The organism is Dermacoccus sp. NHGro5 (genome assembly GCF_017565385.1).
Lineage (GTDB): Bacteria > Actinomycetota > Actinomycetes > Actinomycetales > Dermatophilaceae > Dermacoccus > Dermacoccus nishinomiyaensis.
Genome location: NZ_JAGEKQ010000015.1, coordinates 1 through 115,343 on the forward strand (window position 1 = coordinate 1; position 115,343 = coordinate 115,343).

98 protein-coding genes, 1 other RNA gene and 2 pseudogenes (1 of these 101 running past the window's edge) are annotated in these 115,343 nt (G+C 70.3%); 35 read left to right on the top strand and 66 right to left on the bottom strand.

The genetic code is table 11. The annotated features are described in order from the left end of the window. Positions 1-260: 260 nt before the first annotated feature. Positions 261-1,028 (bottom strand): HipA N-terminal domain-containing protein, encoded by a 768-nt coding sequence (locus J4Z35_RS07500; RefSeq protein ID WP_074041181.1) that lies wholly within the window; start codon positions 1,026-1,028, stop codon positions 261-263. A gap of 349 nt (positions 1,029-1,377) precedes the next feature. Beyond that, positions 1,378-1,744: a transfer-messenger RNA gene (gene ssrA / locus J4Z35_RS07505) on the bottom strand. A 405-nt stretch (positions 1,745-2,149) separates the two neighbouring features. Here ssrA and J4Z35_RS07510 point away from each other — a divergent pair. Then, entirely contained in the window at positions 2,150-3,730 is a 1,581-nt protein-coding gene (locus tag J4Z35_RS07510) for an MFS transporter (protein WP_131941289.1), read from the top strand. Between the two features lie 228 nt (positions 3,731-3,958). After that, positions 3,959-7,339, top strand: a complete 3,381-nt coding sequence (locus tag J4Z35_RS07515) for a pyruvate carboxylase (protein WP_074040691.1) — start codon at positions 3,959-3,961, stop codon at positions 7,337-7,339. Positions 7,340-7,468: 129 nt separating this feature from the next. On the opposite strand, the gene J4Z35_RS07520 is transcribed toward J4Z35_RS07515, so the two are convergent. The 13 genes from J4Z35_RS07520 to J4Z35_RS07580 all read right to left on the bottom strand — a co-directional run bounded on the left by J4Z35_RS07520 (position 7,469) and on the right by J4Z35_RS07580 (position 18,955). Beyond that, positions 7,469-9,346 (bottom strand): DUF2207 domain-containing protein, encoded by a 1,878-nt coding sequence (locus J4Z35_RS07520; RefSeq protein WP_208065477.1) that lies wholly within the window; start codon positions 9,344-9,346, stop codon positions 7,469-7,471. Between the two features lie 68 nt (positions 9,347-9,414). Beyond that, positions 9,415-9,891: an SsrA-binding protein SmpB gene (gene smpB / locus J4Z35_RS07525; protein WP_006943848.1), complete on the bottom strand. Its 477-nt coding sequence runs from the start codon at positions 9,889-9,891 to the stop codon at positions 9,415-9,417. 94 nt (positions 9,892-9,985) lie between these two features. Continuing rightward, on the bottom strand, positions 9,986-11,218 hold the full coding sequence (locus J4Z35_RS14835; RefSeq protein WP_074040689.1) for a M23 family metallopeptidase: 1,233 nt from the start codon (positions 11,216-11,218) through the stop codon (positions 9,986-9,988). 2 nt (positions 11,219-11,220) lie between these two features. Further along, positions 11,221-12,132 (bottom strand): permease-like cell division protein FtsX, encoded by a 912-nt coding sequence (gene ftsX, locus J4Z35_RS07535; RefSeq protein ID WP_062258517.1) that lies wholly within the window; start codon positions 12,130-12,132, stop codon positions 11,221-11,223. Continuing rightward, positions 12,129-12,980 (bottom strand): cell division ATP-binding protein FtsE, encoded by an 852-nt coding sequence (gene ftsE / locus J4Z35_RS07540; RefSeq protein WP_074040688.1) that lies wholly within the window; start codon positions 12,978-12,980, stop codon positions 12,129-12,131. Before ftsE ends, ftsX begins: the two co-directional genes overlap by 4 nt. Positions 12,981-13,036: 56 nt before the next feature. After that, a complete protein-coding gene (gene prfB, locus J4Z35_RS07545) occupies positions 13,037-14,149 on the bottom strand; it encodes a peptide chain release factor 2 (RefSeq protein WP_006943864.1) in 1,113 nt (370 codons plus the stop codon). A gap of 53 nt (positions 14,150-14,202) precedes the next feature. After that, positions 14,203-14,646, bottom strand: coding sequence for a hypothetical protein (locus J4Z35_RS07550; protein WP_131941295.1), 444 nt, complete (start codon positions 14,644-14,646; stop codon positions 14,203-14,205). 95 nt (positions 14,647-14,741) lie between these two features. Beyond that, a complete protein-coding gene (locus J4Z35_RS07555; protein WP_131941297.1) occupies positions 14,742-15,284 on the bottom strand; it encodes a pilus assembly protein in 543 nt (180 codons plus the stop codon). Then, the gene (locus tag J4Z35_RS07560) at positions 15,281-15,673 is read right to left on the bottom strand and encodes a TadE/TadG family type IV pilus assembly protein (protein WP_006943860.1); all 393 of its coding nucleotides are present in this window, start codon (positions 15,671-15,673) and stop codon (positions 15,281-15,283) included. Before J4Z35_RS07560 ends, J4Z35_RS07555 begins: the two co-directional genes overlap by 4 nt. A 17-nt stretch (positions 15,674-15,690) precedes the next feature. Continuing rightward, complete coding sequence (locus J4Z35_RS07565) at positions 15,691-15,912, bottom strand: hypothetical protein (RefSeq protein WP_006943854.1); 222 nt, start codon at positions 15,910-15,912, stop codon at positions 15,691-15,693. A gap of 60 nt (positions 15,913-15,972) precedes the next feature. Further along, complete coding sequence (locus J4Z35_RS07570; RefSeq protein ID WP_006943844.1) at positions 15,973-16,860, bottom strand: type II secretion system F family protein; 888 nt, start codon at positions 16,858-16,860, stop codon at positions 15,973-15,975. After that, complete coding sequence (locus tag J4Z35_RS07575; protein WP_006943852.1) at positions 16,857-17,729, bottom strand: type II secretion system F family protein; 873 nt, start codon at positions 17,727-17,729, stop codon at positions 16,857-16,859. Before J4Z35_RS07575 ends, J4Z35_RS07570 begins: the two co-directional genes overlap by 4 nt. Continuing rightward, positions 17,726-18,955, bottom strand: coding sequence for an ATPase, T2SS/T4P/T4SS family (locus tag J4Z35_RS07580; RefSeq protein WP_006943851.1), 1,230 nt, complete (start codon positions 18,953-18,955; stop codon positions 17,726-17,728). Before J4Z35_RS07580 ends, J4Z35_RS07575 begins: the two co-directional genes overlap by 4 nt. A 183-nt stretch (positions 18,956-19,138) precedes the next feature. On the opposite strand from J4Z35_RS07580, the gene J4Z35_RS07585 reads away from it, so the two are divergent. Beyond that, a complete protein-coding gene (locus J4Z35_RS07585; RefSeq protein ID WP_074040686.1) occupies positions 19,139-22,666 on the top strand; it encodes an FtsK/SpoIIIE domain-containing protein in 3,528 nt (1,175 codons plus the stop codon). Between the two features lie 12 nt (positions 22,667-22,678). Next, entirely contained in the window at positions 22,679-23,539 is an 861-nt protein-coding gene (locus tag J4Z35_RS07590) for a hypothetical protein (RefSeq protein ID WP_074040685.1), read from the top strand. Here the strand turns inward: J4Z35_RS07590 and J4Z35_RS07595 are convergent. Next, entirely contained in the window at positions 23,503-23,934 is a 432-nt protein-coding gene (locus tag J4Z35_RS07595; protein WP_006943863.1) for a hypothetical protein, read from the bottom strand. The genes J4Z35_RS07590 and J4Z35_RS07595 overlap by 37 nt on opposite strands. A 225-nt stretch (positions 23,935-24,159) precedes the next feature. Here J4Z35_RS07595 and J4Z35_RS07600 point away from each other — a divergent pair, with 225 nt between their 5' ends. Further along, on the top strand, positions 24,160-24,408 hold the full coding sequence (locus J4Z35_RS07600; protein ID WP_006943843.1) for a WhiB family transcriptional regulator: 249 nt from the start codon (positions 24,160-24,162) through the stop codon (positions 24,406-24,408). A 264-nt stretch (positions 24,409-24,672) separates the two neighbouring features. On the opposite strand, the gene J4Z35_RS07605 is transcribed toward J4Z35_RS07600, so the two are convergent. The 3 genes from J4Z35_RS07605 to J4Z35_RS07615 are packed head-to-tail and all read right to left on the bottom strand — an operon-like array spanning position 24,673 to position 31,460. Further along, positions 24,673-26,352, bottom strand: a complete 1,680-nt coding sequence (locus J4Z35_RS07605) for a PAS domain-containing sensor histidine kinase (RefSeq protein ID WP_074040683.1) — start codon at positions 26,350-26,352, stop codon at positions 24,673-24,675. 5 nt (positions 26,353-26,357) lie between these two features. Then, positions 26,358-31,268: an NAD-glutamate dehydrogenase gene (locus J4Z35_RS07610; protein ID WP_074040682.1), complete on the bottom strand. Its 4,911-nt coding sequence runs from the start codon at positions 31,266-31,268 to the stop codon at positions 26,358-26,360. 54 nt (positions 31,269-31,322) lie between these two features. After that, a complete protein-coding gene (locus tag J4Z35_RS07615) occupies positions 31,323-31,460 on the bottom strand; it encodes a hypothetical protein (RefSeq protein WP_165584067.1) in 138 nt (45 codons plus the stop codon). On the opposite strand from J4Z35_RS07615, the gene J4Z35_RS07620 reads away from it, so the two are divergent. Continuing rightward, complete coding sequence (locus tag J4Z35_RS07620) at positions 31,459-32,040, top strand: hypothetical protein (RefSeq protein WP_038568913.1); 582 nt, start codon at positions 31,459-31,461, stop codon at positions 32,038-32,040. The genes J4Z35_RS07615 and J4Z35_RS07620 overlap by 2 nt on opposite strands. Before the next feature lie 27 nt (positions 32,041-32,067). On the opposite strand, the gene J4Z35_RS07625 is transcribed toward J4Z35_RS07620, so the two are convergent. The 3 genes from J4Z35_RS07625 to J4Z35_RS07635 are packed head-to-tail and all read right to left on the bottom strand — an operon-like array spanning position 32,068 to position 34,476. Beyond that, positions 32,068-32,475, bottom strand: a complete 408-nt coding sequence (locus J4Z35_RS07625) for a hypothetical protein (RefSeq protein ID WP_143181265.1) — start codon at positions 32,473-32,475, stop codon at positions 32,068-32,070. A gap of 37 nt (positions 32,476-32,512) precedes the next feature. After that, entirely contained in the window at positions 32,513-33,799 is a 1,287-nt protein-coding gene (locus tag J4Z35_RS07630; protein WP_062258536.1) for a ParA family protein, read from the bottom strand. Further along, on the bottom strand, positions 33,796-34,476 hold the full coding sequence (locus tag J4Z35_RS07635; protein WP_006945788.1) for an SAF domain-containing protein: 681 nt from the start codon (positions 34,474-34,476) through the stop codon (positions 33,796-33,798). Before J4Z35_RS07635 ends, J4Z35_RS07630 begins: the two co-directional genes overlap by 4 nt. A gap of 118 nt (positions 34,477-34,594) precedes the next feature. On the opposite strand from J4Z35_RS07635, the gene J4Z35_RS07640 reads away from it, so the two are divergent. Continuing rightward, positions 34,595-34,810 (top strand): helix-turn-helix domain-containing protein, encoded by a 216-nt coding sequence (locus J4Z35_RS07640; protein WP_006945776.1) that lies wholly within the window; start codon positions 34,595-34,597, stop codon positions 34,808-34,810. An 81-nt stretch (positions 34,811-34,891) separates the two neighbouring features. Here the strand turns inward: J4Z35_RS07640 and J4Z35_RS07645 are convergent, their stop codons facing one another. Next, the gene (locus J4Z35_RS07645; protein WP_131941312.1) at positions 34,892-35,455 is read right to left on the bottom strand and encodes a hypothetical protein; all 564 of its coding nucleotides are present in this window, start codon (positions 35,453-35,455) and stop codon (positions 34,892-34,894) included. A 200-nt stretch (positions 35,456-35,655) separates the two neighbouring features. Here J4Z35_RS07645 and J4Z35_RS07650 point away from each other — a divergent pair, with 200 nt between their 5' ends. Both J4Z35_RS07650 and J4Z35_RS07655 read left to right on the top strand, forming a co-directional pair. Beyond that, complete coding sequence (locus tag J4Z35_RS07650) at positions 35,656-36,768, top strand: LysM domain-containing protein (RefSeq protein ID WP_167539849.1); 1,113 nt, start codon at positions 35,656-35,658, stop codon at positions 36,766-36,768. Beyond that, the gene (locus J4Z35_RS07655) at positions 36,765-37,316 is read left to right on the top strand and encodes an Rv3235 family protein (protein ID WP_074040679.1); all 552 of its coding nucleotides are present in this window, start codon (positions 36,765-36,767) and stop codon (positions 37,314-37,316) included. The genes J4Z35_RS07650 and J4Z35_RS07655 overlap by 4 nt, the downstream gene beginning before the upstream one ends. Positions 37,317-37,329: 13 nt before the next feature. Here J4Z35_RS07655 and secA read toward each other — a convergent pair whose 3' ends face one another. The 10 genes from secA to J4Z35_RS07705 form a co-directional block, all read right to left on the bottom strand. Then, complete coding sequence (gene secA / locus J4Z35_RS07660) at positions 37,330-40,053, bottom strand: preprotein translocase subunit SecA (protein WP_074040678.1); 2,724 nt, start codon at positions 40,051-40,053, stop codon at positions 37,330-37,332. A gap of 97 nt (positions 40,054-40,150) precedes the next feature. Beyond that, complete coding sequence (locus tag J4Z35_RS07665) at positions 40,151-40,765, bottom strand: response regulator transcription factor (RefSeq protein ID WP_074040677.1); 615 nt, start codon at positions 40,763-40,765, stop codon at positions 40,151-40,153. Positions 40,766-40,892: 127 nt separating this feature from the next. Continuing rightward, a complete protein-coding gene (gene raiA / locus J4Z35_RS07670; protein ID WP_038568925.1) occupies positions 40,893-41,534 on the bottom strand; it encodes a ribosome-associated translation inhibitor RaiA in 642 nt (213 codons plus the stop codon). A 223-nt stretch (positions 41,535-41,757) separates the two neighbouring features. After that, positions 41,758-42,543: a phosphoribosyltransferase family protein gene (locus J4Z35_RS14840; protein ID WP_171969870.1), complete on the bottom strand. Its 786-nt coding sequence runs from the start codon at positions 42,541-42,543 to the stop codon at positions 41,758-41,760. A 219-nt stretch (positions 42,544-42,762) separates the two neighbouring features. Continuing rightward, a complete protein-coding gene (locus J4Z35_RS07680; protein ID WP_083603936.1) occupies positions 42,763-44,589 on the bottom strand; it encodes an LpqB family beta-propeller domain-containing protein in 1,827 nt (608 codons plus the stop codon). After that, complete coding sequence (mtrB, locus tag J4Z35_RS07685; protein WP_074040675.1) at positions 44,586-46,367, bottom strand: MtrAB system histidine kinase MtrB; 1,782 nt, start codon at positions 46,365-46,367, stop codon at positions 44,586-44,588. Before mtrB ends, J4Z35_RS07680 begins: the two co-directional genes overlap by 4 nt. Then, a complete protein-coding gene (gene mtrA, locus J4Z35_RS07690) occupies positions 46,345-47,031 on the bottom strand; it encodes an MtrAB system response regulator MtrA (protein ID WP_115297234.1) in 687 nt (228 codons plus the stop codon). The genes mtrB and mtrA overlap by 23 nt, the downstream gene beginning before the upstream one ends. A gap of 729 nt (positions 47,032-47,760) precedes the next feature. Further along, a complete protein-coding gene (gene ahcY / locus J4Z35_RS07695; protein ID WP_074040674.1) occupies positions 47,761-49,221 on the bottom strand; it encodes an adenosylhomocysteinase in 1,461 nt (486 codons plus the stop codon). A gap of 158 nt (positions 49,222-49,379) precedes the next feature. Then, complete coding sequence (locus J4Z35_RS07700; RefSeq protein WP_074040673.1) at positions 49,380-50,339, bottom strand: DUF808 domain-containing protein; 960 nt, start codon at positions 50,337-50,339, stop codon at positions 49,380-49,382. 137 nt (positions 50,340-50,476) lie between these two features. Then, positions 50,477-51,556: a cation diffusion facilitator family transporter gene (locus J4Z35_RS07705; RefSeq protein ID WP_083603935.1), complete on the bottom strand. Its 1,080-nt coding sequence runs from the start codon at positions 51,554-51,556 to the stop codon at positions 50,477-50,479. Here J4Z35_RS07705 and J4Z35_RS07710 point away from each other — a divergent pair. After that, positions 51,555-52,799: a hypothetical protein gene (locus J4Z35_RS07710; RefSeq protein ID WP_051806022.1), complete on the top strand. Its 1,245-nt coding sequence runs from the start codon at positions 51,555-51,557 to the stop codon at positions 52,797-52,799. The two genes, J4Z35_RS07705 and J4Z35_RS07710, sit on opposite strands and share 2 nt — an antisense overlap. Before the next feature lie 111 nt (positions 52,800-52,910). On the opposite strand, the gene mtr is transcribed toward J4Z35_RS07710, so the two are convergent. Next, entirely contained in the window at positions 52,911-54,284 is a 1,374-nt protein-coding gene (mtr, locus tag J4Z35_RS07715) for a mycothione reductase (protein ID WP_208065478.1), read from the bottom strand. Between the two features lie 111 nt (positions 54,285-54,395). After that, complete coding sequence (locus J4Z35_RS07720; RefSeq protein ID WP_040014450.1) at positions 54,396-55,037, bottom strand: response regulator transcription factor; 642 nt, start codon at positions 55,035-55,037, stop codon at positions 54,396-54,398. A 57-nt stretch (positions 55,038-55,094) separates the two neighbouring features. Here J4Z35_RS07720 and J4Z35_RS07725 point away from each other — a divergent pair, with 57 nt between their 5' ends. The 3 genes from J4Z35_RS07725 to J4Z35_RS07735 are packed head-to-tail and all read left to right on the top strand — an operon-like array spanning position 55,095 to position 57,356. Then, the gene (locus J4Z35_RS07725) at positions 55,095-55,406 is read left to right on the top strand and encodes a hypothetical protein (protein WP_131941318.1); all 312 of its coding nucleotides are present in this window, start codon (positions 55,095-55,097) and stop codon (positions 55,404-55,406) included. Between the two features lie 20 nt (positions 55,407-55,426). Further along, positions 55,427-55,831, top strand: a complete 405-nt coding sequence (locus J4Z35_RS07730; protein ID WP_006944433.1) for a hypothetical protein — start codon at positions 55,427-55,429, stop codon at positions 55,829-55,831. Further along, the gene (locus J4Z35_RS07735; RefSeq protein ID WP_038568945.1) at positions 55,779-57,356 is read left to right on the top strand and encodes a GAF domain-containing sensor histidine kinase; all 1,578 of its coding nucleotides are present in this window, start codon (positions 55,779-55,781) and stop codon (positions 57,354-57,356) included. The genes J4Z35_RS07730 and J4Z35_RS07735 overlap by 53 nt, the downstream gene beginning before the upstream one ends. 104 nt (positions 57,357-57,460) lie before the next feature. Here J4Z35_RS07735 and deoC read toward each other — a convergent pair whose 3' ends face one another. From deoC to J4Z35_RS07760, 5 genes are all read right to left on the bottom strand, one after another. Next, entirely contained in the window at positions 57,461-58,183 is a 723-nt protein-coding gene (gene deoC / locus J4Z35_RS07740) for a deoxyribose-phosphate aldolase (protein ID WP_006944421.1), read from the bottom strand. 116 nt (positions 58,184-58,299) lie between these two features. Continuing rightward, the gene (locus J4Z35_RS07745; protein WP_006944416.1) at positions 58,300-59,553 is read right to left on the bottom strand and encodes an SIS domain-containing protein; all 1,254 of its coding nucleotides are present in this window, start codon (positions 59,551-59,553) and stop codon (positions 58,300-58,302) included. 116 nt (positions 59,554-59,669) lie between these two features. Next, on the bottom strand, positions 59,670-59,897 hold the full coding sequence (locus tag J4Z35_RS07750) for a hypothetical protein (RefSeq protein WP_006944432.1): 228 nt from the start codon (positions 59,895-59,897) through the stop codon (positions 59,670-59,672). Next, complete coding sequence (locus J4Z35_RS07755; protein ID WP_050786465.1) at positions 59,894-61,345, bottom strand: phosphomannomutase/phosphoglucomutase; 1,452 nt, start codon at positions 61,343-61,345, stop codon at positions 59,894-59,896. Before J4Z35_RS07755 ends, J4Z35_RS07750 begins: the two co-directional genes overlap by 4 nt. Positions 61,346-61,355: 10 nt before the next feature. Beyond that, on the bottom strand, positions 61,356-61,838 hold the full coding sequence (locus J4Z35_RS07760) for a DUF3499 domain-containing protein (RefSeq protein WP_038568950.1): 483 nt from the start codon (positions 61,836-61,838) through the stop codon (positions 61,356-61,358). 55 nt (positions 61,839-61,893) lie between these two features. On the opposite strand from J4Z35_RS07760, the gene J4Z35_RS07765 reads away from it, so the two are divergent. Next, complete coding sequence (locus J4Z35_RS07765; RefSeq protein ID WP_006944419.1) at positions 61,894-62,325, top strand: metallopeptidase family protein; 432 nt, start codon at positions 61,894-61,896, stop codon at positions 62,323-62,325. After that, a complete protein-coding gene (locus tag J4Z35_RS07770) occupies positions 62,322-63,179 on the top strand; it encodes an NAD(P)H-binding protein (protein ID WP_006944417.1) in 858 nt (285 codons plus the stop codon). The genes J4Z35_RS07765 and J4Z35_RS07770 overlap by 4 nt, the downstream gene beginning before the upstream one ends. 95 nt (positions 63,180-63,274) lie before the next feature. Here J4Z35_RS07770 and J4Z35_RS07775 read toward each other — a convergent pair whose 3' ends face one another. From J4Z35_RS07775 to J4Z35_RS07785, 3 genes are read right to left on the bottom strand one after another with little or no spacing between them, the layout of a single operon-like run. Continuing rightward, positions 63,275-64,699 (bottom strand): DUF5719 family protein, encoded by a 1,425-nt coding sequence (locus tag J4Z35_RS07775; RefSeq protein WP_131941320.1) that lies wholly within the window; start codon positions 64,697-64,699, stop codon positions 63,275-63,277. Next, positions 64,696-67,953: a glycosyltransferase gene (locus J4Z35_RS07780; RefSeq protein ID WP_160126219.1), complete on the bottom strand. Its 3,258-nt coding sequence runs from the start codon at positions 67,951-67,953 to the stop codon at positions 64,696-64,698. The genes J4Z35_RS07775 and J4Z35_RS07780 overlap by 4 nt, the downstream gene beginning before the upstream one ends. A gap of 5 nt (positions 67,954-67,958) precedes the next feature. Further along, positions 67,959-68,231 (bottom strand): WhiB family transcriptional regulator, encoded by a 273-nt coding sequence (locus J4Z35_RS07785; RefSeq protein WP_006943612.1) that lies wholly within the window; start codon positions 68,229-68,231, stop codon positions 67,959-67,961. Positions 68,232-68,706: 475 nt separating this feature from the next. On the opposite strand from J4Z35_RS07785, the gene J4Z35_RS07790 reads away from it, so the two are divergent. Beyond that, positions 68,707-69,570: a 2-phospho-L-lactate transferase CofD family protein gene (locus J4Z35_RS07790; protein WP_051806026.1), complete on the top strand. Its 864-nt coding sequence runs from the start codon at positions 68,707-68,709 to the stop codon at positions 69,568-69,570. Between the two features lie 25 nt (positions 69,571-69,595). Here J4Z35_RS07790 and J4Z35_RS07795 read toward each other — a convergent pair whose 3' ends face one another. From J4Z35_RS07795 to J4Z35_RS07825, 7 genes are read right to left on the bottom strand one after another with little or no spacing between them, the layout of a single operon-like run. Then, positions 69,596-70,765: a DNA-3-methyladenine glycosylase 2 family protein gene (locus tag J4Z35_RS07795; protein ID WP_208065479.1), complete on the bottom strand. Its 1,170-nt coding sequence runs from the start codon at positions 70,763-70,765 to the stop codon at positions 69,596-69,598. Then, complete coding sequence (locus J4Z35_RS07800; RefSeq protein WP_131941325.1) at positions 70,752-71,855, bottom strand: hypothetical protein; 1,104 nt, start codon at positions 71,853-71,855, stop codon at positions 70,752-70,754. Before J4Z35_RS07800 ends, J4Z35_RS07795 begins: the two co-directional genes overlap by 14 nt. Beyond that, entirely contained in the window at positions 71,855-72,778 is a 924-nt protein-coding gene (locus J4Z35_RS07805) for a glycosyltransferase (protein WP_131941327.1), read from the bottom strand. Before J4Z35_RS07805 ends, J4Z35_RS07800 begins: the two co-directional genes overlap by 1 nt. Positions 72,779-72,836: 58 nt before the next feature. Beyond that, positions 72,837-73,292 (bottom strand): hypothetical protein, encoded by a 456-nt coding sequence (locus tag J4Z35_RS07810; protein ID WP_131941329.1) that lies wholly within the window; start codon positions 73,290-73,292, stop codon positions 72,837-72,839. A gap of 50 nt (positions 73,293-73,342) precedes the next feature. Beyond that, positions 73,343-74,101: an SDR family NAD(P)-dependent oxidoreductase gene (locus tag J4Z35_RS07815; protein WP_006943602.1), complete on the bottom strand. Its 759-nt coding sequence runs from the start codon at positions 74,099-74,101 to the stop codon at positions 73,343-73,345. Next, complete coding sequence (locus J4Z35_RS07820; protein WP_131941331.1) at positions 74,094-75,380, bottom strand: AMP-binding protein; 1,287 nt, start codon at positions 75,378-75,380, stop codon at positions 74,094-74,096. Before J4Z35_RS07820 ends, J4Z35_RS07815 begins: the two co-directional genes overlap by 8 nt. After that, positions 75,377-75,631, bottom strand: coding sequence for a phosphopantetheine-binding protein (locus J4Z35_RS07825; RefSeq protein WP_062258256.1), 255 nt, complete (start codon positions 75,629-75,631; stop codon positions 75,377-75,379). Before J4Z35_RS07825 ends, J4Z35_RS07820 begins: the two co-directional genes overlap by 4 nt. Before the next feature lie 173 nt (positions 75,632-75,804). Here J4Z35_RS07825 and J4Z35_RS07830 point away from each other — a divergent pair, with 173 nt between their 5' ends. Genes J4Z35_RS07830 through J4Z35_RS07850 form a run of 5 tightly spaced genes read left to right on the top strand, consistent with a single transcriptional unit; the run spans position 75,805 to position 81,997 of the window. Continuing rightward, positions 75,805-76,323 (top strand): GNAT family N-acetyltransferase, encoded by a 519-nt coding sequence (locus tag J4Z35_RS07830; RefSeq protein WP_131941334.1) that lies wholly within the window; start codon positions 75,805-75,807, stop codon positions 76,321-76,323. After that, entirely contained in the window at positions 76,320-77,384 is a 1,065-nt protein-coding gene (gene pseI / locus J4Z35_RS07835) for a pseudaminic acid synthase (protein WP_131941336.1), read from the top strand. Before J4Z35_RS07830 ends, pseI begins: the two co-directional genes overlap by 4 nt. 29 nt (positions 77,385-77,413) lie before the next feature. After that, on the top strand, positions 77,414-79,720 hold the full coding sequence (locus tag J4Z35_RS07840; RefSeq protein WP_160126221.1) for a glycosyltransferase: 2,307 nt from the start codon (positions 77,414-77,416) through the stop codon (positions 79,718-79,720). Further along, entirely contained in the window at positions 79,720-80,472 is a 753-nt protein-coding gene (locus tag J4Z35_RS07845) for a hypothetical protein (protein ID WP_131941340.1), read from the top strand. Before J4Z35_RS07840 ends, J4Z35_RS07845 begins: the two co-directional genes overlap by 1 nt. Then, positions 80,465-81,997, top strand: coding sequence for a hypothetical protein (locus tag J4Z35_RS07850; RefSeq protein ID WP_144707509.1), 1,533 nt, complete (start codon positions 80,465-80,467; stop codon positions 81,995-81,997). The genes J4Z35_RS07845 and J4Z35_RS07850 overlap by 8 nt, the downstream gene beginning before the upstream one ends. Positions 81,998-82,076: 79 nt before the next feature. Here the strand turns inward: J4Z35_RS07850 and J4Z35_RS07855 are convergent, their stop codons facing one another. Together J4Z35_RS07855 and J4Z35_RS07860 are read right to left on the bottom strand one after the other, a co-directional pair. After that, positions 82,077-83,732, bottom strand: coding sequence for a hypothetical protein (locus tag J4Z35_RS07855; RefSeq protein ID WP_160126222.1), 1,656 nt, complete (start codon positions 83,730-83,732; stop codon positions 82,077-82,079). Continuing rightward, positions 83,729-84,574 (bottom strand): hypothetical protein, encoded by an 846-nt coding sequence (locus J4Z35_RS07860; protein ID WP_038568978.1) that lies wholly within the window; start codon positions 84,572-84,574, stop codon positions 83,729-83,731. The genes J4Z35_RS07855 and J4Z35_RS07860 overlap by 4 nt, the downstream gene beginning before the upstream one ends. 204 nt (positions 84,575-84,778) lie before the next feature. Between J4Z35_RS07860 and J4Z35_RS07865 the strand changes: the two genes are divergently transcribed. After that, positions 84,779-86,758 carry a glycosyltransferase gene (locus tag J4Z35_RS07865; RefSeq protein ID WP_038568980.1) on the top strand — a complete coding sequence of 660 codons (1,980 nt, stop codon included), beginning with the start codon at positions 84,779-84,781 and terminating at the stop codon, positions 86,756-86,758. 123 nt (positions 86,759-86,881) lie between these two features. Here the strand turns inward: J4Z35_RS07865 and J4Z35_RS07870 are convergent, their stop codons facing one another. Next, the gene (locus J4Z35_RS07870) at positions 86,882-88,012 is read right to left on the bottom strand and encodes an aminotransferase class V-fold PLP-dependent enzyme (RefSeq protein ID WP_208065480.1); all 1,131 of its coding nucleotides are present in this window, start codon (positions 88,010-88,012) and stop codon (positions 86,882-86,884) included. A gap of 10 nt (positions 88,013-88,022) precedes the next feature. Continuing rightward, complete coding sequence (gene pseB / locus J4Z35_RS07875) at positions 88,023-89,012, bottom strand: UDP-N-acetylglucosamine 4,6-dehydratase (inverting) (RefSeq protein WP_006943604.1); 990 nt, start codon at positions 89,010-89,012, stop codon at positions 88,023-88,025. A gap of 150 nt (positions 89,013-89,162) precedes the next feature. Here pseB and J4Z35_RS07880 point away from each other — a divergent pair, with 150 nt between their 5' ends. From J4Z35_RS07880 to J4Z35_RS07890, 3 genes are all read left to right on the top strand, one after another. Then, entirely contained in the window at positions 89,163-90,284 is a 1,122-nt protein-coding gene (locus tag J4Z35_RS07880) for a hypothetical protein (RefSeq protein WP_006943588.1), read from the top strand. A 72-nt stretch (positions 90,285-90,356) separates the two neighbouring features. Continuing rightward, positions 90,357-91,889: an aldo/keto reductase gene (locus J4Z35_RS07885; protein ID WP_006943605.1), complete on the top strand. Its 1,533-nt coding sequence runs from the start codon at positions 90,357-90,359 to the stop codon at positions 91,887-91,889. Further along, positions 91,889-92,635 (top strand): TIGR03089 family protein, encoded by a 747-nt coding sequence (locus J4Z35_RS07890; protein WP_006943587.1) that lies wholly within the window; start codon positions 91,889-91,891, stop codon positions 92,633-92,635. Before J4Z35_RS07885 ends, J4Z35_RS07890 begins: the two co-directional genes overlap by 1 nt. Before the next feature lie 124 nt (positions 92,636-92,759). On the opposite strand, the gene J4Z35_RS07895 is transcribed toward J4Z35_RS07890, so the two are convergent. The 3 genes from J4Z35_RS07895 to J4Z35_RS07905 all read right to left on the bottom strand — a co-directional run bounded on the left by J4Z35_RS07895 (position 92,760) and on the right by J4Z35_RS07905 (position 95,552). After that, positions 92,760-93,536, bottom strand: coding sequence for an ABC transporter ATP-binding protein (locus tag J4Z35_RS07895; protein ID WP_006943597.1), 777 nt, complete (start codon positions 93,534-93,536; stop codon positions 92,760-92,762). Position 93,537: 1 nt separating this feature from the next. Beyond that, positions 93,538-94,401, bottom strand: coding sequence for an ABC transporter permease (locus J4Z35_RS07900; RefSeq protein WP_074040692.1), 864 nt, complete (start codon positions 94,399-94,401; stop codon positions 93,538-93,540). Positions 94,402-94,511: 110 nt separating this feature from the next. Beyond that, positions 94,512-95,552 (bottom strand): glycosyltransferase family 2 protein, encoded by a 1,041-nt coding sequence (locus J4Z35_RS07905; RefSeq protein WP_006943585.1) that lies wholly within the window; start codon positions 95,550-95,552, stop codon positions 94,512-94,514. Positions 95,553-96,111: 559 nt separating this feature from the next. On the opposite strand from J4Z35_RS07905, the gene J4Z35_RS14845 reads away from it, so the two are divergent. Both J4Z35_RS14845 and J4Z35_RS07915 read left to right on the top strand, forming a co-directional pair. Next, positions 96,112-97,830, top strand: coding sequence for an LCP family protein (locus J4Z35_RS14845; protein WP_253184151.1), 1,719 nt, complete (start codon positions 96,112-96,114; stop codon positions 97,828-97,830). Positions 97,831-97,992: 162 nt separating this feature from the next. Beyond that, positions 97,993-98,586 carry an NAD(P)H-binding protein gene (locus J4Z35_RS07915; protein ID WP_243754946.1) on the top strand — a complete coding sequence of 198 codons (594 nt, stop codon included), beginning with the start codon at positions 97,993-97,995 and terminating at the stop codon, positions 98,584-98,586. Positions 98,587-98,737: 151 nt separating this feature from the next. Here the strand turns inward: J4Z35_RS07915 and J4Z35_RS07920 are convergent, their stop codons facing one another. The 6 genes from J4Z35_RS07920 to J4Z35_RS07945 all read right to left on the bottom strand — a co-directional run bounded on the left by J4Z35_RS07920 (position 98,738) and on the right by J4Z35_RS07945 (position 104,892). Continuing rightward, on the bottom strand, positions 98,738-99,907 hold the full coding sequence (locus tag J4Z35_RS07920) for an acyl-CoA dehydrogenase family protein (RefSeq protein WP_131941352.1): 1,170 nt from the start codon (positions 99,905-99,907) through the stop codon (positions 98,738-98,740). A gap of 105 nt (positions 99,908-100,012) precedes the next feature. Further along, a complete protein-coding gene (purE, locus tag J4Z35_RS07925; RefSeq protein ID WP_200829324.1) occupies positions 100,013-100,507 on the bottom strand; it encodes a 5-(carboxyamino)imidazole ribonucleotide mutase in 495 nt (164 codons plus the stop codon). Between the two features lie 119 nt (positions 100,508-100,626). Next, complete coding sequence (locus J4Z35_RS07930; protein ID WP_208065482.1) at positions 100,627-101,862, bottom strand: 5-(carboxyamino)imidazole ribonucleotide synthase; 1,236 nt, start codon at positions 101,860-101,862, stop codon at positions 100,627-100,629. A 45-nt stretch (positions 101,863-101,907) separates the two neighbouring features. Continuing rightward, positions 101,908-102,735 carry a winged helix-turn-helix domain-containing protein gene (locus tag J4Z35_RS07935; RefSeq protein ID WP_136788125.1) on the bottom strand — a complete coding sequence of 276 codons (828 nt, stop codon included), beginning with the start codon at positions 102,733-102,735 and terminating at the stop codon, positions 101,908-101,910. A gap of 201 nt (positions 102,736-102,936) precedes the next feature. After that, positions 102,937-103,938 (bottom strand): adenylate/guanylate cyclase domain-containing protein, encoded by a 1,002-nt coding sequence (locus tag J4Z35_RS07940; RefSeq protein WP_006947388.1) that lies wholly within the window; start codon positions 103,936-103,938, stop codon positions 102,937-102,939. A gap of 27 nt (positions 103,939-103,965) precedes the next feature. Further along, on the bottom strand, positions 103,966-104,892 hold the full coding sequence (locus J4Z35_RS07945) for a biotin--[acetyl-CoA-carboxylase] ligase (RefSeq protein WP_208065483.1): 927 nt from the start codon (positions 104,890-104,892) through the stop codon (positions 103,966-103,968). Positions 104,893-104,915: 23 nt separating this feature from the next. Here J4Z35_RS07945 and J4Z35_RS07950 point away from each other — a divergent pair, with 23 nt between their 5' ends. Continuing rightward, positions 104,916-106,559, top strand: a complete 1,644-nt coding sequence (locus J4Z35_RS07950) for an acyl-CoA carboxylase subunit beta (protein ID WP_074041074.1) — start codon at positions 104,916-104,918, stop codon at positions 106,557-106,559. Next, on the top strand, positions 106,556-106,774 hold the full coding sequence (locus tag J4Z35_RS14490) for an acyl-CoA carboxylase epsilon subunit (protein ID WP_198274712.1): 219 nt from the start codon (positions 106,556-106,558) through the stop codon (positions 106,772-106,774). Before J4Z35_RS07950 ends, J4Z35_RS14490 begins: the two co-directional genes overlap by 4 nt. 69 nt (positions 106,775-106,843) lie before the next feature. Here the strand turns inward: J4Z35_RS14490 and J4Z35_RS14495 are convergent, their stop codons facing one another. From J4Z35_RS14495 to J4Z35_RS14505, 3 genes and pseudogenes are all read right to left on the bottom strand, one after another. After that, positions 106,844-106,999, bottom strand: coding sequence for a hypothetical protein (locus tag J4Z35_RS14495; protein WP_243754957.1), 156 nt, complete (start codon positions 106,997-106,999; stop codon positions 106,844-106,846). Positions 107,000-107,053: 54 nt separating this feature from the next. Then, positions 107,054-107,164, bottom strand: a pseudogene (locus tag J4Z35_RS14500) (MOSC domain-containing protein); the annotation flags it as partial. A gap of 11 nt (positions 107,165-107,175) precedes the next feature. Next, positions 107,176-107,295, bottom strand: a pseudogene (locus tag J4Z35_RS14505) (MOSC domain-containing protein); the annotation flags it as partial. Between the two features lie 18 nt (positions 107,296-107,313). Here J4Z35_RS14505 and J4Z35_RS14510 point away from each other — a divergent pair. The 6 genes from J4Z35_RS14510 to J4Z35_RS07985 all read left to right on the top strand — a co-directional run. Next, a complete protein-coding gene (locus tag J4Z35_RS14510; RefSeq protein WP_243754958.1) occupies positions 107,314-107,508 on the top strand; it encodes a hypothetical protein in 195 nt (64 codons plus the stop codon). 1 nt (position 107,509) lies between these two features. Further along, complete coding sequence (locus tag J4Z35_RS07965; protein WP_208065484.1) at positions 107,510-107,731, top strand: hypothetical protein; 222 nt, start codon at positions 107,510-107,512, stop codon at positions 107,729-107,731. Between the two features lie 76 nt (positions 107,732-107,807). Then, positions 107,808-109,496: a DUF885 domain-containing protein gene (locus tag J4Z35_RS07970; protein ID WP_006947330.1), complete on the top strand. Its 1,689-nt coding sequence runs from the start codon at positions 107,808-107,810 to the stop codon at positions 109,494-109,496. Between the two features lie 252 nt (positions 109,497-109,748). Beyond that, positions 109,749-112,160, top strand: coding sequence for a GNAT family N-acetyltransferase (locus J4Z35_RS07975; protein ID WP_115297257.1), 2,412 nt, complete (start codon positions 109,749-109,751; stop codon positions 112,158-112,160). Positions 112,161-112,390: 230 nt separating this feature from the next. Beyond that, on the top strand, positions 112,391-114,055 hold the full coding sequence (locus tag J4Z35_RS07980; RefSeq protein ID WP_006947397.1) for an L-lactate permease: 1,665 nt from the start codon (positions 112,391-112,393) through the stop codon (positions 114,053-114,055). 77 nt (positions 114,056-114,132) lie between these two features. Then, on the top strand, positions 114,133-115,343 hold the 5' portion of the coding sequence (locus tag J4Z35_RS07985) for a cation:proton antiporter (protein ID WP_208065485.1). Its footprint extends 640 nt past the window's final position; 1,211 of the gene's 1,851 nt are visible here — the first part of the coding sequence; the start codon lies at positions 114,133-114,135; the stop codon falls past the right edge of the window.

The following is a 115,343-nucleotide window of genomic DNA, read 5'->3' on the forward strand; positions in this document are numbered from 1 at the left end:
GGCCGCGCCTACGTTGAAGGCACGCGCTCACTCAGGTCCGTCGTACACCACTCTGCTGGACTCCACTCAATGGACTCCGGTGAGCGAAGCGGGCGCCCACAGACACGGCATCGCCCCACCGATCCAGCGGAGGCGTCATGTGGGGCGAGATCCAACACGACGGGGCCGGGCGCTCCCCCAACACCTCGCGGGTTCGCTGCCTCATCACACCGTCGAACCCGTCGCGCACGGCTCGATCGTGGTGCGGTTGGAAGCCGTGGTTACGCAGGTGGTTGTCCTTGTTTCCCACGAGGAGGTTCAGCACTGTGCGCTTCCACAGCTCCGCGAGATCCACACGGCCGGAGGCGGCCATGTGCGGTTCGAACGCTTCGGCCACCGCCACCAACGGTGATCCCAGCGTGTGCGGCGATGTCCAGGCAGACCTTCTCCCATGCGACGACGTCGGTGTCGTCCTTGGTCGAGGTGAACTTCGCCAACATGAGGTGCCCGTTCTCGTCCACGACGACGGCCTTGGGGCGCGCACCACCCATCGACGAACCCGCATCGAACGGTTCCTTGATGTCCGCGTCGCTGTCCGTGTGACTCTCCGCTCGCCGCGCCACCGCCTCGAGGTGAGCCTGGTCGAGCATCTTGGGCACGCGTGCGCTCTCGCTCATCTCGACTCCGTCGCGCGCGAAGCGAATTGCGCCCATCCGTAGCCGGTCGCGCACGGCGAGAAGGATGTCGACTGCGTCAGGCACACCCCTGCCGTCGGCCTGCCACGTCCGTTCGATGATCTGCCGGCCCCACCGAGCAGGTGCGCTGTCCGAGAAGACCTGCGGCAGGGGCCCCTTCTCGGCATATGTCACCTGAGGCGCACTGCCTGCCAGCACGGGCAGCGCCGGCGACAGCGAGTAGCCGTACTCAGCGCTCGCCCACGACTTCTCATAGCGGAAAGTGCCACCGCTTCGTGGATGCGGATGCCACGTACCGACCGTCATGTCCTCACCGTCGACCGACGTCGAGACGCTGATGGCGGCGCCGCTCATCTCTCAATCCTTCAGCGGCGCAGAGCTGGCCAGAGCCCTCCCGCGTGCGTACTGGTAGGGATCGGTGGACGCCACGAGCTCGTCCATGGGCGATCTATTGATCGAGAAGTCGGGCGGGACGGCCATCAACCCGGCCGGGTTTGTCCCGATCTATGACGCCGATCGTGCAGCGGTGGCTCGGCATCGGCGAGTGGTGAAAGCCGGACCGCACGACGTGCAAGAGCCCGCCGTCACCCCTCGGGAGGGATGACGGCGGGCTCCGTGCCACACGCGTCACGCAGCAGCCTGATTCACGCTGCGTGACGAGTTCTGCGAACAGCCGCTCGGCCTCGCGACCGATGCATGGAGGTGGTGGAGATGGGGGGAATTGAACCCCCGTCCATCGACGGCGATCCAGGGCTTCTCCGGGCGCAGTCATCCTGCGGATTTTCTCGGCCCCGCGGCAAGGAATGACACATTCCGCGACAGGCCCAGTCGAGTGAGAGTCCCACAACGCCCCTCGACAAGACGTTGCAGCAAGTTCTCTAGCTGATGCCAGACACTGAGTCGAGAACTAGCTCAGGCTGACAGACTTCGGGCTCGCTCAGGCGGCGAGGGCGAAGTCGGTGCGCTTGGAATCGGCACCTATAAGTTTGCAGAGAGCGTTAACGAGATAACTCTGCATCCTCGGCCCGCTTCCCCTGGGACGGCGACCGATGTCGAAACCGATCATCCCCATGGAAACTGTTCGCTCTGTGGAGTTGTGCTTACTGACGAATCAGCGTCCGTCAGTCTAGCGGTTCAACAGCGAAGGACGCGAGCGCATTCCCACCCGCTGCGCCTCTGCCGTGTCATGCGCCACACGAGGATCGCTTGGCGCCTCACCCCGCGAAGACTATCGTTGTTCCTCGGTCGTTGCATCTTCAATCACTTCGCCGCACGGACACGTTGCGTCGCGCCACGGCCGACCCCATCCCGACGAACGGCGGCCAACGCGCGGCTGCACTCCCCAGGGCAGCGCCCGATCGCCCTGCTGCCCGCGTTCGATCCCGCGCGCATCACACTCCGTCGGTTCCTCGCCGGCCTCTCCCCCACGCCTGCCCCGGCCCCTCAAGGGCGCCAACTCGAGAAAGGAGGGGCTGATGTCGACTGCTGCTGTCAGCACTCACGGCCCCGACGCACCCGTGGAGTCATCCACCGACAACCCCGCGAAGCCCAACCTCAGCCTCGCGCTCTTCGTGATCGCCTGCGCCCAGCTCATGATCGTGCTCGATGGGACGGTCGTGAACATCGCGCTACCCCACATCCAGACCGATCTGCACTTCAGCCAGTCCGGCCTTCAGTGGGTCGTCACCTCCTACGCGCTGGCTCTCGGTTCGCTCCTGCTGCTGGGCGGGCGCCTCGGCGACATCTTCGGACGCCGCCGCATGTTCACCGTCGGCATCGCCGTGTTCGCTCTCGCCTCGCTGCTCGGCGGCATCGCGCCCAACCCCACCCTCCTGCTCGCCGCGCGCGTGCTCCAGGGTGCCGGTGCGGCGCTGGCTCAGCCGGCGGCACTGGCCCTCGTCAACACGACGTTCCCGCCCGGCAAGGAGCGCAACCGCGCCATGGGTGTCTACGCCGCGATGTCCGGCGCCGGTGCAGCGATCGGCCTCATCCTCGGCGGCGTGCTGACCGAGATCGACTGGCGCTGGACGATGCTCATCAACGTGCCCATCGGCATCGCCGTCGCCGTGCTCGCACCCCGCGTGCTCGTCGAATCCGACGGTCACGAGGGCACCCTCGACATCATCGGCGCCGTCACGGCGACCGCGGGTCTGTTCGGCATCGTCTACGGCCTGTCCAACGCCGCGTCCCACTCGTGGGGCGACACCTGGACCCTCGTGCCGCTGATCGTGGGCACCCTGCTCGTCATCGCGTTCGCTGCCATCGAGAGCCGCACCGAGCACGCCCTGTTGCCGATGCGCATCCTCGCCGACCGCACGCGAGGCACCGCGATCCTCGCGATGCTCATCATGGGTGCCGCGATGTTCGCGATGTTCTTCTTCCTCGGCCTGTACATCCAGCAGGTGCTCGGTTATTCGCCGGTCAAGTCCGGTTTCGCGTTCCTGCCGTTCAGCCTCGGCATCGTCATCGCCGCGGGCCTGTCGCAAAACCTCGTCACGCGCATCAAGCCGCGCTACCTCTCGGGCTTCGGCGGCCTGCTCGCAGCAGCGGGCATGTGGTCGTTCACCCAGCTCGACACGCACTCGAGCTACGCGACGCACCTGCTGCCCGGCATCTTCGTCATGGCCCTCGGCATGGGCTTCGTCTTCATCCCGATGACGCTCGCCGCCTCCCACGGCGTCGAAGCGAAGGACTCGGGGGCCGCCGCCTCCGCGCTCAACACCGCGCAGCAGATCGGTGGTTCGATCGGTCTCGCCGCTCTCACCACGGTGTATTCGCACTATGCGACGCAGCGTGCCGACGAGCTCAAGGCCGCCGCCGCTGCCGCGATGGCGAAGGTGCCGACGTCGGTGCAGGGAACGGCTGAGTTCAAGTCGAAGATGCAGGCCCAGCAGGCAGCCGGAGCGCTCGACGTGCAGACCTTCGCCTCGACGCACGGGTTCTGGGTGGCCTCCGGCATGCTTCTCGTCGGAGCCCTGCTCATCCTGATCTTCATCACGATTCGCAGCGACGAACTGCAGACCGACGGGGCAGCGCCCACCGCGCACGTGGGCTGACGCGGTCGCTTCAGCTTGCACACCCTCGCCTCTGGGCGGGCTCGACCCTGCGTCGGGCCCGCCCAGAGGCTTTTCTCACGTCCGGTGTGGTGCGAGACACGCGTGTGTTGCCAACTGTTCGCTATTGGTCGGTTTTGCCGCGAAACTCTGCGGTTTTCAGCCCTGAGCGACCGGTAGTGTCAGCACCAACTGCGCCGCCGCGGCGCCCCACCCCGAACGGAGATGTGCATGTTCCGCAAGGTCCTGGTCGCCAACCGAGGCGAGATCGCCGTGCGCGCGTTCCGCGCCGCCACCGAGCTGGGCGCCACCACCGTCGCCGTCTTCCCCCACGAGGACCGCGGCAGCGAGCATCGTCTCAAGGCCGACGAGGCCTACCAGATCGGCGAGGTCGGCCACCCCGTGCGCGCCTACCTCGACGTCGATGAGATCATCCGCGTCGCCCGCGAATCGGGCGCCGACGCGATCTACCCCGGCTACGGCTTCCTGTCCGAGAACCCGCTGCTCGCCGAGGCGTGCGCCGACGCCGGCATCACCTTCATCGGCCCCAAGCCCGACGTGCTGCACATGACGGGCAACAAGGCGACGGCCATCGCCGCCGCCAAGCGCGCCGGCCTGCCGACGCTGCGCAGTGTGCCGCCGTCGTCCGACATCGACGAACTCGTCAAGGGCGCCGACGACATCGGCTACCCCGTCTTCGTCAAGGCCGTCGCCGGCGGCGGCGGGCGCGGCATGCGTCGCGTCGAGAAGCCCGAGGCGCTGCGCGAGAACCTCGAGGCCGCGATGCGCGAAGCCGAATCCGCCTTCGGTGACGCGACCTGCTTCATCGAGGAAGCCGTCGTCGACCCGCGCCACATCGAGGTGCAGATCCTCGCCGACGGTGAGGGCGACGTCGTCCACCTCTTCGAACGCGACTGCTCCGTGCAGCGACGCCACCAGAAGGTCGTCGAGATCGCGCCGGCACCGAACCTCTCCCCCGAACTGCGCGAACGCATGTGCGCCGACGCCGTCGCGTTCGCGAAGGAGATCGGCTACTCGTGCGCCGGCACCGTCGAGTTCCTGCTCGACACCCGCGGCCGCTACGTGTTCATCGAGATGAACCCGCGCATCCAGGTCGAGCACACCGTCACCGAGGAGGTCACCGACGTCGACCTCGTCGCCGCGCAGATGCGCATCGCCTCCGGCGACACCCTCGACGACCTCGGCCTCGCTCAGGAGAACATCCACCTGCACGGCGCGGCGCTGCAGTGCCGCATCACGACCGAGGACCCGGCCAACGGCTTCCGCCCCGACACCGGCACGATCACCGCCTACCGTTCCGCGGGCGGCTCGGGCGTTCGCCTCGACGGCGGCACGATCCACATGGGCGCCGAGGTCAGCGCCCACTTCGACTCGATGCTCGTCAAGCTCACCTGCCGCGGCCGCGACTTCGCGACGGCCGTGCGCCGCGCCCGCCGCGCCCTCGCCGAGTTCCGCGTGCGCGGTGTCAGCACGAACATCCCCTTCCTGCAGGCCCTGCTCGAGGACCCGGCATTCATCTCCGGCCATGTGACGACGTCGTTCATCGAGACCCACCCGCACCTGCTCGACGCGCGCACCCCCGGCGATCGCGGTACGAAGCTGCTCACCTACCTCGCCGAGACGACCGTCAACAAGCCGTACGGCGACCACTCAGCACTCGCCATCACGGCGCGCGAGAAGCTGCCCGCGTTCGACATCAGCGGCCCCGTCCCGCCCGGCGCGCGCGACCGGCTGATCACCGAAGGGCCCGAGGCGTTCGCCCGCGCTCTGCGCGAGCAGCAGGCCGTCGCCGTCACCGAGACGACGATGCGCGACGCCCACCAGTCCCTGCTCGCGACGCGCATCCGCACCCGCGACCTGCTGCACGTCGCGCCGTACGTCGCACGCATGACGCCGCAGCTGCTGTCGATGGAGGCCTGGGGCGGCGCGACGTACGACGTCGCGCTGCGCTTCCTGTCCGAAGACCCGTGGGACCGCCTCGCGAAGCTGCGCGAGGCGATGCCGAACATCCCGATCCAGATGCTGCTGCGCGGGCGCAACACCGTTGGCTACACGCCGTACCCGACCAAGGTGACCGACGCGTTCGTCACCGAGGCCGCGCGCACGGGTGTCGACATCTTCCGCATCTTCGACGCCCTCAACGACGTCGAGCAGATGCGTCCCGCCATCGAAGCGGTGCGCGAGACGGGCACCGCCGTCGCCGAGGTGGCCCTGTGCTACACCGGCAACCTCGCCTCCCCCGACGAGAAGCTCTACACGCTCGACTACTACCTCGCGCTCGCCGAGAAGATCGTCGACGCCGGCGCCCACGTCCTCGCGATCAAGGACATGGCGGGTCTGCTGCGCGCCCCGGCGGCGCGTACCCTCGTCACCGCGTTGCGGGAGCGCTTCGACCTGCCCGTGCACCTGCACACCCACGACACGGCCGGTGGCCAGCTCGCGACGCTGCTCGCCGCCATCGACGCGGGCGTCGACGCGGTCGACGTCGCGAGCGCCGCGATGTCGGGCACGACGAGCCAGCCGTCGATGTCGGCGCTCGTCGCGGCGACGGACGGCACGGACCGTGCGACGGGGCTCGACCTCGCGAACGTGTGCGACCTCGAGCCGTACTGGGAGGCCGTGCGCACCCTCTACAAGCCGTTCGAGTCGGGCCTCCCCGCGCCGACGGGTCGCGTGTACCGTCACGAGATCCCGGGTGGGCAGCTGTCGAACCTGCGCCAGCAGGCGATCGCGCTCGGCCTCGGCGACCGCTTCGAGGCGATCGAGGACACGTACGCCGCGGCCAACGACATCCTCGGCAACGTCGTCAAGGTGACGCCGAGCTCGAAGGTCGTCGGCGACCTCGCGCTCGCGCTCGTCAGCGCGAACGCCGACCCGAAGGACTTCGAGGCCAACCCGCAGAACTACGACATCCCGGACTCTGTCATCGGCTTCCTCGGCGGCGAGCTCGGCGACCCGCCCGGTGGCTGGCCCGAGCCGTTCCGCACGAAGGCCCTCGCCGGACGCACGGTGCGCACGCGCGTCGAGGAGCTGAGCGACCATGACGAGGCCGACCTCGCACGCGACCCGCGCGGCACGCTCAACCGCCTGCTGTTCCCCGGCCCGACGCAGGACTACGCACGCGCCCGCGAGCTCTACAGCGACCTGTCGGTGCTGTCGACGAAGGAGTTCCTCCACGGCCTCGCACCCGGGCAGGAGCACGAGGTCGACCTCGAGCCGGGCAAGAAGATCCTGCTGTCGGTCGCGTCGGTCTCCGAGCCCGACGAGCGCGGCATGCGCACCGTGCTCGCGACCGTGAACGGCCAGCTGCGTCCCGTCCAGGTGCGCGACCACGCCGTCAAGGTCGACGTCGCCGCCGTCGAGAAGGCCGACCCGAAGAACGCCGGCCATGTCGCCGCTCCGTTCGCGGGCATGGTGTCCGTCAGCGTCGCCGAGGGTGACGAGGTCGCGGCAGGCGACACGGTCGCGACGATCGAGGCGATGAAGATGGAGGCCTCCATCACGACGCCCATCGCCGGTACCGTCAAGCGCGTCGCTCTGACGCACGAGACGCAGGTCGAGGGCGGCGACCTCGTCATCGTCATCGAGTGATGTCCGCCGCCGTGACCTGACGGCTCGCGGCCTCCGCTCGAGCCCGTCAGGTCGTGCGGCGCAGGCGAAAGGGGCGCCCGTCTTGACTCGAGACGGGTGCCCCTTTCGGCGTCGTTCAGGCGGGCCGGCTCACCAGCCGCCGCCACCACCACCGCTGATGCCGCCGCCGGAGAAGCCTCCCCCGCCGGAGAAGCCGCTACCGCCGCTCGAACCGGGCGTGGACGACAACGCGGACGACGCCGCGTCGCTGAAGGCCTCCATCGAGGCGCCGAAGTTGTCGAAGCCCCCGAAACCGCCGCCGAAGCCGCCGTACGGCACGTACCAGTAGGGCATGACCATCGGGTAGCCCTGCGCCTGCGCGGCAGCGGCGACCTGGCCGAAGACCTTCGCCCAGCGGTCGGCGAGACCGAGCACGACCGCGTACGGCATGTAGCGGCTGAAGATCTGCTCGGCTTCCTCGAACTTGATCTGCTTCGCCTCAGCCGTCTTGAGATACAGCTCGAACCCGCGCGTCTGGTCGTACACCGCCGAGCCGACGGGCGTGCGCGCGGCAGCGTTCTTCGAACGCACGAGCGCGAGGACGGCGACGATCGCGAAACCCGCACCGAACAGGAAGCCGTTGAGGTGGAAGTGGTTCGCGGCGAAGAACGAGACGACGGCGAGCACCGCGAACAGGCTCGCGAGGCCCTTGGCCCCGGCCTCACTCGCGCTCGGGCGCTGCTTGAACCAGCCGCGCGCGACGGCCTCGTCCTCGATGCCCTCCTTCGCGTTCGCCAGGTGGCCCGCGAAGTGGTTCTTCAGATCGGACAGGCACACCTGCGAGCCGTCGGAGAACAGCGCGTTGAGTAGGTCTGCCTCGTAGGCCAGCAGCTGCCCCGCCGGGGGCTGCGGGTTCGAGATGAGCAGCCAGTCGCTCTTGTCGACCTGTTCCATTCGCAGGTACCCGCGCACCGCGAGGTCGACGATGGTGCCCGCGACGTCACGGTTGTCGGCGCGACGGTCGATGACGAGGCCCGCAAGGCCCGCGGTGGCGTCGTTGGGCGGCTCGAACCGGACGGCGACCTCGGGCTCGCGCGTCCGCTCGACCGGCACCTCCTGGCCGGGCGCGGGGAGCTGACCGGGTGCGATTCCGCTGTAGCGCTCGTCGGCGTTGCGCCGACGGTCGCGGACGAACCACAGCCCGCCGAGCCCCGCAAGTGCCGCCGCCAGAGCCCCGCCGCCGATGTTGACGGCCTGGCGCTGCGAAGACGTCAGCGGCCCGTTGACGCCGAACGCGTCCTCGGCCGAGCCGTCCTTGAGGATGGGGGCGGTGTTCGTGAACACCGACGTCGGCAGGTCGGCGTCGATCGTCATGCCGCGCCCGTTGCCGACGTTGTTCGCCGAGAACGACGCCTCCGTCCCCGGCGTCGCCCTGCACTCCTGCTTCGAGTTCTTCTCGCCGTACCAGCACTTGGCCCGAGAGACTGCGCCCGGGCCCTTGACGGTGACACGCGCGGTGTCGATCGGGATCTTCCAGTCGTTGCCCGTCGCGTTGATCAAGAACTCGGTCGACGAGTTCGACTGCTTGTTGACAACACCGGCGAGGTGGTACTTGAGCGTGTAGTGCTGCGTGCCGTACACGGTGCGGTTCGGGCTGCCGATGCGCAACCGCTCAGCGCCGCCGTCACGGGAGCGCTGCAGCTGCGTCGGCGCTCCCGTCGAGGAGGTGACGGAGACGTTCGTCATCGGGTACTCACGGTGCTGGGTGTCGCTCACGCCCTGGCCGGTGATGACGATGCGATCGAGCCCGTGATGACTGCTGTCGCTGAAGCGGACGTCGAGATTCTCCGTGACGTCGACGCCACCGTCGGCGCCCACGTCGTAGCGGATGTCGTAGTTCGTGATGCGGATGTTGTCGTTGCTCGCGGCCTGAGCGGGCGCTGCGCTCATGGCGACGAGCGCGACGGCGGCGGCGGCGCCGAGTGCGGTGCGGGCCGACGGCGTAGGTGCTCCCCTGAGGCGACTCATGCCCCTACCTTGCCACGTGGGCGAGGCGGGGGCGTGCCGACGGGTCAACCGGCGCGCTCGCTCGGTTCTCAGCCGCCGCGCTTGAGGCGTACCTGCATCTCGCGCTGCGCCTCGAGGTTGTCCTGACGCTCGCGCAGCGTCTGGCGCTTGTCGTGCAGTTGCTTGCCTCGCGCGAGGGCGATCTCGACCTTGGCGCGACCGTCCTTGAAGTACAGCGACAGCGGCACGATGGTGTACCCCTTCGACTGCGCCTTGTTCGCGAGCTTGAGGATCTCGGCCTTGTGCAGCAGCAGCTTGCGTCGCCGACGCGCGGAGTGGTTCGTCCACGTGCCCTGGAGGTACTCGGGGATGTGGACGTTCTCGAGCCACATCTCACCGTCGCGCTCGAGCACGTAACCGTCGACGAGGGACGCGCGCCCCATGCGCAGGCTCTTCACCTCGGTGCCCATGAGGGACAGCCCGGCCTCGAGCGTTTCCTCGATGTGGTAGTCGTGGCGCGCCTTCTTGTTGTTGGCGATCACCTTCGTGCCGTGTTCCTTCGGCATGGGCTCACCCCCTTCTGCTTCGATGCGGTCGCGTTCGGCGTGGTCGACGTCGGTGAAGACAACATCGCAGGCATGCCGGGCATTTCCGAAGCTGTCACTTTATCCACTTCAGCGGGTTGACGGCCACACCATTCTCGCGGGTCTCGAAGTGCAGGTGGCAGCCGGTGACGCGCCCCGTCATCCCGGATACCCCGATCTGCTGGCCCTTCTTGACCTTCTGCCCGACGCTGACCGACAGGGACGTGAAGTGCATGTAGGCGCTCGTCAGCTGAACACCGTTGACGGTTCCGTGGCTGATGTAGACGTGATTGCCGGAGACGTCGTTGTAGTTCGCCTCGATGACGGTGCCGTCACCCGCGGCATAGACGGGCGTGCCGCACGCGAACGGGAAGTCGTCGCCCTCGTGCAGCTTGTCGATCTTGAGGACGGGGTGGAAGCGGTAGCCGTAGCCCGACACGATGCTCGAGATCGGGCCCGGGGAAGCGAGGAAACCGGTGCCCTGCGGCACGTCGTGGACGCTGGTGTCGACATCCTTGCTCGTCGTCGTGACGTTCTTCAGGCGCGTGCTCTCAGCCTGCAACGCCGCGAGCTTCGCCTCCTCCTTCTTCTTCTCGGCCTCGAGCTTCTTCTTGTCGTCCTTCTGCGTCTTCTGCAACGCCACGAGACTCGCCTCGGCGGTGTCGGCGTCAGTCTTCGCCGTGCTCGCGGCGGTGACGGCGGCGTCCTGCTTCGTCTTCGCCAGGCTCGCACGACGCCGGATCTCCGCGAGACGTGTCGCCTCGCTCTGCCCGGCTGCGGCCGAGCTCTTGAGATTCGTGATGACGCCCTGCTGGCGGCGCATGACGATGTCGGCGAGCGCCATCGACCCGGAGACACCCGAGTTCGAGGTGAGCACCTCGATGGTGAACGTGAGGTCGCCGAGCCCGCCCGTCTCGAACGCGTTGCGCGCGAGGCCACCGACCTCGGTGCGTGCCTTCGCCTGGTCGGCGCGGTTCGTCGCGAGGGCGGTGCGCGAGGCGTCCTCGTCGGCCTTGGCGACGTCGTAGTCGGACGCGGCGTCACGCTGCTTCTGCTGGGCCTTCGTCAGGGCGCTCTTCGCGTCCTTTGCCTTCTTGTCGGCGGCCGCGACGGCCTTGTTCGTCTTCGTCAGCGTCGCGTCGGCGTCGGCGAGCGACTTCGAGATGTCGTCGATCTCGGACTTGCTGTTCTTGATCTTGTCGTCGACGTCGTCACCGACGGCGTGGCTCGACCCGGACGCGACACCGAGCGCGCAGGTCCCGGCGAGGGCTGCGGCGCAGAGTCGGCGACGGGATTTGGTGGGCGCCACCGTCACACCTTGAGGTAGCGACGCAGCGTGAGCCACGACGTGACGATCGCGAGCAGGAGCGCGCCGAGGTACAGCCACGGCACGACGGCGAGGACGTCGTCGTCCCCGACGAGGTTGACGAAGCCGCCCCCGGAGCCGGCGAGGCTGCTCACGCCGAAGTGGACCATCGCCCACAGCATGGCCGAGGCAAGGGTCGCGCCGACGAGCGAGGCGAGCAGCACCTCGGCCACGAACGGCAGGTAGATCGTCGCGCTCGAGGCACCGACGAGGCGCATGATGCCGACCTGCCGGCGCCGCGTGAACGCCACCTGCCGGATCGTCGTCACCATGAGCAGCACGCAGCACACGACCATGAGCGTCGCGATGATGGCCGAGCCGACGCCGAGCATCGTGAGGAACGAGAAGAACGGTGCGAGCACCTCGTGCAGGTTGCTCACGTGCGCGACGCCCGGCATGCCGGTGAATCCGCTCGCTATCTCGTCGAAACGCCGTGGGTCGTCGAGGCGCACCTCGAAGAATGCGGGCATCGACGACGCGTCGACGCTGCTGACGTACGGCGAGTCGTGGTACTGCTCGCGGAACATCGCGACGGCCTGCTCGCTCGTCCTGTAGTCGACCTTCGTGACGAGCGGCGCGAGGTTCGTCAGGTTGATGCGCACCGTCTCGGTCTGCGCTGCGCTCGCCTTGCCGCCGGCGCACGAGGCGACGCCCGTGTCGGAGTCGGTGCACAGGAACACGAACGCGTGGACCTTGTCGTACCAATCGCCCTTGGCGGCGTCGACCTGACGCTGCGCGAGCAGCCCGGCACCGACGAAGATCATCGACACCATCGACACGAGTACGACCGAGGCGATCATCGAGGTGTTGCGACGCACCCCCTGAGCGACCTCGGAGGCGAGGAAACGCAGGTTCACGACGCAGCTCCCGTGATGTCGCGCCCCCGGCGCGTGGCGCGGGCGCCCGGGATTGCGGTGGTCGTGCCGTCGAGAGCTGACGGATCGTCGTGGGCGTCGTGACTGTCGTGGCCGTCCTGTTCTGCGACGGCGTCGAGGCGGCGCGCGCCGGAGCGTCGTGAGGTGGCCTCGGAGCGGTAGCCGCCGGTCGAGTCGCGCACGAGACGGCCGTCGCTCATCTCGATGACGCGCCGCTGCAGGCGGTCGACGAGCGAGTTGTCGTGCGTTGCCATGACGAGCGTCGTGCTCGTGCGGTTGACGCGGTCGAGCACGCCGACGACCTCTTCGGAGTTCTCGGGGTCGAGGTTGCCGGTCGGTTCGTCTGCGAGCAGGATGGCGGGCTGCTTGACGACGGCGCGCGCGATGGCGACGCGCTGCTGCTCACCGCCGGAGAGTTCGTGCGGGAAGCGGCGCGACTTCTCGGCGAGGCCGACGAGTTCGAGCGCCTCGGGCACGGCCGTGCGCACCGCGCCCCGACGCCAGCCGAGGATCTCGAGGACGAACGCGACGTTCTCGGCGACCGTCTTGTTCTCGAGCAGCCGGAAATCCTGGAAAACGACGCCGATGTCGCGGCGCAGCGACGGCACCTTGCGGCGCGGCATCGTCATGAGGTCTCGCCCGGCGATGTGGATCTGGCCGGACGTAGCCGTCACCTCGTGCGTCATGAGACGCATGAGCGAGCTCTTGCCCGAGCCGGACTGGCCGACGAGGAAGACGAACTCGCCGCGCTCGATGTCGAAGCTGACGTCGTCGAGCGCAGGCGCCAGCTTTCTGCCGTACGTCAGACTCACATGGTCGAAACGAATCATGGCTCCCCCGCCGTGCTCGATGCGTGCTCGCTACCTACCCCGCGTGTGAGCCGGTGTCACTCGGCGTCGCGAGCGGCGGCGCGCTTCCAACGGATGCCGGCCTCGATGAACCCGTCAATGTCGCCGTCGAACACGCCGGAGGTGTTGCCGACCTCGTACTCGGTGCGCAGATCCTTGACCATCTGGTAGGGGTGCAGGACGTAGGAGCGCATCTGGTCGCCCCAGCTCGCCTTGATGTCGCCGGCGAGTTCCTTCTTCTGCGCGTCCTCCTCCTGCTTCTTGAGCAGCAGCAGGCGGGACTGCATGACGCGCAGCGCGGCGGCGCGGTTCTGGATCTGGCTCTTCTCGTTCTGCATCGACACGACGGTGCCGGTCGGGATGTGCGTCATGCGCACAGCCGAGTCGGTCGTGTTGACGCTCTGGCCACCGGGGCCCGAGGAGCGGAACACGTCGATCTTCAGCTCGTTCTCGGGGATCTCGATCGTGTCGGTCGTCTCGATGAGCGGCACGACCTCGACGGCGGCGAACGACGTCTGACGTCGGCCCTGGTTGTCGAACGGCGAGATGCGCACGAGACGGTGCGTGCCGGCCTCGACCGACAGGTTGCCGAACGCGTAGGGCACGTTGACCTCGAACGTGACGGACTTGAGGCCCGCCTCTTCGGCGTAGGAGGTGTCCATGACCTTCGTCGGGTAGCCGTGACGCTCGGCCCAGCGCAGGTACATGCGCATGAGCATCTCGGCGAAGTCGGCGGCGTCGACGCCACCGGCGCCGGCGCGGATCGTGACGACGGCCTCGCGCTCGTCGAACTCGCCGTTGAGCAGGGTGCGCACCTCGAGTTCGCCGACGGCCTTCTGCAGCTTCTTCAGTTCGCGCTCGGCCTCGGCGAGGGTGTCGGCGTCGTTCTCCTCGGTGCCCATCTCGACGAGCACCTCGAGGTCGTCGATCGCCGCGTCCATGTTCTCGACGCGGTCGTTCTCGGCGTTCGCGCGCGACAGCGCGGAGGTGATCTTCTGCGCCGCATCCGGGTCGTCCCACAGATCGGGGGCCGCGGACTGCTCCTCGAGGTCGACGATCTGCTTCTTCAGCTTCTCGAGGTCGAGCACCTCGCGCACCGACGCCATCGTCGTGCGCAGGTTCTTGATTTCGTTGGGAAAGTCGACAGCCACGCCTTCCAGAGTATCGCCTGTGACGGGCCGCGCCCCAACCGGCGAGTGAACACTCATCGTTCGAAGTGCGCTTCGGCCCGCGTGGTGACGTGAACGGTGATCGGTGCACCGAGCGCAGACAGCGCTCCCCCGACCGCCGGCGGTTCGACGACGGCCGCGACGGCGAGCACGAGATCCTTGCCGTCGACGCTCGCCGACGTCAGGCTCCACGACGTGACGTGCGCCGGGCGCTCGGTGGCGGACAGCGCCGCCTGCGCCTCGGCGCGCACCGATGCCGCGTCGAGCTGCGGCGCCTCGACGCCGTGAGCGTAGGCATGCGCGACCGAGATGCGGTCGGCGGCTGCGGCGCCCGCATGGTCGGCGGCGTCGAGGACATCGACGCGCGCCACCTGCGCGGTGTGCACGCAGATACCGCCGAGCAGCAGCATGACGACGCACGCACACAGCCCGATGCCGAGAAGGGCGATCCCGCCGTCGTCGGCGCGCGTTCGGTTCACGAGGGACGAGGCGAGCTGTCTGAGCCTCGCCGGCATGTGGCGCAGGGGTCCGCTGAGGGCGTCACGCCTCGTGGCGCACGCGTCAGGTGCGGGAGTCACCGTTGCCCTCCGTACTGTTCGACCTTCTCGACGTGCCGAGAGCTCAGGTGGATCTCGAGCCCCGCGGGGCCGCTGAGCCATCGCGGCACGAACGGCAGGCCGACGCTCGTGCGCGCCGTCGCACTGACCTGAGCGCCGGGCGTCAGGCACGGGCTCGCCGTGCAGGTGATCGTCGCCGTGCCGACGGGGCTGCGCTGATCCTCGAACGCGAGACGCGCCGCGACATTCGCGCGCACGCTGCCCGCGCCCGAAGAGGGCGCCGTCACGTATGTGCGCGCCGCCTCACGGGCCGCCGAGCGCACCGCGAACGACGCCGCCTCGACACGGACGAGAGACGTCGCGACCCACAGCAGCGGCAACAACAACACCGCGATGACGACGATCGCCTCGACGAGCGCCGACCCTTCGTCCGCATCGAGGCCATGACCTCTCGTGTCCGCTACGCCGCCTTCTTCGCCAGCCTGGTCAGGACCACCGGGGCTTCGTCCCAGGCGGCCCGCACCTTGGGCCGCGGCGGCCACGTCTCGACGGGCCCTCATGGGCCGCGGTCCTCGATGACGGCTCGCCCGCTGGTGTGCAGGTCGAGTCCGACGCCGAACGGGCCGAGCACGGGCACCTGGGCGGTGATGTCGACGCGCATGACCGCGACGCCCGCCTCGCTCGTCGACCCGGCGCTCACGCGTGCGTGCCGGCCGCCACCCTCGGCGAGCAGGTCGCGTGCCTTCGCCTGAGCGGCGTCGACGCCTCCATCGACGCGAGCGCCCGCGCGGGCCGCTTCGGCCGCCGCCATCGTCAGCGACGACCGCACGTGCGCGGCGTAGGCGAACTGGCACACGAGCAGGAAGACGGCGACGATGACGACGCTCGTCATCGCGTTCTCGGCGACCGCGGATCCGCGCTCGTCCCGCCACGCGACCCGGAAGCGCATCGCGGCCGTGATGCGGTTCAGCCGCCGGAGACCTTGCTCATGGCGCTCGTGAACATCGTCTGCAGCAGCGGCCCGGCCGTCTGCCACAACAGCGTGACGAGGCCCGCCGTCATGAGCGTGACGAGCACCCAGCCCGGCACGTCGCCGCGCTCGCCGTCGCTGTCCGTCCCGTTCACCGGTCGGAGGGTGAGCGCGACGCGTCGTCGCAGAGCAGAGCGGGCACTGAGGATGCGGTTCATGGGAGGTGACCTTTCGTCGGGGTGTGGCCCGCGAGCGTTCGCGGGAGTCGTGGGGAGGCATCACAGCGTCAGATCGAGAGCTGCGAGCCCGGGGTACACGGCGAACAGCACCGTGACGGGCAGGACGAGGAAGACGACGGGCGCCATCATGACGACCTCCTTGCGGCCGGCTTTCTCGACGAGCTCGGTGCGCACGCTCTCGCGCGCGTCCTGGGCCTGCGCGCGCAGGACGTCGGCGAGTGGCGTGCCACGCTCGAGTGCGACGATGACGCCCTCGACGAAGCGCGCCACGCTGACGACGCTCGTACGCCGCGCGACGCCGGCCAGCGCGTCGGACAACGGAGTACCGGCGCGCGCCTGCTCGAGGGCGGTGCGCAGTTCCTCGGCGAGGGGGCCGCGGCACAGAGTCGTGACGTGTTCGAGCGCGCCGAGCGGGCCCTGGCCGGCGGCGACGGCGAGGGCGAGCATGTCGGCGATCGCGGGGAACTCGACGATCATGCGGGCCTCGCGCCTCTCGGCGAGCCGGGTGAGCTGCTGATCGCGCAGCACGACACCGAACCCGGCAGCGAGCAGCACGAGCGCCGAGGCAGACAGCGGTCCGCGCGTCGAGTTGCCCGTGACGAGGACGATGCACGCCGCGCCGGCGAAGCCCGTCATCGCCCACAGGGCCTGGCTCGTGCGGAACGTGTCGACGTCCGGGACGAGGCCCGCGCGCTCCATCCGGGAGCGCACGTGATCGGCGCCGCCCAGGACCCGCCCGAGCAGGCGCGCCAGGGCCGCCGCGACGGCGTCGAGACCGCGACGCGGCGCGGCGGCGGGTGAGTCTACGGCGAGCATTGCCTCGAGACGCTGCTCGAGTACGCTGACGCGCGGGCGCGCCACCCAGATGCCGACCAGTGCGAGCCCCAGCCCGATGGCGGCGGCCGACAGCGCGGCTGGCGTCGTCATCGCATGACCCGTTCCTCGTGAGGCAGACGCCCGATGGCCTTCATCGCGACGTACGCGATCCACGACACGAGCGCCCCGGCGACGAGCACGAGCACCCCCTGCGGTGTGCGGTAGGCCGCCAGCCCCTCACCGCGGAAACCGACGACGCACAACGCGAGCCACGGTGCGGCGAGCGCCAACCGTGCCGCGCTCACCGTCCAGCTCTGCTTGGCGGCGAGTTCGGCGCGCGTCGAGGCGTCCTCACGCAGGAAGGAGCTGAGGGTGCGAAGCAGGCGACCGACGTCGCTGCCGCCGACGTTGCGGGCGAGGCGCAGCGACTCGATGAGCCGATCGGCGGCCGGGTCGGCAAGGCGGGCCTTGAGGACGTCGAGCGAGTCGTCGAACCGGCCGTGCGCCGCGTCGTGACGGGCGAAGGCGGCGAAGTCCTCACGCAGCACCTCCGGGCCGTGCAACGACAGTTGGCGCAGCGCTTCGGGGATCGACAGGCCGGCGCGGACGGCGGAGGCGACATGGTCGACGGCATCGGGCCAGGCCTCACGCCGGCGGCGGCGCAGGCTCGTCGCCCGGCCCCGGACGAATGCTGCAGGTGCCCACCCACCGACGCACGCGAGGACCACGGCGAGGGCTGGCACGCCGGTGATGACGAAGCCGAGGCAGAAGGCCACGGTCGCCGCGCCCAGGCACGCGGCGACGAGAGTGCGCACGCGCCAGGTGACGAGCCCGGACTGGTCGAGCAGTTCACGCACCGCGGCGTACCGGCGGCTGCGGCGCAGACCATGAAGGGGGCGCGGCGGAGCCGGGGACGTCATCGCCCGCCACATGAGCAGTAGGGCGGTGCCGACGGCGGCGGCGCTGAGCAGGCGCGTCACGCGGCGTTCACCTCGGCGGCGAGAGCGGCGACGTCGATGCCGGCGCGAGCGAAGCGAACCTCTCCGTCGAGCGCGGGCAACAGGCGCGGGAAACCGACCTGGCCCTCGGTGAACAGCGGGATCGTCTCGACGGTGTCGCCCTCGACTCGTCCGGTGACGCGCACGACCTCGCGCACGGAGCGTCGCCCGTGCCGATCGAGGCCGAGGTGGACGACGACGTCGATCGCCGACGCGACCGTCGGGACGACGAACGAGGGCGAGATGTTGGGGCCCGCGAGCAGCGGTAACGTGCAGAGTTTCGTGAGCGCCTCGCGGGCCGAGTTGGCGTGCAGCGTCGCGAGACCCGGCAGACCCGAGTTGAGTGCGAGCAACAGGTCGAGCGACTCGGCCTGACGAACCTCCCCCACGACGAGTCGCGACGGCCGCATGCGCAGCGCCTCTTTGACGAGCATGCGCAGCGTCACCTCGCCCGAACCCTCGAGGTTGGGCTGACGGCACTGGAGCGCGACCCAGTCACGCGCCGCGAGCTGCACCTCGAAGACCTCCTCGCACGTGATGACGCGCTCGGTCTGCGGAATGGCACTCGCGAGGCAGTTCAACATCGTCGTTTTTCCGGCCTGCGTCTGACCGGAGACGAGGACGTTGAGCCCTGCCTTGACGCACGCCGCGAGGATGGCCGCCAACCCCGGCGACAGTGACCCGCGGTTGACGAGCTCGTCCATCGAATGACTCGTCGCGACGAATTTTCGAATGTTGATCGCCCAGTACTCGCGGGTCACGTCCGGAATCGCGACGTGAAGGCGCGAGCCGTCCGGGAGCGAGGCATCGACGAAGGGCGAGCTGAGGTCGAGACGCCGCCCCGACGTGCGCAGCATTCGTTCGACGAGAACGCGGATCTGGTCATGCGTCAGGATCGTCGGCGTCAGTTCGGAGACCCCGGAGCGCGCGACGAAGACCCGCGCGGGTTCGTTCAACCAAATTTCCTCGACGCTGGGGTCGTCGAGGTACTCCTGCAGCGGCCCGTAGCCCGCGACGGCGTCGAACACGGCCTTCGCCTCGCTCGTCGAACGCGACGACGCCGGCAGACCCGCCCGGGCGCGGGCGACCTCCGTCGCGGCGACGACGTCGGCGATGACGCCACGCACCGCCTCGGGGTCGGCTCCTGGGTCGATGGCCTTGGCGCGCAACTGCTCGCGCACCTCGTCCTCGATGAGCGTGATCGTCATCGTCTCTCCTCTTCGATGCCTGCTCTCAGGAGCCATCAAAGAGGCCGCGCGGGGCCGAAGGGGGTTTCGGAAAAACTCTTACCAAAGTCTTACCAAAGCACCCGTTCTGGCTCCGGCACGAGCGTTGTCCACAGGTGCAGATCAGTTCCGACGGCGCGATGTCGCAGGCCGCAGGCTGGACAGGTGAGCACCAGCATCCGCCTGGCCGTCGTCACCGCTGACGGCTCCCCCAGCGACCCGATCGTCGTCGATGCCCCCGACGGCACACCCTTCGCCGCGATCCGCCCCGCACTCGACCTTCCCTACGCGCCGACGCACGCCGGTCGAGCGATCCGTGACGACGACGTCCTCGGCCGAGCACCGCTCGTCGACGGCGCGCTGCTCGAACCACCCCGCCGCCCGGACGAGGAAGAGCACGCGGCCATCCTGACGCTCGTCAGCGCGAGCGGCCCGCATCAGGGCTGTGCGCTCCCCCTCGCCGCCGGCCACGTCACCCTCGGACGCCACCATCACCTGCTCGGCGACGATTCCCTCGCTTCACGTCGACACGCCCTCGTCAGCGTCGCGCGCGGGCAGGTGACGATCACCGACCTCGGCAGCAGCAACGGCGTGACGAGCCGCGGGGCGCGCCTCCAACCGCACGTGGGCCACCCCTGGCGTGTGGGCGAATCAGTGCGTCTCGGCGCCAGCGTGCTGCGTCTCGACCTGGCGAATGCTGAGCCAGCACCTCCTGACCTTGCGGGGTCCGATCTCTCCGGCATCAAACCTGCGGAAACCGACCCCATGAGTGCCGCCCCTGCAAACGCCGGCTCAGCCCTGCGCGCCGGGACGTCGAACTGTCTGCCCGAACCGCGGACGTTCGAGTGGCCCGCGGCCCCGACACCCCCACGTCGGGTGCCGCTGCGCTGGATCGCGGTGCTCGCCCCGGTGCCCGTCGCACTGGTTCTCGCGATCGTCATGCACGCGGCCTACATGTTGTGCTTCATGCTCGTGGGCCCGCTGGTCATGGTGGCCACGCACCTCGACGACCGCCGTCGCGGACGTCGAGGTGGGCGCAGCGCAGCCCGCGACCATGCGCGCGAAGTGCAGGACGTCGGCCGCCGCGTCGCTGATGCGCTCGACGCGGAAGTCGTCACTCTCGCGCGTCTGGCGCCGAGCCCCGACCAATTGCTCGCCGTCGCCGCCGGCTCCCGCGACGGGCTCGGCCTGCGACGCGGGCCGAGCGCACGTCTGCTGCGTCTCGGGTACGGTGACGCGCCATCCGCGCACCGTCTCGCCCGCAACGGCTCGGCACGCCCGCTCGGGCTCAGCGAGGCACCCGTCACCCTCGTCGTGGCGCCGGGCGGCCTCGTCCATCTCGACGCCGATGCGGCTACGACACCGCAAGTCCTCGAACTCGTCGTCGCGCAACTCGCCGTCCTGCACGATCCGACTGACGCCCCGCCCGTCGTCGTCACCCGGCAAGCGGCGTCGCGACGCTGGGCCTGGGCGCTCGATTCGGCGCGTGTTCACGTCCACACGAGCGTGCCGGAGACCCTCCTCGCACGACTCGACGACGGGGTGCGTCGCCCCGGCAGTGACGACCTCCCCCTCGTCGTGCTCGAAGCCGGCAGCGCCGACGCTACGCGCCTCGCGCGACGCCTCGTCATCGCCGGCGCGGCCGTCGTCTGGGTGGGGGCTGCGCAGCCACCCAGCATCGAGACGGGCGTGACGACATTGGCCGCGACGGTCCGCGTCACGTGCGCCGCGGGACACCGCGCCGCCCGCCTGCCGGGCGGGCACACGTTCACCCTCGACAGCCCGGGTGAGACGTGGTTTCCCGCTGTCATGCGGCTGCACCGCCGCTGGGCTGCGGGCGCCACCGGTGGCAATAGCGCGCCGCTGCGCGCCTCGACGAGCGCTGCCCTGCTGCCGTCCGACGTGGCCGGCGCGTGGCGCACCCCGAGCACGAACGTGCCGATCGGCCACGATCACGACGGCATCATGACGCTCGACCTCGCCCGCACCGGGCCACACGCCCTCGTCGCGGGCACGACGGGATCGGGCAAGTCCGAGTTTCTGCTCACGTACCTGCGCGGGCTGTTCACGCTCAACTCCCCCGAGCACGTGAACGCGCTGCTCATCGACTACAAGGGAGGTGCGACGTTCGGCCCGCTCGCGCGGGCCCCGCACGTCGTCGGCGTCGTCACCGACCTCGACCATGGTCTCGCGACCCGTGCTCTGACGGCGTTGCGCGCCGAGATCGGGCGCCGCGAGCATCTGCTCGGGCGTCACGGGCTGACCTCCTACCGTGACTATCTCGCCGCCGCGCCTGCCCACCTAGCGTTGCCGCGGTTCTTCGTCGTCGTCGACGAATTCCGCGTGCTGGCAGACGAACTGCCCGATTTCGTCGCCGGTTTGGTGCGTCTGGCGGCCGTGGGACGGTCGCTCGGCATGCACGTCATCCTCGCGACGCAACGCCCCGGCGGCGCCGTCAGCGCCGACATGCGCGCCAACCTCGACGTCCGCGTCGCGCTGCGGGTGCGTGAACGCTCCGACAGCATCGACGTCATCGACTCGCCCCTGGCCTCCCGCATCTCCGCGCGCACCCCCGGGCGCGGGTACCTCGCGACGGCCGGTGAGGCTCCCGTCGAGTTCCAGAGCGCCTACAGCGGTGCGCCGCGCGAGCTCGGCACCACCGCGGCAGTGCACGTCCACCCCACGGTCGTGACTGCCTCGGGGCTGGACGAACTGCGCGACGGATGTGATGCCTGCCGCCCCGGACGGACGAGCGCCCGCAGCGACCTCGGGATGTTCGTCGACGAGGCCCTCGCCGCCGCACACCAGCTCCCACCGATCCACCGACCCGTGCTGCCGCCGCTGCCCGAGAATGTCGACGAACTTCTCGCCGAGACGAAGATCGTCGTCGGTCTCGACGCACTGACGGGTGAGCGACCGACGCCGGCGCCTCACTCGAACACGGCGGTGTGCGACAGGAGCGAATCCCTTTTCGGCGCATCGTCTTCGAGCGACGGGCATGATCGCGCGAAAGCAGCCGACGCGTTTGCGACGGACGACGGCCTGGCGCACGTCGTCGGCATCGCCGACCTGCCCGGTGCGCAGAGCCAACCCGCCGTCACCGTGCCGGCCGGGGTGCACGTCGGCCTCGCGGGAGCCCCTCGCAGCGGACGGACGAACGCCGCCGCGGCGCTCGCCCGGGCGGCGGTGTGCGGCACGGCCGCGGGCGCGACGACTCGCACAGCATCGACGTGGTGGGTCGGCCCCACCGACCCGATCGCGGCCGACGTCCACGTCGCATCCGACGACGCGGACGCCGTCATCCGCCTGCTCACGCACCTCGCCGAGGCGCACCCCGCGGGGCCGTCGAGCGTCGTCGTCATCGATGGATGGGAGGACCTGCACGCGACGCTGCTGCGTATCAACCACGGCCTGGCCGCCGAAGACCTGCTGAAACGCATCAGCGAAGGCCACCGTCACGGACACACGTTCATCGTCACGGGTGGTCGGCAGGTGCTCGCCTCGAAGCTCAGCGCGCTGCTCGACGTCAGGCTGGTGCTGCGCCAGAACGACGCGACGGAGTACTCACTCGCAGGACTGCGTCCCGCTCAGATCCCGGCGTCGATGCCGCCCGGGCGCGCGCTCGTCCTGCCCCACGGCCACCAGGTTCACCTGCGGCACGAACCTCAGCCGAACGGGCGGGCCACGATGTGACAGGCTTGAGGCATGTCAACCCGCGCCAAGATCGCCGTCGCCGGCCTCGTCGTCGCCGCCCTGCCCGTCGTCGTCGCGACGACCGGTTCGGCCGAGACGTCGCCGGCCTCCTCCCCCACCGCGGCGACGAGCACGTCCGCTGCGACGCCGTCGTCCGCGACCACGGGCGCGTCGCCCAGCGCCTCGTCGTCGGGATCTGCCTCCTCGTCGGCCGCCGCTGGGTCGACGCACGTCGACAAACCGCTGCAGCTACGCCTCGACGGCAAGACGGTCGACCCGTCCTCCGTGCCCGACGCGACGTCACTGTTCACCCGCGGCGAGCTCGCGCCGATCATCCCGCACCTCGACGGGGTGAGCGGCAGCGACGACACGCTCGAGTTGAACATCGCCGGTGAACCCTCTGACGACCGCAGCCACTTCGTCATCGCGCTGCCGCACACCGGTGAGTGGAAGGACGTCGAGGCCGCCTGGAAGCGTGACAAGGCCCTGCACGAGAAGCGCGCCCAGGCCAACCGCGGTCTCTACACGTTCTACGGCGAGGGCGCGCACGGCGTCAGCGATTCCTTCACCGACGGGACGACGACCTATGCGCTCGTGCGCACGGGGGAGGCTGCGGCGGTCGTTCGTTTCTCCGGCATCGGTTTCTCGACGCTGGCCGACTCGCACGCCGATTCGCGCCGCGCGTACACGACGAAGACCGTGCCCGCGCTCCTCGACCTGCTCGGCGCGAAGCTGCGAACCGGTGAGTCGACGAAGGATGCGGGTGCGTCGTCGAGCGCGACGAGTTCTGCGACGTCCCGCGGCTCGGCGAGTCCCCCGACGTCACCCGCCGGCTCTCAGAGCGCCGCGCCGTCCTCGACGTCCGCCTCGTAGCGCGGTAGCGGCAGCGCGACGACGAACGTAGCCACAGCAACGACGACGGTCGCGATGCCGAGCGCGGCGGCACCGCCGTCCATGAGGCTGAAGCCGATCGGCACGAGCATGGCGTTCCACAGCAGCGTCGGGGTCTTGACCAGTGACTTGGCACGCACCAGGCCGACGACGAGGGCCAGCACCGCTCCCCCGAGGACGACGAGCATGGCCGCCTCCGTGAGGGCGCGCGTCGTCGTGCTGGCCGATCCGGTGACGGCGCTCACGACCGACATGACGGCCATGACGAGGATGGCGGCCGCCGAGATCGCCGTGCCCGTAGCGGCGGCGAGCCAATGGGCGCGCGAGCCCTTCCAGGTGGGAGCGGGGATCGATGACGTCGAGCGGGTGGTGTCCACGCTTCCACTTTACGCCGCGACATTTACGAACATCGTGTGAGCAAAAGCTCACATAAGCACACAAAAAGTTCGGGCAAACCCCTTGTGCTCGCCCGCGCCAGGTGTGAACCTATAACGGAACACCTCCGCAGCGCGTCCCAGCGTCGCACTGTGGACACGCCGGCACCCCGGCAGCGTTCGAACCGACCCCGCCGGTTTCAGCGGAGACATCAAGGAGCAAGCCACATGGATTGGCGCAATCGCGCTGCGTGCCTGGACGAGGACCCGGAGCTTTTCTTCCCGATCGGCAACACCGGCCCTGCCCTGCAGCAGATCGAAGACGCCAAGGCTGTGTGCCGACGCTGCGAAGTGATCGACACCTGCCTGAAGTGGGCTCTCGAATCCGGTCAGGATGCAGGCGTCTGGGGCGGCCTCTCGGAAGACGAGCGTCGCGCTCTCAAGCGCCGCAACGCCCGCGCCCGCCGCGCCAGCTGACCTGAGCCCCGCGTCGACGACTGGCGGCACACCCTGGGTGTGACCGCCAGTTCTGTCATGTCCGGGCCCGGCTGCTGGTGCTGGGATCTGCGCGCCGGCGGGTGAACACGGCGATGAGCGACTGTGACCGATGATCGCACATGGGCACGAACATCGCCGATGGGGACGGGATTCGCGAAGGTAGACGAAAATCGTCGATGGGGACGGGATTCGCGCACCGGGTAATGGTTGAGAATCGAGGACTTGGGGCGCGGCTGACGTAGGTCAGTTCGACGCAGGGACTGGACGCAGACGGGCGCTGAAGTGCGCGTCGGTGCCGCCGCCCTCGAGGCGATGCCAGGCGATCTCGCCGTGCAGATCCTCGACGAACGTCGTGACGATCTGCGTCCCGAGCCCGCTGCGCACGCGTGCTGACGCACCTGTCGGCGCGTCCGGGCCGGTACCGCCACGCTCGCCGCCGGGCGCACCTCCGCGCTCGTAGCCGCGGCCGTCGTCGATCACGTGGACGTCGAGCCGGTCGCCGTCGCGACGTGCCCGTACGGTGACGTTGCCGCCGGCGTCCCCGAGGCCGTGCTCGACGGCGTTCTGCACGAGCTCGCCGAGGACCATCGCGAGGGACGTCGCGTCCTCGCTCGAGAGCACACCGAAGGAGCCGTCGAGGTGGGAGGCCACCGAGGCGTCCGAGCGGCGGGCCACGTCGATGCTCGAGGCGAGGCCGCGGGCAGCGACGTCGTCGAAGTCGACCGTGCCACCGAAGCCCTCGCTGAGCGACTCGTGAACCGCGGCGATGACGCCGACACGGCGCCCCGCGTCGGCGAGGGCCTGACGGGCCTCCTCGTCGGGCAGCCGGCGCGCCTGCAGGCGCAGCACCGCGGCCACCGTCTGCAGGTTGTTCTTGACGCGGTGATGGATCTCGCGGATCGTCGCGTCCTTCGTCAGCAGTTCGCGGTCGCGACGGCGCAGCTCGGTGATGTCGCGCAGCAGCAGCGCCGCGCCGAGGCGGCGTCCGCCGGCCACGAGCGGCACGGCACGCACCATGACGGCGGCCGAGCCGCGCCGGAACTCCGCCTGCCAGGGGGCGCGGCCCGCGAGCACGACGGTGGCCTCCTCCGGCCCGTCGCTCGCCTTGACGCCGCGTTCGTCGAGCGCGGTGGCGAGGCGCAGGCCGGGGATGTTGCTCTCCACCCCGAGCCTGCGGAGCGCCGAGACCGCGTTGGGGCTCGCGTAGGTGACGCGACCGCTCGCGTCGAGCTCGACGACACCGTCGCCGACGCGCGGCGCACCCCCGCGACCGCCCATGACGCCGCCGCCGTCGGGAAAGGTGCCCTCGGCGATCATGCGGAACAGCGCCTCCGCGAGCGCCACGTAGCGCGTCTCCAGGCGGCCGCGACGACGCACGTTGCCCAGGCGCATGTGGCACCCGAGAACCGCGATGACGCATCCGCCGCGCCGCACGGGCACGAGGCGCCGTGAGACCGGCTCGCCTTCGACGACGATGTCCACGCGCGTCTCCGCACCCTCGAGGCGAGCGCGATCGAGGCCCACCTGCAGATCGTTCGAACGGGCGGCGTCCTCAACACCGTCACTCACGTCGGAGGCGTCCGCGTGGGCTTCACCCTCACGCAGCCCCCGCTCGACAGAGGTGCCTGCGCGAGCAGCAACCTCAGCGGCACCACCACGATCGGCATCGTCCTGTGCCCGCGACGAGTCGAGTTCCTGCGGCCTGGCGCCGACGAGGTCGTCGGCGAACAGGCTGACGCCCGTCGTCGGGCGTACGTGCGCCGCGACCTGCCACCCGGCGTCGCCGCGCACCCACATCATGAGGTCGCCGAAGGCGAGGTCGGCGAGCAGCTGCCAGTCGCCGACGAGCAGGTGCAGCCACTCGTGGTCGGCCTCGTCGAGTGACGAGGCCGACCCGAGGACGTCCTGCATCGTCGCGTTCACCGCGCTCAGTCGCGCTCCCCTGCCGCAGCGCGCGTCAGTGAGCGCATCGTGCGCAGCGCCACCGACATCGGGGCCAGGCGGGCCGCCGAGTTCTGCACGCCCGTCACGGCGGCGCGGGCACGCTCGACGGCGAGCGAGTGGCGCTGCGCCCACTGCTGCCAGCGCTCCTGCGTCGTCTGCGATGCCTCCGACTCGGCGAGCACATCCCGTGTGAGGTCGGCGAGCACCGCGTACGCGTCGTCGCGCACGGCGCCGCGCGCCAGCGCGTCCCAGCGGTCGTCACGCGGCAGCTCGGCGATGGCGTCGAGCATGCGGCCGAGGCCGATCTGGGCGCCGCCGTAGTAGTACGCCGCGGCGACGTCCTCGACGTCCTCACCGAGGTCACGCGCGAGCTCGACGATGTCGAGCAGGACGAAGTCGTCGAGCAGGGCCGCCGCACGTCGCGCGAGCGCCGTCGGGACGCCCTCGCCGACGAGCTGGTCGACCTCGGCCTCGAACTTCTCGCGCCCGACGCCGACGACGAGGTCGGGCACCTTCGGCGACAGCTGCTGCACGGGTCCGCGGTAGCGCTCGACGAGCGTCTCGATCGGCGTGTGCTCCACCTCGTGGTGGACGAACCAGCGCGTCGCCCGGTCGAGCAGGCGGCGCAGACGCAGCAGCAGCCTTGACTGCACCTGCGTGCTGATGACGTGGTCGAGCGCCTCGACGTCGTCGATGAAGCTCTGCGCGTCGAACACCTCACGCGCGACCACGAAGGCCTTGACGATCTCCTCGGCCCGGGCGCCCGTCTCCTCGACCGCGCGGTGGACGAAGGTGATGCCGCCGCGGTTGACGAGGCCGTTGACGAGCGAGTTCGTGATGATCTCGCGCCGCAGCGGGTGGTTCTCCATCGTCGTGGCGTACGGCTCACGCAGCGCCTCGGGGAAGTAGCCGAGCAGCTCACGCACGAGCCACGGGTCGTCGACGAGCTCGCTCGCGCCGACCTCGTTCTTCAGCCGTAGCTTCGAGTACGCGAGCAGCACGCTGAACTCCGGCGACGTCAGCCCCTCGCCGGCCTCGAGGCGCCGATCGATCTCGGCCTCGTCGGGCAGGAACTCGAGCTCGCGGTCGAGGAAGCCGTCCGACTCGAGGTCGGCGATGAGCCGGCGGTGCACGTGCAGCATCTGCGGGCCCTGCACGCGAGCGTTGCCGAGCAGCGTGTTCTGGTCCGTGTTGTGACGCAGCACCTTCGAGCCGACCTCGTCCGTCATCGAGGCGAGCAGCTCGTTGCGCTCCTCGAGTGCGAGCGCACCGTCGCGCACGGCGTCGGCGAGCAGGATCTTGATGTTGACCTCGTGGTCGCTCGTGTCGACACCGGCCGAGTTGTCGATGGCGTCGGTGTTGACGCTGACGCGGTGCTGTGCGGCCTCGATGCGCCCGCGCTGGCTGACGCCCAGGTTGCCGCCCTCACCGATGACGCGCACGCGCAGGTCGCGACCGTCGACGCGCACGGCGTCGTTGGCACGGTCGCCGATCTCGGCGTTCGTCTCGTCGGAGGCCTTGATGTACGTGCCGATGCCACCGTTCCAGAACAGGTCGACGGGGGCGAGCAGCACCGCGCGCATCAGATCGTTCGGCGTCATCGTCTCGACGCCGTCGTCGACGCCGAGTGCCTCGCGGATCTGCGGTGTCAGCTTGATCTGCTTGGCCCAGCGGGAGAAGACGCCGCCGCCCTCGGAGATGAGGTCGCGCGAGTAGTCCGACCACGACGAGCGCGGCAGCTCGAACAGGCGGCGCCGCTCGGCATACGACGCGGCAGCGTCCGGGTTGGGGTCGATGAAGATGTCACGGTGGTCGAAGGCGGCCACGAGTCGGATGTGCTCCGACAGCAGCATGCCGTTGCCGAACACGTCACCACTCATGTCGCCGACGCCGACGACGGTGAAGTCGTCGCTCTGCGTGTCGTGGCCGAGCTCGCGGAAGTGGCGCTTGACCGATTCCCATGCGCCGCGGGCGGTGATGCCCATCGCCTTGTGGTCGTAGCCGTTCGAACCGCCCGAGGCGAAGGCATCGTCGAGCCAGAAGCCTTCGCGACGCGCTACGGCGTTGGCCTTGTCGGAGAACGTCGCGGTGCCCTTGTCGGCGGCGACGACGAGGTAGGGGTCGTCGTCGTCGTGGCGCACGACGTCCTGCGGCGCGATGATCGTGTCGCCGTCACGGTTGTCGGTGACGCTGAGCAGACCGCCGATGAAGGCCTCGTAGGCCTCGACGCCCGCGGCGAGCCATGCCTCGCGATCCGCCGGGTCGGGCAGCTGCTTCGCGACGAAACCGCCCTTCGACCCGGTCGGCACGATGACGGCGTTCTTGACCATCTGCGCCTTGACGAGGCCGAGGATCTCGGTGCGGAAGTCCTCGAAACGGTCGCTCCAGCGCAGCCCGCCGCGCGCGACGAGCCCGAAGCGCAGGTGCACACCCTCGACCTTCGGGCCGTAGACCCAGATCTCGAACATCGGCACGGGCGCGGGGATGCCGGGAACGTCGGCGCAGCGGATCTTGAACACGAGCTCCGCACACTCACCGGAGAGCAACTTCGGCGTGTACGCGTTCGTGCGCACGATCGCCATGATGACGCCCTCGAGTGTGCGCAGGATGCGGTCGTGGTCGAGGCTCGCGACATCCGCGAGACCGTCGGCGAAGCGCTGGCGGACGGCCTGCGTCTGCGCCTCTCGCTCGTCGGCGTCGAGGGAGGGGTCGAAGCGCGCCTCGAACAGGCGCACGAGCAGCGACGTCAGATCCGTGTTCGCGAGCAGCGCCGCGACGACGTACTCGTAGCTGAGCGAGAACCCGATCTGACGCATGTAGCGCGCGAGCGCCCGCAGATGGTTGATCTGACGCCACGACAACCCGGCCGCGAGGACGAGCTGGTTGAGCGCGTCGTTCTCGGCCTGTCCGCGCCAGGCGGCGAGCACCGTCTCCATGACGTTCGTGCGCCGACGCGCGCTCTCCTGCGGCGTGTTGCCCCACATCGCCGTGCGATCGGCGACAAGGCCGAAGTCGTAGACGTGGCAGGTGGAGCCGTCGGCGCGCGTCAGCGTGTACGGACGCTCGTCCGAGACCTGCACGCCGAGGTTCGTGAAGATCGGGAATACCTCGGTGAGCATGAGCGGCTCGTTGCGGAAGATCTTGAGGCGTCGCTCGCGCGAGTCGACCTTGTCGGTGCCGTACAGCGTGAGCGCCGCGTCGTCGTCACCGAGGCGTTCGAGCCGGCGCATGTCGGCGACGGCCTGACGGGGGGTGAAGTCGTCGGAGTAACCGGCCGGGAACCCGTCGGCGAAGGTCGAGATGAGCTGGCGGGCATCGACGTCCGCGAGCCCCTCCTCCGCGTGCGCGGCCTGCGTGACGCGCTCGCTCCACGTGCGCGTCACCTCGAGGACGGCGGCGCGGATGTCGTCCGCACTGACGTCCGGGATCGCCGTCCCACGCGGCAGGCGCACCGTGTAGTAGATGCGTGCGAGCGCCTCGGAGGTGACGCGGGCGGTGTAGTCGACCGTCTCCGCGCCGTACGCCTGGGCGAGGTGCTGAGCAATGGCCTCGCGCACGCGGGTGTTGTAGCGATCGCGCGGTAGGTAGACGAGGACGGCGACGAAGCGGCCGTAGTCGTCATTGCGCAGGAAGACGCCGACGTGACGGCGCGCCTGCAGGCGTACGACCTCCGTGGCGATCTCGTAGAGGCGCTCCGAGGAGGTCTGGAACAGCTCGTCGCGCGGGTAGCTCTCGAGCACGTGGAGCAGGTCGCGGCCCGAGTGCGAGTCGGGCGAGTAGCCCGCCCGGCGGATCACCTTGGCGACGCGCTCGGCGACGATCGGGATGCTCGACGGCGACGCCGCGTAGGTGCGGGCGGTGTGCAGGCCGAGGAAGCGACGCTCGCCGGTGACGTTGCCCGCCTCGTCGAATGTCTTCACGCCGACGTAGTCGAGGTAGGCGTCACGATGCACGCGCGAACGCGAGTTGGCCTTCGTCAGCGTGAGCAGCTGCGGCGAACGCGCCGCGGCGCGACTCTGCGGCGTCATCCGCTCGAACCCGCGCGGCGCGTCGGAGGCCGAGCGCAGGATGCCGAGGGCGCTGCCGTCGACGGGACGCAGCACGTCCTCGCCGTCGACGACGTCGAGGGCGTACTCGCGATAGCCGAGGAAGGTGAAGTTGTCCTCGGAGAGCCAGGTGAGGAAGCGGCGCACGTCGGCCGTCGCGAACTCCGGCACCGACACGGGCGGGTTGGCTCCGAGGTCGTCGACGATGGCGAGCGCCTGGTCGCGCATGCGCTGCCAGTCGTTCGCGGCGGCGCGCACGTCGTCGATGACGTCGCTGATCGTGCGCTCGATCTCGTCGGCGCCCGTGAAGTCGCCCAGCGGCGAGATGTGCAGGTAGACCCACGACTCCTCGCTCTCGCGCTGGCCCTCCGGCACCGTGTCGGTCTGGCCGGGCAGGCGCACCGCGCCGGGACGCTTACCGCTGCGGCGCGCGAAGCACAGCTGCCCCGAGGCGTCGCGCCGCACCGCCATCTGCGGGTGCAGCAGGTCGCCGATGCCGGCGCCACGCGAGGTGACGGCGGCGACGATCGAATCGACGACGAACGGCATGTCGTCCGTGACGACGCGGATGACGGCGCCCGCAGTGAGACGGTTGACGCCCCCGTGCTCGACGGCGTCGTCGATGAGGGAGGCGGGCAGATCCCCCTCGACCTCGACGATCGAGTGCGCACCGGCGCGGCGCTGCGCGGCCTGCATCTGGCCCTCGACCACCCAGGCCAGGTGGTCGAGCGACTTGCCGGCCAGCTCGGCCGGAGGGATGTCGCCCAACACCCCCTGGACGATCTCGAGCGCGACCCCGGTGCGGGCCTCGACGTCGGACAGAGCAGGCGTTGGAGCCTCGGCAGACATGACCTCTCCTGGCAGAGCGACGGGCGGTACGACGCTGTACCGCTGCCGTCGACTCTAACGCGCCCCGGCGACGTCGACGGCCTTCGGTGTCGCAGACTTCACCGACGCGCCAGGACGCCTCGCGTCGTCGTCCACAAGCTGGGGGCTCGGGCTCGGCACGTTGTCGGTGCCGGCGCCTACGGTGGGGTTCATGGAATCACTCACCGCCGCACCCACGGACGTCGCCCCGCAGCTCACCCGGGCTGCGCTGCGACTGCTCGACGTCACGTTCGAGCCTGCGGCGGTGTGCAGCGGTGAACGCTTCGATCTCGTCGTCGAGGCGTTGAGCGATCAGTTGAGCGACACCGCGACGGCGCTGCTGGCCACCGCTCCCCCGCCACCGTTCCGCGCGCCCGAGCTGCCTCATATCGCCGGGGCGACGACGCGTCGCGCGGGGGTGACGTTGCGGCGCGCCGTCGAGGAGGGCACGCTGCCCGGCAGCGGCCGCTCCTTGACCACGAGCCGTGACGATCTGCTCGACGTCGAACGCTCGATCCGCGACCTCGTGAGCACGCACCCACAGCTCGCGTCCACGGCAGCGCTGCCCTGCGCGGACGCGGTGGGGCGCCTCGCGCGCGTCGTCTCCACCTACGCCCACGGCTACGCGCGGGTGGCTGCCGCGCTCGCACGGCCCGGCTGCTCTCGTGAGGCGGCCGCCGACGCGGCGGCCCGCACCGAACGAGCGCTCGTGCGCTGCCTCGATCGCTGCGGTGACACGCGGGCCCTGCGCTGAGCGCGGGCACGCTCCGCCGGGGGCCGCTCAGAGCAGTGCGCGTACCGCGTCGATCTCGCTCGCGTCGTACCAACTGAGTTCGAGGTCGGCGTCGTCGCTCACCTGCTCACCCTCGTCGCCGACGAGGAAGCACGCGACATCGCGCAGCGTCACGTCGCCTGCCACGACGACGCGGCCGGGGAGTGCGCCGCCACCGGTGGAGGCCGCGGGCCTCACTCGAGCGTCCGGCACGTCGACGACCACGACGACGACGCGGCGCCCGGCACAGCCTGCGGCTGCGAGTTGCGTCGCGATGTGCTCGTGCAGTTCCTCGTCGCCGTGCGGGGCGAGCGCGCGCACGTCGTCGGTGACGGCGAACGCCGCCTCCACCGTCAGAGCCGAGGTGGCGAGCGCCGCGACACCGTCAGCGGTCACGGGGCAGTACAGGCGAGTCATCGGAAAGCCTTTCGAGCGGTGGGGCGACGCCTCGAGCCTAGCGGCGCCGCCATGCGCGACGACGACGCGTCGCATGCGGTGCCACGTCGGCGCCCAGCTCGCTCGCGAGATCGCGCACGGCGGCGAGGTACGGTGCGCCATCAGCGCCCTCGAGCAGGGTTCCGCGCAGCACCGCGGCGTCCAGCGCATCGCGCACGTCGGGCAGCACCGCCACGGGTCGCACACCGAGGAAGCGTTCCAACGCGTCCGCGACGACCGACGAGGCGCTCCCGCCGACCGCTCGTTCGCGGGCCTTCGACACGACGACGCGGACGTCGTCGTGCAGGTCGATGATCGCCGGCGCGTGTTGCACGAACCGTTGCAGCGAGACAGGGTCGCAGCCGGCGAGCGCGACGACGTGGTCGGCGCGCGCGAACGCCTCACTCGAGACCCCGACCCGGGAGGGAGCGACGGTGTCGAACAGCAGGCTCTCGTCGGCCTCGACCTCGGCCGCCACGTCGATGACGACCCAGCGGTAGTGCTGGGCGGCGAGATCGAGGACGCGGCCGAGGTGAAATCGGGTCAGCTCGTGCCAGCGCCCGGAATGCCCGATGCCGGTGAGCACGTCGAAGCCGGGCGTGACGTGCGCGGCGATGGAACGTAACTGGTGCAGGTTGAGGGTGCCCGCATCGACGAGACGCGCGGCCGCGAGCACGCCGGGTGCCTCGTCGAGCAGCCCGAGATGCGCCGAGCAGGACGGCGCGACTGTGTCGGCGTCGACGAGCAGCGTCGGCCCGCTCTCGCTCAGGGCCTGCGCGAGATGGGTGGCGCACGTCGTGCGCCCCGGAGCGCCGGGCGGGCCCCACACGACGACGGTGGTGCTCGTCGGCGATGACGCGGCCGCTGCGCCGTCATCGGGCCCGTCGGTGGCCAGGCTCGTCTCGGCCTGTTCTGCGGCGGCCGAGAGCTCGTGCTCGGCGGGGCCGGTGTGCGCGAGGGTCTCGAAGGCCTGCTCCAGCTCGCCCGATCCGACGACGTGGGTCCGTCGCAGGGACCACGCCTCGCACTGGCGAGCGTCCAGAGCGGATGTGGCTGAGACGACACCGAGCACCGACGCACCCCGCACGGTCAGTTCCGCGACGACGCTGCCGTTCATGCCCGGGAAATCAGGGCTGATCGCGGCGACGGTGACGGCGCCCGACTCGGCGGCGCTGAGTAGTTCGGTGACATCGGCGCAGCGCCGCACGAGGGTCGCGTCCTCGACGGAGGCGAGCTCCTCGGCGAACCGCGCCTCGAGACGCGCCGAGATCGCGGTCGCGACGGTGCACACCGTCATCGTCGTCACGAGCGGGCCGCCGAGTCGAGCGGCACCAGCGTGATGCGCGCGCCCGAGTTGACGGCATCGATCATTGCCGGCAACGACTCGCGCGGGACGAGGATCTCGACGGGCGAGCCGTCGGCGACGGCGACGACACCGCCGCTGCGCGAACCGACGTGCGACACCAGGGCCCGCTCGACGCTCTGGTGCGGCTTGTCGAAGCCGGTCGAGCCGGCGCCCTCCTTCTTGTCCGAAACCCAGACCTCGACGTCCCCGCCGGCGCGGATGACGTCGGCCTGCCCGCGCTCGACGTTGACCGACAGGGCGCGAACCGTCACACCGGAGGCGTCCCCGACGGCGTTCTTCGGCACGAGCTCCCCGGCCCCGACGGCGCGCTGGACGACGCCGCCCGGCTGGGTCGCGCTCGACAGGTACTGCCCGCCGCGATCGTCGAGACGAACCCTCGTCGGCACGAGGTCGGACGAGGTGAGGCGCTGACCAGGCACGAGGGCGCTCTTCGCACTCCACACCTGCACCGAATCGTCGAACGAGCCGATGACACGCAACGTGCCGAGCACGCCGAGGGCGAGCAGCACGATTCCTACGACCCAGCGCACGTCCTTCATGCCGGTCGGCACGAACCGCCGCGCCGCCTGCGCCCCCGGCGAGACGTCCTTCAACCTGCGTACCCCACGCTCACCCACGATGTTCCTCCTCGTTCGTCCACAGCCGAGATCCATCGTCACGCGGGCGAGCGGGCCCGACGCCTAGAATGATCGTCAGGTTTTGGTAAGAATCTCCGCACCCGTCGAAAGGCACCCCATGGCGCAGCGCTTCGTCCAGATCGCCGACGTGGCGGAGACCCTCAACGTCTCGGCGCGGCAGGTCTACGGACTCGTCAAGTCGGGTGAGCTGCCGGCGATCAAGATCAACAACCAGTGGCGCGTCGAGGCAGCCGAGGTGGAGCGCTACATCGAACGCGCCTACGCCGCAACGCGATCCGCCGTCGCCGCCGGCGGAATGGGCGAGGACTTCTGAGGGCTCGACGTTCGTCCACGCGCGCCTGATCACCTGCTCGGGGGGCCGGCGTGAGGTGTGAACTCAGTCAGCGGCAGCGGCTCAGCGTCCGCTGGCGTTGACGTCGATCCACGCGAGATGGGCGAGCGGGAGCACGAGACTCGCCGCGCCGCGCGCCGGGGTGAGGACGACGTGATCGGCGCTCACCGCGTCGATCGTCCCGACGATCGTGTGCCCGCCGAGGCGATGCCAGGCGAGAGGGGCACGTGAACGCGCCATGGCACGCAGCACGCTGCTCCATCCGCGTCCGATCGACGAACCGTCGGCCGCGACGTGGGGGCGCCCCAGCCCGCTGACGCAGGCGATCGCACTGACGGGCACGAGACGGAGCCCGGCACGCACGAGGTCGTCGACACCGTGCACCGCATGCACGCCGTCACGATCGAGAGCGAGCCAGCCCTCCCCCACGTCGAGGAGGTGCCCGCGCAGAGTCTCGGTGCCGACGCTCAGTGCGACGACACTGCCGATCCCGGCACGCAGCCGGTCGACCAGCGTGACGCCGGCGTGCTCGACGCGCACGCTCTCAGCGACCTCTGCCCGCGCCTCGGCACGTTCCTGTGCCTCCTGGGCAGCCTCGAGGTCGGCCAGCAATCTTTCCATTCGCATGGCTCGACGCTAGAGCAGCGAGGAGCTCGGACGGGCGAAAAAAGTTTTTCATCTTCCACGCCCCCACTCGACACGATGTGTCGTTACATTGCATTCATCGACATCACACGTCACTGAACGTCATCGTTCGTCATGGATGTTGATCGGCGGCGACACGAGTCGCGCCGAGGCGCATGACGCGACGACGAAGGCGGAACGCGATGATCACGACGACCAGGGCGAGCACGTCGAACCCCTCGAACACACCTGTCACGCCGCAGCAGCTGAGGAGCGCCGGCATCCTGGCGGGCCTCAGCGCACCGCTGCTCGCGACAGCAGCCGTGGCCGTCGCCGTCACGACCCGACGGGCGCTGCCCGGGCCCGGCGCGACGAGCGAGGACGTCATCGGCGTCGCCGCGGGCGCCGTCCTCACGCTCGCGCTGGCCCGCCTGGCGTGGCTCAGTCTTCGCTCTGCCCTCGACCTGCGGTGCGAGGCACGGCTGCTCGTGGCGGGCGACCTCGAGTGTGGCCGATCGGCGCTCGTCCGAGTTCAGGTCTGCGATTCGCGCTCTGTCGTGGCGCGCTCTGCACCGGTAACGGCGGACGCGACGGGGTCGAGAACCCGCACGGCGAGTCTGTTCCTCGCCGTCGCGGCACTCATCACCGTCGGCGCGCAGTCGGCCGGGGCCGCCGAACCCGCGCCGCGCCCGTCGTTCTCCGTCTCGGCCGAGGTGATGCCGCCCGCCTCGGCCTCTGTCACCGACGCAGCGGCCCCTTCCGGGGCGGTCTCGCCAGCGGCCGCCACTCCCTCGGGCGCGGCACCTGCGTCTGGCACAACCAGCTCGCACTGGCCCGACCGCGAGGCCCCCGACGTCGACGCCCCGGACTTCGAAAACCCCGACCTCGACGCCCCTGACCTCGACTCCCCCGCGTTCGGTTCCCCAGCGTCCGTGTCGGCCCCGTCCGAGGCACGCACATCCGACTCGGCCACGTCCGACACGCCCCAGCCAGCGGTGCCGCGTCCCGGCTGGACGCCGGATCCGTTCAGTACCTCGAACGAGCTGTCCGCCATCGTGCTGGGCACGCCGCGCGGTTCAGGCACGGCCGCGGAACACAGGACGCACGTCGTCGTGCGCGGCGACACGCTGTGGAGCATCGCGGCGTCCTACCTCGCCCCGGGCGCACCGGCGGAAGACGTCGCGGCGTCCCTGCCGGGCTGGCTCGAGGCCAACCCGCTGCTGCGGCTCGATCCGGACACGATCGAGGTCGGCCAGCAGCTCACCCTTCCTGCGTCCTTCGTCTCGACCACCTCAGCGTTCGGAGCCCACCGATGACCACCCTCACCCTCGAACGAGCGAGTGTCGCACCCCCGCGCGCGGCCCACGAAATGCCGCGTGAACTCGATCTGCACGAGATCGGCGGGTTGCTCGACGGCTCGCTGCGCGTCGCCGACGTGCCGGCCATCAGCGCGCGCCTCGCGGTCGACGTCAGCCGCGAGCGCCTGCCGCACCGCGGCGAGCACGACGAGATCTTCGGCCCGCAGCACACGGCGACGTCCGCGTTGCCGGACGCACGGGTGTGGACGCAGCGCTTCGCCCTGGCGCTCGTCGAGGCTCTGGCGGGGCGTCGCTCACCGACGCAGCTCACGCCGCACACGAACACGGACGTGCTGGCGCGCATCCAGCGACGCCACCGCACGACACTGCGTCGCGGTGCCGCGCCCGGACCGACGGGCGTGCGGCGCGTTCAGGTGTGCCAGCCGTGCGACGGCGTCGTCGAAGCGGCCGTCGTCGCCCGCGTCAACGGCCGTGCGACGCCGATCGCCCTGCGCCTCAACGGGGTCGACGGGCGCTGGCAGGTCACCGTCCTCGAGCTGATCTGAGCGTGTCCGCGCCTCAGCGCTTGCGCTTCTTACCGCCCTTGCTCTTGCGGCTGCGCGCTGCGGAGCGACGCTGTTCGCGCGACATCTGCTCCTCGTCGTCCATGACGTGCCCGTCCTTGGCGACGACGTGATCCTCAGCGAGGCCCTCCTCGTTGGGCGCCGTGAAGTGCAGCTGCTCCTGCTTGGGTGCGGGCGTGGATGCCTCGACCTCGGCGGGGTCGACGTCGACGTGGAAGAACAGCTGCGTGGACTCCTCCTTGATCGACTCCGTCATCGCCTCGAACATCTGGAAGCCCTCGCGCTGGTACTCGACGAGCGGGTCGCGCTGAGCCATCTGCCGCAGGTGGATGCCCTCCTTGAGGTAGTCCATCTCGTACAGGTGCTCGCGCCACTGGCGGTCGAGGACGGTGAGCACCACGCGTCGTTCGACCTCGCGCGCAACGCTCGAACCGAGGAAGGCGACGCGGTCGTCGAACGCGTGCTGCGCATCGGAGCGCAGTTCCTCGCCGAGGATCTCCGGCGTGATGCCGGCGCGCCCGCCGAGCTCCGCCTCGAGCTCCTCGAGACCGATCGTGATCGGGTAGAGCTCCTCGAGGGCGCCCCAGAGTCGCTCGAGATCCCAGTGCTCGGAGAAACCGTCCGCGGTCGCCGTCGCGACGTACGTGTCGATCGTGTCGTTGATGAAGTGGCGCATCTGGCCGTCGATGTCACCCTCGAGCACACGCTTGCGTTCGGCGTAGATCGTCTCACGCTGACGGTTGAGCACGTCGTCGTACTTGAGGACGTTCTTGCGGATCTCGAAGTTCTGGCCCTCGACCTGGCCCTGGGCGGACTGGATCGAGCGGGAGACGATCTTGTTCTCGATCGGCTGGTCGTCGTCCATGCCGGAGCCCGACATGAACCGGTCGACGAGCGCCGCGTTGAACAGGCGCATGAGGTCGTCCTGCAGCGACAGGTAGAAACGCGACTCACCGGGGTCGCCCTGGCGACCGGAGCGTCCGCGGAGCTGGTTGTCGATGCGGCGCGACTCGTGACGCTCGGTGCCGAGGACGTACAGGCCGCCGAGTTCCTTCACCTCGTCGTGCTCGGCCTTGACCGCGGCCTCCGCCTTCGCGAGGGCCTCGTCCCAGCTCGCCTCGTACTCCTCGGGCGTCTCCTCCGGGTCGAGGCCCCGCTGCTTGAGCGCGGCGACGGCCATGAACTCGGGGTTGCCACCGAGCATGATGTCGGTGCCTCGACCGGCCATGTTGGTCGCCACGGTGACGCCGCCCTTGCGCCCGGCCTGCGCGACGATGGCGGCCTCACGCTCGTGGTGCTTCGCATTGAGCACCTCGTGCGCGACGCCCTTCTTGCGCAGCAGCTCCGACAGGCGCTCCGACTTCTCGACGCTCGTCGTACCGACGAGGACTGGCTGGCCCTTGCGGTGACGCTCGGCGATGTCGTCGGTGACGGCACGGAACTTCGCGTCCTCGGTGCGGTAGATGCGGTCGGGCTGGTCGACGCGCTGCGGCGGGTTGTTCGTCGGGATCGTGACGACGCCCAACTTGTAGATCTGGTACAGCTCGGCGGCCTCGGTCTGGGCCGTACCCGTCATGCCCGACAGCTTGTCGTACATGCGGAAGTAGTTCTGCAGCGTCACCGTCGCGAGCGTCTGGTTCTCGTTCTGGATCTCGACGCCTTCCTTGGCCTCGATCGCCTGGTGCACACCCTCGTTGTAGCGACGTCCGGCGAGCATGCGGCCGGTGTGCTCGTCGACGATGAGGATCTCGCCGTTCATCGCGACGTAGTCCTTGTCGCGCTTGAACAGTTCCTTCGCCTTGATGGCGTTGTTGAGGTAGCCGATGAGCGGCGAGTTCTGCGCCTCGTAGAGGTTTTCGATGCCGAGCAGGTCCTCGACCTTCTCGATGCCCGGCTCGAGCAGGCCGACGGTCTTCTTCTTCTCGTCGATCTCGTAGTCGCCCGGCTTCGTGATCTTGCCGTCCTTGCCCTTCTCCGCGCGCGTCAGGTGCTCGACGATCGAGGCGAACTCGACGTACCACTTCGTCGCCGCGTCGGCAGGGCCGGAGATGATGAGCGGCGTGCGGGCCTCGTCGATGAGGATCGAGTCGACCTCGTCGACGATGGCGAAGTTGTGGCCGCGCTGCACGAGCTCGTCCGTCGACCAGGCCATGTTGTCGCGCAGGTAGTCGAAGCCGAACTCGTTGTTCGTGCCGTACGTGATGTCCTTGTTGTACTCGTCTCGGCGCTGCGCCGGCGTCATCGACGACAGGATGCAGCCCGTCTCGAGCCCGAGCGCGCGGTGCACGCGGCCCATGAGCTCGGACTGGTACTCGGCGAGGTAGTCGTTGACGGTGACGACGTGGACGCCCTTGCCTTCGATCGCGTTGAGGTAGCTCGGCAGTGTCGCGACGAGCGTCTTGCCCTCACCGGTGCGCATCTCGGCGACGTTGCCCATGTGCAGCGCGGCACCACCCATGATCTGCACGTCGAAGTGACGCTTGCCGATCGTGCGCTTGCTCGCCTCGCGCACGGCGGCGAACGCCTCGGGCAGGATCTGATCAAGGCTCTGCCCGTCCGCGAGTCGCTTGCGGAACCGGTCGGTCTCCTCCCGCAGTTCGGCGTCGGTGAGCTTTTCGAAATCCTCTTCGACGATGTTCACCTGAGCGGCGATCGCCTCGAGCTTCTTGAGCGTTCGTCCTTCGCCAGCGCGCAGAACACGTTCGACAACCTTGGGCACGCGAGACTCCGTAAATCGTTGATCGATCACCTCGGGCGACGGGCCGTTCTCACGGGCCCTCACGCGAGGTGGCGCCCGACGCGCGGGCACAGTTCCCCTAAGAGTAATGGGTGAGCGGCGGCGCCGCCCCGTCAGAGTCCGCTGGGTCGGGTGCGTCTGCGGTTGCCTGTTCCCCCGGCGCCTGACGCAGCAGCGCGCGCGCCTCGGCGCGCGAGGACACCCCGAGCGTGCGATAGATCCGGGCAAGGTGGTTGCGCACGGTGTTCTCCGACAGGAAGAGCGTCGCGGCGATGCTGCGGTTCGAGCGGCCACGAGCCACAAGGTCGAGCACCTCGCGTTCGCGCGCGGACAGGGCATACGTCGGGTGGGGCGCCCGGGCGAGGGCGCATGCCACCGCCCACACCTGAGCCGCTCGCTCGGGTGCCACGTACGGCTCGTCGGCACGCAACATCCGGGCGAGCGCCGCTTCGTCGAGTGGCGTGGGCACCTCGGCGAGCACACCGTGAACACCGCAGCGGATGGCGGTGGCGAGGATGTCGTCGTCCTCGGTGACGACGAGCAGGTGCTCGGGGGTGGCGTGTTCGAGCTGCGCGAGCAGCTCCGCGGCGCTGCGCGGCGCACACCACCGCCACGGCACCTGGCCGCCGGTGATGACGCCGGCATCAGGTCGGCGACCCCTGAGAAGGTCGCGCGGCGCGCCGGCGACGTTCATCGTTCGAGCCTGTTGGACGAGAGCGCTCGCGTGCACGAACCCGACCCCATGGAGGCGTCAGGGCGCGTTCGCCGGGCGGCGGGCGGTCCGTGACGCACCCGCAGCCCGGCGTCATCGGGCGCGCTGCTCAGGCTGTCTCCTCCAGCGTGTCCGGTGCTTCGTCGACGACGTCGAGGTGGATCACTCCATAGCTCCACCCACGGCGGCGGTAGACGAGGCTCGGACGACCGCTGCTCTTGTCCTGGTAGAGGTAGAAGTCGTGGCCGACGAGTTCCATCTCGCGCAGGGCCTCGTCGACGTCCATGGGCGCGCTCGCGTGCACCTTCTCGCGCAGCTGCACCGGGCAGTCCGGATCCTCACCGAGCTGGGCGGCCTCCGGCGCGTCGTCGCGCGTGTCGGGCATGATCTCGAGCACCGGCAGATCCGCCGTCGCCTCCGCGACGGACATCGTGCGGTGCTGGCCGCGCTGGATACGACGACGGTCGTGCTGGCGGCGCAATCGCTCACCGAGCTTTCCCATGACGAGGTCGAGGGCCGCGTACTCCTCGTCCGCCGACGCCTCCGCGCGCACGACGGACCGCTTCGAGCGGCACGTCACCTCGACGCGGTAGGCCTCCTTGGCGCGGCGCGGGTTCGGCTCGTGCGTGATGACGACGTCGCAGCGCATGACGCGCGGGTCGAGCTGCGGAACCTTGGCCAGCTTGTCCTCGACGTGTCGCGCGAGGCGGGCAGGAACCTCGACGTGTCGGCCGGTCACGGTGATCTCCATGGAAATCGACTCCTCGGATCGAGAGAAACTTCGGTGAGAAATCGGCCCCGTCAGCCCGGCTGCAGGCGTCGGGAGCCGCTTCGTGCGCGCCACCACCTCCTGCGGGGATGCTTGTTCGATGTCCTCCAACCTAACCCCCCATCGACGCCCGGGGAAGGGTTCGGGAACGGTCGATTCCGGCCGCCCCCGCTGCGGGCGCCGGCGGGGTGTGATCGTCCCGCGGTCAGCCTGCCGAGCGGGCGTTCGGCTCGTGCGGCGTCGCCGCGAGCGCCGCGACGGCGACGACCCGCACGCCCGCTCGTTCCAGCGTCGCGTGCGCCGCGGCGAGCGTCGCGCCGCTCGTCACGACGTCGTCGAACAGGACGACGCGCGCGCCGGCGCGCACGAGACGCTCCGCCGTCCGCGGCTCGATCCTGAAGGCCCCTTCGACGTTGCGGCGTCGCTCGGCGAGAGTCAGCCGCGCCTGATCCGCGACGCCCCGATCGCGGTGCCGCAGCAGGCTCCGTCCGCTGACGAGGCTGGTGCCCCGACACACGGCGTCGCACAGTTCGCCCAACGGAAAGCGTCCCCGCTCACGGTAGGCCGCGGCCCGGGACGGAATGGGCACGAGGACGAGTGGCCCGGCGCCGGCCGATGGCCGCGCGCCCAGCGCGGCATCTTCGAGTGTGGCGTCGGTGAGTGCGCGAGCGAGCGAGCGGCGCGCGAGGCGCACGAGGACGTCGAGGCCGTCGCTGCGTCCACGATCCTTGAACGCCGTGATGGCCTCGCGCAACGGCCCGTCGAACGCCGTAGCGACGGCGACGTCGAGTTCGGGGGCGTGATGGGCTCGCACCGTGAACGCTTCACGGCACAGACCGGCGTCGCACGTCGCGCACCAGCTCGGGCCCCATGCGCCGCAGCCGAGACAGTTCGACGGCCACGCCAGATCGACGACGTCACGCAGCGCGCCCCTCACCCACGCGACCGGCGGCGTGAGCCGGGCGCCGACGTCGCGAGACTGGCGGGGCACACCCGCGATGATGCCGCCCGCGCGACGACGTCACCACCGACACGCGCTCGCCCCTGTGGACGAGGGTGCGCCGCAGCGCTCCCCCGGGCCACAGCCGTCACCGGTTGTGGACGACGGAGTCTCGGCCCACGCTGTCCGGCGCGCTTTCGACCACCTCATCCAGAGCGACGAGCACGTTCGGCGCGCGCCGAACGACGGCGTCCCAAGCGGAGACGGGTGTCAGGATCGCGGGGCGATGAGGTCGCCCCGGGTGAGGAAACTGCTCCACGAGGAGCCCTGGCGCGTGAAGACGGTGTTCGCGTCGGTTCGCACGAACAGGCCGCTTCGCCCGTCGAGAGTAGACACGAGGCTGCTCGCGCCCGTGACGCCGCCGAGGGGCACCGGGGCGTCGTCGAGCGGCACGAGGGTCGGTTGCAGGAGACCGTCGCTCGTGCCGAGGACGGCGAGGGACGTGCCGTCCGCCCACACGACGTCCTTGACGTCGTGCACGCCCGGCGCGATGTCGTGCGCCGGGCCGAGGGAGACAGGTCGACCGCGCTCGTCGCGTTCGACGGCTGCGACGACGGCGCGCGCGTCGTCGCCGTCACGGATGGTGAGAGCGACGCGGGAGCCCTCGGGCGACACGCTGAGCGATGTGACGGAGGACGCGCCGAGCCACGGGACGTCGAGGGCTGTGGGTGTTCGCGTCGGCGAGGTCGACGTCGTGTCGAGCGCCCACAGCGCGGCGCTCGAGGTGTCGCCTGTCCTCTTCGACCTGGACGCCTGCGACGACGGTGTTGATGCCGACGACGTGCGGCCTGCCACCCACAACCATCCGGAGCTGTCGAACGCGGGACGCACGAGCTGGTTTCCGAGATCGGGGACGGTGACGTCGGTGCCGTTGAGCCAGCGTCGTACCGACGTGCGGTCCTTCGAGATCGCCGCGATCTGCCGCCCGCCCTGGCCGGCGGCGAGCAACGACCAGTCGGCCGGCACCGCGGGCAGCACGGGGCGTCCCTGCGCCGCGCGGGCGTCGGTGCCCGAGACGGAGTCGTTCGCCCGGGCGTGCGTCCAGGCGAGGTAGGCGCCACTGCGGGAGATGACCTCGTCGAGGCTGTCGGCGGTGATCGAGTAGCCGACCTGGCTCGCGTCGCTGACCTGCGCGGGCAGGTTGTCGGTCTCCAGGCGCGCCCCGCCGACGCGCACCGAGACCGAGCGCACCTCCGGCGCCTGCATGACGGTCGCCGTCACCGACGCCCACAGCGCGGCGCGCGCGGGGTTGTCGGCAGCGCTCGCGCGGCTGGAGAGCGCGACGTCCGCCTCGCCGTCGCGCACGGGCACGGCGTCGACGGCGAGCGCCGTCCCCGTCGGCAGGCTCGTCGCGATGGCGGGGCGCAGCCACTGCGGTGGGGCGGAGAGCGCCGCGCGCGCGAGCGCCGTCGCGAGACCCTGGCGCGGCAGCAGGCGCGGGTCGGGTACGAGCGAGCGTCCGTAGGCGGCCGGGTAGTACACGTTGACGCGGCTGAACAGGCGCGCGACGTCCGTGCTGCTGATCCACACGCCCAGCCCGTCGGGCACCTGGCTGAGGCGCCATCCCCCGGCCGTGGAACTCACCGTGAAGCGCAGGTCGCGGCGGGTCGTCGACGGTTGGCGCACGAGGTGGCCATCGGCGTCGATCGTCGCGACGACGGGGACGCTGAGACGCACCGTCGTCGTGTCGGGGCGGGTGGCCGTGATGTCGCTGTCGCCCGCGAAGACGGTGACGGCGGTGCCCGGTTTCCAGCGACGGCTCGCGTCGCCGGTGAGGAAGGTGCGGGCAGCCTGGTAGTCGTCGTGCGCGGACATCTGGGCGCGCAGGAAACCAGTCGCGATCTGGCGCGGATCGTCGTAGGCCGACGCCGTCAGCGGCTCGACGGCGAGCGGTTCGCTGTCGTCCTTCGCGTCGACGGCCTTGCCCGGCGCGACGCTCGACGTCGAGGGCAACCCGACGCACCCGGCGGTCGCGAACACGCTCGCCGCGGCAGCCACGGCCACCAGGGCTCGCGGCGGCCTGCGTCGCGGGCTCATCGTGGGTCCTCGGCGTCGACGGCGCCCTCACCGTCGATGACCTGGGGCAGCGCGTTCGAGCGCTTCTTCGCATCGATCGCGACCGGGTAGCCCGACGCCAGGCGTGCCCCGCCGTCGGAGGTGCGCATCGTGCCGCTCGAGATCTGTTTCGTCCTCGCGGTGAGGCCGGGCTGCAGCGGGCCCGGACTCGCGGCGATGGCGACGCCCTGCACGCGCGGCAGCGTCAACCGGAAGCAGGAGCCCTCGCCGGGTGCGCCCCACGCCTCGAGAAAACCGTCGTGCAGGCGGGCGTCCTCGAGAGAGATCGACAATCCGAGGCCCGTGCCGCCCGTCGTGCGGGCGCGGGCGGGGTCGGCGCGCCAGAACCGGTCGAAGACCTTGTCCGCCTCGCCCTCCTTGAGTCCGATGCCGTAGTCGCGGACGCTGACGCTGACGGCAGTCGAGTTGGCGCGCAACGTCACGACGACGGGCTGGCCCTGGCCGTGCTCGATGGCGTTGGCGACGAGGTTGCGCAGGATGCGCTCGACGCGGCGGCGGTCGACGTCGATCGTGACGTCGTTCGGCGCGTCGAGCACGAGGCGGCAGCCGAGCTTGTCGGCGAGCTGCGCGTGCATGTCGTTCACCTCGGCGCACAGCTGGCGCATCGACGTGGGTGTGCGGCTCAGCACGGCGCCGCCGGCGTCGAATCGGCTGATCTCGAGCAGGTCCGCGAGCAGCGACTCGAAGCGGTCGAGCTCCTTCGACAGCAGTTCGGAAGAACGCGCGACGTGCGCCGCGAAGTCGCCGCGTGAGTCGTGGATCATGTCGGCGGCCATGCGGATCGTCGTCAGCGGTGTGCGCAGTTCGTGCGAGACGTCGGCGGTGAAGCGTTGCTGCAGGTGCGACAGGTCCTCGAGCTGGCCGATCTGACGTTGCAGGCTCGAGGCCATGGCGTTGAAGCTCGTCGCGAGGCGCGCGATGTCGTCCTCTCCGCGCACCGGCATGCGTTCGTCGAGGTTGCCGGCGGCGAGGCGCTCGGAGACGTGCGCGGCGGAGCGGACGGGCGTCACGACGAGGCGCGTCGCGAGGTAGGCGCAGGCGCCGAGGAGCAGGATGAGCGCGAGGCCGCCGGCGGCGAACGAGGTGCGCACGATGCTGAGCGAGTCGGCTTCCTTGTCCATCGGGAAGATGAGGTACAGGTCGTACGCGCCGGCGTTGGGGATGCTGACGCGTGAGCCGACCATGACGGCGGGGATGTGGCGGCCGGTCGCGTCGAGGGAGATGATCTTCGTCTGCTGATGCGCGGGGTCGCGGGCGAGGGCGCCGCGCACGTCGGCGGGTGGGGTGAAGCCGCGCGCACGGGCCGTCGCGACGAGGGGGATGCCGGGGCGCGTGTTGTCGCTGGCGCGCATGAGGATGACGAGGCGCGCGGAGTCGTCGAGCGGGCTCGCGATGCGTTGCACGGAGTCACGCGAGAGGTTGTAGAGCGTCGTCATGTCGGTCTTGTCGGTCGCGTCGAACGCGCTCTGGACGTCAGCGGTCTCGCTCAGCGCGATCTGTTGCGCGGACGCGGTCTTGCTGCGCACGAGCCCGTCGGCGATGCCCTGGTACATGAGGGATCCGACGGCGATGACGACGGTGAGGCCCATGAGCATCGTCAGGCTGATGACGCGCACGTGCAGGCTGCGTCGCCAGCTGCGCACGCAGAACGCGACGAGGCGCCTGATTGCGCGGCGGGACGCGTCGTAGGCGCGTCGTAGGACGCTGCGGGGTGCCTCAGGTGGCGGGTGTGCTGGCACCGGCCTTGTATCCCACACCTCGCACGGTCACGACGATCTCGGGCCTCTCCGGGTCCTTCTCGACCTTGGCGCGCAGGCGCTGGACGTGCACGTTGACGAGGCGCGTGTCGGCGGCGTGGCGGTAACCCCAGACCTGTTCCAGCAACACTTCGCGACTGAACACCTGCCATGGCTTGCGGGCGAGGGCGAGCAGGAGGTCGAACTCGAGGGGAGTGAGGGAGATCGGGGTGCCGTCGCGGGTGACGGAGTGGGCGGCGAGGTCGATCGTCAGGTCGCCGATGGTGACGGTTTCGGGTTCGGCGTCGCCGCGGCGCAGGCGGGCGCGGACGCGGGCGACGAGTTCGGCGGGTTTGAAGGGCTTGTTGACGTAGTCGTCGGCGCCGGCTTCGAGGCCGGCGACGACGTCGAGGGTGTCGGTGCGGGCGGTCAGCATGACGATGGGGACGTCGGATTCGGCGCGGATGGCGCGGCACACTTCGACGCCGTTCTTGCCGGGCAGCATGACGTCGAGCAGGACGAGGTCGGGTTTCGCGTCGCGGAACGTGGCGAGTGCTGACGTGCCGTCGCCGCAGTGGGTGACGTGGTAGCCCTCGCCGCGCAGAACGATGCCGAGCATCTCGGCGAGTGCCGGGTCGTCGTCGACTATCAGCACACGGTTCATCACGTGGGGGCCCCTTCCTTCGTGCGGCGCGTGCGCCCGGTGGGGCGCCGTCCTCGGCTCATTGTCACACATGCCCGCGGGCCCTCCCCGGACCTCTTCGCGCGTCCTGCCGTCCCCGGGGACGTTCGTTGCCACTCTGCCTGCGCGTGCGTTCTGTCTGGCCGAATGTGGACGTGATTCGCACAGGTGGACGAGAACCTCGAAGGTGGACAGGAATTGCGAATGTGACCGCAAATCGCAGTTGTGCACGCCTCACGGGTGAAACGGCGACAGCCACGCGGGCATCACCGCGTCGCAACGTGGACGGCCTGCGTGTCGCACCGAGCGAGGCCCCCCGGGCCGAGCCGGAAGACGCGCCGAACAAGATCGGAGCCGGAACGCGCCGAGACTGGACCGGCGAGCTTGCGAGCCGGCCAGCATCGGCACGTTCCGGATCGTGCGGGCCGCACCACGTCGCAACGTGGACGGCCTCCGTGTCGCACCGAGCGAGGCCCCCCGGGCCGAGCCGGAAGACGCGGCGAACAGGATCGGAGCCGGAACGCGCCGAGACTGGACCGGCGAGCTTGCGAGCCGGCCAGCATCGGCACGTTCCGGATCCTGCGGGCCGTACCACGTCGCAACGTGGACGGCCCGCGTGTCGCAGTGAGACGGGCCCGCCAGGGCCCGGCCACAAGACGCGCCAGAGAGAATCAAGCCGGAGCACTCCCGCTACTGACGCGCGCTTGCGCGCGGTCAGTAGCGGTAGTGCTCCGGCTTGTACGGGCCGGCAACGTCCACGCCGATGTATTCGGCTTGGTCCTTGCGCAGTTCGGTGAGTTCGACGCCGAGGGCGTTGAGGTGGGCGCGGGCGACCTTTTCGTCGAGGTGCTTGGGGAGCGTCTTGACGAGGGGTTTGCCTTTGTCGGTGTAGGCGTTGCCGTTGGTCCACAGTTCGATCTGGGCGATCGTCTGGTTGGCGAACGAGTTGGACATGACGAAGCTGGGGTGGCCGGTGGCGTTGCCGAGGTTCATGAGGCGGCCTTCGGACAGCACGATGATGGAGCGTTCGTCGTCGGCGCCCTTGTCGAACGTCCATTCGTGGACCTGCGGCTTGATCTCGACCTTTTCGATGCCGGGGATCTTGGCGAGGCCGGCCATGTCGATCTCGTTGTCGAAGTGGCCGATGTTGGACACGATGGCCTTGTTCTTCATGCGTGCCATGTGGTCGGCGGTGATGATGTCGAAGTTGCCGGTCGTCGTGACGAAGATGTCGCCGTACTCGCAGGCCTTGTCCATCGTCGTCACCTGGAAGCCTTCCATCGCGGCCTGGAGCGCGCAGATGGGGTCGATCTCGGTGATGACGACGCGGGCGCCCTGTCCGGCGAGGGCGGCGGCGACGCCCTTGCCCACGTCACCGTAGCCGGCGACGACGGCAACCTTGCCGCCGATGAGGACGTCGGTGGCGCGGTTGAGGCCGTCGATGACGGAGTGGCGGGTGCCGTACTTGTTGTCGAACTTCGACTTCGTCACGGAGTCGTTGACGTTGATCGCCGGGAACAGCAGTTCTCCCGCGCGCGCGAGTTCGTAGAGGCGGTGCACGCCGGTGGTCGTCTCCTCGGTGACGCCCTTGATGCGCTCGCCGACCTTCGTCCACTTCTGCGGGTCGTCGGCCATCGTGGAGCGCACGAGGGCCTTGAAGACGCTGAACTCCTCGGAGTCGGCTTCGGTGGTGGGCGGCACCTGGCCGGCCTTCTCCCACTCGGTGCCCTTGTGCACGAGCATCGTGGCGTCGCCGCCGTCGTCGAGGATCATGTTGGGGGCGTCGTCACCGGACCAGGTGAGGATCTCGTTCGTGCAGGCCCAGTACTCCTCGAGGCTCTCGCCCTTCCAGGCGAACACGGGGACGCCCTTCGGGTCCTCGGGCGTGCCGTCGGGGCCGACGACGACGGCGGCGGCCGCGGCGTCGTCCGTCGAGTAGATGTTGCAGCTCGCCCAGCGGACCTCGGCGCCGAGCGCCGTCAGGGTCTCGATCAGGACGGCCGTCTGGACGGTCATGTGCAGCGAGCCGGCGATCTTGGCGCCGGCGAGCGGCTGCGACTCGGCGTATTCCTCGCGCAGGCTCATGAGGCCGGGCATCTCGTGCTCGGCGAGGCGCAGCTGGTGGCGGCCGGCCTCGGCGAGGCTGATGTCGCGGATCTTGTAGTCGAAGGACATGGGGATGTCGTTCCCTTCGGTTGTCGAATGACGTTCTCGATCAGGCGTCGCCGGCGCGCCCCTCTGGGCTGCTTCGCGCATGGGTCATCACCCACGCCGAACGCGTGCTCGTCAGTCTATCCGCCATCACTGACAGGCCGCCCGGGGCGCCGCATCGCTCAGTGCGCGGCGGCCACCTCGCCGCTGCGGCGGGCGAGCGCGGGCGTCACGAGGGCGAGACCGACGAGGACGCCGACGATGGCGCTGATGAGGGTGTTCGTCAGCCAGGCGAGCACTCCCCCAAGCGCTCCGGTGGCGTCGGCCACGGCGTGCTCGACGTGGTGGACGGCGTCGTACGGCGCGTGCCAGCCCAGTTCGGCGGAGTTCGCCAGCAGGATGTGCCCACCGACCCACAGCATCGCCACGACGCCCAGCGTCGACAGGAACGACATCACCTTGGGCATCGCTGCCACGAGTCCACGGCCGAGCTTCTCGTTCTTGCCCGACTCGACGAGGTGCAGGCCCACGTCGTCCATCTTGACGATCAGTGCGACGACGCCATAGACGAGCGCGGTGATGAGGAACGCGACGACGATGAGGACGATGGTGCGGGTGAGGAAGGGTTCGTGATCGACGGTCTGCAGCGAGATGACCATGATCTCGGTCGACAGGATGAGGTCGGTGCGGACGGCCTCGGCGATGACCTTGTTCTCGTCGACGGACTCGGTGGCGACGTCCTCGGCCAGGTGCTCGGCCGGGGTCTCCTCGCGGTGGGCGCGGCGGTGCGCGAGGGCGTGATGGATCTTCTCCGCGCCCTCGTAGGACAGGTAGAGGCCACCGAGGATGAGCAGGATCGTCACCGCGATGGGCAAGAACTGTGACAGCACGAGGATGACGGGCAGGATGATGAGCAGCTTGTTGCGGATCGAGCCCTTCGCGATCTTCGCGATGATCGGCAGCTCGCGTTCCGCGGCGAGACCCTGCACGTAGCGCGGCGTCACGGCCGTGTCGTCGACGACGACGCCCACGGCCTGCGTGCTCGCCTTGCCGGCAGCGGCGGCGACGTCGTCGACGGACGCCGCAGCCATGCGCGCGAGCGCGGCAACGTCGTCGAGCAGTGCGAACAGTCCGCCCGCCATCAGCGCACCTGCGTGCTTCGGTGCGACGGCGGCATGGCGTCAGGCCTCGGGTGCGGAGCGGCGGGCATCATGCGCACAGCCTAGAGAAACCTGGGAGGCTCACGAAATACGCTGAGGGAAGCTATCGACTCCGAGCTTCAGCCCTCGATGCGCGTCGCACCGTGCTGGGTGGAGCCGCCGTTGTTCACCCGCTCGTCGGGCAGGTCGGTGTGCACCGCGGACGAGCGGTGCCCGATACGGCTGCCGACGCGCCCGAGGTCGATGTCGGGTTCGAGGTACATGAGCAACTTCATGTCGGGCTTCGCGGCACGTGCCGCCTGTTCAGCCATGTCGATGGCGTGGGCGATCTCCTCACCCGTGTCGCTCTTGTCGACGGCGAACTTGACGGCGACAAGCAACTCCTCGGGGCCGAGGTGGCTCGTCTTCATGTGGATGACGCGGTTCACGCCGTCCGCCGACTCGATGGCACGTCGGATGTCGCGCACCGTCTCGGGGGTCGCCGCCTCGCCGAGGAGCATGGACTTCGTCTCACGGAACAGGAAGATCGCGACGAGGATGAGCAGGATGCCGATGAGGCCGGCGCCCACGGCGTCCCAGATGCCGTTCTGCGTGACGAGGGCGAGCGAGACGCCGACGAGGGCGAAGACGAGACCGGTGACGGCCGCCGAGTCCTCGCACAGGAGCACGGGCAACTCGGGGCTCTTCGCCGACTTGAGGAACTGCCCCCAGCTCTGTTCGCCCTTCTGCTCGCGTGCCTCCTTGGCCGCCGTCATGAGGGAACGGCCTTCCATGAGGATCGCCAGCACGAGCACGACGATCGGCACCCACCACCAGGCCTCGTCCGTCGACGGCTGCTTCGCGCCGGGCTCGCGCATCTGATGGAACTTCTCGTACGCCTCGAACAGCGAGAACAGGCCACCGAGGGAGAACACGATGATGCTGACGACGAAGCCCGCAAGGTAACGCTCACGCCCGTAACCGAACGGGTGATCCTCGTCCGCGTCCTTCTGGGCCTTCTTGCCGCCGATGAGCAGGAGGATCTGGTTGCCCGAATCGGCGGCGGAGTGGATGCCCTCGGCGAGCATCGAACTCATGCCGGTGAGCAACCACGCGATGATCTTCGTGACGGCGATGCCCAGATTGGCGGCCAGCGCGGCGAAGATCGCCGTGTTGTTGCCGCTGTGCCCGCCCGATCCGGCTTCCTTCTCGTCACTCATGCCCCCGAGAATAGGTGGCGACTCTCGCGCCGCCAACCGCGACGGCGCCGTCACACCCCCTCGATCCAGCGAAGAACCCGCCGCGCCGACTCTGCTCTACCTCAGCGAATCCGACGTCCGGGCAGCGTTCACGGCAGACGTCGCGCACGCCTCGCAGCACGCGGCGTTCATCGCGCTCGGACGCGGAGAGGCGCTGCTGCCCGCACGTCTGCTGCTGCCGGGGCGCGGCGACGACGTCGCGTTCTGCTACGCCGCGCGGGCCGAGGCGAGCGCACCGGCCGTCAGCAAGTTCGGTTCGGTACACGCCGGCAACGTCGACGCGGGGCTGCCCGCGGTGCACGCGCTCGTCACGGTGCTCGACCCGACGACAGGTGTGCCGACGTGCGTCATGGCAGGCACGACGCTGACGACACGCCGCACGGCGGCAGCGAGCGCCGTCGCGATGGAGGCGTTGTGGTCGCCTGACTCGAGCGGGCGCGACGACGTCCGTGTGGCCGACGGCGCAGGTGTCGGTGCCCGGGACGGCACCGGTGTTCATGTCGCGATCGTCGGGAGCGGCGTGCAGGCCGAGGCGCACGCGCACGCGTTGTGCGCCGTCGGCGGTGAGCACACGGTGGGTCGCATCCGGCTCGCGGCGCGCGACCGCGCGAGTGCCGACGAGTTGGTCGCGCGCTGGCATACGACGAGGCCCGAGGGCGCACCCGACATGGAACTCGTCGACACGGTCGAGCAGGCGTGCGCGGACGCCGACGTCATCGCGGTGTGCACGACGTCGACGACGCCCGTGCTCGAGGCGACCTGGGTGCGTGACGGCGCCCTCGTCATCTCCGTGGGCTCGTTCAGCGCCGAGCGATCCGAGGTGCCGAGCGACCTCGTCGCTCAGGCACGCGTCGTCGTCGACGACCGCGAGACGGCACTGGCCGACAACGGGTGCGTCGTCGCGGCCCTCATGGCCGGGGTGCTCGAGACCGGCAGCGTCGAGACGCTCGGCGAGGTGCTCGTGCGCGACGCCGCACATGCCGATGACGATGACGCAGAACGTCACGTCTGGAACGACGACTCCTCGAACAACGGCGTCACCAACCACGGCGCCGCCGACAGCGACGCAGGCGCCCACGGTGAGCGTCGCCCGCGCGTGACGCTCTACGCCTCGGTCGGGATCGGGTTGCAGGACGCTGCCGCGGCCGTCGCGGTACAGGAGGCCGCCCAGCGCGCCGGGGTCGGGACGCCGCTGCCGCTCTGACATCGCTGCCAGGGCTCACTCGCCGTCGCACCCCGGGGTTCATTCGGGGCGCATCCTGGGGCTCAGTCTCGCCGTCGCACCCCGGGGTTCATTCGGGGCGCATCCTGGGGCTCAGTCGAATTCGAGCCCCAGCAGCGCGTTCTCGAGCACCTCGGTGAGCGCCGGGTGAATCCAGTACTGCCCGCGTGCCATCTCGTCGGCGGTGAGCCCGAACGACATCGCCTGGACTGCAGGCTGGATGACGATCGAGGCCTCCGGGCCGACGAGGTGCACGCCGAGCAGCTTCTTCGTCGCCTTGTCGGCGATGACCTTGCAGATGCTCGTCGTGTCCTCGAGGGCCCAGCCGTAGGCGATGTCGCCGTACTTCTGCACCTTCGTCGTGATGGCGTGCCCGCCCTCGCGCGCCTCGTCCTCCGTCAGCCCGACGGTGGCGACCTGCGGGTGCGTGAAGACCGCCGCCGGCACGACGTCGTGCGGGAACGCGCGCAGGTCGTCGGGGTGGACGAGGTTGTGCGCGACGCAGCGCTCCTCGGCGTTGGCGACGTGCTTGAGCTGGTAGCGCGAGGAGCAGTCGCCGAGTGACCAGACGCCGTCAGCGCCCGTGCGTCCGTACTCGTCGACGACGATGCGCCCGTCGTCGCGCACCTCGACGCGGGTGTTCTCGAGGCCGAGGTCGCCGGTGTTGGGGATGCGGCCCGTGGCGACGAGGAGCATCTCGCCCTCGACGACGCGCCCACCTCTCAGCGTCACGCGGATCGTCCCGTCGCGCTGTTCGATCGACTCCATGACCGCATCACGTTCGAGAGCCCACTGGTCGGTGGCGGCGTGGGTGAGGACGCGGCTGACGTCGTCGTCGGCGTGGCGCAGCACGCGCTTTCCGCGTGCGAGCATCGTCACCTCGACGCCGAGGGACGAGAACACGTGGGCGAACTCGAGGGCGATGTACCCGGCGCCGGCGATGACGAGCGAACGCGGCAACTTCTCGATGCGCATGATCGTGTCGCTCGTCTCGTAGGGCACGCCGCTGTCGGTGACGACGGGCGGGATGTTGGGACGCGCGCCGGTCGCGATGACGATCTGGTCGCCGCTGATCTCCTCGTCGTAGCCCTCGACGCGCAGCGTGCGGTCGCCGGTGAAGCGCGCGTGGCCGCTGAACACGGTCGTGTTGCCGTCGTCGCTGCCGCGCTCGCGGTACGCGCGTCCGCCCGCGGAGATCGCGTCGATGCGCTCGAAGACGCGGTCGCGGATGTCGTCCCAGCGCACCTGATCGACGTGCGCGTCGACGCCGAGGCGCGACGCCTCCCGCGCGCTGCGCGCCACCTCGGCGGCCTGGACGAACATCTTCGTCGGGATGCAGCCGACGTTGAGGCAGGTGCCGCCGAAGACACCCTTCTCGATGACGGCGACGCGCTTGTCGGCGAAGTCGGGCGTCACGAGCGAGTTGCCCGAGCCGGTGCCGATGATGACGAGGTCGAAATGAGCCATGCCCCAACCCTAGGCGCAGGCGGGGACAACCCCGGAACGCCGGGCATTTCTTCTCACGGACCTCTCTGCGCGAGCGAGCCTCCCGAGCCTCGAGGCGTCGAACGATGGGCGTCAGTGCGGGTGGCGCAGGCGCTCCATGAGGACGGCCGCCTGCGTGCGCGATTCGAGGCCGAGTTTCGCGAGCAGGCTGGTGACGTAGTTCTTCACCGTCTTCTCCGCGAGGTGCAGGCGCCCCGCGATCTGACGGTTCGTGTACCCCTGCGTGATGAGGTCGAGCACGCGCTTCTCCTGCTCGGTGAGCGCGGCGAGTTCGGGGCTCTCGAGGGCACCGTCACCGCGCAGGCGCGCGCGGATGACGTCGGCGTCGGCGGTGTCGAGCAGCGACTCCCCCGCCGCGACGCGTTCGATCGTCTCGATGAGGTCGGCGCCGCGCACCTGCTTGAGGACGTACCCACTCGCGCCCGCGAGGATCGCGGCGAGCAGGGCCTCGTCATCGTCGTAGGAGGTGAGGATGAGGCAGCGGATGTTCTCGTCGACGCTGCGCACGGCGCGGCACACCTCCATGCCCGTGCCGTCTGGCAGCCGGCCGTCGAGGATGGCGACGTCGGGGCGCGCCGCCGGGATGCGCCGCGTCGCCTCCTCTGCGCTGCCGCTCTCGCCGACGACCTCGCAGCGCCCCGATGACGCCAGCAACTCGGCCAGGCCGCGACGGACGATCTCGTGGTCGTCGAGCAGATACACGCGCACAGTCATGACCCCATTGTGGCCGCTGCGTTGAGTTCGCGCCGCGCGCTCCCCCAGGATGGGCGCATGACGGACTTGACCCTGGTCTCGTTCCAGCCCGTCAGCCGCGTCGGCGTCACACGCCACCCACGCGATCTCGTCACGATCGCGGAAGATGAAGCCCTCGACCGGCCCGGGCAGCGGCCACCGCACCGGATACCCCGACACCGGCTGCTGCTCGCACAGCAGCCGCACGAGCGCGTCCCGATCACCGTCGTCACGCAGCCGAATGTCGACGCCCATGCACAAAACACGGCGCTGACGCCGCGTCAGCTCAGGAGGTTCCTGCCACATCACCGGCGCGCAGGTGAGGACGAAGGTCCCCGGGCGCTGCGGTGAGGCGCGGGTGAGGATGAAGCATGCCCTCACCGAGCGAACCGACACCGGAGCAGATGCTCGATGCCATGGGACGGACCGGTCGGGCGCACGTCAGCGTCTCGCGGGGTGCTCTTCCGTTCGTCATGCCCTGTGGCGTGCGTGTTACGGGTGGCGACGTCGTCGTCGAGACGGCCCACCCGAGCGTCACACGCGGCGCGCAGCGACGCGACATCGCGGCCGTGCAGGTCGAGGCGCTCATCGACGGAACGTGCTGGTCGATCAGCGTCACCGGCCCGCTCGCCATTCGCTCGACGTCGGATGCACCGCAGCGCGGCGATGTCGTCCTGCCGACGCGGGAGGCTCTGTTCAGCGTCGAGTGCCTATCATCGGCGCATGGTCACCGCGTCGATCCGCTCCTTCGATCCGGTCTTGCCGAACGAGCCTGACGAGGCTCTGCTGGCCGCCGTCATCGAACTGAGCAAGGATCTCGAGCTCAAACCACTGCTGCGCCGATTCGTCGAGACCGCAGCGGAACTCACCGGCGCCCAGTACGGGGCGCTCGGCGTGCTCAACGCCGAGGGGCGCTTCGACGACGTCGTCATCCACGGCATCGACGCCGAGACGGCCGCACTCATCGGCGACGGCCCCCACGGCGAGGGCGTCCTCGGCGCGATCATCGCCCACCCGCACACGCTGCGCGTGCCCGACATCGCCGCGCACGAGGCGAGCGTCGGCTTTCCCGAGCACCACCCGCCGATGTCGTCGTTCCTCGGCTGCCCCGTCGTCATCCGCGGGCAGGTCTACGGCAACATCTACCTGACGAACAAGCGCGACGCCGAGGAGTTCTCCGCCCGCGACGAACGGGTGCTCGAGGCGCTCGCGTCGGCCGCGGCGTCCGCCATCGCGCACGCTCGGACGCTCGCCGAGGCGGGGGCCCGCGAGCGCTGGCACCGCGCGGCGGCCGAGGCCGCGCAGCTCCTCTCGCAACTGCCGCCGGCGCAAGCGTGGCCGCAGGTCGTCGCGCGGTTCGACTCGATCCTCACCGCCAACCACGTCGAACACGTGCCGGGTCACCGCAGCGCAGCGCGCCTCGGCGACCTCGCCGAAGAACTGCTCCTCGCGCCGCGCGCACGATTCTTCACGCACGACGTCGCGGCGCGCCTCGTCGACGAGCGCATGCGCTGCGCGATGGTCGTGCCGCTCGCCAGTGACGGCGAGAACCCGGAGCTGCTGCTGTTCGCCTGGGACCGCCCGACGCTTTCGCTCGACCCCGAACCCATGGAGGCCATCGGGCAGACGATCGCGGACCGACTCTCGGTCGCGACGTTGCTCGCCTACCGGCACGCCGAGGCCGAACGCGTCGCCATCCTCGAAGATCGCGACCGCATCGCGCAGGACCTGCACGACCACGTCATCCAACGCATCTTCGCCGCCGGCATGCGCGTGCAGAGTGCGCTGCCGCGCATCGACGACGAGGTCGCCGTCGAGAAGCTCGACGCCGTCATCACCGACCTCGACGAGACCGTCACCGACGTGCGCCGCGCGATCTTCGACCTGCACACCGGTGGCGCCGCGTTGGCGCTCGCGCACACCGTCGACCAGCTCGCCGCGCAGGCGCAGGACGCCCTCGGATTCGCGCCGAGCGTCAGCGTCAGTGGTGCCTACTGGACGCTCGACGACGCCCTCGTCACCGACCTGCTCGCCGTGATGCGTGAGGCACTGAGCAACGCGGCGCGGCACGCGCACGCGAGCGCCGTGCGGGTCGTGCTCGACGTCGGCGACGAGGTGCTCGTCAAGGTCACCGACGACGGACGCGGCCTGCCCGAGCACCTCGAACGACGCTCGGGGATCGCCCACCTCGTCGCGCGGGCCGAGCGACTCGGCGGCACCTGCGTCATCCGCGCGAGGCGCAGTGGCGGCACGGCCGTCGTGTGGCGCGTGCCGAACCGTCGCGCGGCTGTGACGCCCTGACGGGCTGGGCTCAACCGCAGCGAGACGTCACCCTTCGCGCGAGCGCGGTCGGAGTTCGGGCGCTTCAGGCATGGCGTGACGCCTGACGTACTGGCCGCGGCGGGTCAGTAACCGGCCGCGGCCTGCGGGGCGTCCGCGCCGGTGGCGTCGCCGTCGAGCCCGTCGAGAACCACCCGAGTACCCGAGAGGCCGAGACGGCTGGCACCGGCCGCGATCATCGCGTGGGCGGCGGCAGCGTCGCGGATTCCGCCGCTGGCCTTGACGCCGATGTCGGGGCCGACGGTCTGGCGCATGAGGCGGACGGCGTGCTCGCTCGCACCGCCGGCGGGGTGGAAGCCGGTGGACGTCTTGACGAAGTCCGCGCCCGCCGCGACGGCAGCACGGCAGACGGCGACGATCTCGTCATCGCTCAGTGCTGCGGATTCGATGATGACCTTGAGCACGCGGCCCTCGGTGGCCTCGCGCACGGCCCGCACGTCGGCCTCGACGTCGTCGAAACGCCCGTCCTTCGCGGCGCCCACGTCGATGACCATGTCGACCTCGTCAGCCCCCCGCGCCACGGATTCTGCGGCCTCTGCGGCCTTGACGGCGCTCGTGTGCTTGCCGCTGGGGAACCCGCAGACCGTCGCAACCTTGACGCTCGTCTCCACGGGGAGCATCGACGGCGACACGCAGATCGAGTACGCGCCGAGCGCCTCGGCCTCACGGGCGAGGGCGTCGACGTCCGCGCGCGTCGCCTCCGGCTTGAGCAGGGTGTGGTCGACGATCGACGCGACGTGCGCGCGGTCGAACGGGGAGCCTGATGAGGACGAAGCAGCGGTGTTCATACCACTCAGCCTACCCAGTGACGGGACGGGAGGATGCGCCCGTCGCAGGCCGCACTCCGCCTCGTCGGCCGCGCCTCGGGCATATGGGTCTGACCGCGAGCCCGCGCGCTCGGACGTCAGCGGCCGAGCCGGTCGCGCAGTTCGGTGACGTGACGCGAGACTGCGGGGTCGAGGCCCTGCCCGAGCGCGAGGTACGTCGCAGTGAAGTCGACGCGGTGCATGAGCTGCGCGGCCCGCGCGATGGCCGGGCCTGCGTCGGGATGCATCTCGACGACGACAGCTCCCGCCGCGCGAGCGCTCTCCTGGATGCCGCTCGCGACCCAGGCCAGTGCTCCCACGCCACCGGTGCCGTTGCCGCCCAGCCCACTCGCTCCGCCGGGCGCATCGCTGACGAAGAAGCCATCGGCTCCGTCACGCGCCGCGCCGGACCCGCCCGTCGCGTCCGAGTGCAGCGTGAGGAACCCGAGGCTCGGTTGGCGCGGGGCGTCGAGGAACGGGTCGGCGAAGATGTCGTCCGGCGCGGAGACGGCGCCTTCCCCCGCGCCGGCAGTGAACGGGCCGTCGAGCGTCGCGACGAGGTCGGCCGCGTCGTCGGGCAGCTCACCCCACGTCATCGGCACGCGCGCCGTGCGGGCGAACATCGACGAGGCCCGACGCGCCGCGAGCGCCGCGACAGGGCCGTCGGCGAGGGCGACGGGCACCGTCCCGGCGAGCTGGAGCGCGGCGAGCTTGGCCGGGTTGACGAAGTGCTCCGACGACGGTCGCAGCGTCTCCGATTCGGCATCCAGCATCGCGGCGGCGACGAGCAGGTCGTCGTCGCTGACGTCGACCAGCCCCAACCGACGGGCGCCCATGAGCACGGGGGTGAGCAGCGACCACAGCGAGGTCCGGCTCGAGACCCGCCCGCGGCCGACACCGATGTGCACGCCGCGAGCGCGGGCACAGACGTCGGCGAGCGGCGAGTCGTCGGCACCGACCGTCAGTAGCGACGCGCCCCGCCGTGCCGCCTCCGCAGCGAGTGCGAGCGGCCCCTCAGCGCGCCCGGACAAGGAGACCGCGATGACGAGGTCGAGCGGCCCGACCCAACCGGGCAGCGGCACGTCGCGCCGCGTCATGACGGGCACCGGCGAACTCGGCTGCGCGAGAGTCTGCAACACATCGCCGACGCGCTCCGACCCGCCGAGCGCCCCTACGAGAACCGAACGCGGTCGTTCGTACCCGGCGACGTCGTCGATGCCCGCTTCGCGCGCGAGCGTCAGGGCCTCACGCACCTGCGCGCCCGCCGTGGCGAGCGCACGCAGCGATCCGCGTGAGTCGCAACGTTCGAGGTGGCCGGCGTCGTCGAGCCAGCTCTCGTCGAGATGGGCCATGACTTCTCCTCGGCTCGGGGGTTCGTCTCAGACATTCGGGGCGCGGCGACGCCGCCGTCGTTGCTCACGTCGAGCGTGTTCGCGGGCCGCGCGGTCGATGACCGCGCGCGCGAGCGTCAGGCGGGCAGCACGCTCGCGTCGTCGGCGAGCAGGACGGGGATGCCGTCGCGTATCGGGTACTGCAGGCGCCCGCCGCGTTCTGCGTCGACCCCGGTGCTGACGAGGACGGGCGCGCCCGAGGCGTCACTCGCGTCCTCCAGCTCGGTGCCGGTGACGGGGCAGCGCAGGATCTCGCGCAGCCACGGGTCGATCGTCAGGGGCCGGCGGCTCTTGTCGTCGTTCACTGAGCTTCTCCTTCGCGGACGGCGGCGAGCGCGGCGTCGCGCACGCGCTCCATGGTGGCGGTGTCGGCGGCCTCGACGTTGAGGCGCAGCAGCGGCTCGGTGTTGGACGCGCGCAGGTTGAGCCACCACATCGGATCGCTCTCCCCCGCGCCCTCGTGGACGAACGTCACGCCGTCGAGCGCGTCCTCGGTGAACTCGCCCTGCGACGCGACCCACGTGCGCACGCGGCCCGTGGCCGCGGCGGCGTCGCTCACCGTCGAGTTGATCTCCCCCGACGCCTCGTAGCGCGCATACGCGGCGACGAGCTGCGACAACGGTGCGTCCCGCTCCCCCAGCGCCGCGAGCACGTGCATCGCGGCGAGCATGCCGGTGTCGGCGAACCAGAAGTCGCGGAAGTAGTAGTGCGCGCTGTGCTCGCCACCGAAGACGGCGTCGTGCTCGGCCATCTGCGCCTTGATGAACGAGTGCCCGACGCGCGTGCGCACCGGCTGTGCGCCGTTCTCGGCGATGACCTCGCCGACGGCGCGGCTCGAGATGAGGTTCGCGACGACCTTGACGTCGGCCGCTGCGGCCCCCCGCGCGACCTCCTTCGCGATCTCGCGCTCCGCGACGAGCGCCGTCACCGCGGACGGCGTGACGGGCTGGCCGCGTTCGTCGATGACGAAGCAGCGGTCGGCATCGCCGTCGAAGGCGAGGCCGATGTCGGCACCGTGCTCGACGACGGCCTGCTGCAGGTCGACGAGGTTGGCCGGCTCGAGCGGGTTGGCCTCGTGGTTGGGGAACGTGCCGTCGAGCTCGAAGTACAGCGGGACGATGTCGAGCGGCAGCTGCGCCAGGCCCGCGTCGGTGCCGAGCACGGCCGGGACGGTGTGGCCGCCCATGCCGTTGCCCGCGTCGACGACGACCTTGAGCGGGCGTCCGCCCGACAGGTCGACGAGACCGCGCAGGAACTCGGCGTACTCGCGCAGCATCTCGCGCTCGGTGACGCTGCCCGCCGGGCCGTCGAACGGCACACCCTGACCTCGATCGAGCGCCCATTGCGCGAGGTCGCGGATCTCGGCGAGACCGGTCTCGAGGGAGACGGGGCGAGCGCCCGCGCGGCACAGCTTGATGCCGTTGTACTGCGCCGGGTTGTGGCTCGCGGTGAACATCGCGCCCGGCAGATCGAGCGCACCGGAGGCGAAGTAGAGCCCGTCAGTCGAGCACAGCCCGATGAGGGTGACGTCGACGCCGTACGCGGCGGCGCCGTCGGCGAACGCGCGCGACAGCTCCGGAGAACTCGGGCGCATGTCGTGCCCGACGACGATGGCGTTCGCGCCCTCGGGGCGCACGACAACCTGCGCGAACGCGGCGCCGAGCTCGCGGGCGACGCGCGGGGAGAGCTGGTCGGGCACGAGGCCACGCACGTCGTAGGCCTTGATGAAGTCGTTGAGCGCGGGTGCAGTCACGACGTTCACTCTACCGGCGCGAGGGCCCTTCCCGACCGTCGAAGGGCCTGTCGAACCGGCCCCCGTCGGCGTCGTCGTCATCGGAAGCGTCAGAGAGCGCGTCCGCGGGCGTCTGACCGGGCAGCACCCGAAGGTGACGGCGGCGCTCCGTCGCCGACAGCAGCGTCGGGTCACTCGCGGCGACGCTGCGCGTCGAACGGCGCGTCGGCTCGGGCTCCCCCGGCGCCGGGCGTACCGCCGCCTGACGCACGGCCTCGGCGAGCGCGACGAGATCGTCGGGCGTCGGCTCGGGCGGCGTCATGTCGACGGCGAGGCGGACGATGTCCCACCCGCGCGGCGCGGTGAGGCGCGTCGCGTGGTCGGCGCACAGGTCGTAGGTGTGCGGCTCCGCGTATGTCGCGAGCGGGCCGAGCACGACCGTCGAATCGGCGTAGACGTACGTCAGCGTGGCCACGGCGGGCTGGGAGCAGGCCGATCGGGAACACTGTCGCATCAACGTCACGAGGCACAAGGGTACGCCACGGCGGGCACCACGTTAGGCTCGCCGGGTGACTCCTCGCCCCACCCCACGCGCGCCGCGCGGGGACGCCCCGACGCGGCGCGATCGTCACGGGCGCCGCCATCGTGGGCCGCTCGCGTGGCCGCCCACGCCGTCGATGCTGTCGCGGGCGCGCTCGTTCGACGAGGCGGTGCTGCGCAGCGTCGAACGGCTCGAGGCGCGTTGGGGCGAGAGCCTGGAGCACATCGAGATCGGCGTCGAGGAGGTGCCGCCGTCCGATCCGAGCGCGTGGGAGGACGCCGTGCCGCTCGGGCGCGCCTTCCCAGCCGAGGGCAAGCACCGCGCGCGCATGGTGATTTATCGCCTGCCGATCCAGACGCGCTCCGCCGACCTGTACGAACGCGACCTGCTCGTCGAGCACGTCGTCACCACCCAAATCGCGGCCCTGCTCGGGCGCGAACTCGACGAGGACGACCAATGAGATTGACGCCCACCGCCGCCCCGCTGCTGCCCGCCGACATCCTCGTCGCCGGGCGCGCACCCGTGCTCGTGACGGGCGCGTCGGGGGTGCTCGGGCGCTGCGTCGTCGAGGAGCTGCTCACCTCCTCCATCCCCGTGCGCGCGCTGACGCACCGACGCGACGTCGACCTGCCCGAGGCGGCGGCCGGCATCCCGGCGCGCCTCGAGCACGTCACCGGCGACCTCGGCACCGGCGCCGGGCTCGACGCGGCGCTCGACGGCGTCGAGGCCGTCATCCACTGCGCAGGCAACCCGAAGGACGCGCGCCGCGTCGACGTCGAGGGCACGAGACGCCTCGTCGACGCGCTCGACGCGTGGGCACCGAGCGCGCACCTCGTCCACGTCTCGATCGTCGGCTGCTTCGAGAACCCCTACCCCTACTACCGGGCGAAGGCCGACGCCGAGAACGTCGTCGAGGCCTGGCACGGTCGCGCGAGCATCGTGCGCGCCACCCAGTTCCATCCGTTCGTCGCGCAGCTCGTGCGCGGCGCGGGCGCTCGCGCCCTGGGCGCCGTCGAGGACATCGAGGTGAGCCCCGTCGACCCGCGCTGGGTGGCGACGAAACTCGTCGACGTGGCGTCGCTGCTCACGAGCCTGCCCACGCCGATGGAGCTCGCCGGGCCGGAGACGTTCACCCTCGCCGACATCGCGACGCTCACCGCACACCTCGATCGCCGACGCGCGCCGTGCACGGCCCCGCTGCCGACGATCGGGGTGACGATGCGCGCCTTCACCCGCGGCGCGCATCTGCCGAGCGAGCAGACACAGATCGGTGGACGCACCTACGCGCAGTGGCTCTCGGCCGAAGAACACTGACCTACCGGTAGGACGCCGCGCCGCGTTCAGGCGGCGGCGTGGTTCGGTGTCGGGGAAGCTCGGGAGTGAGTTGCTGCGGCTCGGCGGTTCGCGCCTCAGCGCTGGGTGACTTCGACCGGCGCGCGCAGCCACGGCGTCGGCACGAGCGGCACGCTCGTCACCGGCTGATCGGCGCCCACATCGCGGACGAGCACCGCGGCGTGGACGGGCGCGGCGTCCGCTGATCCGTCATCTCGCAGCAGCCACACCGTGGCGTTCTTCGGCACGTCCACACTCGCCCAGCCGTTCGCCGGGACGTCGAGACGTCGGCGCGTCGCTTTCCCGGACGGATCGCTGACGACGAGCGTCACCGACGTCGCCCTCCCTTCGCCCATGACGACGAGTCGGCCGGCGTGGCGCGCCCCGTCGAGACTGGCACCGGCTGCGGCATCAAGCGCCGGGGCGGCGGGCACCCAGGTGAAGTCGCGCGATTTCTTGGACGCCGAGGACGCAAAGGCGGAGGCGATGATGTTCTCCTGCGAGCTCGCGCGCACCGCGGCGACGTCGTCGTCGATGCCGTCGAGCGTGACGTCGAGGCTGCGCCCGACGGGCACCGTCACGACGCGTTCACTCACGTCACCGGCGTCCTTCCCGGACGCCTGGAGGCGCACGACGGCCGCGCGGGAGCCTGGCGCCGCGAGACGCACACGTACGGAGCGGTCGACGACCGGCACGCCGGGCATCTCCTGCACCGGCGCGGGCGGTGCGTACTGGGCGGCGACGTCGTCGCCCTTGCGCTCGGTTTCGCCGACGCGGTCGCGGACACTCGCGACGACCGCACCGTCCTCACTACGGACGTGAACGACGACCGCAGCGTGCGCGAGAGCGTCCGCGGGGATGTTGACGCTGACGCGTCCATGCGCGGGCACGGCCTTGTCGGCGATCGCGGCGGAGTCGAGCGCGCCGTCAGCCGCGCGGACGTCGACGTCGACGGACACCGCGCGTGCGCCCGGGTTGACGAGGGTGACGGTGAGCAGCCTGCCGGGTTGCTTGTCCCCCACCGGAATCCACGCCTCGGCCGTGGCCTGGGTGCAGGCCTGCGCGCTCACGGCGCCGTTCGCCTCGTGGAACTGCGTTGCCGTGATGCCGGGCGCCGAGGCGCCTCGCGCGACGACGTCGAGGGGCCCGTTCTTCCAGGTGCGGGTCATGCTGTGGCCGCGCGCGAGCGTCACGGCTGAGCTGTGACCCGCCTCGTTCACCTGCAGCTGCCCCCCGCCGCCGAGCATCGACGACAGCTGCATCGGCGCCGACGCGAGCGCCAGCGTCGCCGCGTCCTTGCCCTCGCCGCCCGGGCACACGAGCGACGCCGCGTCGACGGGCATCGCGGCGGCGCGGGCCGTCGGCGCCGCTGCCTTCGGCGGGTGGACGGGCGCGGCCTGCGCTGCCAGGACGACGGCGCCCGTCCCGGCGGCAAGGACGCCGGCGCGGATCCACCCCTGAGCGCCCCACGTGCGTGGCCGACTCGTGCGCGAACGGCTCATGCGCGCACCTTCTTCCGCGTTCCGAACGGCAGCGCGAGGAACGCGACGACACCGAACAGGCCGAGCTGCGCCCAGCGCCAGCCGCGCCACGCCGTCCCGGGATCGATCTCCAGACGACCGCCCGCAGCGCCCAGTTCGTAGGTCGGCAGGTCGCCTGCGACGTGCCGCAGGGGGCGGCCGTCGAGCGTCACGCTCGCGTGCTCGGCGAAGCCCGGCCCAGCCGCGACGGCCACGCGTCGCGCGGCAGCGCCCGCGGGCAGCGTCGTCGAGACGCGCGCATGGTCGCCGCTCACGGGCACGATCGTGCGATTCTCGCCGTCCGTGACGACGACGCGGGCGGCGCGCTCGGCGCCCTCTCCGTCGACGTGGTAGAGCGAGGTGCCGGCGGTGCTCGCCATGGGCGTGAGGCCGTCCACGCCGTCGAGTTCGAGCGAGCGTGCCCCGGGCTCCTGGGTTGCGCTCACGTACGCGACGCCGGCTTCGCGCAGCGCGCGCGCCGCGTCGGATCGATCGGCCGTGGCGTCCGTCAGCGACCCGATCGCCCGCGTGACGGCGGCGGGGGTCCGCATCGTCGGGACGCCGGCGTCGGCAGCCGGCAGCCCGGCCTCGCGGCTGCGGACGGTGAAGTCGGCGGCGTCCGCACGCGCGTGAAGTTCGAGCACGAGAGCCGCGCGGGCGCTGTGTGCGTCGTGGGCGGCGATGGCCGGCAACGGGTCCTCGACGCACATCAACCGCGTGGTCGTCGGCGACGTCCAGGCCGCGCAGGCCGCCGTCCCGACGGTGACGAGGACGGTGCCCGCGGTGGCCCAGCGCAGCGGGGTGCCGCGCGCTGCGCGGCGGGTACGCGGAACGGTGGTCTCGCCGGCCGCGACGAGCGCGAGGGCGAGCAGGCAGGCGACGAAGGCCAGCAGCGGCAGGCCGGCCCACACGTGCCAACCGGGGTTCGCGCCGAAGGAGTGGCGCGGCACGATCATGGCCGCCCCCAGCGACGCGAGGGCACCGACGACGAGCACCCACCGCGCGGCGGCGAACGAGCGTCCGCGCACGGCGCCGAACAGCCCCGCGAGCAGCACGGGGATGCCGAGGACGAGCGGCGTCGACCCGGGCCCGCCGGGGTGGGCGAACAGCATCGCGACGGGGTCGGTGGCCGCCTCCTGCGTGAGGGTGCCGGGGCCGGCGACGAGCCGGGCGGGGTGACGCCACACCTCGACGCTCCAGTGCCCCAGCAGCAGCGGCACGAGGACGGCGACGGCAAGCGCCCGCCATTTCGCCGCGCGGCGACCGAACACGACGATGACGAGCAGGAGGACAGTGAGCGCCGGCAGGAAGGGCGGGGCGAACGCGACGAGCACGGTCGCGGCGAGAGCGCATGCGGCCACCGCACCGGCGCCGCCCGAGCGACGCGCGATCGCGGCCAACCCGGCCAGCGTCAACGGCACCATGATCGCGGCGACGAGGGCGCCCAGACGCCCGTCCGCCATGGCCCCCGTCAGCGGCGCGGCGCTGCCCCACAGCAACGCGACGACGGCACGCGGCCAGGGACGCCGCGTCACGACGCGGCCGGCCCAATAGGCGGCGAGGCCGGCCAGGACGGGCGCGGCGAGGAACAACCACGTGAGCGCGGCCTGGGCGCTCGCGGCGTCATCCGTCCACGGGAACACCGAGACGAGCCACGCGCCCGCCGCGAGGAACGGCAGATACGGCGCCGACGAGGCGGGATGCCCGTACCCGTCGCCCTGCCAGGCGTCGCGCCACGCGTGCCACCACGCGCTCGCGGAAGTGAAGCTCGGCTCGAGAGCGCCGCCCGCCAGGCCCGCTCCGCCACTCAGCAGGTCGGTGTCGAACGTGCGACGCGCGAGCACGGCGCTCAGTGCGACGAGAGCCAGGAACAACCACAGGCCGGGGTGACGCATGCCGCGCGCGACGATGCCGCGCGGAGCCGTCAGGTACTCGGCGTCCTGGGACGTGGGCCCGGTCTCCGACGACGCCGGGCTCGCACCGGCCGTCCGCGAACCGCTGGGCGTGACGGCCTCGACGAACGCCTCCCACGCGCGGGCGCGGCCGACGGAGGCGGGCACGAACAACGACCGCAACTGCGCAGTGCTGACGACGGCGCGACCGCGGAAGCGCCGGCGCGCGCCGAAGATGCGGGCCAGGCCGAAGGATGCGCTCGCCTGCCCCAACTCGGCCGCGGCACGCCGCGGCCGCTTGACGAGCAGCAGCGCGAGCGCGAGCAGCAGCGACGTCAGCGTCGTCCAGACCATCGCGAACGGCAGGCGCCACGCCGGTGTGCGCGCGAGGGCCACCTGACGGTGACGACGCAGCGTCGCAGCCGAGTGCGGCGCAGGACGATCGGGGTCACCCGCACGGCGCGACAGCGCACGTCGCTCGCGGCGGGTAGGGCGCGAGCCACCCCCGTCGATGGAGCGCAGCAGGTGCGCCGCGTCGAGATCCTGATGGGCGACGGCGTCGGGGATGACGGCCACCGCGTGCCCGGCGAGGTGGGCGCGCCAACACAGGTCGAGCCCGTCGCCGTCACCGTCGAAGGCGGGGTCGAATCCGCCGAGTTCGAGATAGACGTCCTGGCGCACGAGCATGCCGGAGCTCGCGACGGCGAGCACGTCGCGGCGAAGATCGTGCTGGCCCTGGTCGAGTTCGCCGCCATGCGTGCGCGCGACGTGCCGGCCGCTCGTCGTGACGTCGATGCCCACGTTGACGAGCCGGTCTGGGCGGTCGAGTTCGTGGATCTTGCAGCCGAGGATGCCGAGTCGTTCGCTGCGTCCGGCCGCCCTCAGCTGGGCGGCGAGGGCCGTCGGCAGCGGCGCCGAATCCTCGTGGAGCAACCAGAGCCAGTTGTACCGGTCGTTCGGGTGGCTCTCGCGGCGACGTGCACGGCGTCGGGTGCGTAGCGCGACGACGTGGTCGCTGGAGCGTGCGGGCAGCGCCTGGACGGCGCGGTCGACGAGCGCGGCGAACGCCTCGTCGTGCGAGGCGGTGACGACGGTGACGTCGAGCGCCCGCAGGTCGGCGCGCTCGCGGGCCATCGCGTCGAGGGTGTCGCGCACGCGTCCGGCGGCGCTACCGTCGACGATGACAAGGCGGTCGGGGCGGCGCGTCTGCGCGCAGACGGCGGTGACGGTGGCGTCGAGCCAGGGCTGATGGGCGTCCCGCGCGATGAGGACAGCGGTGACGAAGGGGTGTGCTGGGGAGCCGTCGTGCAACTCGTCGACGCCGTTGACCTGGGTCGCCGACACTTCGCTCAGACCGCGCGCTTCTTCAGCTTGCGGCGTTCGCGCTCGGACAGCCCGCCCCAGATGCCGAATCGCTCGTCGTTCTCGAGGGCGTACTCGAGGCATTCGGAGCGCACCTCGCACCCGACGCAGACGCGCTTCGCCTCACGGGTCGAGCCGCCCTTCTCGGGGAAGAAGGCCTCGGGGTCGGTCTGCGCGCACAGGGCGCGCTCCTGCCACGACAGCTCTTCCGTGTCGTCCAGGGCGTCGTGCAGGCTGATCAACTGCATGAATTCCTGCATGTCCGTCCTTTCGTGGTCGGCGGTCGCGGCGGGTGGGCCGGGCTCTGCGGTACGTCCCGATCATCGGCACGTCGGTCGTGTGGTCATCGTGATCCGCCGCTCGCGGCGGCCATATCACCGAGCGGTGACAACCCCCTGGTGACGCGACGATCCAGCCGATGATCCGCCGATGGCGAGCCGTCGAGAAGGTCGACGGTGACGCCCGGACGAAGGGCGTCGTGCGCAGCGGGCAGGTGGCAGCGAGAGCGAAGCGGTGGCGAGAACCAACGGTGTTATTACATCGGTGTCATTCGAGTGAGTCAAGCCGAACGGGTGACCCCGATCAGCCCTCGGCGGGGGTGGTCGAGGCCCTGCTGCGCCCCCGTGTCACACTGACACAATGCATGTGAGCGTCCTATCTAGTGGCCCCCTCTCCCGCCCGGCACTAGATGCGCTGTTCGGGCGAGAGTCCATCACCAACACGCCTTTGCTCGATGTGATCTACGTCACCAACACGTCGCATGACATCAGTCTCGCAGGTCTCAGGTTCTGCCCCAACCTCGACGCGGTGTGCCGAATTGCGGACGATGCGGTGCCGGGGACGCGCACAGCGGTCGTCTCTCTGCGGGACGCCGGTCTCATTCCGACCGGCGCGTGGGGCTGGCTCGACGATGAGGCCCTCGCCCAGGCCGTGGCCCGCACCTATCGCCACGCGCGGGGCACCGGCGCCGTCGCCGCAGCTCAGCAGCAGTGGACGCAGTGCCGCGGCGCGCAGAGCGAGACGGCTGCCGTCCTGCCGCTCACCGAAGAACCCATCGAACTGCACGTGCTCGAACCCGACGGCGACGGTGGGCAGGTCAGCCGTCACGCGCTGCGCTGGATCGAGGACACCGACCGCCGCGAGCCCGAGGGGTTCGTCGTCGCCGGCGTCGATCACGCCGACGCCGCGCCCGGCGTGCTCGACGCCGTGCGCAGCGCCGACGTCGTCGTCCTGCCGCCGATGTCGCCGATCCTCGACATGGCCGGATTCCTCGCGGTGCGCGGGATCCGCGACGCTCTGCGCGGCACGTCGGCGCGCGTCGTGGCGCTCAGCCCCATCGGCCTCGACGGGCACCGCCCCGCCGGCGTCGACGCCGCGAGCTGGCGACTCACCGGGGCGACTGCGTCATCAGCAACCCTCGCCCGCCTGTACGCCGACTTCGTCGACGCCCTCGTCATCGACGACGCCGAGGCGCCGACGCGCTACCCGTCGTCACTCACCGTGACGCGAGCGCCCATGCGGGCCGCCCTCGCGGGTGACGTCGACGCCGCCGCCCGGCTGCGCGCCGTCGTCCTGGGTGACGCTGCCCTGTTGTCGTAGTCAGCTCCCCCGCGGCGTATGCGTTTCACCAGGTGCGCGTCGGCAGGTGCGACGGCAACGTCATGCGTGCGCCGTGGCGTGGGCGCGGCGGGCCGCCGGCGAGGATGAGGCGCTCGGCGCGAAACCGGTGCCCACGGTATGGCTCCAGCAGGCGCGCCATGCCGGCGTCATCGGTGTCCTGGCCGATCAGCGCGTGCCCGATCTGCTTCGCGACGTGGTAATCCCTGAACGTCGGCGCATCGGCGTCACCCCAGGCCGTCTGCGCGACCTTGGCACTCGTCCACACTCCGAGCCCGGGCACGGACCGCAGGCGAGCGTGGGCCTCGGCGTGCGGCAGGTCCGCCGTCCGCTCGAGCGCGTCGGCGTGGTCGAGCGCTCGCATGATCGTGCGCGACTGCGGTGGCTCGACGCCGGCCTGCAACCACGCCCAGGACGGGATGCGTCGCAACCCCCGTGCGTCCGGCGCGGCGTGCATGCGGGCGACGGCATGCGCCTGCGGGCCGGCTGCGCGCACGACCTCCGCGGGCGTCGGGATGGGCGTGCCGTAGCGGCGTACGAGCACCCGAAACCCGCCGAACGCCTGCTTGCCGGTGACCTTCTGCTCGAGGATGCTCGGCACGAGCGAGGTGATGACGAGTCCCGTGCGCGGGGCGCGCCAGTGACGATGGTGCGGCTGGCGCAGTGCCGCCGTCACCCGGTCGTGACGGGCCACGAACCCGGACGGGTCGTCGTCACCGCCCAGGATGCGAGGCACCCGACCCTGGAACCACGCCGCACCCGGGCCGTAGGCCCGCAGCTCGACGCGGTCGGGACGCTCGGCGCGCGCGCTGCCATCGGGCATGGCGGCGGTTCGCGGCTCACAGCCCGCCATCCCACCGAGGCCCGGCCTATCCGCTCGTGCGGCTCCGGGCGTCGCTACGGGTGCACCGCCACGCACGGGCATCGAGCGCCACCACGTCAACGCCGGCCCGAGGGGCGTCGTCACCGCCCACCACAACTGCCGTTCGCCGATGACCATGCTCGGGTCGCCCACGCCGCGGCGCAGGGCGCCGAGGATCTGCGCTAGCGGCACCGGCCGGCCGGGTTCCCACACCTCGAACAGGTCGGCCGACATGGCGCCGGGCGCGCCCGCCCCGTCGGCCCCGTGGACTGTGTCGCCCCCGCCGGCCCCCTCGGCCGCGTCAGCGACGTCCATCAGACCCACGCTCCTCGAGGCCGCGGGAGACCACAGCACTCACCTCGCGCTCCACCTCGTCGAGTGGAACCCGCTCACCGAGGAACGCCTCGAAGATCCCGGCTTGCTCGGGCGAGACGTCGGTGTCGAGGTGCGCCACGCTCGGCTCACTCACCCACACGACGGGCATGCCGACCATGGCCGACAGGTTGATGAGGGCCGTGCTCGGCCCGCCGAGCGCCAGGCTCGCACGCACGACGTCCGGGTCGAGCTCGGCGGTGCCCCGCGAGAGCATGATGTCGAACTCCGCGTACCGGGCGCGATCTTCGGCGGGGTGCGGACGCACGAGCGGTCGCAGCCCGGCCGCGGCCGCGGCGTCCGCGAGGCGTCGCACGTACGCGAGGTAGGCCTCCGGCGAGCACCAGCCGAGGTCGACGACCGGCTGGGTGAGGATGACGGCGCTCGCGTCGCTGCCGGGGCGCGCGTCGCCCAGCTCGCGTCCGAACTCGGCGGCGACGGCCGGCAACACCTCCCACGATGATCCGACCGAACGGAACGTCGGCCACCGCAGCGTCGTGCAGGCGCGCGCGATGGCCGCGGTGACGAGCGTGCGCGCTGCGGCCTTCGCCGCCGGGGTGCCGTGACGCTCCAGCGCCGCCCGCCGCGAGTCACGCGAAGCGTAGGAGCCGATGCCCTCGTCCGTGACGACGACCTCGATGCGCCGCGTCGGGTTGGCTCGTCGCAGCCGGGCGACGGCCTTGAGCCCCGGCGCGCCCACGGCGACGTAGAGGCAGCGGGCCGCGTCGTCGAATCGCCATCCGGGCATCCCGTCTTCGACGGTGACGCTCCCGCCCTGAGGCAGCAGCTCGCGCGCGTCGTCGACGGTGACGGCGGCGGAGGCGAGGAACGCGGGCGCGGCGACGAACGAGACGCGGATCGGCGTGACCCCGTCGACGAGGGTGCGCACGTAGGAGGCGATGTAGACGAGGTGACTGCGGTTCTTCACCCCGGTGATGGCGACGTGGATGCCCCGCGTGCCCTGCGCGTCGAGCGACGCTGGGCGGCCGCTCGAACGAGTGAGTCTGCGACGCAGCGAGGTTGCGGCCCCCATCACAGCACCGGGGGCCGGCCGAGACGCGTCAGCCGGGCGACGGTCGACCACGACATGACGCGCCGCTCCCCCGCGTCGGTCCGCACGCCCTCGACGAAACCGTCGAACCAGGTCTTGAGTGCGTCCTTGTCCTTGACGCGCAGCACGGTGATGGCGGCCCAGTTGCCGAGGTAGAGGGGCACGAGCGGCGCCGGCAGGTTGCGCTTGGCGACCCACACCCGGTTGCGCGCGTTCATCCGGTAGTACACGGCGTGACGCGCGGGGCTCGTCGCGGGGTGCTGGACGGTGATGCTCGGCACGTACTGGATGACCCAGCCGGCGTCGATGAGCCGCCAGGCGAGGTCGATGCCCTCGTGGCCGTAGAAGAACGCCCCGGGCCAGCCGCCGACTTCCTCGAACGCGGTACGCCGGGACAGGTGGATGCCTTCGAGGAACCACGTCGCGGGCCCGGGCTTGCCGCCGCCTTCGACACGCAGGCGCGGAATCCATCGCCGCGGCGTCGGCTTGCCCGTCGGATCCTGCCCCAGCGGGCCGATGACGGCGTTCTTCGGGTCGCGTTCCATCTCTCGCACCATGTCGGCGAGGACGTGGTCGTTCGGCAGGGTCGCGTCGTCGTCGTAGAAGAAGAGGTAGTCACCGCGCGCCTTGGCTGCCCCGATGTTGCGCCCGCCCGGGATGCCGAGGTTCTCCGGCGAGTACAGGGCGCGCACGAGGTCGGGGAACGGCCACGGGTTCTCGGCCGGATCCCACCCGTTGCCGAGCAGCACGACGTCGAGTTCGACGTCGCGCTGGGCGATGAGCGAGTCGAGCGCCGCCCGCAGATCGTCGGGGCGGTTGCCCATCGTCATGAGGACGACGCCGACCCTCGGCAGCGCCCTGCCCTCGGACGAGCCCGGTTCCGCACCCGGTTGTGTCATCATCATGTCTTTCCTCCGTCATGGGAAACCGTGGCGCTCACCGCACCTCGACTCAGCTGCCAGGCTAGAGTGCGCCGCCGACAACCCCGGAATCTCGGGGTTTTGCGCCGCTCAACGCCGCCGCGCGCGTCATGACGACGTCACCTCGAACCTCCGTGCGCCACGCCACCCGACCCACCGCGGCATCCTCCAGCACGTCGGCCGGCACGGCGAGCCCATGGCGCGAGAGCCACGTGATGATCGGGACGTCGGCGAGCTTGGCCAACGCTTCGGCGCGCGTCCAGGCCCCGGCGAACTCGACCGGGTCGTCCACCCCGAACCGCCGTACCAAGGACGCCCGCACCGGCGCGACGATCTCGGCGTCGATGACGAAACGCGCGCTCTCCCTCACCCGTTCGGGCACACACCAGCCGAGGCCGGTCCCGTCGGCGAGGTAGCTACGCGCGGCGTCGGGAAACGTCGTCGCGTTGACGTCGGCGGCGCGCACGACGTCGCCGTCACGCACGGCGGCCTCGAGCACCACACATGCGGGTGAGGTGTTCGAGGCCGGTGGCCGCGTCGTGGGGTCGTTCAGATCGAGCCGCCGCCGTCGATCGTCAGCACCATGCCGTTGATGTTCGTGTCTTCGAACAGCAGCATGCGCAGCGTCGGCGTGATGTTCTCCGGCTCGACGAGACGGTTCGTCGGCGTCCGGCGGGTGATCGTCGACAGCTGCTCGGTGCCGAGCACGGAGCTCATCTCCGAGGCGAAGAAGCCGGGCGCGATCGAGTTGACGAGGAATCGCCCGTGCATCTCCCGCGCGAGCGAGCGCGTCGCGGCGTCGAGGCCACCCTTCGTCGCCGAGTACGCGACGAGGCCGGCGTAACCGCGCTGCGCGCAGACGCTCGTCACGTTGACGATGCGGCCCTTGCCGACCTTCGCCATCGCGTGACGCATGAACGCGCGCGTGACGAGCAGCGTCGCCGTCAGGTTGGTCGAGATGATGTCCTCGATGCGCTCCGGCGTCGTGTGCAGGTGCAGCGAGTCCTGACCGATCGCCGCGTTGTTGACGAGTGCGTCGATCGGGCCGAGCACCTTCGCGGCGTCCTTGATGAACGACGTGACGGCCTTCGAATCCGTGATGTCGACCGAGCCGACGTACACGCGCTCCGGGTTGGCGTCCATGAGCTGCTGCAGTTCGGGCGTGACGGTGCGGGCGAACGCCGCGACCTTCGCGCCGTTCGCGAGCACCTCCTCGACGAACGCGAGGCCGAGGCCGCGCGAGCCTCCGGAGATGAGGACGCAGGAGGCTGCGGGGATGACGTTCGGCTCGTTCGTGGTCTCAGACATCGCTCTTCAGGCTCTCCTTGATCGGGATCTCACTCAGGTACTTGACGCGGCGTGGCACCGCGTATTCGGGCAGTCGCTCGGCGCACCACGCCTGCAGCGCAGCCTGGTCGGGGGCATCGGGGTCACCCTTGGCGAGGCCGTCGCGCAGGACGACGTCCGCTGCGACGACGTTGCCGACGAGCGGCGCCTTGCGCCCGCGCACGGCGGCCCAGGCGACGTCGGGGTGCTCGAGCAGCACTGCCCGCACGGCGCCCGCGGACGCCTTCGACCCGCCGACGTTGATCTCGTCGCTCGCGATGCGGCCGGTGATGACGACGCGTCCTTCGGCGATCTCGACGTGGTCGCCGGTGTGGATGACGGCGTCCATGCCCTCGGCGGCCTTCGGCGAAGCGATGAGCAGCTCACCGTCCTCGACGCTCAGGCGCGGGCGCCCGGCGACCTCGCGCTCCAGCCAGGTTTCGGGGAATCCGGCGAGCCCGTCGTGGACGGCGATCGCCGCACCGGCCTCGGAGCTCGCGTAGATCCATGAGATACGTGCGTCGGGGAAGACCTCACGCAGTCGGTCGAGGATGCCCTGGTCGACGGGTTCGCCGCCGAGCGTGATCTGTTCGAGCTTCAGCTGGGCGAGCACGTCACCGTTGCGCCACAGCGCTTGACGCCAGAACGTCGGCGTGCCGGATGCCGCCGTCACGCCCGCCGCGAGCGCCTGCTGCGGCCACTCGTCGAGCTGCGAGGGTTCGACGAAGACGACGTCCTGCCCGGGCATCGTGAGCGAGAGGGTGACGACCTGCCACCAGGCGTAGGCGCCCGGGGTGTAGGGGCACAACCAGGTGCGCGCAGGCTGCTGCCCCCCGACGGTCGTCAACGACTCCAGGGTGTGTGCCACCTGCTTCGGACGCCCGGTCGAACCGGACGTCAGCAACCAGATGCGGCCCGCCTCGGGCTCGCGCGGCGCCGTAGCGGCCTCGAGCGTGACGCCGCCGGCGCTGTCGCGCACGAGCGTCAGCCCCCCGTCACGCAGCTGCGCCGCCTGCTCGTCCCCGATGCGCGACGCGGTCGCGATGAGCGTCTCGCGGCCCGGGTCGAGCGCTGCGTTCCAGGCGGCCTGAGCCGCCGCTCGGTGCCCCGAGACCAGGCAGGCCGCGGCGGGCGGCAGCGTCGGTGTGTCGGACGATGCGCCGTACGGCGCCTGCGCCAACTCAGCCCACGTGCCGTCGAACTCGCCGACGACGACGCGGTTGCCCGCGCCCGCAGGACGCGAGTCGAGCACCCCCGTCATTCGGCCTTCTGAAGCTCGTCGATGAAGTCGAGGACGTCTCCGACGGTCTCGATGGAGCGCAGGCCGGGCGCGTCGAAGTTGAGTTCGGTGTCGAGCTCGTCCTCGACCTGCAGGGCCAGTTCGGAGAAGTCGAGCGAGCGGAAGCCGATGGTGTCGAGGCGCGCGGCGTCGTCGGCGGGCAGTTCCTTGCCCTGGGCGGCGAGGACCTCGCCCATCATCGTGCGGACCTGATCGCGGCTGAGCGTGCTCATGACTTCACCTTTGCTCGATGCTGTGACGGCCCGGCGCTCACTCTGCGCGCCGCTGGGGGCGCAGCATGCCTGCCGTGGCCTGTTTCCTTACGGGGTAGTCTAGACATTCCGGCTGTCTGCGCCATTTCGTGCGTTTCGGCACCCGGCCCAGCCGTATTCGAGGGAGATCGACGATGCTTCGTCCCGCCACCGACGCCGACCAGGAGAACGTGCGCACCTGGCGCAACCATGACGAGGTGCGAGCCGTGTCGCTGACGCAGCACGTCATCAGCGCTGACGAGCATGCCGCGTGGTGGGCGAACACGAAGGACAACCCGTCGCGTCACGTGCTCATCTACGAACGCGGTGGCGTGCCGTCGGGCGTCGTCACCTTCTTCGACCTCGACGTCGACGCGAAGACGTCGTGGTGGGGTTACTACCTCGACAACGACGGCCTCACCGCGCGCGGTGAGCTGCTGCCGGCGTGGATCCAGATCCAGCGCGAGGCCGTCAAGTACGCCGACGCCGAACTCGGTCTGGACTCTCTCGACGCCGAGGTGCTCGAGATCAACGAAGGCGTGCGCCGGTTCAACAAGCGCAACGGCTTCACCGAGCTGGAGACGCAGACCCGCGAGATCGGCGGCGAGAACGTCGCCGTCATCCACGTGCGCCGCGAGCGCCCCCGCACCGACCGCCAGGAGCCGACATCATGACGCAGAACCCGAACCAGAACATCCGCATCGGTGACGTCGAGGTCGGCCCAGGCGCCGAGCCGTACATCATCGCGGAGATGTCGGGCAACCACAACGGCAGCCTCGAGACCGCGCTCGACATCGTCCGCATGGCCGCAGCACAGGGCGCGCACGCCATCAAGCTGCAGACGTACACGGCCGACACGATCACGATCGACGTGCGCACCGACGAGTTCAAGATCTCCGGCGGGCACGAGCTGTGGGGCGATCGCTACCTCTACGACCTCTACACGGAGGCGCACACCCCGTGGGAGTGGCACGAGCCGATCTTCGCGCTCGCGAAGGAGCTCGGCATCCACGCCTTCTCCTCCCCCTTCGACCCCACGGCCGTCGACTACCTCGAGAAGCTCGACGTGCCCGCGTACAAGATCGCGAGCAGCGAGATCGTCGACCTGCCTCTCATCCGCTACGCGGCAAGCAAGGGCAAGCCGATCATCATCTCGACGGGGATGGCCTCGCTGGGTGAGATCAACGCGGCCGTCGAGGCGGCGCGCAGCACGGGCAATGAGCAGATCATCGTGCTCGCCTGCACGGCCAACTACCCGGCCGACCCGAGCGAGTCGAACCTGCGCGGCATCCCCGTGATGCGCGACGCCCTCGGCACGCTCATCGGCTACTCCGACCACACGATGGGCATCGGCGCGGCTGTCGCCTCCGTCGCGCTCGGCGCGGTTCTCGTCGAGAAGCACGTGACGCTGAACCGCGAGGACGGCGGCGTGGACTCGGCGTTCTCGTCCGAGCCGGAGGAGCTGAACCAGCTCGTCACGCAGACGAAGATCGCGTGGCAGTGCCTCGGCGAGCCGCGCATCGGCGCCCGCGCGCAGGAGAAGGAGGGCCTGCGCTTCCGCCGCAGCCTGTACGTCGTCGAGGACGTCAAGGCTGGCGACGTCGTGACGGCGCAGAACGTGCGCTCCATCCGCCCCGCGAACGGCCTGCCCACCGATACCTTCGACACGCTCGCGGGTCGCACCTTCACTCAGGACGCTCCCAAGGGCACCCCCATGTCCTGGGACCTGGTCTGATACGCGCCTAACGAAGGAAACGCATCGCCGTGAGTGATACGCCCCTGCTGTCGGTTGTCGTCCCGTTCTACGGGGTCGAGGACTACCTGCTCGAATGCCTTCAGTCGTTGCAGGCCCAGACGCTGCGAGACATCCAGGTCGTGCTCGTCGACGACGGCTCCCCCGACGACAGCATCGAGATCGCCGAGGCCGTCGCGGCCTCCGACGAGCGTTTTCAGGTCGTGCGCCAGGCGAATGCAGGCCTCGGCCCGGCCCGCAACACAGGCCAGGCCCACGCGGTCGGCGAGTTTCTCACGTTCGTCGACTCCGACGACATCGTGCCGCACCGCGCGTACGAGCAGATGGTCGCGTCGCTGCGCTCGTCCGGTTCGAGCTTCGCGGTGGGCAACGCGCGCCGCTTCTCGCGCACGTCGGGCGTCCGCCAGTCGTGGGCCCACGCACGACCGTGCGCGAAGGACGCCATCGCGACCCACATCCTGGAGCGGCCTACCCTCGCGTACGACCGCATGGTGTGGAACAAGATATACCGGCGCGACTTCTACGAGGAGTACAGGTACGCCTTCCCGCCGATCAAGTACGAGGACTGGCCGGTGACGATGCGGGCCCACCTCGATGCGCTCACGGTCGACGTGCTCAAGACGCCTACGTACTACTGGCGTGAGCGCGAGTCCGGCGACTCGATCACGCAGCAGGTGTTCAAGTACGAGAACCTGCTTGACCGCGTCATCAGCGCCGAGCAGGTCTTCGACGTCCTGGATCGCCAGGCCTCCCCCGTGGTGCGTTCGATGGCGCACCGACACCTGTTGGAGATCGACATGGTGGCTATCGCGCAGGCGTTCGCCGTCGCCGAGGCGTCCGATGTTCCCCGTCTGCTGGAGCTCTCGTTGCGCTTCGTCGAGCGCCTCGAACCGCCGCACTCGGGTGAATCGCGGTACAATACCCTGCAGTATCACGCGCTGAAGGCCGGTGACGCCGATCTCTTGCGCGAACTCGCTATCTTCCGTGACGCCGGCGGGCTGGCCGGCGGCACGAGTGTGAGCCGATCCCGTCTCAAGCCCTGGCGGTGGAACCTCAACTACCCCGGCCGCACCCATCGGGCGACGCCGAACAACCTGTACGAACTGCCCTTCACCGCCTTGAAGTTGCAGACCTTGGTCACGTCCGCGCGAGCGACGAGCGAGCGCCTCGACATCGAGGCGACTGCTCAGATCGGCCATCTCCAGGCGGGCGACGACGACGCCGTCGCGGTGAACCTCGTCAACGGCATCACCCGCATCCCGCTGGAGGTCGAGACCTTCGACACGATCGACGCCTTCCGCGGCCGCAGCCGCGTCGGCCTTCGCTTCGGCGTCGATCTCGAGTCGTTGCGTGGCCGCCACGACCTCGTCTGGCCCCTCCGCTTCGAGGTGACCCGCACGAGCGCTGGCGTCACCCGCACGAGCCCGCTGACGGGCGCGGGCGCAGGGTCCGCCCAGTACCCGCAGGGAGCCTTCTTCGGCCCAAGCCAGTTCCTCCAGCCGGGCCTCACCTCGGGCAACGTGTACTGCATCCATCGGGTTGCCTTCCCCACGGTCGTCGAGGTGCTGGAGGCCTCGGACGGCGCGTTCGTCGTGCGTGGCACCATCGCCGAACCGGCCCGCAACGCGGCCGTCGTCGTCGTCCGCCCCGACGGTGCTCTGACCTTTCCCGCCACGCTGGAATCCGGCCTCGACGGCATCCAGCACTTCACGGCCCGCCTTGACCCCGCCGTCGTGCTCGACGGCGATTCGAGCGACGACCCGTTCCTGCATACGGCAACGCGACGCGTCGCAATGCGTACGGAGTTCGGCGACGTCGACCTCACCTGGCCCGGCTACGACGCAGACGTCGAGATCACCCAGGACGGTCGCCGCGTCGCACTCACGCGCAGCCGCTTCGGGAACGCCACCCTGACCTTCGGCCCCCTCGTGCCACACGTGGACTCCGCCCGTCAGGTCGGCGACGACCTGCTGCTCGAAGGTACCCACCTGGGTCTGCCGGTCCAGGAAGGTCTCATGTGGCGCCTGTATCTGCCGGATTCGGACGAACATCTCGACATCCCCGTGGCCGTGGACGTCGACGGTTCCCGCTGGTCGTCGCGCACCACCCTGAGCTCCCTGCTGCCCGACGTCGATCGCCCGACCCAGCCGGGCGCTCCCGCAGCGGACTACAGCCTCTTCTTCCAGACGCAGGGGTATGACACCCCGGCGCCGATCGTGCCCTCGGCCCTCGGTGCCTTGCCGATCGAACGCCTCGTGGCCGGGCGCAACGTGCTCGTCACCTCCATCGCCGGTAGTACTCGAGTGCAGGTGCGCTGATGTTCCCGACCAACCAATCCTTCGGAAATTCCGTCGTCCTGGCTGCGGCAGCACGTCTGCCTCAGCCGCTGTTCCCGCCGACGATCCCCGGCTACGTCCAGCCATGGCTCGGTCAGGAGTCCAGCACTTCCGATCATCCTCGTGGCGTTCCTGCATTCGTGTGGGGCCCAGCCGCAAGGGAACGGCGCCACCGTGCCGGCTATCGCAATCACACTCCCATCGGCGCACCATGGCTGTACCTGTTGGCGCTCGAGGCGAATTCGGCCATCCCGGTGCCTCCGGTTCGCAAGGCACTGCTGCCGCCCGAACCAGAGCCGAACCGGTTGCTCTATTTCCCGCACCACGGGCTGCAGGGCGAGCTTGCCGCCCGAAGAACAGCCATAGCACTGGGGTCGCAGGCCCCTGAGACAACAATCGCACTGACCCACGAACAGGCTGCGTCCGAGGCGACGCGCCGGGCTTACGAGGATGTCGGTGCGCGCGTCGTGGATCTCGGGCCGGCGCGCCAGGAGGTGGGCAGCGTCGCCCCTTTCTTCCTGCAGCGAATTCTCCAACTCATACGAGTTCATCGTTCCGTGCGCACCGATGTCGTGGGCACGTATGCGCTCTTCGCCCACAGCGCCGGCGCCATCGTCGAGGCGCATGTACCACGTGAGCGCCTCGATGCCCTGGTCGAGCGCGAACTCGGCCCGTCATGCGTCATGCCCGCCCAAGAACTTCGTGCGATCTTCGATTGGAGCACTCATGTCTGAGGCCCTGTTCACCCTCCTCGCTGACGCTGTGCCCAGCGGCGTAGATGTCGTCGTGCTGGGATTCGAAGACGACGCTCGCGCGGCCATGCGGGCCCACAGCGCCCCGGGCACGGTGTTATTCGTGGACCGGATCGCCGACCTACCTGCGGACACCGAGACGCTTCTCGCCGGGCCCGGTTGGGAGGCCGCATTCTCGGAGACGGATGAGCGCACCTTCGTCGAACGGCTGGCCCGCCTCGCCGGCCAGGTGCGGTCCGGCGCCACGATGGTCGTGGCGCTCGACAATCCCCATTCGACAGCTCGTCTGCTCACGGCCACGCCGCGTGCACTGGCGTCGCACGACGTGGACGCCAGCGCCCAGGATGAAACTCGGCCCGCGTCGCCGCGAGCGTTCACCGAGGCGCTGCGCCAGGTCGGGTTCGCTGCGGCGAGCATCCACAGCCTCTTCGGTACGAACGAGCGCTGGTGCGTCCTAGACGAGTACGCTCTCGAGGCCGCACGGACGGCCGATTCGCTCTCCGGTCTCGTAGCCTCGGCCTGCTCGGCCGTGGATCGGGCCCCGGTGCTGCCGGCCGAGCAGTTCACGGAGGCTCTGGCGGCAGCGAACGCTCTGTTCACTGCAGCCGACGCGTTCGTCGCTGTCGTCGGCGGCCGCGGCCGCAGCATCTACCTCGGGGGCGCCGGTCAAGACGTGCAATGGCTCGATGGCTCTGCGGCGGATCGTCGGTGGGTTGTCGGCGGTTCGAGTGACGACCCGGATCGTCCCAGCACCGTGGCACTCGCGCCAACCGCGCACCGTCTCTTGCTCACGGCTGCGGCTGCGAGCGACACCGGTGCCTTCCGTGACCTTGCCACACGCCTCGCACAGTGGGTGGCCACCTCGTCCTCGCTCGACTCGCGCCGTGATCTCACTTGGCGCGACGTAGTCGTCGAGGGCGACACGGTCAGTCTCACGCTGGGGGCGCCGAGTGGTGGCCACGCGGTTGACCCGCTCCCCCGCGACGAGTTGCTCTGTCGCTGCTGGTCCCATTTCGTCGCTGCCGCTCGCATCGATCAACCCGAACTGCCCTGGCCTGACGCGCTGACGGACGACGAACTCGTGCACCTGTGGCTGTCCATGAGCGGCGTCGGCGAGGAGCGCGTGCGTGAGTTGGTCGAGGGGCGCGCGCGCGCCACGACGGACGACGACGGACTGTGGGCTGCTCGGCATGCTGCAGCGGCAGCGACGCGACGCATCGCCGCACTGGAGGACGAAATTGCGGCGCTCCAAGCCACCTTGCGCCTACGCGACACCGAGATGGCCGTGCGCGCCCGGGCGATTCGCTCACTTCGCGGCCAGGTGTTGAGTGCGTCGAAGAACCGCGACCTCATGGCCAAGGCCAACGCCGACATCAAGGGCTCGGCCGCGTTCAAACTCGCGTCTCAGTTCCGCAAGGCTGCGCTGATCACCCGTCCCAAGCTCCTCGTGCGCGAACTCGGCAAGGCTGCTGACACGCGAGTTCGTGCCCTGCGACGCGCGGGCTGAGTGGGGCCGACAGACCGGATACGTGCAAGAGCGCACGGCCGCTCCTCTGAGGGGTGAGCGGTGCGCTCTCGCGCGTATCTCAGTCGAGAAAGCGTCTCTTGGCCTGCTTGAGCGGACCCATGGCGACGTTGCCGAGGCGATACGTCATCGAACGTCGCAGGTCCTCGGCGGACTTGCGCAAGGCCTCCTGCTGCTGGCGGGCGAGGGCCAGCTCGGCCGACTGTCGCTGCGCCCGGCTTCGCAGCTCACGCTCACGCAGGTTGAGGCGGCTCTCGAACCAGTTCGCGCGCGAGGCGAGGGCTTTGTTCTTCTCTTCCAGGCGCTCGATGACGGCGAGCAAGCCGGAGACGTCGTGCGCGGGTAGGTCGAGCATGCTGGCGCGTTGGGCGAGCAATGCGTCCAGGTCATCCGGGGCTGCGAGGCCCGCCATCGCGCCGATCGTCGCGGCCATCGTCCGATCATCGGTGGCTGCCGGCCACAGGTGGAGCGAGCCACGTGCTCGGATGACAGCGACGAAGTCGACGACCGCCGCCCACAGTGCGTCATCCAGCCGGCTCGAGGCCGGCGCCGGGGCAACGGTGGTGAACGCGTGGTCGTCATCGCGAGCCAAGGCAACGAGCAGGTTGTCGAAGCGCAGGTCGCCGACCTCCGCATCGAGACGGCCCTCACGCGCTTGCCCACGGGCCCACCCCACCCATCGTGCCAGGAGGGTGCGAAGTCGAGAGGCGTCGCCGCTCGCGCAGGCGTCGAGCGCCTCTTCTGCGAACGGGCGTGCCTGCGCCGCGATGGCGATCTGCCGATCACCCTGGCGGATCGTCCCGGCCGCGCACTCGAAGCGGATGACGCCACCATCGAGGGTCGAGGCGAGCACCTCGAGTTCCCCGCTCGCCGCGACCGGGCGACCTGCCACGACGAACCAGCCCGACGGCATCTGCGCGAGGCGTCCGCCCAGCACGGCGGCGCGTGTGACCCGGGTCGGGTCCGCGCCGATGCGCCGCAGCGCTGGGGACGCGAGAGTGAGGGCATCGAGCAGGGTTCGACCCTCATCATCGATCGACATGGTGTTCCAGGCGAGCAGGGTGTGCTCGTCCCAGGTGGGCAGCAAGTCGGCGACGCTCACCTCGCGTAGCTCCGTGGTGGCGAGTGCCGCGTCGAGGGCATCTCGATGACGCGGGCGCGAGGCATCGAACGTCGCGAGGACATCCCACGCAGCATCATCGTTCTGGGTGTAGCGCGAGCGCAGGCTCGTGATGCGATGCAGGCCGAGCTCGTTCTCCACCGCGAGCGCGAGGCGGCCACCGGGTGCGACGCACGCGACGACCGCTTCGAACACCGCGGTCCACGTGGGTGTCACGTCCTCGAGCGAGGGCACCCTGGCCAGGTCGTCGAGAACGAGAACGACGTCGTACTCACCGAGCTTCTGCTCGACGTTCAGGATGTCGCCGCACACGACCTGTGCGGTGGGGCGGTCGACGAGCGCTTCGGCGTATGTCGCGCCGTCGGGGATCGATCGGGTGAGCACGGTCAACGCGCCGGCGAGGTCGGCCAACTCGGTCACGAGGTCGAGGGCCGTCGGGCCGACGACGAGGACACGGTCTCCGGCGTCGACGAGGTTGGCGACGACCTCACGCACCGCGGCGGAGGCAGGTGCCCCCATCCGTGCCACGTCCGACCAGTTCTGCATCGCGCCGCGCTCGAGGCGCATGAGGCCGGTGTTCTCCAGGTCGATCGTCATCGCAGCAGTTCCATCTCTTCGCCCCAGCCCAGAACGAGGCCGAGTTCTTCGGGTGTCATGAGGAAGTCACGGCCAAGTTCCTCGTCCGCGACCTGACGAGCGAGGTCGAGGTCGAGGTGCTCTCCGTGCAGTTCTGGAAAGGTCTTCTCCAGTAGGTGCGTGCCGTCGAAGCCCTGCTTGATGCCCGGGATGTCCATGGGATCGCCGTACACAGCCGGGTCGAGACCGGCGGCAATGCCGTAGAAGATCGCGGTCGACAAGCGGTTCGAGGCGACGCGCTCGTGCCGTCGCAGCTCGACGAGCTGTCGTTCGAGAAAGTTCGAGGTACCGCCCTGATAGAACGTGCCGCGCTTGCCGAGCGTGATGACGCGGAAACCCGCGTCCTCGTAACGCCGGCGAACCTCCTCCTGTTCGTACTCGACGTAGTACAGGCACATCGTCACAGGACCGTCACCCTCGACGTCCTTGATCTGTGCAATGAGGCGATCATGGTCTCCGTCGACGGCCTCGTAATCCACAGTTCCGTGGAACGGAAACCAGATGGTGCCTTCGCGCGCGCCCATATCGGTTCCGGTCTGCGGGCGCATGCGGTCGAGATAAAGGAAAGGCGCGCCGATCGTCACGTAGTCACGCCAGCCGATGGCCTGGCCCCGTCGGCGGTTGACGTCACCCCACACGTACTTGGCGAAGCCGTGCGGGGGGCGGTGGCCGTAGCCGAATCCGTGAACGAACGTCCAGCCGTGCTGGATCACGCCGTTGATCCGTGGGGGGTGCTCGCGGTCGAGCCCGCAGTACTCGGCGAGCAGGTGGGCGTGCCCGTACCAGTGGTTGCTGGAGTCCACGGTGGCGGCTCCTCCGGATTCGTCTCGTGGCGGCTTGCCGCGCGTCGCCACCGGGCAGTCCCGAGGCTAGACGGCGACACACCATGGTGCCACAGCGGGGCAGGCAACATCGAACGCAGATCGCCGCCCACGTGCGTGGGCACCGGCCGCTCCCCCGCTCGCTGACTAGACTCGCCCCGTCCGCCCACGCCATCAGGAGGCCCCGTGCCCAAGCTCAGCGTCGTCATCCCCTTCTACGGAGTTGAGGACTACCTCGAGGCGTGCCTCGTCTCCGTGCGCGACCAGCTCCTGCACGACGTCGAGGTCATCCTCGTCGACGACGGCTCGCGGGACGGTTCTCGCGCCATCGCCCAAGGCTTCGTCGACGAGGACGCGCGCTTCCTGCTCGTCACGCAGGAGAACGCCGGCCTCGGGCCCGCACGCAACGCCGGGGCCGCACACGCGACAGGTGAGTACCTGACCTTCCTCGACAGCGACGACCTCCTGACCGCACGCGGGTACTGGACGCTCGTGACCACGCTCGAAGCCACCGGTTCCGACTTCGCCGCCGGCAATGCGCTGCGGTTCACCGACGCGGCCGGCACCTACCAGTCGTGGACGCACGCCCTGCCGTTCGCGACACCGGCCCGCCGCACCACTCTCGCCGAACGCCCCGACCTGATCCGCGACCGGATGGTGTGGAACAAGGTGTACCGGCGTTCGTTCTGGGAGCGCGGTGACTTCGCCTTTCCACCGATCCGGTACGAGGACTACCCCGTCACCCTGCGCGCCTACCTCGAAGCACGCAGTGTCGACATCGTCGACGAGCACGTCTACCTGTGGCGCGATCGCGAGTCGGGCACGTCGATCACCCAGCAGACGGGTGATGCGCGCAACGCCGCCGAACGCTTCGAGTCAGCCCGCCTGGTGATGGATGTCCTGCACGCCCACGATGCCCCGGCCGAGGTGACGCGTCGCGTCGCGAGCTACTTCGCCCGTGTCGACCTCGTCTCTCTCGCCGGCACGATGGTGAGCGCACCCGAGGCCGATCGCCCGGGGTTGGAGCGCATGGCGTGCGAGCTCGCGGCGATGATCGACCCACGCGAAGCAAGCGATCAGACGCAGGTCTCGAAGTTGATCCACACCGCCCTGCGCCGTTGCGACCTGCCGTTCGCCCGCGCGCTGGCGCGCTGGCGCAATGGCGGCTCGAAAAAGACGCTCGTGCGGGACGTCGCCCGGTTGCGCGACCCGCGCGCCGCAAGCGAAGTCGCGGTCGCGCTCATCGCCTCGCGCACACCCCAGCACCCACTCAAGGAGCGCCGACTGCGCTCCAGCCTGCACGCCGTCTCGACGAACGCTGCGCGGATCGACGTCGTCATCGACACGCGCCTCAATCCGGCGCTCGCGCGCCATGCCACCGTCAGTGCACAGCTCATCCCTTCGACGTCAGTGCGTGACGAGCGGTCGTCACATGTCGAAGGGCCCTCGCACGGCCAGGCGGCCTCCCCCGGCATGACACACTCGCCGAGCGATGTGGGCGCCGTGGCGCTGCAGGTGACGACCCGTGAGTCGATGCCGTGGGGTGTTCGACTGCACCTGAGCGCCGCGCTGGGCACGCGCGTCGATCTGGGCCACTACGCCCTCGACCTGCGCTTGAGCCTGCCCGGCGGTCTGCAGCGCTGGCGCGGCCAGGTGGAAGGCTCCCCCGATGTGCTCGCCGGCCCCACGAGGACCGCGACCGCCCCACCTCGCGCCACGCGCGCATCGATTCCACGAGCAGGCTGGGTGCAGCCCGTCACGCAGCCGCGAGCAGGCCTGGCGGTCCTCGCGGGCGACGAGGTCGTGCTCGCCGGCGCTCGGCTCGTCAGCGACGCCTTCGTCCTCGCCCTTCCGGCCGGCGTCTCGGCCCTTCAGGTGCATCGTCGCGCACCGATCGATCCGCTCGATGTGGTGGTGACGGCGGGCGCCGTCCGCCTCGACCCTGCTGAGATGTTCGCCGGGGACGCGCCCATCAACCCCGTCGACGGTATCCACGAGGCCGCACTGCTGGGAATCGAGGACGGGGAGCGCCGCCCGTTGCTCATCTCCGGTTCGGCGGGCCCGCTCGAGGTGTCTTTGCCCGACGGCGCCCGGGTGCAGCTCGCGCGCGACGGCCGCGGGCGCGCGCTGCTGCGCAAGCTCCCGGCGGCGTTCGGCGACGTCTGACCAGGCCCGGCCAGCACAGCTGGAGCCCCGCCTGCGACGACGCGAGCGAAGGGCGACGCCCACGAAGAAGGCGCTCACCCCGATGCCGGGGCGAACGCCTTCTTCACGAATCGACGATGTGAGTCACGCCCCGCAGAACGTCCGAATGATCTCGATGACCCGATCGACGTCCGAGTCGGCGAGGTCGGGAAACATCGGCAGACTGATCTCCTGCTCGTAGTAGGCCTCGGCCTTCGGGCACATGCCGCGCTTGTAGCCGAGATCGGCGAAGTACGGCTGCCAGTAGACCGGGATGTAGTTGACCTGCACACCGATGCCCTGCGCACGCAGATGGTCGAACAGCTCGCGGCGTCGGCCGTCGGTGATGCGCAGCGGATAGAGGTGCCAGACCGGTTCCGCGCCCGCGCGGTGGCCGGGCAACGTCAGCTGCTCGATGCCCGCGAGGCCCTCGTTGTAGCGGTCCGTCAGCTCCTGACGGCGCGTCTTGAACTGCTCCAGTCGCGTCAGCTGGCTCGAGCCGAGCGCGGCCTGCAGGTCGTTGAGCCGGTAGTTGAGGCCCAGTTCGGGCATCTCGTACCACCACGCGCCCTCGTCGGGATGACGCAGCTGGTCGGCCTCGCGCACCATGCCGATGCCCTTGAACCGGCGCGCGCGCTCGAGGACGTCGGCGTCCTTCGCGACGACGGCGCCGCCCTCACCCGTCGTGAGGTTCTTCGTCGGGAAGAAGGAGAACGTCGTGATGTCCGCGAGGGAACCGACCGGCACACCGTTCAGGGAGCCGCCGACGGAGTGCGCCGCGTCCTCGAGCAGGTACGCGCCCGCATCCTTCGCGACCTTCGACAGCGCGGGGGCGTCGATGGGGTGGCCGCCGTAGTCGACGCCCGCGATCACCTTCGTCGAGGCGGTGACCTCGGCGGCGGCGGCCTCGGGGTCGAGGTTGCCCGTGTCCTCGCTGATGTCGGCGAAGACGATCTTGGCGCCCAGCAGCGCCGCCGCGGTCGCCGTTGCGAGGAACGTCAGCGGGGTCGTGATGACCTCGTCGCCCGGGCCGACCTCGGCCGCGGCGTACGCGACGTGCAGCGCAGCCGTGCCGGAGGTGACGGAGACCGCCGGCTCGGCGACGCCGGCCAGTTCGCCGATCTGCTTCTCGAACGACTCGACGTACGGGCCGGTGGTCAGCCAGTCACCCGACAGCACCTCCTGCACGGCGGCGATGTCGGCGTCGTTGATGGACTGACGGCCGTAGGGCAGCATCCGCGCGCCCTCAGATGCCCGAGGCGAGCATCTGCTGCAGCTGCTCGATCGTGTACCACTGGTCGTTGTCGCCCGAGGAGTAGTGGAAGCCGTCCTCGACGGGCTTGCCGTCCTTCGGCGGCTCGTAGCCCCACGTCGCGAAGTCGGGCTGCAGGACGAAGTACTTGCCGTCCTTGACGATCACCGCGCGGCGGCCCTCCTCCGGGGAGATCATCTCCTCGTGCAGCTTCTCGCCGGGGCGCAGGCCGACGTCGTGCATCTGCGCGCCGGGGGCGATGGCCTGCGCGAGGTCGGTGACCTTCATCGACGGGATGCGCGGCACGAGCAACTCGCCGCCCTGCATGAGGTCGAAGGTGTCGAGCACCATCTGCACGGCGTCGTCGAGGGTGATGAAGAAGCGGGTGCAGCGCAGATCGGTGATCGGCAGCGACTCGCCGGCCTCGTGCATCGCCTTGAACTTCGGGATGATCGAACCACGCGAGCCCATGACGTTGCCGTAGCGCACGACGGCGAAGCGCGTCGGGTAGGCGGCGGCGTAGTGGTTGCCGAGGATGAACAGCTTGTCGGCCGTCAGCTTCGTCGCGCCATAGAGGTTGATCGGGCTCGAGGCCTTGTCGGTCGACAGTGCGACGACCTTCTTGACGCCCGCGTCGATGCACGCCTCGATGACGTTCTGCGAACCGATGACGTTCGTCTTGACGAACTCGTACGGGTTGTACTCGGCCGTGTCGACCTGCTTGAGCGCCGCGGCGTGCACGACGTAGTCGACGCCGTGCATGGCGCGCTTGAGGCGGTCGAGGTCACGGATGTCACCGATGAACCAGCGCAGGCGCGGGTCGTCCTTGAACAGCGCGCGGCACTCCCACTGCTTCAACTCGTCACGCGAGTAGATGACGACGCGCTTGGGGTTGTGCTCGGCGAGCAGCTTCGTGATGAAGGCCTTGCCGAAGGAACCGGTACCACCGGTGACCAGGATGGACGAATCGTCAAGAATGCTCACGCGGGCTCCCAAATCATGTCGTACGTCGGTGACGCCGGAGCAAACGCCACGCGACGTGGCGCCTCACCGTTCTGCTCGATATCAGGTCAAGGCTAGCACCCGGCCCGTAGGCGCCCCCCGACCGTGCAGGCGGGGTGAGAGCATCGACGCATGGACGCTTCTCGTTCCCCGTCTCCCGCTGCGTGGCCCGGCGAGCCCGCCGCGACGACGCCTTCCTCCCCCACCCGTCGCGTCGTGCTGCGCGCCGATGCCACACCGACCATCGGCGTCGGGCACGCGATGCGATTGCTTGCGCTCGCCCAGGAGTTGCGCGGACGAGGCATCGAGGTGCACCTCGCGGGCGATCTCGATGTGGCATGGGTGGCGTCGGCCTACGCCGAGGCCGGCGTTCTCGTGCACCCCTGCCCCACCGACCCCGACGACCTCGCCACGCTCGTGCTCGATCTCGACGCGCGGTGGTGCGTACTGGATCGCTACGACCTGGGTCCGCGCTGGGGCGTGTGGCTGCGGCGAGCCGGCGTCGTCGTCATGGCGATGGTGGACGGGCCGTTCTCGGCTGATCAAGACGCCGACCTCTACGTCGACCAGAATCCCGGTGCGACGCCTCGTGCCGTCGGCGCGGGACAGCTCGCCCTCGCAGGGGCGGACTACACCCTCTTTCGTGACGACGTGCTCGCGCTGCGCCGCCCCGTCGGTGACGTCGCCGTCGATGACGTCGCCGACGAGGAGCAGCGCCCTCTGCGCGTGCTCGAGGTGTTCGGCGGCACCGACCCGTGCGGCGCGGCGCCCGTCGTCACACCTCTCGTACTGCAGGCATGCAGCGGCCTGGCCGCCGACATCACCGTCGTCACGCCTGACCGGACGTGGGTCGCCCCCCTCGCCGCGGATGCACCCCCCGGTGTCGAACTGCGAGCGAGCGGACCGGTGAGCGACCTCGCCGCGCGCGCCGCGGCCTGCGACCTCGTCGTGACCGCGAGCGGGTCGTCCGTGTGGGAACTCATGTGCCTCGGTGTCCCGCTCGGCGTCGTCTGCGTCATCGACAACCAGCGCCCGGGTTACGACATGGTGGCCGATGCAGATCTGGCGCTCGGGCTCGGCGACCTCGAGATGCTGCGACGCGACGATGACGCGCGCGCCGCGGCCGTGAGCGCGCTGCGCGAGGCGTTCACCGACCGCGACGTGCGCGTCGAGCGGGCCGCACGGGCTCAGGAGTTGCTCGACGGTCGGGGTCGCGCCCGCGTGGCGGAGGCTCTTGTCAGCCTGGCTCGCTAGGCTGGCGAACGCACCCTCGTCGAATCGGCACTGTTTCGAACAGCACCGTCCCAGCAGCTCCGGAGGCTCACCGTGACCCGCACCCGCGTCGTCATCCAATCCCGCCTGAACTCGAGCCGGCTGCCCGGCAAGGCGCTCATGACGATCGGCGGGATGCCGCTGATCGAGCTCGTCGCGCGCCGGGCCTCGCGTGATGGCCACGAGGTCGTCGTCGCCACCAGTGAGGAACAGTACGACACCCGCATCTTCGACCACCTCGCCCGCGTCGACATCCCGGCGATGCGTGGCTCACTCGACGACGTGCTCGGCCGCTTCGTCGAGGCGACGAAGGACATGGACGACGACGACCGCGTCGTCCGCCTGACCGGCGACAACCCCGTCGGCGATTCGAGCCTCATCGACGAACTCGTCGAGGCCATGGATGCGGGCGGTTACGAATACGGTCGCAACGACGTCTCACACATGCCCGAGGGGCTCGGATGCGAGGTCTTCCGCGTACGCGATCTGCGGCGCGCCGCCGCATCGACGAGCGACCCGTACGACCGCGAGCACGTGACCCCGTGGTTGCGCCGCAACGTCAAGACCCTCGACTTCGTCCCGGCCGCGAACCCCGGCGACCCCGAGCGCTTCCGCTGCACCGTCGATGTCCTCTCCGACTACGACCGGGTGTGCCGCCTGTTCGCCAACAAGCCGGACCCGGTCGCCGTCCCATGGACGGACCTCATCGCAGAGATCGGCGGGCCCGCCTTCACCGCCGGTCCCAGCGTGCCGCGCCGCGACGACAGCGAACTCGATCAGTCCGTCATGATCCTCGGCGGCCAGGCGTTCGCCGGCCCCAACGCGCCGTCGGCCGCGGAGATCCGCGCGATGCTCGCGACGGCCGTCAACCGCGGCGTCAACCACGTCGAGGTCGGTCGAGGCGACCACAACGCCGAGGAGATCCTCCACAAGTGCGGCGAGCCGCAGCTGACACAGCGGCTGCACTTCATCTCCCGCCTGCGTGAGATGCGCACCAACGACCCTCGACTCGCGGCCGCCGTCATCGAGGCCCAGCTCGAACGTTCCTTCGCCGAACTCGGCCGGCGTCGGGCGTCCGCCGTGCTCATGGCGAACGTCGACGAGGCGCACGACGCCGACGGCGCCGGCTGGCACCGCCTGCGCGACTACCAGGACAGCGGCGAGGTCGGCCGCATCGGCGTCAACGTCGAATCGCTCGAAGAACTCGAACGCGCCCTCGACCTCACCGGGCTCGGCTACGTGCAGTTCCCGCTCGGTGTCGCCGACCGGCAACTGCGCGCGGCGGGAGAGCTGCTCGGAGGGCGCGACGTCGTCGTCACGACGCACGCGACGTTCGCCGGCGGCACCGTGTTCGACCCGAGCGAACTCAACCGTCAGCTCGTGCTTCTTGCACACGAACTGGGACGCGCCAACGTCGCCGACCTGTGCGTCGCCTACAGCTTGTCGCACCAGTTCGTCGACTCCCTCGCGATCGGCACCCGCAGCAACCAGCAGATGATCGACGACCTCGCCTACTGCCTCAACGCCCCGCTGACGGCCGACGAGCGCGACGCCGTCGAGGAACGCCTCGACGCGGTGGTGTCCTGATGACGACCCGCACCCCGTGGCAGGTGCTCGAACACCTCGTCGCGACGGATCAGACGGCACCACGGGTGACGTTCTACGAACGCACACCCGGCCCCACGCAGGGTGAACGCATCGAGTTGTCCGCCAAGGTGCTGACGAACTGGGTGAGCAAGGCCGCCAACCTCTTGAGCGAGGAGCTCGACGTCGACGCGTCCTCGAGCGTCATCGTGCACCTGCCCGCTGCTCACTGGCGCACGGCCTACTGGTGCCTGGCCGTGTGGTCGCTCGGGGCGCAGGTCGTCTTCGTCGACGCCGACGACGACGATGGCGCCCTGCCGTCTGCCCCCATCGTGCGGGAGGCCGACGTGCTCGTCACCTCGAACCCTGCGGACGAGGTCGACATCGACATCGTCGTCGTCACGCTCGCGATGCTTGCGCGTCGATCGTCCGCTCCCCTGCCAACCGATGCGATCGATGAGGCGCAGGAGCTCAGCACCTTCGGCGACGTGTTCACCCCGTTCGATGTCCCGGCGCCGACGGCCGCCGCGCTGACCGTGGTGACGGGCGCCGGCGACGAGCGTCAGACGTCGTACGCCGACCTCACGACGCCACTCACCGACGCCGGCCGGCACTTCCTGGCCTCGCCGTCACCGGAGCTTCTCGCCGGCGTCCTGGCGGGCGGCGGCAGCGTCGTGCTCGTGCGAGGCGACATGGAGGCCGCTGACCTGGCGCGCCTACTGGAGCAGGAGTCCGCGCAGCCTCGATGAGGCGTCGTCGCCAGGCGTGCACGAAGGTGGACGAAATTCGCCGAGGTGCACGGAAATCGCGAAGGTGGACGCGATTCGCGAATGTGGACGAAGATCGCCGATGGGGACGGGAATCGCAGGTGGGTCAGCTGACGCCGGCGTCGAGATCCTTGTTGTAACGGTCGATGATCTCCTTCATCGGCCCGTCGCCGACGAGGGTGCCGCCCTGCAGGTAGATGCCGCGCGTGCAGAAGCGCGTGAGGTCACCTTCGGAGTGGCTGACGAGGAACAGCGTGCGTCCCTCGGCGAGAAGCCCTTCCATCCGCTCGTAGCACTGCTCGCGGAAGGCACGGTCGCCGACGGCGAGCACCTCGTCGACGAGGAGGATGGGCTCGTCGAGCTGCGTGATGACGGAGAAGCCTAGCCGCACCTGCATGCCGGAGCTGAAGTGGCGGAACGGCAGGTCGAGCCCCCGCTGCACCTGCGGCCCGGCGAACTTGACGATGTCGTCGAATCGCTCGTCGACCGTCTCCTTCTTCATGCCGTGCAGGCCGGCCATGAGGTAGATGTTCTCGCGAGCCGACAACTCGCCGATGAAGCCACCGGTGAGTTCGATCATCGGGGCGACGCCCTCGTGGATGCGCGCTGAGCCCTCGTCGGGAAGCAAGGTGCCGGCGATCATCTTGAGCAGCGTCGACTTGCCGCCACCGTTGGCCCCGACGAGACCGACGGCCTCCCCACGGCCGACGTCGAACGAGACGTTGCGCAGCGCCCAGAACGTCTCCTTGTCGTAGGAGGTCTTGCGCTTGTAGATGATCTCGCGCAGCGACAGGTTGCGCTTGCGGCCCTTGAGGAACTCGACGCCCAGGTCGTCGACCTCGATGACCGGCTTGCCCTCGGGGGTCTGCCATTCGACGGGCATCTCAGATCTCCTTGAGGATCGCGGGCTCGAGCTTGCGGAACACCCAGGAGCCGAAGGCGAGCCACCCGAGCGAGAGGACGAAGGCGAAGATCCAGCTGTGCCAGTCGGGGCCGTGCTCGCTGACGAAGCCCGCCCGGTACATGTCGATGATGCCGGTGAGCGGGTTGATCTGCATGAGCGTCGTCGCCCAGCCGAACCCGTGCTGCGAGGCCTTCTCGGCGAGCAGATGGATCGAGTAGATGATGGGTGTCAGGTAGAACAGCACGCGCAGGATGATGCGGACGATCCGGATGAAGTCGTCGACGAGCGCTGCCACCGGGGCGATGACGAGGCCCATGCCCATGAGCAGGATGAACTGGATGAGCAGCGCCGGGATCCAGTACACCAGCTCCCAGCTGAGCTGCACCTCCCCGTTGGCCCAGTAGTAGAGCATGAATCCGATGAGGATCGGCAGTGACAGCAGGTGCTCGATGCCCTTGGAGATGACCACGCGCGCCACCCACAACTCGCGCGGAAGGTTCGTCGAGCGGACGAGCAACCGCTCCGCGTAGAGCGCTCGCGCGCTCTCGTTGATGACGTTGTTGAACCAGTTCCAGGCGAGCATGCCGGCGACGATGAAGAGCACGATCGGCACACCGTCGGTGTTCTTGAACCGCTGAGCCATCGGCTCACCCGGTGAGGGGTCGCTCGCCCAGATGACGCCGAAGACGAACGAGTAGACCAGCGCCATGGCGAGGGGGTCGATCAGGGTCCAGAGGTAACCCAACGCCGAGCGCGAATAACGCACGCGAAGGTCACGTCGGACGAGGGTGTCGAGCGTCGCTCGATGGTCCCAGATCCGCGCCAAGCGGTTCGATGAGTTCATGTCTTCCTTCATGCTGACCAGCTGCTTCGCCCACCGGCTCGAGGGCAGCGGCACCTGGCGGTGCCACGACGCAGGCATCTCAGCCTACCGAGCACGCGCTGGGAGTTCGCTCAGGCTCGCGGGGCCTGCCCCGGTTCGGCGGGTTCGAGCTCGACGCGGGAGGTGAGGAAGCCCAGGCCCCAGGCCAGGTGCATCGTCGCGAGCACGGCCGGCATGCGGACGACGACGGCCGCGTCGCGCCCGCGCGCCGCGTGCACGCCTCCGGCGGTGACGAGGGCCGCGTACCCGAGCGGCGCTGCGAGCGCCGGGCGCCAGAACGCGCCGAGCGCAGCACCCCCGACGACACCGACGACCGCGACGGGCGGCGCGAGATAGCGCAGGTTGATCGACCCCTTGTGCTGACGCGCGACGACGCGACGCCACATGCCGTACTCGAAGTACTGCTTGGCGAGCGCCTTGAAGCTCGCCCGCGGACGATAGGTGACGCGCAGTTCGGGGGTGAACCAGACGGTGCCGCCCGCGCGGCGGATGCGGTAGTTCATCTCCCAGTCCTGTGCCCGCGTGTAGCGCGGGTCGTACATCCCGACGCGCTCGATCCACTCGCGCGCGAAGTTGCCGAGGTAGACCGTCTCGACCGCGCCGGCGTCACCGCCTTGCTTGAACTTCACGCCCCCGACGCCGATCTTCGACTTCATCGCGCACTCGACGGCCTGCTCGAAGTCGGTCGTTCCCTCAGCGTCCATGATGCCGCCGACGTTCGCGGCGCCCGTCTCGGCGAGCAGCCGCTCGACCGTGCGCAGGTAGCCCGGCGAGAGGATGCCGTGGCCGTCGACGCGTACGAGGATGTCGTGGCGCGTCGCAGCGAGCGCGGCGTTGAGGCCGTCCGGCGTGCGGCCCGTGGGGTTCTCGACGAGGGTGATGCGATCGTCGGCGTCTGCGAGCTCGCGCGCGACGTCCCACGTTCGGTCGTGGCACGGCCCGATGGCGAGGACGACCTCGAGCGGGCCGTCGTATTCCTGCGCGAGGATGGCGCGCACCGACTCGGCGAGGTGCTTCTCCTCGTCGAGGATCGGCATGAAGACGGAGATGCCGCGACGTTCCCCGTCGTCGGCTCCGGCCGGTTGTGCGGCGGGCGAATGCTCATCTGACACGGAACGACGTCTCCTGATCGAGCTCGGTGCGCCGTCGGCGGCCCCGTCCTGGGCCCGCGGCGGCGCGGATGCGTTCGTCAGCCTACCGGGGGCCAGGGCGCGGGCGGCGGGGCCCCGACCTGCTCGCCCCGCGTGGCGCTGCCCCGAAAATCACAGCGCAGTTGTCTAACCTCGAGGGGTGCCGCAGCCGAATGATCCCCGTGACCCTCGTCAGCCCCGCCCCCGCCCCGACGGGCATGGCGGCCCTCGCGAGCACGACGCGTTCGTCGTCGACACGCGCCGTTCGAAGGGCAATCGACGCGCGATGCCGCAGCGCGCCGACACACCGTGCGCGGGTGACGCACCGCGCGACGCCGAAGGTCCCCGCCGCGGGGCCGAACAACCTCAGCGGCGGCCCGACGCACCCCGTCGCGCGCCCGATGCCGACCGTGGGCCAGCCGCACCCCGTGACGCCGTCGCCCGACGTCCCCACCCACAGGAGCAGCTTCCGCCGCAGGAACGCCCGACGCCCGGCGGCACGCCCCGAAACCAGGACGTCGCAGGAGCCCAGGCGATCCCCGTGCGCGGCGCGCGGCGCGACAACGCGGGCCCCGCAGGACGTTGGAGCGATCCCCGCGCCTCGAACGCCCGCCCGACCGAGGCTCGCATCGGCGAGCGCCGTGACGGCGACGCCCGCACCGGTGACGGCCGCCCGGCGGGGCGTCTTCCGAGGCGTCCCGGTGGCGCTGCCGCGGCGGGCGCAGGTGCTGCAGCCGCGGGTTCGGCGGGCGCAGGTGCTGCAGCCGCAGGTTCGGCGGGCGCAGGTGCTGCAGCCGCGGGTTCGGCGGGCGCAGGTGCTGCAGCCGCAGGTTCGGCGGGCGCAGGTGCTGCAGCCGCGGGTTCGGCGGGCGCAGGTGCTGCAGCCGCAGGTTCGGCGGCCTCCGCCGACGAGCGCCGCCGCACCTCACCCGACGCCCCGGACCGCGACTCGACCCGTGCCATGCCGCAGGAAGATGCCCCGGGCCGCGACTCCACGCGCGCCATGCCGCAGGAGGGTGCCCCCCGCCAGGGCGGACGACGTCGCGTCATCGGAGGTGCTGCGGCGGCCGGGGCCGCGGGCGCCGCCGCGTCCGGGCACGCTCGCGCCGCCGGCGTGGGGCCCAATGTCCGTGACATCGACGCCCAGCGCGGCCCCCACCGCGACCTCCGTCCTGGCGGCCCTCACGGACCCGCCGAAGCCAGCGGCCCCGTCGGACAGGGCGGCCCCGGCGCACAGGGTGGCCCCGGCGGGCCGGGCGACTCGGGCGAGGAACCGCCTCGTCCACGCGGCCGGTTCGGGCGCGGCAAGAAGATCGTCGCAGGGGTGCTCGTGCTGCTCCTGCTGTGGGTCGGCGGCCTCGTCTGGGCCGGCATGTCCGCGTGGGGCAAGGTGCAGAAGGTCGACGCGATCCCCTCGGAGCACCTCGCCGATTCGGGCGCGGGCCACAATACGCTCATCGTCGGATCAGACGGGCGCAGTGGCCTCACGACCGAGCAGAAGAAGAAGCTCGGCACGGGTGACGCGGAGGGCCAGCGCACCGACTCGATCATGATCCTGCACACGGGCGGCGACAAGCCGACCCTCATGTCGATCCCGCGCGACAGCTACGTCTCCATTCCGGGGCACGCGAAGAACAAGATCAACGCGTCGTTCTCGATCGGCGGCCCGCAGCTGCTCGTCAAGACGATCGAGACGAACACCGGCATCCACATCGACAACTACATGGAGATCGGTTTCGGCGGGTTCGCCTCCGTCGTCGACGCCGTCGGCGGTGTCAACATCTGTGTCGCCCGCGACATGGACGACCCCAAGGCCCACATCAACCTCAAGAAGGGGTGCCAGCAGATGGACGGGCCGACGGCCCTGGGGTACGTGCGAGCCCGTTATTCCGACCCGGAGGGCGACCTCGGGCGCGCCAAGCGTCAGCGTCAGTTCCTCGCGGCGCTCATGAAGGAGATCAGCTCGCCCTCCAACCTGCTCGTGCCGTGGAGGCTCAAGGGCCTCGGCGAATCGGGCGCGCAGGGGCTCACGGTCGACAAGGGCATGTCGATGATGCAGGGCCTGCGGACGATGTGGAACCTCAAGAAGTTCTCCGGAGACGGCGGCAACTCTGTCGTCGTGCCCATCGGCAACGCGGCGCTGCCCACCCCCGCCGGCGAGGCCGTCGAATGGGACGCGACGCGTTCGGCCGAGCTGTTCAAGGCCATCAAGGAGAACGGCGACACCTCCTCCTTCGTCAAGAAGACGACGGCGAACTGAACCTCGTGACGGTGGCCTCACCCCGCTCGGGGTGGGGCCACCCTCGTCTGTCGGTGTCGCCCTGAGAGCGGTGGGACGACGAGGCGCGTCGTCGGCCGGCGGGGAACAATCCATCCCGACTGGTGGTTGGTGCTGTCATTCATCCCCACGAAGGAGATCACCATGAAGATCGCAGTGTTCGGCGCCGCGGGCATGCTCGGCTCGGCCATCGTCAGTGAGGGTCGCTCGCGGGGCCACGAGATCGTCAGCGTGTCGACGCGGCCCGGTGCGGGTGACGTCGTCGCCTCGATCGAGGACACGGACGCCGTCGTCCGCCTCGCGAAGGACGTCGACGCCGTCGTCGTCTCGGTGCCGCCCGCACGCTCGACGAGCGCCGAGGCGTGGCTCGCGGCGCACGAGCGTCTTGCGGCGACCCCGCTCGAGGCCCGCCTGTTCATGGTCGGCGGCGCCGGTAGCTCGCTCGACGCGAACGGCCGTCCGCTGCTGGAGGGCGAGGATTTCCCCGCCGACTTCCGTCCCGAGGCGGAGGCCGCGAGCACGGCCCTCGCGATGTTCCGGGACGGTTCGCCCGAACCGACCTGGACGATTGTCTCCCCCGCTCCCGTCCTCGCCCCCGGCGAGCGCACAGGCCACTATGAGACGTCCGACGACCACATGATCGGCGTGAGTGTCTCAAGCCAGGATCTGGCCGTCGCGATCATCGACGAGCTCGAGAACCCCCGGCATTCGAACAAGCGGTTCGTCGTCTCCAACTGACGCCACTCGTCTCCGTGACGCGGCCGGCAGGACACCGGGTCGCCCCGTGAGGACGAATATCGGTGCGTCGTCGTAGCGCGCGAGGCACGGAGGACGAGTGCGGGCCGCAGCTGAGGTCAGCTGCGGCCCGCACTCGTCGTCAGGGCTGGGTTCAGTAGCCCTTGAGCACCGCGCGGCCCATGACGAGACGCTGGATCTGGTTGGTGCCTTCGTAGATCTGCGTGATCTTCGCGTCGCGCATCATGCGCTCGACGGGGAAGTCCTTGACGTAGCCGGCGCCGCCGAGCAGCTGGACGGCGTCGGTCGTCACCTCCATCGCGACGTCGGAGGCGAAGCACTTCGCGGCGGCGCCGAAGAACGACAGGTCGGCGTCCTGACGCTCCGACTTCGCGGCCGCGACGTAGACCATCTGACGGGCCGTCTCGACCTTCATCGCCATGTCGGCGAGCATGAACTGGATGGCCTGGAACTCGGCGATGGCCTTGCCGAACTGCTGACGCTCCTTGACGTAGCCGACGGCGTAGTCGAGCGCGCCCTGCGCGATGCCGACGGCCTGCGCACCGATCGTCACACGCGTGTGGTCAAGGGTGCGCAGCGCGATCTTGAGGCCCTCGCCCTCGGCGCCGACGATGCGGTCGGCGGGGATGCGGCAGTTGTCGAAGTGCAGCTCACGCGTCGGCGAACCCTTGATGCCGAGCTTGCGCTCGGGCTCACCGAAGCTGAAGCCCTCATCGCTCTTCTCGACGACGAACGCGGAGATGTTGCGCCCGCGCTCACCGTTGGGGTCGGTGACGGCGAGGACGGTGTAGAACTCGGATTCGCCGGCGTTCGTGATCCACGACTTCTGGCCGTTGAGGACGTAGTGGTCGCCGTCGCGCTTGGCCTTCGTCTTCATCGACGCGGTGTCGGAACCGGCCTCGCGCTCGGACAGACCGTAGGAGAACATCGCCTCACCGGAGGCGAGCTTCGGTAGGTACTTCGCCTTGATCTCCTCGCCGCCGCCGAGGATGACGGGCATGGAGCCGAGCTTGTTGACGGCCGGGATGAGCGAGGAGCTCGCGCAGACGCGGGCCACCTCCTCGATGACGATGCACGTGCCGAGGGCGTCGATGCCCATGCCGCCGTACTGCTCGTCGACGTGCGGCGCCTGCATGCCGGCCTCAATCAGGGCGTCGAGGGCCTCCTGCGGGAAGCGCGACTTGTCGTCGACGTCGGCCGCGTGCGGCGCGATCTTGTTCTCGCAGACGGGGCGGATGGCCTCGCGGAGCGCCTCGTGCTCCTCGGAGATCTTGTAGAGGTCGAAGTCAGGGTTAGCAGCCATACCGGCATGCTACCCGCCAGTACGTCGCGGCGGCAGCCCCTCTCCGTCGATGTTGCCCGGGTTTCGGGGCGTCGGCGCCGCCAGGCCCGGGCAACATCGGGGTACTCAGGCCTGACGTTCGGCGACCTCGCGGCGCAGCGCCTCGCCCTTGGCGTGGGCCTCGTCGCGCAGGCTCGCCTGGAACTGCATCATCTGGGCGGCGATGCGACACGCCTCGTCCGAGTCACCGACGCCGAGGATGCGCGCCGCGAGCAGGCCCGCGTTGCGCGCACCACCGACCGAGACCGTCGCGACGGGCACGCCGGCGGGCATCTGGACGATCGACAGCAGCGAGTCCATGCCGTCGAGGTGTTTCAGCGGCACGGGCACCCCGATGACGGGCAGCGTCGTGACCGACGCGAGCATGCCCGGCAGGTGCGCCGCTCCCCCGGCGCCGGCGATGATGACGCGCAGGCCGCGCTCCGCGGCGCGGGTGCCGTACTCGACCATCTCGTGCGCCATGCGGTGCGCCGAGACGACGTCGGCCTCGTACCCGATGCCGAACTCGTCGAGGACGTCGGCGGCCGCGGACATCGTCGGCCAGTCCGAGTTGCTGCCCATGACGAGCCCGACGACGGGCGCCTTCGCCGGCTGCGTCGCGCTCGTGGGGTTCGTCGAGCTCGTAGCCGGGGTCGCCGAACCCGCAGCGTTCGTCGTCACGTCGGGGGTGGTCGCGTCGCTCATTTGGTCACCGTTCCTTGGAGGTAGTCACAGGCGTGGCGGGCTCGTGCGCGCAGGCCGACGAGGTCGTCGCCGAAGACGTTGACGTGCCCGATCTTGCGGCCGGGGCGCACACCCTTGCCGTAGAGGTGGATCTTGAGGCCGGGATCACGCGCCATGAGGTGCCTGTAGGTGGGGTACAACTCCTCGTACTCGCCGCCGAGCACGTTGCCCATGACCGTCCACGGTGCCCGCGCGCGCGTGTCGCCGAGGGGCAGATCGAGGACGGCGCGTAGGTGCTGCTCGAACTGACCGGTGATCGAGCCGTCCATCGACCAGTGTCCCGAGTTGTGCGGGCGCATCGCGAGCTCGTTGACGACGAACTCGTCACCGCCGAGGTCGAACAGCTCGACGGCCATGACGCCCGTGACGTCGAGTTCGCGCGCGATCGTGATGGCGGCGGAGGTGATGCGTTCGGCAGCGTCGTCGCTCAGGTCCGGGGCGGGGGCGAGGACCTCGGTGCAGATGCCGTCGACCTGAACGGTCTCGACGACGGGCCACACGGCGACCTGGCCGCTCGGGCTGCGCGCGATCATGACGGCGATCTCCCGCTCGAACGCGACGGCCTCCTCCGCGAGCAGCGGCGCGCCGTCAGCCTGCGCGAACCAGGCGTCCGCGTCGTCGGGGGTGCGCACGAGCATGACGCCCTTGCCGTCGTACCCGCCCGTCGGGGTCTTGAGCACGAGCGGCCAGCCATGCTGTTCGCCGAACGCGCTCAACTCGTCGCTCGTGGAAACGGGAGCCCAGGCGGGGCACGGCACGTCGAGGTCGCTGAGGCGCTGACGCATCGCGAGCTTGTCCTGGGCGAAGCGCAGCGCACTCGGGCGCGGGTGCAGCGCGACGCCGTCGGCCTCGAGCGCAGCGAGCACGTCGGCGGGCACGTGCTCGTGATCGAACGTCACGACGTCGCACCCGCGTGCCCACTCGCGCACCTGCTCGGCGTCGCGGTAGTCACCGACAGGCGCATGCGGCACGACGAGCGCCGCTGCGGCGTCGTCGGACTCGGCGAAGACGGACAACGTCAGCGCGAGCTCGGCCGCGGGGGCGGCACACATGCGGGCGAGCTGGCCGCCGCCGATGATGCCGACGACGGGAAATCCGCCCGGCGCGCGGCGCGCCTCGCGGGCGGGCTGGGTGTCGGGCGTCGCAGCGTCCGGCTCGGTGGCGTTGCGCGCATGGGGCTGGGGTTGGTTCACGCGCCAAGATTATCCGGCGGATTCGTCACGCGCGTGGCGCGGTCGTCAGGCGGGCGTCGCCGGGTGGGCGAGGCCCACCCCCACCGACTCGAGGGCCTCGCCCTCGCGCCGCGTCAGGACGAAGCCCGCGCCGCGCACCGTCTCGATCTGCCACTGCCCGCCCGTCGCGACCCGCAGCTTGGGGCGCAGCTTGGCGATGTGCATGTCGACCGCCTTGGGTGTGCCACGCCACTGGCCCGTCCACAGCGCCGCCTCGAACTCTGCGCGACTGACGACGTCATCCCGCCCGACGAGCACCCCCATGACGATGGCTTCCTTCGCGGTCATCACCGCCCGCCCGCCGGCGCCGACGAGCTCGCGCCGCGCCGCGTCCACGTGGGGTGGGCTCCCCTCGGCGGCGTTCGCCACCAGCCGCGGTCCGCCCTGCGCCCGGTTGACCCGGCGCACCGCGGCGCTGACCCGCGCTTCGAGCTCCGCCGGCGTGATCGCGCACGAGATGACGTCGTCGGCCCCCGCGTCGAGCAGCGCGACGGTCGCGGCCGCGCGTTCGACGTCCCCGACGAGCGCCGCGTCGTCGAGCACAGCGACGAACGCCACACCCGGATGCCGGCGGGAAGAGGTGCGCACGGCGGCGGCGCTCTCGCGCACCCCGTCGGGCGCGGCCGTGGCGCCGCCGCCCAGGTCGGCGTCGCCGTCGACGCGGCGGCAGTTCGCCGCGAAGACGATGCACGCGGTCACCGTTCCGACGGATTCGGGCGTCACGGTTTCGAGCGTGCCCTCCACGGTGCGGACCGAGAGGTGTGCTGCGTGGCTCATGCGCATGAGAGCCGTGTCGTCGCCGAAACCCCCGCGGGCGACCAGGACGTCGTTCATGAGCACGACTATAGGCAGCCCGGCATACCCTGCGGTGCCTTGCGGACCGACGAATTGTCAGTTGCCCATCCAGCCGACTTGACAGAAATGTATACAGCAGGGCTTTGTCGCCGAATCGTCACCTGGCGTTCACCCGCAGGCGTCCGACGCCCGATCCGTCCAGCAGGATTCGTCCTGAGCAGAGTGCTTCAGAAAGGTCCGTCAGAGCAGGATCCAGGCCGCGCTGAGGCCGATACCCGCGAGTTCCAACGGTTCGTGCGCGCGCAGCGTCGACTCCGGGTCGTGACGCAGCGCGTCGGCCGTTGCCTCGTCGACGAGGATCTGACTCGCCGCGGCGGCGTTCGTCAGGCGTGCGGCGCGGTTGACCGTCGTGCCGTAGATGTCGCCGAGACGCGCGAGCACACGACCCGTCGACAGACCCACGCGCATCTGCGGCAGCAGGTCGTCGACCTCCGACATCTCCTTGAGCGCACGCGCGATGCGCGAGGCGCCCTCCGGGTCCTGGTGCGAGAAGAGGATCTCGTCACCGACCGTCTTGACGACGGCGCCCCCGTGCTCGCTGACGATGTCCGAGGCGACCGCCTCGAACCGCGTGACGAGCGCCGCGAGATCACTCTCACTGAGCTGACGCGCGAGGCGCGTGAAGGAGACGAGGTCGGCGAAACCGACGGTGCGCACGACACCGAGGTGCGTCTCGGGCTGCGCGTCTGCCAGCAGGCGCGCGAGGGCGACGCCGACGTTGCGGCGCCACACGTAGAGGAGCAACGGCTCGAGGTCGTCGACGAGGCTCGCCATCTCCTCCGCTGCGGCGCGGGCGAGGGGCTTGCCGCCGCGCGGGCCGCCGTCACGCTGCGCGAGCATGTCGACGACGAGTTGCACCTGCCACATCGCGAGTCGGTCGGTCGTGCGCCCCAGCGCACGCGCCAGCCCGAGGAGGGTGTCGACGTCGAGATCGTGCGCGGCCGTCATCGCGGACACCGCGCGCAGGGCGTCGAGGTCGGTGTCGGAGAACGCGACGTCCGCCTCACGCGAGTTGGCGAAACCGAGAGCGCGCCACACGCGACGGGTGTCGTCGGCGTCGACCCCGGCGTGCGTCGACAGGTCACGGCGCTTGTAGCGGCGCGGCGCGCCCATGAGGCGTCGCTCGACCGCGTCGATGAACATCGAATCGTCGGAATCGAGGTGGGACACCGGGTCAGCCATCACGTCTCGCCTTCTGCCTCGTACCGATCACTCGTCGGCGTTCCGCCCGTGTGGCTCGCCGGCCTCCGCGCGGCCGCCCAGGCGGGCATGCACGACGTCCGCCACCGAGTACGCCATCGTAGGCGCTGAGCCTGGACGCTCGCCGGGAGCGGTCGTCACGAGCCGCCCGCCGTCGTCGATGCCGACGCCTCGCCGCCGCGCCACCTTGCCGTCGGGGGTGTGCACGTCGACGAGGCTGCCGATCGTGCGACAGTGTCGACGCACGCTCTCGCGGGCGGCCGCGAGCGCCACGGGTTCGCACCAGGCACGCGCGGCACGGGCGACGTGCGCAGCGACGGCCGCGAGCACCTCGTCACGCGCGGCGTCCAACCCGACGAGTGACGTCGACGTCGCCGTGTCGACGGGCAACTCGCCGCGCTGCTGAGCCACGTTCACCCCGACGCCCGCGACGACGAGGTTGCCCGACGCCACCTGACACAGGACGCCGGCGACCTTGCGCCAGTCGCCGCTCGCCCCGCCGGTGCCCGGGCCGGCGTCGGCGTCGGCGCCGCTCTCGTCGCCGTCGTCATCCCACACCAGGACGTCGTTGGGCCACTTCGTGACGAACTCGACGTCCGCCCCGCGCTCGTCGGCCAGCTGCGCGAGGGCGGCGCGCACGGCGTCACCGACGAACAACGGCACCCAACCCCACGTCGCCGCGTCCAGCGGCAGCGGCAGCGTCATCGAGACGGTGACGGCGGCGCCCGCGGGCGTCACCCAGGCCCGATCGAGGCGTCCGCGCCCGGCGCGCTGGCGATGGGCGGCCACGAGGTGCCAGCGCTCGGCGGCGTCGAGGGCGACCACATTCGTCGAATCGACCTCGTCGAACAGGTCGACGCGAGCCCACCCGTCGGCACGCAGATCCCGCGCCATCCCTGGCGAAAAGGCTACTGACGAGTTCGTGTTCGAGGTCACGTGACAAGGTTAGGCTGTCGCCCATGACGCTCGACGACGTGCCCCCGGACACCTCCCTCGATCTGCACACCACGGCCGGAAGGTTGAAGGATCTGGCGAACCGCACGGAGGAGGCGGTGCACGCCGGTTCGGCCCGCGCGGTGGAGAAGCAGCACGCCAAGGGCAAGCTGACGGCTCGTGAGCGCGTCGAACGGCTGCTCGACGAGGGCTCGTTCGTCGAACTCGACGCCCTGGCGCGTCACCGCTCGACGCAGTTCGGGCAGGACAAGAACCGCCCCTACGGTGACGGCGTCGTCACCGGCTACGGCACGGTCGACGGGCGCACGGTCTGCGTGTTCAGTCAGGACTTCACGGTCTTCGGCGGCTCCCTCGGCGAGGTCTTCGGCGAGAAGATCTGCAAGGTCATGGATCTCGCGATGAAGCTCGGCGCACCCGTCATCGGCATCAACGACTCGGGCGGCGCGCGCATCCAGGAGGGCGTCGTCGCGCTCGGTCTCTACGCCGAGATCTTCCGTCGCAACGTGCACGCGAGCGGTGTCATCCCGCAGATCTCGCTCGTCATGGGCCCCTGCGCCGGTGGCGCCGTCTACTCCCCCGCGATCACCGACTTCACCGTCATGGTCGATCAGACGTCGCACATGTTCATCACCGGCCCTGACGTCATCAAGACGGTGACGGGTGAGGACGTCGGTTTCGAGGAGCTCGGCGGCGCGCACACGCACAACTCGCGCTCCGGCGTCTCGCACTACATGGCGAGCGACGAGGACGACGCGATCGAGTACGTCAAGGCGATGCTCGGCTACCTGCCGAGCAACAACATGGACCCGGGGCCCTCGTTCGAGGTCACCGCCGACCTCGAGATCACCGACGCCGACCGCGCGCTCGACACGCTCGTGCCCGATTCGGCGAACCTCGCCTACGACATGAACGACGTCATCGCCGCCGTCGTCGACCCGGCGGATCCTGACGATGCGGGCTCCGGCCCCGACTTCCTCGAGGTGCAGCCGCTGTTCGCACCCAACATCATCTGCGGGCTCGCGCGCGTCGAGGGGCACAGCGTCGGCATCGTCGCGAACCAGCCGGCTCAGCTCGCCGGCACGCTCGACATCAACGCGAGCGAGAAGGCGGCGCGTTTCATCCGCTTCTGCGACTCGTTCAACATCCCGATCCTCACGCTCGTCGACGTGCCCGGCTTCCTGCCCGGTACCGACCAGGAGTGGGGCGGCATCATCCGCCGTGGCGCGAAGCTGCTCTACGCCTACGCGGAGGCGACGGTGCCGCTCGTCACCGTCATCACGCGCAAGGCGTACGGCGGTGCGTACGACGTCATGGGGTCCAAGCACCTCGGCGCCGACATCAACCTCGCGTGGCCGACGGCGCAGATCGCCGTCATGGGTGCGCAGGGCGCGGCCAACATCGTGTACCGCAAGGAGCTGACGGCGGTCGCCGAGAACGGCAGCGCCGAGGACGTCGAGAAGCGTCGCGCGCAGCTCATCGCCGAGTACGAGGACACGCTCGCCAACCCGTACATCTCAGCCGACCGCGGCTACGTCGACGCGGTCATCCCGCCGCACGAGACGCGCGTCCAGGTCGTCAAGGCGCTGCGGGCGCTGCGTCACAAGCGCGAGGACCTGCCGCCGAAGAAGCACGGAAACATCCCGCTGTGAGCGAGGCAACCGAGAGCCCGCGCCCGACGATCCGGTTCGTCAGCGGCGCGCCGACCGACGAGGAGATCGCCGCCGTCACTGCTGTCGTCCTGGCGCGAGCGGCTGCGGCGTCGGGCACTGAATCACCCGCCCCGGTGCGTTCCATGTGGGGACGCCCCGCGCACGTCCGCCACGCCCGTCCGCGCAGTTGGGCCGAATCGCGCCTGCCGCGCTGAGGCTGGCCTTCGGCGGATGATCGTTGCCCGGAATCGCGTCAGAGGTGACGCGATTGCGGGCGATGATGCTCAGCGCAGCTTGGCTTCGAGCTTGGCCTGGTAGCGCGGCGCCAGCACGCCGGCCGCGACGACGCGTTCCATGATCGCGCGGGCACCGCCGGTGTAGGCGCGGAACACGTCGACGACGGTGACGCCGTGCTCGGGCACGTCGACGACGTCGACCATGTCGCCCGCCGTGATCGTCCCGGGCTCGACGACGCGGGTGTACGCGCCGGGCCGTCCGTGGTCGGTGAAGCGCTTGACCCAGCGCGGCTCGTCGATCGCCCAGGCGAAGGTTCGGCAGGGAACGCGGGGCCGGTCACCTCGAGCAGCGCCGTGCCCATGCGCCAGCGGGTGCCGATGACGGCGTCGTCGACGCGGACGCCCCGCGTCGTGACGTTCTCGCCGAAGGCCCCGTCGGGAATCGAACGCCCCAGCTCGGCGCCCCAGTGGTCGAGCTCTTCACGCGCGACCACGTACACCGCCTGCTCGCTGCCCCCGTGATGCTCGAGATCACCGACGTGGTCACCGCTGACGCCGCTGCGCCCACCCGCCTCGCGCGTGCCGGGGTCGGCGACGCCGATGCTCGCGACGGGTCGCTTGCGCATCCCCGTGAGGTGCTTCTTCGCATCCCACACCTCTGGTCGGCCGATCTGGACACCGACGACGACGAGCTCTCCACCTGCGGTGGGTGACATGGCGTCGGCCCGCGCCGCTGAGGTGGAAGCCAAGTCCGTGGACGCCGCGGTGGAGCTCACGGACTCCGCCGAGCCGGATGTCGGTGACGCGGCCGTCGTCGCGGTGGATTTCGCCTGCTCCTCCGAGCCCGATGCCGAGGCCTCGGCCGACGCCCTCTGCCCCGCTGCCGCTGCCTTCACAGCACCCGCCGCAGCGGGCCGGGCGTCAGGATCGGCGTGAGATGGACTCATCGGCGGCGTCGTCATGGGCGTCAATGTACTTGCGCGCTGTGACGTGCGTCGCGTTGGATCGGTACATGAGCACCTCGAGCGAGCCCCGCGCCACGACCCGTCTCGACGAGATCGCGGACGGCTACCTCGACGCGTCCGTCGCGCTGTCGCCGATCGAGGCAACGGCGCTCGGCATCCCGGGCCAGGATCATCTGCTCGACGACTTCTCCCCCGACGGTTACGCGGCCGCGTCCGATCTGCGTCGCTCGACGTTGTCGGCGCTGCGCACCGCGTCGGCGCAGGACGACGTGGACGCCGTGACGCTCGCCGCGCTGCAGGAGCGCCTCGAGCTCGCCGAGGAGATCCATGACGCCGGCTACGACCTCGCCGACCTCAACGTCATCGCGTCGCCGCTGCAGATGATGCGCGACACCTTCGACCTCATGCCGACCGACAGCGACGAGGACTGGGAGACGATCGCGCACCGGCTGCGCGCCGTCCCCGAGGCGCTCGACGGCTGGTTCGCGTCGCTCGATCACGCCGCGTCGCAGGGCATCGTCGCGGCGCAGCGCCAGATCGAACGCTGCAGCGAGCAATGCGCCGAGCACGGCGGACGCGACGGGTACTTCCTCTCGCTCGCCGAGCGCGCCGCCGTCGAGGGTGGTGGCGATGCCAGCGCGGTGCAGGACGAGGTGCGCGAGGCTGCCGCGCTCGCCGCGCGGGCCTACGCCGACGCAGGGGCGCGGCTGCGCGACGAACTGCTGCCGCGCGCGCCCGAGCACGACGGGGTGGGGCGTGAGCGGTACGCGCTGCACAGCCGCGAGTTCCTCGGCGCGCGAGTCGACCTCGAGGAGACCTACCGCTGGGGTCAGGACGAACTCGCGCGCATCACCGACGAGATGTCGCGCCTCGCCGAACGCATCGCGCCCGGCGCCGGCGTCAAGGGCGCGATGGCCGCCCTCGACGCCGACGACGCGTACGCCCTGCACGGCACCGACGCGCTGCGCGCCTGGATGCAGGCGAGCGCCGACGCCGCCGTCAGCGCTCTGGCGGACACGCACTTCGACATCCCCGACCCGGTGCGTCGCATCGAGTGCATGATCGCGCCCACGTCCTCGGGCGGCATCTACTACACCGGCCCGAGCGAGGATTTCTCCCGCCCCGGACGCATGTGGTGGGCGGTGCCGAAGGGCGTCGAACGGTTCGGCACGTGGCGCGAACTGACGACCGTCTACCACGAGGGCGTCCCCGGCCATCACCTGCAGATCGGGCAGACGATGTACCGCTCGGGCCTGCTCAACCGGTGGCGCCGCATGGGGTCGTGGACATCCGGGCACGCGGAGGGCTGGGCCCTGTACGCCGAGCGCCTCATGGACGAGCTCGGCTTCCACACGGACGACGCCACCCGCCTCGGCATGCTCGACGGGCAGTCGCTGCGCGCCGCGCGCGTCATCGTCGACATCGGCGTGCACTGCGGTTTCGAGGCTCCCGCCGAGGTTGGTGGGGGCGCCTGGACGTACGACAAGGCGTGGGCATTCCTGTCGGCGCACGCCGACATGGCCGAGGGCTTCCTGCGCTTCGAGCTCGACCGCTACCTCGGCTGGCCGGGGCAGGCGCCGTCGTACTCGATCGGCGAGCGCCTGTGGCTGTCGCTGCGCGAGGAGACGCGTCGTCGCGAGGGCGCAGCCTTCGACCTCAAGGCCTTCCACCGTCGCGCCCTCGACATCGGCGGCGTCGGCCTCGACGTCCTGCGCGACGCCATCCTCGCCCCCTGACCCACCTGCGATTCCTATCCACATTCGCGATTCGTTTCCCCATCGGCGAACCGCGTCCACCTATGCGATTCCCGCCCCCATCGGCGAACCGCGTCCACCTTCGCGCCTCTGAGCGAATGTGGACGAAAAACGCAGATGAGGACGGGAATCGCAGATGGGGCGGGCCCCATGCGTGCCTGACGGGGTGGGAGCGGGGGCGCCGGTAGGCTGGCGGCAAGCCGATGTCCCCAACGTTCGGAGCGCTACGCCACCATGTCGCCCACCCAGTCGAGCCTCGCCACGACCTCGCCCTACTCGATCGTCGCCGTCGACGCTGACGAGTTCGTCCGGACGATCCACGACGCGGGCGCGCGCGTGCCCGTCGAGCAGTCGCCCGAGTGGGCGCGCTACGACGATTCGCTGCCGGGGCGCCGTCACTGGCGCTACCTGCTCGTCCACGACGCCGCGGGCGCCCACGTCGCCGCACTGAGCCTGACGGAGTTCGCCGGCCGCGCGCTCGTGCAGCTGTGGGGCAAGTTCGCCCCGATCTGGCTGACGCACGCCGCGCCCAGCGCCGCTGAGGAGCGTGCCCTGCGCGACGCCCTGGCCGCGTACGTCAAGGCCGAGCACCCCAAGGCGGCACTCGTCCGCCTGCACGCCACGCACGCGGCGCCCGACCTCACCGAGCCGCTCACCGAGGTCTTCTACGACCGTACGCTCGTGCTCGACCTCTCGCTCAGCGAGGACGAGCTGATGGTGTCGATGTCGAAGAACGGCCGCCGTGACCTGCGGTACGGGCTCAAGAACGACGCCCTGGTCTTCACCGACGAGACGGGCATCAGCGAACAGGACTTCGCTGAGCAGGTCTTCCCCGTCTTCACCGAGACCGCCGAACGCGGCCACTTCGACCTGCGTCCCGCGCAGTTCTACTTCAACATGCTCTCCCAGCTCGGCCCCGACATCTGCCGCCTCTACACGGTGCGAGACACCTCTGCGGGCGGCGCCGTCGTCGCGTGGGCGCTCGTCACCATCTATGACGGCGAGGCGCGCTACTTCTACGCCGCGACGAGCGCGGCCGCCCGCAAGAGCTTCGCTGCCAACCGCATGGTCTGGGAGTGCATGCTCGCGGCGAAGAGCCGCGGCGCGTCGACGTTCGACTTCATGGGTCTCGGCAGCGACCGCGCGCCCGCGCTCAGCTCGCTCGACGGTTTCAAGCTCAAGTTCGGCAAGGACGGCGCGCGTGACGTCCCGGGCCCGTGGGATCTCGTCGTGCGCCCGCAGGTGCTCTCCGCGTACCGTGCGTCGACGAAGGCCAAGGCCCTCGTGCGTGACGCCCGCAGCAAGGGTCCGAGCACCGTTCACAGCCTGCCGTCGCGGACGATGCGCACCGCCTCGTGCGCCGCCACCGCCCTCGCCGCGAAGGTCGCCGGCCCCGCACGCGGTGCGACGCCGGGTCAGGGCGGCACTCCCGCGGTGCTGCCGGTCGTGCTCGACTTCACCCTCTCGGGCTACGCCCTGGCGCGCGCGTTCCACGAGCGTTACGGCCTGACGAGCGTCCTCGTCGTCCCGTTCACGACGGGCGCGACGGCCGACTCAACGCTGTTCCACGACACGCGAGAACTCGGGTTCGCCGCGATCAACGACCACGACCTCGTCCTCACCGAGATCCGCCGTATCGCCGCTGAGAACCCCGATCTGACGATCATTCCGCTGACGAACAACGACGGCTACGTGCAGTCGTTGTCGGCGAAGCGCGACACGCTCGGCACCAACGTCGTCGTGCCACACGAGAGCCCCGCGATGCTCGAGCGCATCTCCGACAAGAACCACTTCAACGCCGTCTGCGCCGAGGCGGGCGTCGCGACGCCGGGCACCGTCGTCCTCGACTTCGCCACCGGGCGCCCGAGCGCCGACGACGTCACCTTCCCCTACCCGATCATCGTCAAGCCCGCCGATTCGGCACTGCACAACGCCTTGTCGATGCCGGGCAAGAAGAAGCTGTACGAGGTCGACTCGCGCGACGAGCTCGACGCGCTCATCACCCGCCTCGTCGACGCGGGCTTCACCGGCGAGATGCTCGCGCAGGATCTCATCCCCGGCGACGAGATCCTGTCGGTCACGATGTACCGCGCGAAGAACGGCGAGATCACGCTGGCGCGCACGTCGCGGGTGCTCCTGCAGGATCCGCGTCCGGCCTACCTCGGCATCCCCGACGTCCAGGTCGTGCAGGACATGCCCGACGTCGTCGAAGCCTCGCGCCGCATCCTCGAGACGGCCGACTATCACGGCTTCGCCAACCTCGACGCCATCCGCGACCCGCGTGACGGTTCCGTCAAGTTCTTCGAGGTCAACCCGCGCTACGGACGCAACTGCTACTACGCCACCGGTTCGGGGGCGAACGTCGCCGAGCAGCTCGTCAGCGACCTCGTCGAGAACTCCCCCGTCACCGCGCCGGCGCCGTCCGACGACCTCGTCTACACCGTCCTGCCGCCGCAGACCATCGCGCGTCTGCTGCCGAAGGGCGCAGAGCGCGACGCCGCCGCGGCGCTCGTCAAGCGCGGACGCTGGGCCGACCCGCTCAAGTACGACGGGGAGCGCAACCCGAAGCACAAGGCGTACGCGCAGATCGCGGCGTGGAACCACGTGCGCGCCTACCGCGGCGCGCCGCGCATCGTCGGGGGCTGACGCCGCACGCAGTCTGTCGCTCACCCACTCGCCGCCCGGTCGAGCCCGGCATCGGTCCTCACTGATGCCGGGCTTCGTCATGCTCGCGCCGGCCGCGCCACAACCCTCCCCGTCCGAGACGCAACGAGAGCTGCATCACGTCGATGTGACCTGCATCATGTACAGTTTGGTCTGACCAATAATGGTCCGACCAAAGCTGAGCCAGCCTCCCCACCCCGCAAGGAGTCCGCGTGATCACCTACACCGCGACCCCCGACGCCGTCGGCGACAGCCTGGCGCTGTCCGCTCTCGTGGGCTCGTTGCCCCTCCTCACGTTCTTCGCGATGCTGTTGATCGCCAAGGCCAGCGCCTACGTCGCAGGCCTCGCGAGCCTCGTCGTCTCGCTCGTCATCGCCGTCGTCGCGTTCGGCATGCCGACACACCTCGCCCTTCTGTCGGCGACACAGGGCGCCGTCTACGGTCTCGTGCCGATCGTGTGGATCGTCGTCATGGCGTTGTGGTTCTACCGGGTCACCGTCATCTCGGGCCGCTTCAACGACCTGCGCTCGATCTTCGACGCGATCGGCGGCGGCGACATTCGCATCCAGGCCATGCTCATCGCGTTCTGCTTCGGCGGCCTTCTCGAGGCCCTCGCCGGGTTCGGCGCGCCGGTCGCCATCACGGCGACGATGGTGCTCGCCCTCGGGCTCAAGCCGCTCAAGACGGCCGTCGTGTGCCTCATCGCGAACACGGCGCCGGTGGCGTTCGGCGCCGTCGCCATCCCGATCACGACCGCCGGGAACCTGACGGGCCTCGACCCCGCGCACATCGGTGCCGTCGTCGGCCACCAGGCACCGTTCTTCGCGATAGCCGTTCCCTTCTTCCTCATGATGATCATCGACGGCAAGCGCGGGCTCGTCCAGGCGTGGCCCGCTGCGCTCGTCACCGGTGGCGCGTTCGCGATCGCGCAGTGGTGGTGTTCGACGTACTTCTCGTACGAGTTGACGGACGTCGTCGCCTCGCTCGTCGGGCTCGCGGCCGCCATCGTCCTGCTGCGCTTCTGGAAGCCCAAGGGCGCCGACGACGTGCGTCGCAGCCTCGACATCGAAGCGCCCGTTCCCGCCGAGGCGCTCAGCGCCTCCCGCATCTGGATGGCCGTGCTGCCCTATCTGCTCGTCGTCGTCGTGTTCGGCATCGCGAAGCTGTGGAAGCTGGGCGTCGACATCCCTGCGAAGCTCAGCGCCACCGACGTCAAGATTCCCTGGCCGGGCCTCAACGGCGAGCTCGTCAACGCCAAGGGCAAGTCGATCTCCTCGACCGTCTACACGCTGCAGTGGCTGTCGAGCCCGGGCACGCTGCTGTTCCTCACCGGGCTCATGGTCGCGATCGTCTACTCCCTGCGTGACGGCGGCGGCCGCTTCCCGCTCACGCTGGGTGAGGCGTTCAAGGAGATCGGGCGTTGCTTCTACACGATGCGCTTCTCGGCGCTGACGATCGCGTCGGTGCTCGCGCTCGCCTACGTCATGAACTTCTCCGGCCAGACCATCGCGATCGGCACGTTCGTCGCCGGGCTGGGCGCGTGGTTCGCGTTCCTGTCGCCCGTGCTCGGCTGGGTCGGCACCGCCGTCACCGGCTCGGACACCTCGGCGAACGCCCTGTTCTCGACGCTGCAGCAGACGGCCGCGGAGAAGGCCGGGCTCGACCCGCACCTCATGACGGCGGCCAACACCTCCGGTGGAGTCGTCGGCAAGATGATCTCGCCACAGTCGCTGGCCATCGCGGCGACAGCCGTCGGCCTGCAGGGCAAGGAGTCGAAGATCTTCCGCGCCGTCGTGCTGTGGTCGCTCGGCATGCTGCTCGTGCTGTGCACGCTCGTCTACCTGCAGGCGCACGCCCTGTCGTGGATGCTGCCCTGAGTCACCTCATCCTCTGAGCCCCGCATGACGGCCGGACGTATTCTGCGGATCCGCTCGCCATCCGCGACAATGTCGACGTGCACATCGCTCTTCCCATCTTCCTGCTCGTCGCGACGACGATCAGTGTCTCCGTCCTCGCGCGCCGCGTCGGCCTGTCGGCGCCGCTGCTGCTCGTCGCCATCGGCGCGGTGGCGTCGTACCTGCCGCAGGTCCCCGAGGTCCACGTCGACTCCGAAGTGATCCTGCTCGGGTTCCTGCCGCCACTGCTGTACGCGACGGCGATCCGCACCTCGATCATCGATCTCAAGCGCGACGTGTTCCAGATCGTCCAGCTGTCGATCCTGCTCGTCTCGTGGTGGCTCATGCCCGTCGGGTTCGCCGCCGCGATGGCGCTCGGCGGTGTCGTCGCTCCCCCGGACGCCGTCGCCGCGACCGCCGTCGCCCGCCGCATCGGGTTGCCGCGACGTCTCGTCGCCGTCCTCGAGGGCGAGTCGCTCTTCAACGACGCGACGGCCCTCGTCACCGTCGGCACCGCCGTGAGCGCGCTGACGGGGTCGTTCTCGGCGAGCAGGGCCGGCCTCGCCTTCGTCATCGCGGCGCTCGGCGGCATCGTCATCGGTGTCATCGCGTTCTACGTCGTGGAGTTCGTGCAGAAGCACATCCGCGACGCCGTGACGAGCGTCGCGATCAGCATCATCACGCCGTGGGTCGCCTACCTCCCGGCGGAGGCGATCAAGGCATCTGGTGTCATCGCCGTCGTCGTCACCGGCGTGCTGCTCGGCTTCAAGGCGCCGTACTACAACACGGCGCAGGCGCGGGTCGCATCGCGGATGAACTGGAACTCGATCCAGTTCCTGCTCGAGAACATGGTGTTCCTGCTCATCGGCCTGCAGGTGTCGATGATCATCGACCAGGTCCAAACATCGGACCTCGGCCTCCAACGCACCAGCCTGTACGCGGTCGCCGTCCTCGTCACCGTCATGCTCGTGCGGCCGATGTTCATCATCGCGGCGGCTTGGCTCGGCAAGGTCTCGCGCTGGGATTCGCGCCCCCTCAGCCTGCGCGAGGGCGCCGTCGCAGGCTGGGCGGGCATGCGCGGAGTGGTGACGCTCGCCGCCGCGTTCCTGCTGCCGCCCGAGACGCCGCACCGCGAGTCGCTCGTCTTCATCGCGCTCGTCGTGACGATCGGCACGCTCGTCATCCAGGGCTTCACCCTCGGCCGCGTCGCCAACCTCATGAAGCTACGCGCGCCCGACCCGCGTGAGGACGCCCTCGCGCGCGCCCAGGT

What these genes read in the sequence shown, in the direction of transcription:
- J4Z35_RS07500 (WP_074041181.1), bottom strand. Translation starts at nt 1,028, where the DNA reads ATGAGCGGCGCCGCCATCAGCGTCTCGACGTCGGTCGACGGTGAGGAC.
- J4Z35_RS07510 (WP_131941289.1), top strand. Translation starts at nt 2,150, where the DNA reads ATGTCGACTGCTGCTGTCAGCACTCACGGCCCCGACGCACCCGTGGAG.
- J4Z35_RS07515 (WP_074040691.1), top strand. Translation starts at nt 3,959, where the DNA reads ATGTTCCGCAAGGTCCTGGTCGCCAACCGAGGCGAGATCGCCGTGCGC.
- J4Z35_RS07520 (WP_208065477.1), bottom strand. Translation starts at nt 9,346, where the DNA reads ATGAGTCGCCTCAGGGGAGCACCTACGCCGTCGGCCCGCACCGCACTC.
- smpB (WP_006943848.1), bottom strand. Translation starts at nt 9,891, where the DNA reads ATGCCGAAGGAACACGGCACGAAGGTGATCGCCAACAACAAGAAGGCG.
- ftsE (WP_074040688.1), bottom strand. Translation starts at nt 12,980, where the DNA reads ATGATTCGTTTCGACCATGTGAGTCTGACGTACGGCAGAAAGCTGGCG.
- J4Z35_RS07555 (WP_131941297.1), bottom strand. Translation starts at nt 15,284, where the DNA reads ATGAGGGCCCGTCGAGACGTGGCCGCCGCGGCCCAAGGTGCGGGCCGC.
- J4Z35_RS07560 (WP_006943860.1), bottom strand. Translation starts at nt 15,673, where the DNA reads ATGCGCTTCCGGGTCGCGTGGCGGGACGAGCGCGGATCCGCGGTCGCC.
- J4Z35_RS07565 (WP_006943854.1), bottom strand. Translation starts at nt 15,912, where the DNA reads ATGAACCGCATCCTCAGTGCCCGCTCTGCTCTGCGACGACGCGTCGCG.
- J4Z35_RS07570 (WP_006943844.1), bottom strand. Translation starts at nt 16,860, where the DNA reads ATGACGACGCCAGCCGCGCTGTCGGCCGCCGCCATCGGGCTGGGGCTC.
- J4Z35_RS07580 (WP_006943851.1), bottom strand. Translation starts at nt 18,955, where the DNA reads ATGACGATCACGCTCATCGAGGACGAGGTGCGCGAGCAGTTGCGCGCC.
- J4Z35_RS07590 (WP_074040685.1), top strand. Translation starts at nt 22,679, where the DNA reads ATGTCAACCCGCGCCAAGATCGCCGTCGCCGGCCTCGTCGTCGCCGCC.
- J4Z35_RS07600 (WP_006943843.1), top strand. Translation starts at nt 24,160, where the DNA reads ATGGATTGGCGCAATCGCGCTGCGTGCCTGGACGAGGACCCGGAGCTT.
- J4Z35_RS07610 (WP_074040682.1), bottom strand. Translation starts at nt 31,268, where the DNA reads ATGTCTGCCGAGGCTCCAACGCCTGCTCTGTCCGACGTCGAGGCCCGC.
- J4Z35_RS07620 (WP_038568913.1), top strand. Translation starts at nt 31,459, where the DNA reads ATGGAATCACTCACCGCCGCACCCACGGACGTCGCCCCGCAGCTCACC.
- J4Z35_RS07615 (WP_165584067.1), bottom strand. Translation starts at nt 31,460, where the DNA reads ATGAACCCCACCGTAGGCGCCGGCACCGACAACGTGCCGAGCCCGAGC.
- J4Z35_RS07625 (WP_143181265.1), bottom strand. Translation starts at nt 32,475, where the DNA reads ATGACTCGCCTGTACTGCCCCGTGACCGCTGACGGTGTCGCGGCGCTC.
- J4Z35_RS07640 (WP_006945776.1), top strand. Translation starts at nt 34,595, where the DNA reads ATGGCGCAGCGCTTCGTCCAGATCGCCGACGTGGCGGAGACCCTCAAC.
- J4Z35_RS07645 (WP_131941312.1), bottom strand. Translation starts at nt 35,455, where the DNA reads ATGCGAATGGAAAGATTGCTGGCCGACCTCGAGGCTGCCCAGGAGGCA.
- J4Z35_RS07650 (WP_167539849.1), top strand. Translation starts at nt 35,656, where the DNA reads ATGATCACGACGACCAGGGCGAGCACGTCGAACCCCTCGAACACACCT.
- J4Z35_RS07655 (WP_074040679.1), top strand. Translation starts at nt 36,765, where the DNA reads ATGACCACCCTCACCCTCGAACGAGCGAGTGTCGCACCCCCGCGCGCG.
- J4Z35_RS07665 (WP_074040677.1), bottom strand. Translation starts at nt 40,765, where the DNA reads ATGAACGTCGCCGGCGCGCCGCGCGACCTTCTCAGGGGTCGCCGACCT.
- raiA (WP_038568925.1), bottom strand. Translation starts at nt 41,534, where the DNA reads ATGGAGATCACCGTGACCGGCCGACACGTCGAGGTTCCTGCCCGCCTC.
- J4Z35_RS07680 (WP_083603936.1), bottom strand. Translation starts at nt 44,589, where the DNA reads ATGAGCCCGCGACGCAGGCCGCCGCGAGCCCTGGTGGCCGTGGCTGCC.
- ahcY (WP_074040674.1), bottom strand. Translation starts at nt 49,221, where the DNA reads ATGTCCTTCGACTACAAGATCCGCGACATCAGCCTCGCCGAGGCCGGC.
- J4Z35_RS07700 (WP_074040673.1), bottom strand. Translation starts at nt 50,339, where the DNA reads ATGGCGGGCGGACTGTTCGCACTGCTCGACGACGTTGCCGCGCTCGCG.
- J4Z35_RS07710 (WP_051806022.1), top strand. Translation starts at nt 51,555, where the DNA reads ATGCCCCCGAGAATAGGTGGCGACTCTCGCGCCGCCAACCGCGACGGC.
- J4Z35_RS07705 (WP_083603935.1), bottom strand. Translation starts at nt 51,556, where the DNA reads ATGAGTGACGAGAAGGAAGCCGGATCGGGCGGGCACAGCGGCAACAAC.
- mtr (WP_208065478.1), bottom strand. Translation starts at nt 54,284, where the DNA reads ATGGCTCATTTCGACCTCGTCATCATCGGCACCGGCTCGGGCAACTCG.
- J4Z35_RS07720 (WP_040014450.1), bottom strand. Translation starts at nt 55,037, where the DNA reads ATGACTGTGCGCGTGTATCTGCTCGACGACCACGAGATCGTCCGTCGC.
- J4Z35_RS07725 (WP_131941318.1), top strand. Translation starts at nt 55,095, where the DNA reads ATGACGGACTTGACCCTGGTCTCGTTCCAGCCCGTCAGCCGCGTCGGC.
- J4Z35_RS07730 (WP_006944433.1), top strand. Translation starts at nt 55,427, where the DNA reads ATGCCCTCACCGAGCGAACCGACACCGGAGCAGATGCTCGATGCCATG.
- J4Z35_RS07735 (WP_038568945.1), top strand. Translation starts at nt 55,779, where the DNA reads ATGGTCACCGCGTCGATCCGCTCCTTCGATCCGGTCTTGCCGAACGAG.
- deoC (WP_006944421.1), bottom strand. Translation starts at nt 58,183, where the DNA reads ATGAACACCGCTGCTTCGTCCTCATCAGGCTCCCCGTTCGACCGCGCG.
- J4Z35_RS07745 (WP_006944416.1), bottom strand. Translation starts at nt 59,553, where the DNA reads ATGGCCCATCTCGACGAGAGCTGGCTCGACGACGCCGGCCACCTCGAA.
- J4Z35_RS07760 (WP_038568950.1), bottom strand. Translation starts at nt 61,838, where the DNA reads ATGCGACAGTGTTCCCGATCGGCCTGCTCCCAGCCCGCCGTGGCCACG.
- J4Z35_RS07770 (WP_006944417.1), top strand. Translation starts at nt 62,322, where the DNA reads ATGAGATTGACGCCCACCGCCGCCCCGCTGCTGCCCGCCGACATCCTC.
- J4Z35_RS07775 (WP_131941320.1), bottom strand. Translation starts at nt 64,699, where the DNA reads ATGAGCCGTTCGCGCACGAGTCGGCCACGCACGTGGGGCGCTCAGGGG.
- J4Z35_RS07785 (WP_006943612.1), bottom strand. Translation starts at nt 68,231, where the DNA reads ATGCAGGAATTCATGCAGTTGATCAGCCTGCACGACGCCCTGGACGAC.
- J4Z35_RS07795 (WP_208065479.1), bottom strand. Translation starts at nt 70,765, where the DNA reads ATGGACGTCGCTGACGCGGCCGAGGGGGCCGGCGGGGGCGACACAGTC.
- J4Z35_RS07800 (WP_131941325.1), bottom strand. Translation starts at nt 71,855, where the DNA reads ATGGGGGCCGCAACCTCGCTGCGTCGCAGACTCACTCGTTCGAGCGGC.
- J4Z35_RS07805 (WP_131941327.1), bottom strand. Translation starts at nt 72,778, where the DNA reads ATGATGATGACACAACCGGGTGCGGAACCGGGCTCGTCCGAGGGCAGG.
- J4Z35_RS07815 (WP_006943602.1), bottom strand. Translation starts at nt 74,101, where the DNA reads ATGTCTGAGACCACGAACGAGCCGAACGTCATCCCCGCAGCCTCCTGC.
- J4Z35_RS07820 (WP_131941331.1), bottom strand. Translation starts at nt 75,380, where the DNA reads ATGACGGGGGTGCTCGACTCGCGTCCTGCGGGCGCGGGCAACCGCGTC.
- J4Z35_RS07825 (WP_062258256.1), bottom strand. Translation starts at nt 75,631, where the DNA reads ATGAGCACGCTCAGCCGCGATCAGGTCCGCACGATGATGGGCGAGGTC.
- J4Z35_RS07830 (WP_131941334.1), top strand. Translation starts at nt 75,805, where the DNA reads ATGCTTCGTCCCGCCACCGACGCCGACCAGGAGAACGTGCGCACCTGG.
- pseI (WP_131941336.1), top strand. Translation starts at nt 76,320, where the DNA reads ATGACGCAGAACCCGAACCAGAACATCCGCATCGGTGACGTCGAGGTC.
- J4Z35_RS07845 (WP_131941340.1), top strand. Translation starts at nt 79,720, where the DNA reads ATGTTCCCGACCAACCAATCCTTCGGAAATTCCGTCGTCCTGGCTGCG.
- J4Z35_RS07850 (WP_144707509.1), top strand. Translation starts at nt 80,465, where the DNA reads ATGTCTGAGGCCCTGTTCACCCTCCTCGCTGACGCTGTGCCCAGCGGC.
- J4Z35_RS07855 (WP_160126222.1), bottom strand. Translation starts at nt 83,732, where the DNA reads ATGACGATCGACCTGGAGAACACCGGCCTCATGCGCCTCGAGCGCGGC.
- J4Z35_RS07870 (WP_208065480.1), bottom strand. Translation starts at nt 88,012, where the DNA reads ATGCTGCCCTACGGCCGTCAGTCCATCAACGACGCCGACATCGCCGCC.
- J4Z35_RS07880 (WP_006943588.1), top strand. Translation starts at nt 89,163, where the DNA reads ATGGACGCTTCTCGTTCCCCGTCTCCCGCTGCGTGGCCCGGCGAGCCC.
- J4Z35_RS07890 (WP_006943587.1), top strand. Translation starts at nt 91,889, where the DNA reads ATGACGACCCGCACCCCGTGGCAGGTGCTCGAACACCTCGTCGCGACG.
- J4Z35_RS07895 (WP_006943597.1), bottom strand. Translation starts at nt 93,536, where the DNA reads ATGCCCGTCGAATGGCAGACCCCCGAGGGCAAGCCGGTCATCGAGGTC.
- J4Z35_RS07900 (WP_074040692.1), bottom strand. Translation starts at nt 94,401, where the DNA reads ATGAACTCATCGAACCGCTTGGCGCGGATCTGGGACCATCGAGCGACG.
- J4Z35_RS07915 (WP_243754946.1), top strand. Translation starts at nt 97,993, where the DNA reads ATGAAGATCGCAGTGTTCGGCGCCGCGGGCATGCTCGGCTCGGCCATC.
- J4Z35_RS07920 (WP_131941352.1), bottom strand. Translation starts at nt 99,907, where the DNA reads ATGGCTGCTAACCCTGACTTCGACCTCTACAAGATCTCCGAGGAGCAC.
- purE (WP_200829324.1), bottom strand. Translation starts at nt 100,507, where the DNA reads ATGGGCAGCAACTCGGACTGGCCGACGATGTCCGCGGCCGCCGACGTC.
- J4Z35_RS07935 (WP_136788125.1), bottom strand. Translation starts at nt 102,735, where the DNA reads ATGAACGACGTCCTGGTCGCCCGCGGGGGTTTCGGCGACGACACGGCT.
- J4Z35_RS07940 (WP_006947388.1), bottom strand. Translation starts at nt 103,938, where the DNA reads ATGGCTGACCCGGTGTCCCACCTCGATTCCGACGATTCGATGTTCATC.
- J4Z35_RS07950 (WP_074041074.1), top strand. Translation starts at nt 104,916, where the DNA reads ATGACGCTCGACGACGTGCCCCCGGACACCTCCCTCGATCTGCACACC.
- J4Z35_RS14495 (WP_243754957.1), bottom strand. Translation starts at nt 106,999, where the DNA reads ATGGTCGACGTCGTCGACGTGCCCGAGCACGGCGTCACCGTCGTCGAC.
- J4Z35_RS07965 (WP_208065484.1), top strand. Translation starts at nt 107,510, where the DNA reads ATGGCGTCGGCCCGCGCCGCTGAGGTGGAAGCCAAGTCCGTGGACGCC.
- J4Z35_RS07970 (WP_006947330.1), top strand. Translation starts at nt 107,808, where the DNA reads ATGAGCACCTCGAGCGAGCCCCGCGCCACGACCCGTCTCGACGAGATC.
- J4Z35_RS07975 (WP_115297257.1), top strand. Translation starts at nt 109,749, where the DNA reads ATGTCGCCCACCCAGTCGAGCCTCGCCACGACCTCGCCCTACTCGATC.